The organism is Bacillus sp. PK3-037 (assembly GCF_054161355.1).
In genome coordinates, this window is sequence record NZ_CP096408.1 from 2474435 (window position 1) to 2589777 (window position 115343).

General features: G+C 43.5%; 116 protein-coding genes, 1 pseudogene, 2 riboswitches and 1 other annotated feature (2 of these 120 running past the window's edge). Of the genes and pseudogenes, 23 read left to right on the forward strand and 94 right to left on the reverse strand.

Annotation, left to right across the window (positions count from 1 at the left end; all coding sequences use genetic code 11):
- The 48 genes from cysP to M1D69_RS12845 form a co-directional block, all read right to left on the reverse strand.
- Positions 1–140, reverse strand: partial view of a sulfate permease gene (cysP, locus tag M1D69_RS12610; RefSeq protein WP_458105905.1) — the 5' end (the start) only. Its footprint begins 925 nt before the window's first position; the window shows 140 of its 1065 coding nt (coding positions 1–140); it begins with the start codon at positions 138–140; its stop codon lies off the left edge, out of view.
- Positions 141–151: 11 nt separating this feature from the next.
- A complete protein-coding gene (locus tag M1D69_RS12615) occupies positions 152–853 on the reverse strand; it encodes a phosphoadenylyl-sulfate reductase (protein ID WP_024121347.1) in 702 nt (233 codons plus the stop codon).
- Between the two features lie 158 nt (positions 854–1011).
- Positions 1012–1117, reverse strand: a riboswitch (SAM riboswitch).
- A 144-nt stretch (positions 1118–1261) separates the two neighbouring features.
- A complete protein-coding gene (gene pyrE / locus M1D69_RS12620) occupies positions 1262–1894 on the reverse strand; it encodes an orotate phosphoribosyltransferase (protein ID WP_458105904.1) in 633 nt (210 codons plus the stop codon).
- A complete protein-coding gene (gene pyrF / locus M1D69_RS12625) occupies positions 1891–2610 on the reverse strand; it encodes an orotidine-5'-phosphate decarboxylase (protein WP_458105903.1) in 720 nt (239 codons plus the stop codon). The genes pyrE and pyrF overlap by 4 nt, the downstream gene beginning before the upstream one ends.
- Positions 2579–3514 (reverse strand): dihydroorotate dehydrogenase, encoded by a 936-nt coding sequence (locus M1D69_RS12630; RefSeq protein WP_458105902.1) that lies wholly within the window; start codon positions 3512–3514, stop codon positions 2579–2581. The genes pyrF and M1D69_RS12630 overlap by 32 nt, the downstream gene beginning before the upstream one ends.
- Positions 3514–4284, reverse strand: a complete 771-nt coding sequence (pyrK, locus tag M1D69_RS12635; RefSeq protein WP_458105901.1) for a dihydroorotate oxidase B electron transfer subunit — start codon at positions 4282–4284, stop codon at positions 3514–3516. Before pyrK ends, M1D69_RS12630 begins: the two co-directional genes overlap by 1 nt.
- Positions 4281–7496, reverse strand: coding sequence for a carbamoyl-phosphate synthase (glutamine-hydrolyzing) large subunit (gene carB / locus M1D69_RS12640; protein ID WP_458105900.1), 3216 nt, complete (start codon positions 7494–7496; stop codon positions 4281–4283). The genes pyrK and carB overlap by 4 nt, the downstream gene beginning before the upstream one ends.
- Positions 7481–8575 carry a carbamoyl phosphate synthase small subunit gene (locus M1D69_RS12645; protein WP_458105899.1) on the reverse strand — a complete coding sequence of 365 codons (1095 nt, stop codon included), beginning with the start codon at positions 8573–8575 and terminating at the stop codon, positions 7481–7483. The genes carB and M1D69_RS12645 overlap by 16 nt, the downstream gene beginning before the upstream one ends.
- Positions 8572–9858 (reverse strand): dihydroorotase, encoded by a 1287-nt coding sequence (locus M1D69_RS12650; RefSeq protein ID WP_458105898.1) that lies wholly within the window; start codon positions 9856–9858, stop codon positions 8572–8574. The genes M1D69_RS12645 and M1D69_RS12650 overlap by 4 nt, the downstream gene beginning before the upstream one ends.
- The gene (locus M1D69_RS12655; RefSeq protein ID WP_458105897.1) at positions 9842–10756 is read right to left on the reverse strand and encodes an aspartate carbamoyltransferase catalytic subunit; all 915 of its coding nucleotides are present in this window, start codon (positions 10754–10756) and stop codon (positions 9842–9844) included. Before M1D69_RS12655 ends, M1D69_RS12650 begins: the two co-directional genes overlap by 17 nt.
- A gap of 147 nt (positions 10757–10903) precedes the next feature.
- Positions 10904–12211: a uracil permease PyrP gene (gene pyrP / locus M1D69_RS12660; protein WP_458105896.1), complete on the reverse strand. Its 1308-nt coding sequence runs from the start codon at positions 12209–12211 to the stop codon at positions 10904–10906.
- A 179-nt stretch (positions 12212–12390) separates the two neighbouring features.
- A complete protein-coding gene (pyrR, locus tag M1D69_RS12665) occupies positions 12391–12936 on the reverse strand; it encodes a bifunctional pyrimidine operon transcriptional regulator/uracil phosphoribosyltransferase (RefSeq protein ID WP_024121338.1) in 546 nt (181 codons plus the stop codon).
- 183 nt (positions 12937–13119) lie between these two features.
- Positions 13120–14031 (reverse strand): RluA family pseudouridine synthase, encoded by a 912-nt coding sequence (locus M1D69_RS12670; RefSeq protein ID WP_024121337.1) that lies wholly within the window; start codon positions 14029–14031, stop codon positions 13120–13122.
- 1 nt (position 14032) lies between these two features.
- Positions 14033–14497, reverse strand: a complete 465-nt coding sequence (lspA, locus tag M1D69_RS12675) for a signal peptidase II (RefSeq protein ID WP_010334181.1) — start codon at positions 14495–14497, stop codon at positions 14033–14035.
- 110 nt (positions 14498–14607) lie between these two features.
- Positions 14608–14982, reverse strand: coding sequence for a sporulation-related RNA polymerase-binding protein YlyA (gene ylyA, locus M1D69_RS12680; RefSeq protein ID WP_458105895.1), 375 nt, complete (start codon positions 14980–14982; stop codon positions 14608–14610).
- A gap of 144 nt (positions 14983–15126) precedes the next feature.
- The gene (gene ileS / locus M1D69_RS12685) at positions 15127–17892 is read right to left on the reverse strand and encodes an isoleucine--tRNA ligase (RefSeq protein WP_458105894.1); all 2766 of its coding nucleotides are present in this window, start codon (positions 17890–17892) and stop codon (positions 15127–15129) included.
- Between the two features lie 51 nt (positions 17893–17943).
- Positions 17944–18171 (reverse strand) — a binding site (T-box leader).
- A gap of 62 nt (positions 18172–18233) precedes the next feature.
- The gene (gene divIVA / locus M1D69_RS12690) at positions 18234–18728 is read right to left on the reverse strand and encodes a septum site-determining protein DivIVA (protein WP_010334179.1); all 495 of its coding nucleotides are present in this window, start codon (positions 18726–18728) and stop codon (positions 18234–18236) included.
- A 94-nt stretch (positions 18729–18822) separates the two neighbouring features.
- Positions 18823–19596, reverse strand: coding sequence for a YlmH family RNA-binding protein (locus M1D69_RS12695; RefSeq protein ID WP_248336803.1), 774 nt, complete (start codon positions 19594–19596; stop codon positions 18823–18825).
- 61 nt (positions 19597–19657) lie between these two features.
- Entirely contained in the window at positions 19658–19930 is a 273-nt protein-coding gene (locus M1D69_RS12700) for a YggT family protein (protein ID WP_003221463.1), read from the reverse strand.
- Between the two features lie 6 nt (positions 19931–19936).
- Entirely contained in the window at positions 19937–20389 is a 453-nt protein-coding gene (sepF, locus tag M1D69_RS12705) for a cell division protein SepF (protein ID WP_024121333.1), read from the reverse strand.
- The gene (locus M1D69_RS12710) at positions 20386–21078 is read right to left on the reverse strand and encodes a YggS family pyridoxal phosphate-dependent enzyme (protein ID WP_458105893.1); all 693 of its coding nucleotides are present in this window, start codon (positions 21076–21078) and stop codon (positions 20386–20388) included. The genes sepF and M1D69_RS12710 overlap by 4 nt, the downstream gene beginning before the upstream one ends.
- Before the next feature lie 6 nt (positions 21079–21084).
- Positions 21085–21921: a peptidoglycan editing factor PgeF gene (gene pgeF, locus M1D69_RS12715; protein WP_458105892.1), complete on the reverse strand. Its 837-nt coding sequence runs from the start codon at positions 21919–21921 to the stop codon at positions 21085–21087.
- A gap of 161 nt (positions 21922–22082) precedes the next feature.
- Positions 22083–22328 (reverse strand): YlmC/YmxH family sporulation protein, encoded by a 246-nt coding sequence (locus tag M1D69_RS12720; protein WP_010334173.1) that lies wholly within the window; start codon positions 22326–22328, stop codon positions 22083–22085.
- Between the two features lie 82 nt (positions 22329–22410).
- On the reverse strand, positions 22411–23691 hold the full coding sequence (locus tag M1D69_RS12725; RefSeq protein ID WP_458105891.1) for an acetylornithine deacetylase: 1281 nt from the start codon (positions 23689–23691) through the stop codon (positions 22411–22413).
- A gap of 91 nt (positions 23692–23782) precedes the next feature.
- A riboswitch (TPP riboswitch) is annotated at positions 23783–23885 on the reverse strand.
- Between the two features lie 8 nt (positions 23886–23893).
- The gene (locus tag M1D69_RS12730) at positions 23894–24688 is read right to left on the reverse strand and encodes an ABC transporter ATP-binding protein (RefSeq protein WP_458105890.1); all 795 of its coding nucleotides are present in this window, start codon (positions 24686–24688) and stop codon (positions 23894–23896) included.
- A 156-nt stretch (positions 24689–24844) separates the two neighbouring features.
- A complete protein-coding gene (gene sigG / locus M1D69_RS12735; protein WP_010334169.1) occupies positions 24845–25627 on the reverse strand; it encodes an RNA polymerase sporulation sigma factor SigG in 783 nt (260 codons plus the stop codon).
- Between the two features lie 139 nt (positions 25628–25766).
- Positions 25767–26486, reverse strand: a complete 720-nt coding sequence (gene sigE / locus M1D69_RS12740; protein WP_024121327.1) for an RNA polymerase sporulation sigma factor SigE — start codon at positions 26484–26486, stop codon at positions 25767–25769.
- A gap of 62 nt (positions 26487–26548) precedes the next feature.
- Positions 26549–27478, reverse strand: coding sequence for a sigma-E processing peptidase SpoIIGA (spoIIGA, locus tag M1D69_RS12745; protein ID WP_458106155.1), 930 nt, complete (start codon positions 27476–27478; stop codon positions 26549–26551).
- Between the two features lie 194 nt (positions 27479–27672).
- Positions 27673–31980 (reverse strand): S8 family serine peptidase, encoded by a 4308-nt coding sequence (locus tag M1D69_RS12750; RefSeq protein ID WP_458105889.1) that lies wholly within the window; start codon positions 31978–31980, stop codon positions 27673–27675.
- 304 nt (positions 31981–32284) lie between these two features.
- The gene (gene ftsZ, locus M1D69_RS12755) at positions 32285–33433 is read right to left on the reverse strand and encodes a cell division protein FtsZ (protein ID WP_024121324.1); all 1149 of its coding nucleotides are present in this window, start codon (positions 33431–33433) and stop codon (positions 32285–32287) included.
- A gap of 35 nt (positions 33434–33468) precedes the next feature.
- Complete coding sequence (ftsA, locus tag M1D69_RS12760; protein ID WP_024121323.1) at positions 33469–34791, reverse strand: cell division protein FtsA; 1323 nt, start codon at positions 34789–34791, stop codon at positions 33469–33471.
- A gap of 174 nt (positions 34792–34965) precedes the next feature.
- The gene (locus M1D69_RS12765; protein WP_010334164.1) at positions 34966–35331 is read right to left on the reverse strand and encodes a small basic family protein; all 366 of its coding nucleotides are present in this window, start codon (positions 35329–35331) and stop codon (positions 34966–34968) included.
- A 17-nt stretch (positions 35332–35348) separates the two neighbouring features.
- Positions 35349–36056: a DUF881 domain-containing protein gene (locus M1D69_RS12770; RefSeq protein WP_458105888.1), complete on the reverse strand. Its 708-nt coding sequence runs from the start codon at positions 36054–36056 to the stop codon at positions 35349–35351.
- 21 nt (positions 36057–36077) lie between these two features.
- Positions 36078–36773: a DUF881 domain-containing protein gene (locus M1D69_RS12775; RefSeq protein WP_458105887.1), complete on the reverse strand. Its 696-nt coding sequence runs from the start codon at positions 36771–36773 to the stop codon at positions 36078–36080.
- Positions 36770–37561 (reverse strand): cell division protein FtsQ/DivIB, encoded by a 792-nt coding sequence (locus M1D69_RS12780; RefSeq protein WP_458105886.1) that lies wholly within the window; start codon positions 37559–37561, stop codon positions 36770–36772. The genes M1D69_RS12775 and M1D69_RS12780 overlap by 4 nt, the downstream gene beginning before the upstream one ends.
- A 129-nt stretch (positions 37562–37690) precedes the next feature.
- Positions 37691–38602: a UDP-N-acetylmuramate dehydrogenase gene (gene murB, locus M1D69_RS12785; protein WP_458105885.1), complete on the reverse strand. Its 912-nt coding sequence runs from the start codon at positions 38600–38602 to the stop codon at positions 37691–37693.
- 31 nt (positions 38603–38633) lie between these two features.
- On the reverse strand, positions 38634–39725 hold the full coding sequence (gene murG / locus M1D69_RS12790; protein WP_458105884.1) for an undecaprenyldiphospho-muramoylpentapeptide beta-N-acetylglucosaminyltransferase: 1092 nt from the start codon (positions 39723–39725) through the stop codon (positions 38634–38636).
- A 123-nt stretch (positions 39726–39848) separates the two neighbouring features.
- Positions 39849–40949 carry a stage V sporulation protein E gene (gene spoVE, locus M1D69_RS12795; RefSeq protein WP_003221421.1) on the reverse strand — a complete coding sequence of 367 codons (1101 nt, stop codon included), beginning with the start codon at positions 40947–40949 and terminating at the stop codon, positions 39849–39851.
- A gap of 59 nt (positions 40950–41008) precedes the next feature.
- Positions 41009–42364, reverse strand: a complete 1356-nt coding sequence (murD, locus tag M1D69_RS12800; protein ID WP_059292826.1) for a UDP-N-acetylmuramoyl-L-alanine--D-glutamate ligase — start codon at positions 42362–42364, stop codon at positions 41009–41011.
- On the reverse strand, positions 42365–43339 hold the full coding sequence (gene mraY, locus M1D69_RS12805) for a phospho-N-acetylmuramoyl-pentapeptide-transferase (protein WP_024121314.1): 975 nt from the start codon (positions 43337–43339) through the stop codon (positions 42365–42367).
- Between the two features lie 111 nt (positions 43340–43450).
- Positions 43451–44935 (reverse strand): UDP-N-acetylmuramoyl-L-alanyl-D-glutamate--2,6-diaminopimelate ligase, encoded by a 1485-nt coding sequence (locus M1D69_RS12810; RefSeq protein ID WP_458105883.1) that lies wholly within the window; start codon positions 44933–44935, stop codon positions 43451–43453.
- 174 nt (positions 44936–45109) lie between these two features.
- Positions 45110–47050: a stage V sporulation protein D gene (locus tag M1D69_RS12815; protein ID WP_458105882.1), complete on the reverse strand. Its 1941-nt coding sequence runs from the start codon at positions 47048–47050 to the stop codon at positions 45110–45112.
- A 126-nt stretch (positions 47051–47176) separates the two neighbouring features.
- Entirely contained in the window at positions 47177–49321 is a 2145-nt protein-coding gene (pbpB, locus tag M1D69_RS12820) for a penicillin-binding protein 2B (RefSeq protein WP_458105881.1), read from the reverse strand.
- 5 nt (positions 49322–49326) lie between these two features.
- Positions 49327–49680: a cell division protein FtsL gene (ftsL, locus tag M1D69_RS12825; RefSeq protein WP_458105880.1), complete on the reverse strand. Its 354-nt coding sequence runs from the start codon at positions 49678–49680 to the stop codon at positions 49327–49329.
- A gap of 39 nt (positions 49681–49719) precedes the next feature.
- Positions 49720–50655: a 16S rRNA (cytosine(1402)-N(4))-methyltransferase RsmH gene (gene rsmH, locus M1D69_RS12830; RefSeq protein WP_458105879.1), complete on the reverse strand. Its 936-nt coding sequence runs from the start codon at positions 50653–50655 to the stop codon at positions 49720–49722.
- Between the two features lie 68 nt (positions 50656–50723).
- Positions 50724–51155, reverse strand: a complete 432-nt coding sequence (mraZ, locus tag M1D69_RS12835) for a division/cell wall cluster transcriptional repressor MraZ (RefSeq protein WP_003221402.1) — start codon at positions 51153–51155, stop codon at positions 50724–50726.
- 125 nt (positions 51156–51280) lie between these two features.
- Entirely contained in the window at positions 51281–52900 is a 1620-nt protein-coding gene (gene bshC, locus M1D69_RS12840) for a bacillithiol biosynthesis cysteine-adding enzyme BshC (protein WP_458105878.1), read from the reverse strand.
- 70 nt (positions 52901–52970) lie between these two features.
- Positions 52971–53867 (reverse strand): 2-dehydropantoate 2-reductase, encoded by an 897-nt coding sequence (locus tag M1D69_RS12845; RefSeq protein WP_458105877.1) that lies wholly within the window; start codon positions 53865–53867, stop codon positions 52971–52973.
- 159 nt (positions 53868–54026) lie between these two features.
- Here M1D69_RS12845 and M1D69_RS12850 point away from each other — a divergent pair, with 159 nt between their 5' ends.
- Positions 54027–54509, forward strand: coding sequence for an N-acetyltransferase (locus M1D69_RS12850; protein WP_458105876.1), 483 nt, complete (start codon positions 54027–54029; stop codon positions 54507–54509).
- Between the two features lie 53 nt (positions 54510–54562).
- Here M1D69_RS12850 and gerR read toward each other — a convergent pair whose 3' ends face one another.
- The 3 genes from gerR to M1D69_RS12865 form a co-directional block, all read right to left on the reverse strand.
- Positions 54563–55144, reverse strand: a complete 582-nt coding sequence (gerR, locus tag M1D69_RS12855) for a sporulation-specific transcriptional regulator GerR (RefSeq protein ID WP_024121302.1) — start codon at positions 55142–55144, stop codon at positions 54563–54565.
- A gap of 143 nt (positions 55145–55287) precedes the next feature.
- Positions 55288–55467 carry a 50S ribosomal protein L32 gene (gene rpmF, locus M1D69_RS12860; protein ID WP_003154457.1) on the reverse strand — a complete coding sequence of 60 codons (180 nt, stop codon included), beginning with the start codon at positions 55465–55467 and terminating at the stop codon, positions 55288–55290.
- Positions 55468–55488: 21 nt separating this feature from the next.
- Positions 55489–56007 carry a YceD family protein gene (locus M1D69_RS12865; protein WP_024121301.1) on the reverse strand — a complete coding sequence of 173 codons (519 nt, stop codon included), beginning with the start codon at positions 56005–56007 and terminating at the stop codon, positions 55489–55491.
- A 27-nt stretch (positions 56008–56034) separates the two neighbouring features.
- Between M1D69_RS12865 and M1D69_RS12870 the strand changes: the two are divergent.
- Positions 56035–56218: pseudogene (locus M1D69_RS12870) on the forward strand (hypothetical protein).
- Positions 56215–57462, forward strand: coding sequence for a nucleotidyltransferase (locus M1D69_RS12875; protein WP_458105875.1), 1248 nt, complete (start codon positions 56215–56217; stop codon positions 57460–57462). The pseudogene M1D69_RS12870 and the gene M1D69_RS12875 overlap by 4 nt, the downstream one beginning before the upstream one ends.
- Positions 57463–57478: 16 nt before the next feature.
- Here M1D69_RS12875 and ddcP read toward each other — a convergent pair whose 3' ends face one another.
- Together ddcP and M1D69_RS12885 are read right to left on the reverse strand one after the other, a co-directional pair.
- The gene (gene ddcP, locus M1D69_RS12880) at positions 57479–58504 is read right to left on the reverse strand and encodes a protease DdcP (protein ID WP_458105874.1); all 1026 of its coding nucleotides are present in this window, start codon (positions 58502–58504) and stop codon (positions 57479–57481) included.
- A 4-nt stretch (positions 58505–58508) separates the two neighbouring features.
- Positions 58509–59288 carry a patatin-like phospholipase family protein gene (locus M1D69_RS12885; protein WP_458106154.1) on the reverse strand — a complete coding sequence of 260 codons (780 nt, stop codon included), beginning with the start codon at positions 59286–59288 and terminating at the stop codon, positions 58509–58511.
- Positions 59289–59468: 180 nt separating this feature from the next.
- Here M1D69_RS12885 and ylbJ point away from each other — a divergent pair, with 180 nt between their 5' ends.
- Entirely contained in the window at positions 59469–60695 is a 1227-nt protein-coding gene (gene ylbJ / locus M1D69_RS12890) for a sporulation integral membrane protein YlbJ (protein ID WP_044155993.1), read from the forward strand.
- Positions 60696–60707: 12 nt separating this feature from the next.
- Here the strand turns inward: ylbJ and coaD are convergent, their stop codons facing one another.
- The 8 genes from coaD to M1D69_RS12930 form a co-directional block, all read right to left on the reverse strand.
- The gene (coaD, locus tag M1D69_RS12895; RefSeq protein WP_044155995.1) at positions 60708–61193 is read right to left on the reverse strand and encodes a pantetheine-phosphate adenylyltransferase; all 486 of its coding nucleotides are present in this window, start codon (positions 61191–61193) and stop codon (positions 60708–60710) included.
- Between the two features lies 1 nt (position 61194).
- Positions 61195–61752, reverse strand: coding sequence for a 16S rRNA (guanine(966)-N(2))-methyltransferase RsmD (gene rsmD / locus M1D69_RS12900; RefSeq protein WP_458105873.1), 558 nt, complete (start codon positions 61750–61752; stop codon positions 61195–61197).
- Positions 61753–62075: 323 nt separating this feature from the next.
- Entirely contained in the window at positions 62076–62348 is a 273-nt protein-coding gene (locus tag M1D69_RS12905; RefSeq protein WP_024121293.1) for a YlbG family protein, read from the reverse strand.
- A gap of 54 nt (positions 62349–62402) precedes the next feature.
- Positions 62403–62852: a regulatory iron-sulfur-containing complex subunit RicF gene (gene ricF / locus M1D69_RS12910; protein WP_010334140.1), complete on the reverse strand. Its 450-nt coding sequence runs from the start codon at positions 62850–62852 to the stop codon at positions 62403–62405.
- Positions 62853–62979: 127 nt separating this feature from the next.
- Positions 62980–63219, reverse strand: coding sequence for a YlbE-like family protein (locus M1D69_RS12915; RefSeq protein WP_024121292.1), 240 nt, complete (start codon positions 63217–63219; stop codon positions 62980–62982).
- 15 nt (positions 63220–63234) lie between these two features.
- Positions 63235–63633 (reverse strand): spore coat protein YlbD, encoded by a 399-nt coding sequence (gene ylbD, locus M1D69_RS12920; protein WP_458105872.1) that lies wholly within the window; start codon positions 63631–63633, stop codon positions 63235–63237.
- Positions 63634–64061: 428 nt separating this feature from the next.
- Positions 64062–65099, reverse strand: a complete 1038-nt coding sequence (locus M1D69_RS12925; protein WP_024121290.1) for a CAP domain-containing protein — start codon at positions 65097–65099, stop codon at positions 64062–64064.
- Positions 65100–65184: 85 nt separating this feature from the next.
- Positions 65185–65631 (reverse strand): CBS domain-containing protein, encoded by a 447-nt coding sequence (locus tag M1D69_RS12930; RefSeq protein WP_010334136.1) that lies wholly within the window; start codon positions 65629–65631, stop codon positions 65185–65187.
- A gap of 138 nt (positions 65632–65769) precedes the next feature.
- Here M1D69_RS12930 and M1D69_RS12935 point away from each other — a divergent pair, with 138 nt between their 5' ends.
- Positions 65770–66132, forward strand: coding sequence for a YugN family protein (locus M1D69_RS12935; RefSeq protein WP_458105871.1), 363 nt, complete (start codon positions 65770–65772; stop codon positions 66130–66132).
- 33 nt (positions 66133–66165) lie between these two features.
- Here M1D69_RS12935 and ctaG read toward each other — a convergent pair whose 3' ends face one another.
- The 6 genes from ctaG to cyoE form a co-directional block, all read right to left on the reverse strand.
- Positions 66166–67059 (reverse strand): cytochrome c oxidase assembly factor CtaG, encoded by an 894-nt coding sequence (gene ctaG, locus M1D69_RS12940; RefSeq protein WP_458105870.1) that lies wholly within the window; start codon positions 67057–67059, stop codon positions 66166–66168.
- Between the two features lie 26 nt (positions 67060–67085).
- Positions 67086–67418 (reverse strand): cytochrome c oxidase subunit IVB, encoded by a 333-nt coding sequence (ctaF, locus tag M1D69_RS12945; protein WP_105954177.1) that lies wholly within the window; start codon positions 67416–67418, stop codon positions 67086–67088.
- Positions 67419–67420: 2 nt separating this feature from the next.
- The gene (gene ctaE / locus M1D69_RS12950) at positions 67421–68044 is read right to left on the reverse strand and encodes a cytochrome c oxidase subunit III (RefSeq protein ID WP_458105869.1); all 624 of its coding nucleotides are present in this window, start codon (positions 68042–68044) and stop codon (positions 67421–67423) included.
- Entirely contained in the window at positions 68044–69912 is a 1869-nt protein-coding gene (gene ctaD / locus M1D69_RS12955) for a cytochrome c oxidase subunit I (RefSeq protein ID WP_024121286.1), read from the reverse strand. The genes ctaE and ctaD overlap by 1 nt, the downstream gene beginning before the upstream one ends.
- A 32-nt stretch (positions 69913–69944) precedes the next feature.
- Positions 69945–71015 carry a cytochrome c oxidase subunit II gene (gene coxB, locus M1D69_RS12960; RefSeq protein ID WP_044156004.1) on the reverse strand — a complete coding sequence of 357 codons (1071 nt, stop codon included), beginning with the start codon at positions 71013–71015 and terminating at the stop codon, positions 69945–69947.
- Positions 71016–71255: 240 nt separating this feature from the next.
- Complete coding sequence (gene cyoE / locus M1D69_RS12965) at positions 71256–72173, reverse strand: heme o synthase (RefSeq protein ID WP_044156005.1); 918 nt, start codon at positions 72171–72173, stop codon at positions 71256–71258.
- A 351-nt stretch (positions 72174–72524) separates the two neighbouring features.
- On the opposite strand from cyoE, the gene ctaA reads away from it, so the two are divergent.
- A complete protein-coding gene (gene ctaA, locus M1D69_RS12970; protein WP_458105868.1) occupies positions 72525–73445 on the forward strand; it encodes a heme A synthase CtaA in 921 nt (306 codons plus the stop codon).
- A gap of 395 nt (positions 73446–73840) precedes the next feature.
- Here ctaA and pyc read toward each other — a convergent pair whose 3' ends face one another.
- From pyc to glsA, 4 genes are all read right to left on the reverse strand, one after another.
- Positions 73841–77287 (reverse strand): pyruvate carboxylase, encoded by a 3447-nt coding sequence (pyc, locus tag M1D69_RS12975; RefSeq protein WP_458105867.1) that lies wholly within the window; start codon positions 77285–77287, stop codon positions 73841–73843.
- Positions 77288–77361: 74 nt separating this feature from the next.
- Positions 77362–78573, reverse strand: coding sequence for an FtsW/RodA/SpoVE family cell cycle protein (locus tag M1D69_RS12980; RefSeq protein WP_059335848.1), 1212 nt, complete (start codon positions 78571–78573; stop codon positions 77362–77364).
- Positions 78574–78776: 203 nt separating this feature from the next.
- Positions 78777–79058: a YlaN family protein gene (locus M1D69_RS12985; RefSeq protein ID WP_003221339.1), complete on the reverse strand. Its 282-nt coding sequence runs from the start codon at positions 79056–79058 to the stop codon at positions 78777–78779.
- A 97-nt stretch (positions 79059–79155) separates the two neighbouring features.
- Complete coding sequence (glsA, locus tag M1D69_RS12990) at positions 79156–80085, reverse strand: glutaminase A (RefSeq protein ID WP_227533774.1); 930 nt, start codon at positions 80083–80085, stop codon at positions 79156–79158.
- A 103-nt stretch (positions 80086–80188) separates the two neighbouring features.
- Between glsA and M1D69_RS12995 the strand changes: the two genes are divergently transcribed.
- The gene (locus M1D69_RS12995) at positions 80189–80674 is read left to right on the forward strand and encodes a peptidyl-prolyl cis-trans isomerase (RefSeq protein ID WP_458105866.1); all 486 of its coding nucleotides are present in this window, start codon (positions 80189–80191) and stop codon (positions 80672–80674) included.
- A 4-nt stretch (positions 80675–80678) separates the two neighbouring features.
- Here M1D69_RS12995 and M1D69_RS13000 read toward each other — a convergent pair whose 3' ends face one another.
- On the reverse strand, positions 80679–82007 hold the full coding sequence (locus M1D69_RS13000) for a PhoH family protein (protein ID WP_458105865.1): 1329 nt from the start codon (positions 82005–82007) through the stop codon (positions 80679–80681).
- A gap of 157 nt (positions 82008–82164) precedes the next feature.
- Between M1D69_RS13000 and M1D69_RS13005 the strand changes: the two genes are divergently transcribed.
- Both M1D69_RS13005 and M1D69_RS13010 read left to right on the forward strand, forming a co-directional pair.
- Entirely contained in the window at positions 82165–82794 is a 630-nt protein-coding gene (locus M1D69_RS13005; RefSeq protein ID WP_458105864.1) for a YhcN/YlaJ family sporulation lipoprotein, read from the forward strand.
- An 86-nt stretch (positions 82795–82880) separates the two neighbouring features.
- The gene (locus M1D69_RS13010; RefSeq protein ID WP_081638297.1) at positions 82881–83090 is read left to right on the forward strand and encodes a YlaI family protein; all 210 of its coding nucleotides are present in this window, start codon (positions 82881–82883) and stop codon (positions 83088–83090) included.
- Positions 83091–83147: 57 nt separating this feature from the next.
- On the opposite strand, the gene M1D69_RS13015 is transcribed toward M1D69_RS13010, so the two are convergent.
- On the reverse strand, positions 83148–83465 hold the full coding sequence (locus tag M1D69_RS13015; protein ID WP_024121276.1) for a YlaH-like family protein: 318 nt from the start codon (positions 83463–83465) through the stop codon (positions 83148–83150).
- A gap of 55 nt (positions 83466–83520) precedes the next feature.
- Positions 83521–85359 carry a translational GTPase TypA gene (typA, locus tag M1D69_RS13020; protein ID WP_458105863.1) on the reverse strand — a complete coding sequence of 613 codons (1839 nt, stop codon included), beginning with the start codon at positions 85357–85359 and terminating at the stop codon, positions 83521–83523.
- Positions 85360–85470: 111 nt separating this feature from the next.
- Here typA and M1D69_RS13025 point away from each other — a divergent pair, with 111 nt between their 5' ends.
- Complete coding sequence (locus tag M1D69_RS13025) at positions 85471–85659, forward strand: YlaF family protein (RefSeq protein ID WP_458105862.1); 189 nt, start codon at positions 85471–85473, stop codon at positions 85657–85659.
- 272 nt (positions 85660–85931) lie between these two features.
- Positions 85932–86537 carry a hypothetical protein gene (locus tag M1D69_RS13030; protein WP_193660477.1) on the forward strand — a complete coding sequence of 202 codons (606 nt, stop codon included), beginning with the start codon at positions 85932–85934 and terminating at the stop codon, positions 86535–86537.
- 44 nt (positions 86538–86581) lie between these two features.
- Here the strand turns inward: M1D69_RS13030 and M1D69_RS13035 are convergent, their stop codons facing one another.
- Genes M1D69_RS13035 through M1D69_RS13050 form a run of 4 tightly spaced genes read right to left on the reverse strand, consistent with a single transcriptional unit; the run spans position 86582 to position 89583 of the window.
- Complete coding sequence (locus tag M1D69_RS13035) at positions 86582–86875, reverse strand: anti-sigma factor family protein (protein ID WP_044156016.1); 294 nt, start codon at positions 86873–86875, stop codon at positions 86582–86584.
- Positions 86872–87393 carry a sigma-70 family RNA polymerase sigma factor gene (locus M1D69_RS13040; protein ID WP_458106153.1) on the reverse strand — a complete coding sequence of 174 codons (522 nt, stop codon included), beginning with the start codon at positions 87391–87393 and terminating at the stop codon, positions 86872–86874. The genes M1D69_RS13035 and M1D69_RS13040 overlap by 4 nt, the downstream gene beginning before the upstream one ends.
- Positions 87393–87653: a hypothetical protein gene (locus tag M1D69_RS13045; protein ID WP_458105861.1), complete on the reverse strand. Its 261-nt coding sequence runs from the start codon at positions 87651–87653 to the stop codon at positions 87393–87395. The genes M1D69_RS13040 and M1D69_RS13045 overlap by 1 nt, the downstream gene beginning before the upstream one ends.
- A complete protein-coding gene (locus M1D69_RS13050) occupies positions 87643–89583 on the reverse strand; it encodes a hypothetical protein (RefSeq protein WP_458105860.1) in 1941 nt (646 codons plus the stop codon). The genes M1D69_RS13045 and M1D69_RS13050 overlap by 11 nt, the downstream gene beginning before the upstream one ends.
- 292 nt (positions 89584–89875) lie before the next feature.
- On the opposite strand from M1D69_RS13050, the gene nprE reads away from it, so the two are divergent.
- From nprE to M1D69_RS13070, 4 genes are all read left to right on the forward strand, one after another.
- The gene (gene nprE, locus M1D69_RS13055) at positions 89876–91441 is read left to right on the forward strand and encodes a neutral metalloprotease NprE (protein ID WP_458105859.1); all 1566 of its coding nucleotides are present in this window, start codon (positions 89876–89878) and stop codon (positions 91439–91441) included.
- An 81-nt stretch (positions 91442–91522) separates the two neighbouring features.
- Positions 91523–91957: an Rrf2 family transcriptional regulator gene (locus M1D69_RS13060; protein ID WP_019258305.1), complete on the forward strand. Its 435-nt coding sequence runs from the start codon at positions 91523–91525 to the stop codon at positions 91955–91957.
- A 75-nt stretch (positions 91958–92032) separates the two neighbouring features.
- Positions 92033–92935, forward strand: a complete 903-nt coding sequence (locus M1D69_RS13065) for a prolyl oligopeptidase family serine peptidase (protein ID WP_458105858.1) — start codon at positions 92033–92035, stop codon at positions 92933–92935.
- Positions 92936–93077: 142 nt separating this feature from the next.
- Positions 93078–93992 (forward strand): class I SAM-dependent methyltransferase, encoded by a 915-nt coding sequence (locus M1D69_RS13070; protein WP_458105857.1) that lies wholly within the window; start codon positions 93078–93080, stop codon positions 93990–93992.
- A gap of 71 nt (positions 93993–94063) precedes the next feature.
- On the opposite strand, the gene M1D69_RS13075 is transcribed toward M1D69_RS13070, so the two are convergent.
- From M1D69_RS13075 to M1D69_RS13085, 3 genes are all read right to left on the reverse strand, one after another.
- Positions 94064–94492, reverse strand: coding sequence for a GNAT family N-acetyltransferase (locus tag M1D69_RS13075; RefSeq protein ID WP_458105856.1), 429 nt, complete (start codon positions 94490–94492; stop codon positions 94064–94066).
- A 25-nt stretch (positions 94493–94517) separates the two neighbouring features.
- Entirely contained in the window at positions 94518–95315 is a 798-nt protein-coding gene (suhB, locus tag M1D69_RS13080) for an inositol-1-monophosphatase (protein ID WP_458105855.1), read from the reverse strand.
- A 137-nt stretch (positions 95316–95452) separates the two neighbouring features.
- Entirely contained in the window at positions 95453–95641 is a 189-nt protein-coding gene (locus M1D69_RS13085; protein ID WP_010334110.1) for a hypothetical protein, read from the reverse strand.
- Positions 95642–95879: 238 nt separating this feature from the next.
- Between M1D69_RS13085 and M1D69_RS13090 the strand changes: the two genes are divergently transcribed.
- On the forward strand, positions 95880–96518 hold the full coding sequence (locus M1D69_RS13090) for a YktB family protein (RefSeq protein WP_059292842.1): 639 nt from the start codon (positions 95880–95882) through the stop codon (positions 96516–96518).
- A 37-nt stretch (positions 96519–96555) separates the two neighbouring features.
- Here M1D69_RS13090 and M1D69_RS13095 read toward each other — a convergent pair whose 3' ends face one another.
- Positions 96556–96822, reverse strand: coding sequence for a UPF0223 family protein (locus tag M1D69_RS13095; RefSeq protein WP_458105854.1), 267 nt, complete (start codon positions 96820–96822; stop codon positions 96556–96558).
- Positions 96823–97007: 185 nt separating this feature from the next.
- On the opposite strand from M1D69_RS13095, the gene speA reads away from it, so the two are divergent.
- The gene (speA, locus tag M1D69_RS13100; RefSeq protein ID WP_215510575.1) at positions 97008–98480 is read left to right on the forward strand and encodes an arginine decarboxylase; all 1473 of its coding nucleotides are present in this window, start codon (positions 97008–97010) and stop codon (positions 98478–98480) included.
- A gap of 36 nt (positions 98481–98516) precedes the next feature.
- Here the strand turns inward: speA and M1D69_RS13105 are convergent, their stop codons facing one another.
- Positions 98517–98636 carry a GapA-binding peptide SR1P gene (locus M1D69_RS13105; RefSeq protein WP_010334106.1) on the reverse strand — a complete coding sequence of 40 codons (120 nt, stop codon included), beginning with the start codon at positions 98634–98636 and terminating at the stop codon, positions 98517–98519.
- Between the two features lie 432 nt (positions 98637–99068).
- Between M1D69_RS13105 and slp the strand changes: the two genes are divergently transcribed.
- Positions 99069–99443 (forward strand): peptidoglycan-associated lipoprotein Slp, encoded by a 375-nt coding sequence (gene slp, locus M1D69_RS13110; RefSeq protein ID WP_458105853.1) that lies wholly within the window; start codon positions 99069–99071, stop codon positions 99441–99443.
- Positions 99444–99491: 48 nt separating this feature from the next.
- Here slp and lpdA read toward each other — a convergent pair whose 3' ends face one another.
- From lpdA to M1D69_RS13135, 5 genes are all read right to left on the reverse strand, one after another.
- Positions 99492–100904: a dihydrolipoyl dehydrogenase gene (gene lpdA, locus M1D69_RS13115; RefSeq protein WP_044156025.1), complete on the reverse strand. Its 1413-nt coding sequence runs from the start codon at positions 100902–100904 to the stop codon at positions 99492–99494.
- Between the two features lie 4 nt (positions 100905–100908).
- Positions 100909–102237: a pyruvate dehydrogenase complex dihydrolipoyllysine-residue acetyltransferase gene (pdhC, locus tag M1D69_RS13120; protein WP_059352854.1), complete on the reverse strand. Its 1329-nt coding sequence runs from the start codon at positions 102235–102237 to the stop codon at positions 100909–100911.
- 114 nt (positions 102238–102351) lie between these two features.
- On the reverse strand, positions 102352–103329 hold the full coding sequence (gene pdhB, locus M1D69_RS13125) for a pyruvate dehydrogenase complex E1 component subunit beta (RefSeq protein ID WP_014113660.1): 978 nt from the start codon (positions 103327–103329) through the stop codon (positions 102352–102354).
- 3 nt (positions 103330–103332) lie between these two features.
- Positions 103333–104448, reverse strand: coding sequence for a pyruvate dehydrogenase (acetyl-transferring) E1 component subunit alpha (gene pdhA, locus M1D69_RS13130; RefSeq protein ID WP_024121261.1), 1116 nt, complete (start codon positions 104446–104448; stop codon positions 103333–103335).
- A gap of 407 nt (positions 104449–104855) precedes the next feature.
- On the reverse strand, positions 104856–105527 hold the full coding sequence (locus M1D69_RS13135; RefSeq protein WP_458105852.1) for a YkyA family protein: 672 nt from the start codon (positions 105525–105527) through the stop codon (positions 104856–104858).
- A 219-nt stretch (positions 105528–105746) separates the two neighbouring features.
- Here M1D69_RS13135 and M1D69_RS13140 point away from each other — a divergent pair, with 219 nt between their 5' ends.
- Together M1D69_RS13140 and def are read left to right on the forward strand one after the other, a co-directional pair.
- On the forward strand, positions 105747–105902 hold the full coding sequence (locus M1D69_RS13140) for a YjcZ family sporulation protein (RefSeq protein ID WP_024121259.1): 156 nt from the start codon (positions 105747–105749) through the stop codon (positions 105900–105902).
- Positions 105903–106011: 109 nt separating this feature from the next.
- Positions 106012–106566: a peptide deformylase gene (gene def, locus M1D69_RS13145; RefSeq protein WP_069486491.1), complete on the forward strand. Its 555-nt coding sequence runs from the start codon at positions 106012–106014 to the stop codon at positions 106564–106566.
- Between the two features lie 41 nt (positions 106567–106607).
- Here def and M1D69_RS13150 read toward each other — a convergent pair whose 3' ends face one another.
- A complete protein-coding gene (locus M1D69_RS13150) occupies positions 106608–107381 on the reverse strand; it encodes a Cof-type HAD-IIB family hydrolase (protein ID WP_458105851.1) in 774 nt (257 codons plus the stop codon).
- A gap of 381 nt (positions 107382–107762) precedes the next feature.
- On the opposite strand from M1D69_RS13150, the gene rnpZA reads away from it, so the two are divergent.
- Together rnpZA and rnjA are read left to right on the forward strand one after the other, a co-directional pair.
- Positions 107763–107972, forward strand: a complete 210-nt coding sequence (rnpZA, locus tag M1D69_RS13155; RefSeq protein ID WP_010334097.1) for an RNA polymerase subunit omega 1 — start codon at positions 107763–107765, stop codon at positions 107970–107972.
- A gap of 5 nt (positions 107973–107977) precedes the next feature.
- On the forward strand, positions 107978–109645 hold the full coding sequence (gene rnjA / locus M1D69_RS13160) for a ribonuclease J1 (RefSeq protein WP_010334096.1): 1668 nt from the start codon (positions 107978–107980) through the stop codon (positions 109643–109645).
- 33 nt (positions 109646–109678) lie between these two features.
- Here the strand turns inward: rnjA and ade are convergent, their stop codons facing one another.
- From ade to abhA, 5 genes are all read right to left on the reverse strand, one after another.
- Positions 109679–111412, reverse strand: a complete 1734-nt coding sequence (ade, locus tag M1D69_RS13165; RefSeq protein WP_458105850.1) for an adenine deaminase — start codon at positions 111410–111412, stop codon at positions 109679–109681.
- A 155-nt stretch (positions 111413–111567) separates the two neighbouring features.
- Positions 111568–112233: a Ktr system potassium transporter KtrC gene (ktrC, locus tag M1D69_RS13170; RefSeq protein WP_010334094.1), complete on the reverse strand. Its 666-nt coding sequence runs from the start codon at positions 112231–112233 to the stop codon at positions 111568–111570.
- 71 nt (positions 112234–112304) lie between these two features.
- A complete protein-coding gene (locus M1D69_RS13175; protein ID WP_458105849.1) occupies positions 112305–113135 on the reverse strand; it encodes a gamma-glutamylcyclotransferase in 831 nt (276 codons plus the stop codon).
- A 15-nt stretch (positions 113136–113150) separates the two neighbouring features.
- The gene (locus M1D69_RS13180; RefSeq protein WP_458105848.1) at positions 113151–114437 is read right to left on the reverse strand and encodes an ATP-binding protein; all 1287 of its coding nucleotides are present in this window, start codon (positions 114435–114437) and stop codon (positions 113151–113153) included.
- Between the two features lie 190 nt (positions 114438–114627).
- Positions 114628–114906 (reverse strand): transcriptional regulator AbhA, encoded by a 279-nt coding sequence (abhA, locus tag M1D69_RS13185; RefSeq protein WP_024121253.1) that lies wholly within the window; start codon positions 114904–114906, stop codon positions 114628–114630.
- A 281-nt stretch (positions 114907–115187) separates the two neighbouring features.
- Here abhA and mreBH point away from each other — a divergent pair, with 281 nt between their 5' ends.
- Positions 115188–115343, forward strand: partial view of a cell shape-determining protein MreBH gene (gene mreBH, locus M1D69_RS13190; protein ID WP_024121252.1) — the start only. Its footprint extends 852 nt past the window's final position; the window shows 156 of its 1008 coding nt (coding positions 1–156); the start codon lies at positions 115188–115190; the stop codon falls past the right edge of the window.

Below are 115343 nucleotides of genomic sequence, written 5' to 3' on the forward strand. Positions count from 1 at the left end.
CCAACAGCACATATGATCAAAGCGTAGGTTTTCTTTTTGATGGCCCCAGAGCCGTAAGCAACTCCCATTGAAGCTGCAGCGCCGCTTGCACCAATATTCACTGCGAAAAACAAGCTAAATAAAATAGCGGCTAATTCCATTTTGCAGCTCCTTATTCATGCAGTCCGCATTCTGTTTTCGCCATACCGTTCCATCTGCCTGAGCGCAGGTCCTCTGCGGTAAATGCAGGTGACGTACAAGGCGCGCAGCCGATACTTGGATATCCTTGATCGTGGAGCGGGTTGTAGTCCAGCTCATTCCGAGAGGTGTATCTCCAGATGTCTTTCCAAGTCCAATGGATAAGCGGGCAAACTTTTACTGATTTGAATTTCTCATCTTTGTTTAAGAAATTCGTATTGGCACGGCTTGGCCCTTGATCGCGGCGCAGGCCGGAAAGCCATGCCGGGTGGCCGGAAAGCGCCTCTCTTAAAGGAACGATCTTTCTGAGATAGCAGCATTGATTCGGCTCTCTTTCCCACAGTTTATCACCATGTTCTTCCGCCTGTTCCTCAAGAGTAAGGTTCGGTTTCTTCAGGATGATATTGAGGCCGGGATAGCGCTCTTTCACGCGTTCTATCGTTTCATAGGTCTCTTTAAAATGAAGCCCTGTATCGAGAAATACAATCTCTGCGTCTTTTTTCACTTTATAGATTAAGTCAATCAGAACGATTCCTTCAATTCCGAAACTGCAGGCATAAACAAGCTGATTGCCGTAATGGCCGTAAGCCCATTTTAAAACTGACAGCGCCCCTTTATAAGGATCGTCCTCCGGAAATGTAATCGTTGGTTCTTCCCAATTATCGTACGTTAACATTTCTTCTTTCCTCCTTTCGGAGACAAACAAACAGTAGCTTTCTGCTGGTTGTCTTTTCCAATTGTAATGTGATGTGGCTGCTGTTATCTCCGTAAACAGCCCCTCTTAAAATAAAAAACTTTCAATCCGGCGGAAAGAAAGACAGGAACTGCATGTAGCCCTTATCTTTCAAAATGGAATACATTTTGCTGGAAGTAGCACCTTACACATTGTGCAGGTTGCCGGGCTTCATAGGACCAGTCCCTCAGCCGCTCTTGATAAGTTTTTCAGATTTGTAGTAAATTTTAGCACAATTCTAACATAAGTCAACCCGAGTTTTTTTATAGGATTAATAAAAAAACAGACACAAGGGCCTGTTTTCAATCGTGGCAAGGCATTAAAGCCCTTCACAATAATAAAATTTATTTTTTAATTTTTAAACCAATCTTTTGACTCGGGATTCATTTTCCATGTTTGCAGCTTTTTCAGGTCATCTGAATGAATATTTCCATTCTCAAGTGCAACCTCTGTCAGTGTGTCATAATCAGTTAACGAGTAGTATGGAAGATCAGCCTCAGCAAACGCTTCCTTCGCTTTAGGGAGTCCATACGTAAAGATTGATACCACACCAAGCACTTCACAGCCAGCAGCTTTCAGAGCTGCTGCAGCTTCGAGTACGCTGCCCCCTGTGGAAATTAAATCTTCTATGACAACTGTTTTCTGGCCTTTTTGAACTGCACCCTCAATTTGATTGCCTTTTCCATGTGCTTTCGGTTTGCTTCTCACATAACACATCGGCAGGTTCAAACGGTCAGCCGCCAATGCCGCATGAGGGATACCTGCTGTCGCTGTTCCTGCGATCATTTCAGCTTCTGGGAAACGCTCTTGGATAAGCTTGCTGATGCCTGCAGCAACATCATTTCTTACCTCTGGGAAAGAAAGGGTAAGGCGATTGTCACAGTAAATTGGCGATAAAATGCCGCTCGCCCATGTAAACGGCTCATTCGGGCGTAAAAATACAGCTTGAATGTCTAATAGATGTTTTGCGATGATTTGTTTCATTGTTTGATTCCCTCCCATTCGAGTTTGACAGCTTCATAGGCTTTTAGCGGATTTAGAGCTTTTGTAATAGAGCGTCCCACAACAATTGCTGATGACCCTTTTTCTCTTGCTATAGAAGGCGTTGCAACGCGGACTTGATCATTCGCAGTGTCTGCTGACATACGGATACCCGGGGTCACCGTCAAAAACGACGGCGACACTGCTTCGTAAATGGCTTTTGCTTCATGAACAGAGCACACCACTCCATCAAGTCCGCTATTCTCCGCCAGTTTGCTGTAGTGCACAACCGTGTCGATGAGAGGCTTTCTGATGAGCAGCTCATCCTTCACCATTTGTTCAGATGTGCTTGTCAGCTGGGTTACCGCAATAAGTGACGGACGTTGTTTTCCTGCCGGCGTGCCTTCCTCTAAGCCTTCCAGAGCTGCTTCCATCATTTTTTTGCCTCCGGCTGCGTGAACATTGACGAGATCGACTCCAAGACAGGCAAGACGCTTCATTGCTTTATTCACCGTGGTCGGAATGTCATGGAGCTTTAAATCTAAAAAGATCTCACAGTTTCTTTCTTTTAATTGTGCAATGATAGCCGGGCCTTCTTGATAAAAAAGCTCCATTCCAACCTTCACAAATAACGGCTCCTTGTGAAAAGGCGCTAAAAATGACAGTGTTTCTTCAGCTGATGCAAAATCAAGCGCGATGATGGGCAGGTTGTTTTTCATGATTCCAGCTCCTTCCGATGCATTCTTCAACAGATTCATAGCCGTATTGGCGTAAGACAGCTGGGAGCTGCTCAATGATGTCAGGGCATGCGAAAGGATTCACGAAATTTGCTGTTCCGACAGCGACCGCACTTGCTCCGGCCAGAAGAAATTCTAATGCGTCTTCGGCCGTCTGAACGCCTCCCATCCCGATAATCGGAATGCTGACAGCCTGGCTGACCTCATGCACCATGCGGATGGCAACAGGCTTTACAGCAGGACCTGAAAGCCCTCCAGTTTTATTGGCTAATATTGGCTTGCCTGATTTTAAATCGAGCCTCATGCCGATTAATGTGTTGATCATCGTTAGACCATCCGCTCCCGCTTCTTCGATCGCTAGCGCAATTTCTGTGATGTTTGCCACATTCGGAGACAGCTTCACATATACAGGCACATCTGACACTTTTTTAACAGCCTTCGTCAAATCAGCAGCCATTTCAGGTTTTGTGCCGAAAGCGATTCCGCCTGTTTTCACATTCGGACAGGAAATATTCAGCTCAAGCGCGTGTACATTAGGCGCTTTGCTGATATGCTCTGCGACTTCAACATAGTCCTCGACTTGTGAGCCGGCGACATTGGCAATAATAGGCGTATCAAATTGCTCAAGCCATGGCAGCTCATTTTCTAAGACGCTTTCCAGCCCTGGATTTTGCAGACCGATCGCATTGAGCATTCCGGCGCCAGTCTCAGCTACCCTAGGCGTCGGATTCCCGAAGCGGGGCTCCTTTGTCGTAGCTTTGATCATGATTGCTCCGAGACAAGACAAATCATAAAAACGCGCAAACTCTTTTCCAAAACCGAAGCAGCCTGATGCGGGGATGATCGGATTTTTCAAATCCAGGCCCGGCAATTTCACCTCTAGCATTACAGCGCCACCTCCTGAGCTTTAAATACAGGTCCGTCAAGACATACCTTTACATAGGATGTCTCACTTTCGTTTGTATGGCACACACAGGCGAAGCATGCACCAATACCGCAGCCCATTCGTTCTTCCATGGAAATGTAAACCTCTTTGTGGGCGTATTCTTGTTTGAGCGCCTTTAGCATCGGTGTCGGCCCGCAGCTGAGGAGAATGTCAAATTCAAGATTTTTTTGTTTGATGACATCTGTGACAAACCCGGTTTCCCCGTAGCTTCCGTCAGCTGTTGCCACATACGTGTCGCCGTACTGTCGGCATTCTTTTTCGTAGAAAACATCCTTTGCCGATTGGAATCCTAAAACGTGTATGACCTTTACGTCTTTTTCCTTTAAACGTTTCGACAGTTCTTGGAGAGGCGGCACTCCTACACCGCCTCCTACCAGCAAAGCCGTCTTTCCGGGTTGGACTTCATCTACTGGAAAGCCATTGCCCAAAGGCCCGAGGACATCCACAAGATCTCCCTTCTGCTTCAGCGACAAGAGTCTTGTTCCTTCCCCATCTACTCGATAAATCATGGTGACTTCATTTTTTTCAAAGTTAACATCAGCAATGCTGATTGGCCTTCGCAAAAGAGGCGTAACCGCTTCGCTCACTTTCAGGTGAAGGAACTGTCCCGGGACAGTAAACCCTTGGACAAGCTCCCCTTTTAGAACCATTTGATACACCCGGTCTGCAATTTGCTGGTTAGCACACACCGTCAAATACGCTTTTTTCATATAGTGATTGCCGCCTCCTGATTTGTGTTGATTGCCGGCATTTGATCGGCACGGAACGTCATGCTTTCCAGCACCCGCAAAATGGCTTCTGCCGTATCTAAAGATGTTAAGCAGGCAACACCGTTTTCTACTGATTCACGTCTGATTCTAAATCCGTCTCTTGCCGGTTGCTTTCCTTTTGTCAGCGTATTGATGACAAACTGGGCTTCTCCGTTTCTGATCACATCAAGCAAGTTCGGGCCGTCCTGGCCGATTTTTCCGACGACCTTCGCTGGAATTGACGCTTCCTTGAGATACCCCGCCGTTCCTTCGGTCGCTAAAATGTTATACCCGATCGCATGGAATCGTTTAGCGATGGCAAGCCCTTCTTCTTTGTCCTTATCAGCCACTGTTAAAAGCACGGAACCGTAGTTAGGAATTTGAATTCCTGAAGCTATCAGCGCTTTATAGAGGGCCTTTTCAAGAGTGGAATCTTTGCCCATGACCTCTCCTGTTGATTTCATTTCAGGCCCTAACGTAATGTCCACTCTTCTCAGCTTCGCGAAGGAGAAGACCGGCGCTTTTACAAATACGCCCTGCTGTTCAGGCTGCAGGCCTTCATTGTAGCCAAACTCAGCCAGCTTTTGCCCGAGAATGACTTTTGTCGCGAGGTTCGCCATCGGAATGCCCGTGATCTTGCTTAAGAACGGCACCGTTCTGCTTGATCTCGGATTGACTTCAAGCACGTATACTTCACCTTTTGACAGGACGAATTGAATGTTGAGCAAGCCGACAATGTTCAGCCCTTTCGCAAGTGCGATCGTATATTGTTCAATTTTTTTCTTAATGTCTTCCGTCAGAGACTGCGGCGGATAGACCGCGATGGAGTCTCCGGAGTGCACGCCCGCACGCTCAATGTGCTCCATGATTCCCGGAATGACAACGGTTTGGCCGTCAGACACCGCATCCACTTCGATTTCTTTCCCAGTCAGATATCTGTCAATTAAGACTGGATGCTGCGGATTGATTTTGACTGCGTTTTTCATGTAATGGAGCAGCTCTTCCTCATGATAGACAATTTCCATCGCCCGTCCGCCAAGCACATATGAAGGGCGCACCAGTACCGGATAGCCGATGTTGCTTGCGATGTTTACCGCCTGATCAACCGATGTCGCAGTTTTGCCAAGCGGCTGCGGCACTTGAAGTTCTTCCAGCGCCTGTTCAAACTTATCCCGGTCTTCCGCACGGTCTAAATCTTCTAGTGACGTTCCAAGGATTTTGACTCCGCGTGCAGAAAGTTCGTCAGCAAGATTGATTGCAGTTTGTCCGCCAAATTGCACGACAACGCCCATCGGCTGTTCGAGGTCAATGATATGCATGACATCTTCGATCGTAAGCGGTTCAAAGTACAGCTTGTCTGAGATACTGAAATCGGTCGACACGGTTTCCGGGTTATTATTGACGATAATTGCCTCATAGCCTGCTTGTTTAATTGCCCACACGGAGTGAACTGTGGCGTAGTCAAATTCAACCCCCTGCCCGATTCGAATTGGACCGGAGCCAAGTACGATCACGCTTTTCTTATCTGTAACAACAGATTCGTTTTCTTCCTCATATGTGCTGTAGAAGTATGGCGTTTCTGATTCGAATTCCGCCGCGCACGTATCCACCATTTTAAATACCGGTGCGATTCCCGCTTGTTTTCTCATGCTGTAAAGCTCAGATTCTTTCATTTTCCACTCGCGGCTGATGTACTTATCAGAAAATCCGAGTTCTTTTGCCTGTCTCAGCACATCTGTATCGCCCGCATTTGCTTTCAGCTCTTTTTCAAACTGAACGATTCCGAATAGCTTATGCAGGAAAAAGAGGTCGATGGCAGAGAATTCATGAAGCTGCTCAACTGTATAGCCCCTTCTGTACGCTTCAGCCAGGTAGAATAAACGCTCGTCTCCGGCTTTTTTAATCCGCTTCTCGAGAAGCTCGTCTGAAATATCAGCGGCATCTTTTAATTCAAGATGATACACATCAGCTTCCAGTGAACGTACAGCTTTCAGCAGTGATTCTTCAAGCGTGCGGCCAATCGCCATGACCTCTCCCGTCGCTTTCATCTGAGTGCCGAGCCTTCTGTTTGCTGATTCAAACTTATCAAATGGCCAGCGCGGTATTTTAGATACGACATAGTCCAGCGCTGGTTCAAACGCTGCGTATGTCTTACCTGTCACCGGATTCATCATCTCGTCTAATGAAAGGCCGACGGCGATTTTAGCTGCGAGCTTTGCGATCGGATAGCCTGTCGCTTTTGATGCAAGGGCAGATGAACGGCTGACACGCGGGTTCACTTCAATAATGTAGTATTGGAAGCTGTCTGGATCTAAAGCGAGCTGTACGTTACACCCGCCTTCAATTCCAAGCGCACGGATCAGTTTTAAAGATACATTCCGCAGGAGCTGATATTCCCTGTCGCTGAGCGTTTGGCTCGGTGCGACGACAATACTGTCTCCTGTATGGATTCCGACCGGATCAATGTTCTCCATATTACAAACGACAATCGCATGATCTTGGCTGTCTCTCATGACTTCGTATTCGATTTCTTTGTAGCCGGCAATGCTTTTTTCAAGCAAACATTGGTGAACCGGGCTTAATTTTAAGCCGTTTTCAACAATTTCTTTCAGCTCAGCTTCGGTGGAGCAAATCCCTCCGCCTGTGCCGCCTAATGTATATGCAGGGCGGACAATGACAGGGAAACCAATTTGACTGACGAAGTTTTCAGCTTCTTCGAGAGAGTGGATGATCTCACTTTCAGGCACCGGTTCATTCAGCTCATTCATCAGTGTTCTGAACAAGTCGCGGTCTTCAGCCTGCTGAATCGCAGACAGCTTCGTGCCAAGCACTTCAACGCCGCATTCTGCCAGGACGCCTCTTTCTGAAAGCTCAACCGCAAGATTCAAACCGGTTTGGCCTCCGAGAGTGGGGAGAATGGCATCTGGGCGTTCTTTTCTGATGATTCGTGTCAGGAATTCCGGTGTGAGCGGTTCGATGTAAACCCGGTCAGCCATTTCTGTATCGGTCATGATCGTCGCCGGGTTTGAGTTGACAAGAATAACCTCATAGCCTTCTTCTTTTAACGCAAGGCAGGCTTGAGTTCCCGCATAATCAAATTCAGCTGCCTGACCGATGATAATTGGTCCTGACCCAATTACTAAAATTTTGTTAATGTCTACGCGTTTTGGCATACCGCTTCCCCTTCTTTCTCTGTTGTTTCGATCATTTCGATAAATCTGTCAAATAGATGATTAGCGTCCTCAGGACCGGGTGATGCTTCTGGGTGATATTGAACTGTAAATGCCGGCAGTGTTTTGTGTTTCAGCCCTTCAATCGTATCGTCGTTTATCGCGATGTGTGTGACTTCAAGCTCTGTTTCATTGATAGATGAAACTGTATAGCCATGGTTTTGGGATGTTAAGGCAACTTTTCCGGTTGCAAGCTCTTTTACCGGATGGTTAGAGCCCCTGTGACCGAATTTCATTTTTTCAGTATCGGCTCCGCACGCCAGCGCAAATAACTGGTGGCCGAGACAAATTCCGAATAATGGCACTTTTCCAAGAACACCTTTTATCATTTCAATCGCTTCAGGTACATCTTTCGGGTCGCCAGGTCCGTTAGAAAGCATGATGCCGTCTGGCTTCAGCTGAAGGACTTCTTCCGCTGTAATGTTGTAAGGCACAACGATGACGTCACATTTCCGTTTGTTCAGCTCTCTTAAAATGCCGTGCTTCATGCCGAAGTCAACCAAGACAATGCGTTTGCCTCTTCCCGGGCTCGGATATGCTGTTTTGGCTGATACTTGGGATACTTGATTTCTCGGCAGTTCAGTTTCGTTCAGTCTTTTCAGCACTGCTTCGATATCTTCATCAGGTGAAGCGAATGTTCCTTTTAGCGCGCCTGCCGTGCGGATCATTCTCGTCAGCTTTCTTGTATCAATTCCTTGCAGTCCCGGAATGTTTTTCATTTTTAAATACTCATCCAATGTGTAAGCTGAACGCCAGTTGGAAGGCAGTTCACATAATTCTTTTACAATCAATCCTTTAACAAAAGGCGTAATAGATTCAAAATCATCACGGTTAATGCCGTAATTTCCGATAAGCGGATATGTGAACGTAACGATCTGCCCGCAATAAGAAGGGTCTGACAAAATTTCCTGATAACCAGTCATACCGGTATTGAAAACGACTTCTCCCATGCTGTGCTCCAAGCTCCCGAAGGCTTTCCCCTCAAATACCGCTCCGTTTTCCAGTACTAATCGTCTTTTCATTTCACAAATCTCCCTTCTTCATAAGCAAGCGTTCCTGCTGCAATCGTAGCGACTGGCCAGCCGCTGCAGTTAAGGCCGTTAAATGGTGTGTTTTTACCTTTAGATAAGAATGTTTCTTTGTCTATAACTGCTTCTCTTTCCAAATCGATTAATGTGATGTCAGCTGCTTGTCCCGTTTTCAGTGTTCCAAATGGGAGACCAAACGCTTCGCAAGGCTTGATTGTCATATAATCAATCAGCTGTTTCAGCGTCCAGCTGCCGTTTTTAACAAAATGTGTGTAAAGAAGCGGGAACGCTGTTTCCAAACCGACAATTCCGAACGGCGCCAGCTTCATTTCTGTGTTTTTCTCTTCTTCTGTATGCGGCGCGTGGTCGGTTGCTATAAAGTCGATCGTTCCGTCTAAAAGTCCTTCAATCAGTGCTTCTCTATCTTCCGCACCGCGCAGCGGCGGGTTCATTTTATAGTTTGTATCCAGCCCGGGAATGTCTTCATCACAAAGCAGTAAATGGTGAGGTGAAACTTCTGCTGTGACCCGTATTCCCGCTTTTTTCGCATCACGCACGACTCTCACAGATTCTTTCGTGCTGATATGGCATACATGGTAATGGCAGTTTGCCGCCTCAGCCAGTAACACGTCACGGGCAATATGAACCGATTCACACACAGAAGGAATGCCGTTAAGCCCGTTCGCTTTTGAAAAAGTCCCCTCATGGACGCTGCCTCCGTAAATTAAGGAGTTGTCCTCGCAATGTGCGACAATCGCTTTGTCAATCGCGGCTGCGCGTTTCATTGCTTCATACATCATTCCTGCTGTCTGTATACCGACGCCGTCATCTGTAAATGCAAATGCCCCAGCTTCTTTTAATGCTTCAAAGTTTGTCATTTCATCGCCAATTTGTCTGATCGTTATAGATGCATAAGGAAGAACTCTGACGCATGATGTTTCTTTAATGCGGTTTTGCACCCATTCCATCTGCTCCTTCGTATCAGGAACCGGCCGTGTATTCGGCATGGCTGCTACTGTTGTATAACCGCCGCGCGCCGCTGCTTTCGCGCCGGTTTCAATGGTTTCTTTTTTCTCTCCGCCAGGCTCTCTAAAGTGTACATGGAGGTCAACAAAACCCGGTGAAACGAGCAATCCTTTCGCGTCAATAACCGTTTCTCCATCTGCTGCATTAAGCTTGCCGATTTCTGAGATGACCTCTCCTGTCACTCGAATATCCTGTTCTGTTTTTTCACCATTTTCGTTAAGTATCCAGCCGTTTTTAATGAGATATGACATACGCTGCTTCTCCTCTTTTCACATTGGTTTGTAAGGCACGCTGTATCACTGCCATTCTGATAAATACACCATTTTGCATTTGTTTGAAGATTCTTGATTTTTCACTTTCTACTAAGCTGTGATCAATCTCCACTCCTCTGTTCACAGGCGCCGGGTGCATAATAATCGCATGCTGCTTCATACGTTCAGCCCGTTCTACAGTCAAGCCGAATTCATTTAAATAGCCTTCCTGGCTGACAGCTGACTGATGTCTTTCATTTTGAATACGCAGCAGCATGACAACATCCGAAGTCTCTACTGCTTCATCTATTGAGACATACGCGCCAAACGTATTTTCTTCATCCTGCCATTCCGGCGGACCGGAAAACAGAACGCGGGCACCGAGTCTTGTCAACACTTCAGCATTAGACCTCGCGACTCTGCTGTGCTTAATGTCGCCGTGAATGGAGACGGTAAGGCCTTTGAACGTATTGAATTCTTCATTGATTGTCATTACATCAAGCAATGATTGTGTCGGATGCTGGCCGCACCCGTCTCCCGCATTCAGAATCGGGATATTTACATGTCCGACAAGCTCTTTGTAGTACTCATCTTCACTGTGTCTGATGACACACGCGTCAACACCGATTGATTCGAGCGTTCGAATTGTGTCATATAAGGTTTCGCCTTTTTGTACGCTGGTGCTTGTTCCGTCGAGATTCAGGACATTCATGCCCAGTTTCTTTTCAGCTACCTCAAAGCTGAATCGTGTTCTGGTGCTTGGTTCAAAAAACAGATTCGCTGCAAATTTACCTGTCAGCTGATGGTCTGTTTTTCCGTTTTTGAGGTCTTGCGCAGTTTGAAGCAAATCTTTGATTTCCCCAGTGCTGAGTTCACTCATCGTCGTTAAATGCTTCATTTTCTTTCCCCTCTCATTTCAACTTGTTTAAGGCTGAAAAAAAACCCGGTCTTGGATAGACTCGGGGTACGGTTAATTAGAGGAGCAGCGTGAAGCTTTCTTCTCTTTATAACCCTTCCAAGCCTCTCTGGACTTTCATTAAAAGGTTTACATATGATGTTGTTCGGATGTGTCTGCCTGCTCTTCCTTCGCTTGCGGAAGAATCAGGTTTAAGATGACACCTACAATTGCCGCAAGCGCCATGCCTGACACTTGGAATCCTCCTTCAGACACCTGAATAAATGCGCCGCCTACGCCGATTACAAGGATGACGGATGTAATAATGAGGTTTCTGTTATTTTCATAATCAATTTTGTTGTCAATCAGCATTCTCAAACCGCTTGAAGCGATGATGCCGAACAGCAGGAAGGAAACGCCTCCCATAACCGCTGACGGGACTGAACTGATAAGCGCAGATATTTTGCCGATGAAGCCGAAACAAAGGGCAATCACTGCCGCGCCTCCGATAACAAAGACGCTGAACACTCTCGTAATGGCCAGTACGCCAATGTTTTCTCCATAAGTTGTTGTAGGCGGGCCGCCAATCAAGGAAGCAAGGATTGTGGCCGCGCTGTCGCCCATTATCGAGCGATGGAGACCCGGTTTTTTAATGAAGTCTTGTCCTACAACTTTGCTTAGCACCATCTGGTGGCCGATATGCTCTGACATGGTAACAAATGCGACAGGGACCATTGCTGCGGCGATGCCAAGTGTCACTGACGGTGTATAATCTTTAAACGGGATGATAAATTCAGGGACTGCAAACCATTTCGCGTCAAGCACCGGCTGGAAGTTGACAATTCCTTGAGTCAAGGCAAACAAGTATCCGCCGATGATTCCGATCAAGACCGGGATTAAGCTTAAGAAGCCCCGCAAGAAAATCGCGCAAATGATCGTGATCGCTAAAGTGACACCTGCAACACTGAAATGTTTTAAGCTGTAAACCAGCTCACTGGCATTCGGATCAGCATACATGGCCATATTTACCGCTGTGCCGGCCAGACCCAGTCCAATGACGATAATAACCGGACCTACGACGACAGGCGGGAGAAGCTTCATCAGCCAGCCTGTTCCGAGCTGTCTGATCAGCAAGGCAATCAGCCCGTACACAAGCCCTGCCAGAAACGCACCAACCATTGCCGCTCCGGGTCCGCCGGTCGCTTTTACCAAGATGATCGGAGAAATAAAGGCAAAGGATGAACCGAGATACGCTGGTATTTGTCCTTTCGTGATCAGAAGGTAAGCAAGTGTTCCGATACCGCTCGTCACCAATGCAACAGCAGGACTCATTCCGACCAGCTTCGGAACCAAAATCGTTGAGCCAAACATCGCAAATAAATGCTGCAGGCTGAACGAAACCCAAGAGAAAGGTTTCGGGATTTCCCTGACTCCCAAATTAACTTTTTTCTTACTCATGATGATTTTCCCCCTGATTGATGGATGACTTTTCATATTAGGATGACTTAATAACTGTATAAAAAAACCTCTTTGCTATTTTTACGCAAAGAGGCATACAAAGACCGGCCGCATACTTTCGGGGCTTCGCTGTGCACCTCTTTGCAACCTCTCTGGATTGCGTTTAAAAAGGTGATACATTATTCATTTTCATAAATGGCGACGAGATCGTTTTTGTCAACCTCATCAAGCTGAACCATAACCTTTTCAGCTTTTGAAGTCGGGATGTTTTTCCCGATGTAATCTGCTCGGATCGGCAGTTCTCTGTGTCCTCTGTCAACAAGCACAGCCAGTTGAATTGAGGAAGGTCTGCCTACATCGACAAGGGCGTCCATTGCGGCTCTGACCGTTCTTCCTGTGTAAAGAACATCATCTACGACAATTACTTTTTGATCTGTGATGTCTACCGGTATATCTGCACCTTTCACAAGCGGTTCTTCATTGCTCGTTTTTTTGGATAGATCATCTCTGTAAAGGGTGATATCAATTTCTCCAACCGTTACAGGATTCCCTTCAATCTGTTCAATCCGCTCGGCGAGGCGTTTTGCCAAGTAAATGCCTCTTGTCTTGATACCGACAAGGATGCAGTTGTTCATTCCTTTATTGCGTTCAATCATTTCGTGAGCAATTCTGGTCAGCGCACGTCTGATTGCCTGTTCGTCGAGAATGACAGCTTTTTGATTCATTATGTGACACCTCACAGTTCATTTAGAAGAAAAAACCCCTCTTGCCATTGGCAGAGAGGGGTTTTAGGACAAGGTGCGTGCATATACACGTATCCCGTCAATCCGTTATCCTTCTCAGCCTCTCTGGACTGTTTTAAAGAATCTATTCAGCTTCGTTTATTATTTCAGAAAAGAGATGCCCTGTCAACGGGTTTTTCTCAGATTTTCGATTAAAGCAGACATATCATCAGGAAGCGGTGCCTCAAATTCGATATATTCGTCAGTGCGCGGATGCTGAAAACCTAAAATTCCGGCATGAAGCGCCTGTCCGTTAAAATCGATCGTTTTTCTCGGCCCATATTTCGGATCTCCCGCTAACGGGAATCCGATATACTTCATATGCACACGGATTTGGTGCGTTCTTCCTGTTTCAAGCTGGCATTCCACAAGCGTAAACTCCTGGAAGCGGTCAAGAACATGAAAATGAGTGACGGCGTTTTTTCCATCACGTGTTACAGTCATGCTTTGCCGGTCTTTCTTATCCCGCCCGATCGGCGCATCAATTGTACCGTCATCGTGAGAAATAAGCCCATGGACAACTGCTGTATATTTCCGCGTAACCGTTTTGTTGACCAATTGGTTTACAAGTGACTCGTGCGCCATATCATTCTTCGCCACCATTAATAAGCCAGACGTGTCCTTATCGATTCTATGGACGATCCCCGGACGCATCACACCATTTATTCCGGATAAGTCCGTACAATGAGCCATAAGGCCGTTTACAAGTGTACCCGTAAGATGCCCGGGAGCTGGGTGCACAACCATTCCGCGAGGTTTATTGACGACCAGCACATCCTGATCTTCATAGTAAATATCCAGATCCATAGGTTCTGCCAGCACGTCGAGCGCTTCAGGCTCAGGCACAGTGACAGTCACCTGATCCCCCGGCTGAATTTTATAATTCGATTTTACAGGGCTTCCGTTCACGACAACTTGTCCGTCCTTCACCCATAGCTGCACCTGGGTTCTCGACCAACCATTTTCAGTCGATGCCAGAAATTTATCAATCCGCTCACTTTTTTGTTCTTCTGAAGCGGTTATGTCAAATTGATTCATGCTATTGCTCCTTCTTCTTTTTCCCGCTGTCCAACAGCATTTGTATAAATAAAAGCATTACGCCGACACATAATGAAGAGTCTGCGATATTAAAAATCGGGTAATTGTAATTGACGATAATGACATGGATAAAATCCACCACTTCCTGTCTGACAGCCCGATCGATAAAATTGCCGATGGCGCCGCCAAGCATGAGTCCAAGGGAAACACCAAGAAGCTTTTGCCCTTTCGTATAACGCTGTATGTAATAAACAATACCAATAATGACTGCAGTTGTGATGAGGTAGAAAAACCACATCTGACCGGCTAATATCCCCCACGCCGCACCCGTATTGCGATGGGAGGTGATATAGAATACCTGATCAATAATCGGTATGCTTTGTCCAAGTTCCATGTTCTTGACGACAAGCCATTTTGTCAGTTGATCAGCTGCGATAATAAGTAGTGCGATAACGTAATACAGCACAAACGTTCCTCCATTATACGGTTACTTTAGTCCATTATGCATTTTATCAATAAAAAGCACTGGAGTAAAGAAATATCAGCCTCTATACAGACTTAATCGGAGAGGCGCTGTTATTCATACAGCGCCTGATCATATTCAATATCAGTTGGTTTCCACAGAGGAAGTGTTTTTTTTTCAAATTGGACTGAATACAGAAAATCATTTGCTGTTCGCGCTGTCGGCAGCACAGCCAGCTTTGAAAGAGGAATGGGAGCTCCAGTTTCTTCACAGTATCCGAATGTGCCGTCCTCAATTTTCGACAATGCGAGAAGAACGTCTTGAAGCTCTTCTTTAATATGATAGATCAGAGTTGCTTTTTGTTTATGATTGATTGCTGCTTGCGGGCTTGTTGAAACCTGAAAGCAAGAATACTCAAATAATCTCGACTGTAATTCTTCTTTCATCAGAAGAAGTTCCGTATAAATTGCGGTCAGTTGATCATTCATTCATCACAACTCCTGCTCTTAACGTAATACCTATATTGTTACCTGTGAATGATGATCTAAAGCCCATAAGATTTTTCCTGCCATTCTAAACGATGTCACTCTTGGCACAAAAAAAGGCCCGGCTTTTGCGCCGGGCTCTTTTCATTAGTTCTGATAATACTTTTCAACGATTTCAGCGTTGCGCAGTGACAATGTAGGATATTTCGGGTTCGCACCTACATCTTTAGAAATCACACGGGATCTCTCACACATTTCGCCTTCAGCTTTCTCGACAGTGATTTTCCCTGTCTCAAAGCTTTGTGCATCGTTTGGCGCTTCATTTTCTTCGCTGATGGTTAATTCAGAAACAATAAACAGCTGAGAAAGATTTTCTTTAATAGAAGCTAATAGCTCTTTGTTTTCTTTATTCGGATACAATTTCAGGCTTGCTTCCAATGATTTACCGATGATTTTTTCATTTCGCGCTGTTTCTAACGCTTTTAGCACATCATCACGAAGAGACATAAAACGGTCAAACTTATCTTCTGTCGCTTCGCTGTTTGGAACCGCAATCGTTTCCGGCATGTCTGTCAGCTGAACGCTCTGCTCATCAACGAATGTTAAATGAGACCATAATTCGTCAGCGGTATGAGGCAGAATCGGTGCTGTAAGCTTCACTAACGCAAGCAGCGTTTCATAGAATACAGTCTGCATGCTGCGTCTATCCGGATGATCCGCATGCTCAATGTATACAATATCCTTAGCGAAATCCAGATAGAATGAGCTTAATTCAATTGTACAGAAATTATGGATGCTGTGATACACAACCGCAAACTCGTACTCGTCGTACGCTTTTTTCACTTTATCAATCAGTTTGTTTAGCTTAACCAGCATATACTGATCGACTTCACGAAGATCTTCAACAGCCACCGCGTTTGTTTTTGGATCAAAATCGAACAGGTTGCCGTGAAGGAAACGGAACGTGTTGCGGATTTTACGGTATACTTCAGCAACCTGCTTCAGAATCGCATCAGACACGCGAACATCCGCCTGGTAGTCAACAGAAGACACCCATAATCTCAAAATGTCGGCGCCAAGCTGTTTCATGACTTTTGCTGGAACGACGACGTTACCGATGGATTTACTCATTTTTCGTCCTTCTCCATCCAGTGCGAACCCATGGCTGAGCACACCTTTATATGGCGCTTTTCCTGTTACGGCTACTGCTGTTGATAGAGATGAGTTAAACCAGCCCCGGTATTGGTCAGAGCCTTCAAGGTATAAGTCAGCCGGCCGAACGAGATCCTCGCGTTCTTCAAGCACCGCTTGGTGGGAAGAACCAGAATCAAACCAAACATCCATGATGTCCTGTTCTTTTGTAAAAGTGCCGTTCGGGCTTCCAGGATGCGTAAAGCCTTCCGGAAGAAGATCCTTCGCTTCTTTTTCAAACCAAATGTTTGAGCCATGTTGTCTAAACAATTCTGAAACGTGCTCAATCGTTTCATCTGTGATGATTGGCTCGCCGTTTTCAGCATAAAATACCGGAATCGGCACACCCCATGCACGCTGTCTGGAAATACACCAGTCTCCGCGGTCACGAACCATGTTGTGCAAACGCTGCTCGCCCCATTCAGGAACCCATTTGGTTTCTTTAATGGATTGAAGCAGGTCTGATCTGAAATCTTTAATAGACGCAAACCATTGCGCAGTTGCTCTGAAAATGGTTGGCTTCTTTGTTCTCCAATCGTGCGGATAGGAGTGTGTAATGAATTCAAGCTTCACGAGCGCGCCTTTTTCTTCGAGCTGCTGTGTGATCACTTTGTTTGCATCATCATAGAACATACCTTCAAAGCCAGGAGCTTCGCTTGTCATCACACCTTTTTCATCAACCGGACAAAGGACGTCTAAGCCGTATTTTTGGCCAATGATAAAGTCATCTTCCCCATGTCCCGGTGCTGTATGAACACAGCCTGTTCCGGCGTCAGTTGTCACGTGATCGCCAAGCATAACGAGTGAATCTCTGCCGTATAGCGGGTGTTCAGCGATAATATTTTCGAGTTCTTTCCCTTTGATCGTTCTTGTCACTTCATATTGCTCAAAGCCGCATGCAGAAGCTACAGCTTCAACCAGTGCACTTGCTACAACAAAGCGGTCATCACCGACTGCAATCACGCTGTATTCCAGATCAGGATGAACTGAAATGCCGAGGTTTGCAGGAATCGTCCAAGGCGTTGTTGTCCAAATGATGATGCGCTCGCCGTTTTCAAGCACGCCTTTTCCGTCTTTCACGCCAAACGCAACGTAAATAGATGCTGAGCGTTTGTCTTGATATTCGATTTCCGCTTCAGCTAAAGCAGACTCACTTGAAGGTGACCAGTTAACCGGTTTAAGGCCTTTATAAATGTAGCCTCGTTTTGCCATTTCACCGAAAACGCGGATTTGCTGCGCTTCATATTCCGGTTTTAGTGTCACATATGGATTTTCCCAGTCGCCGCGGACTCCAAGACGCTTGAATTGCTCACGCTGACCCTCAATTTGCTTCCATGCATATTCTTCGCATAGCTTGCGGAATTCAGCTACTGACATTTCTTTGCGGTTCACTTTTTTGTTTTTTGTAAGAGCTGTTTCAATCGGCAACCCGTGTGTATCCCAGCCCGGTACATACGGTGCGTTGTACCCGCTCATTGATTTGTAGCGGACGATGAAGTCCTTTAAAATTTTGTTAAGCGCGTGGCCCATGTGGATATCGCCGTTTGCGTACGGAGGCCCGTCATGTAAAACAAATTTAGGGCGGTCTTTCGTCCGTTCCTGTACTAGACTGTAGATATCCTGCTCCTCCCATTTCTTTTGCATGTCAGGCTCACGGTTCGGCAAGTTGCCTCGCATCGGAAAATCTGTTTTCGGCATTAAGAGCGTGTCTTTGTAATCCATTTTCATTCCTCCACCAATTTTTTCAGAAAATAAAAAAAGCCCTCTCATCCCATAAGGGACGAGAAAGCTTATCTCGCGGTACCACCCTTTTAGAAAAAGCCAGGCTTACGCTTTTTCCTCTCGAGCATCGTAACGTGATGAACGTCCTAACCTACTGTGAGTTCAGAAAGGAAACTTAAGGGCTGATCTACATGATTCCGGCCATCCCGGACTTTCACCATCTCCGGGTCGCTATGAAGGCATGATGGAAACATGACTGTCCCTTTCAACCGTCTTTTCATCTGAATTTATGAACGTATTATATTCGACAAGCTAAGAAAATGTCAAGGTAATCAGAGAATTTATTCCTTTTCCTCAAACACAGCGTCGACTTCATACTCAAGCAAATGATCCCAATCGTCATTTTTCAGAAGATCAAGCTGCGCTTCAATCAGCATTTGGAAACGTGTTCTGAACACTTTAGACTGTTTTTTCAGCTCTTCGATTTCCATTGCGATTTTTCTTGATTTTGATAAAGATTCGTTGATGATGCGATCAGCGTTTTTCTCCGCTTCCCGAACAATCAGCTTTGCTTCCTTTTGAGAATTGCGCTTTACGTCCTCAGCTGCTTCTTGGGCAACCAGAATCGATTTATTCAGCGTTTCTTCAATGTTGGCAAAGTGTCCGATTCTTTCATCGAGCTCATTGACTTTCGCTTCTAGCTCTGTTTTTTTTCGGAGAACAATTTCGTAATCTTTTCTGACTTGACTTAAGAATTCATTTACCTCGTCTTCATCATATCCGCGAAAACTTTTTGTAAACGTCTTGTTGTGAATATCATTCGGCGTTAATGGCATGATGCCACCTCCATTTTTTACATTTCAGTACGGTTATCTAGTTCACATTATAAAACAAATTTCGCACAGATGGAGAAAAAAACTGAAAAACCGACTATTTTTGTCGTTCAAACGTGACTCTCCACTTGTCTTTTTTGGTTTTCCCTTCGATTTTTGTCAGGCTGCAGCGGCCAAAGCCCCTGATAGAGAGCATATCCCCTTCAGCAACCTGGTAAGAAGGGTCTTCAACAACCTTCCAGTTCACTTTTACGAGACCGTTTTTCACCAGCGTTTGTGATTTCTGGCGTGATTGCCTGCTCATAGAGGCGCAGACCGCGTCAAGCCTTAAAGAAGAAACGGTGTCATCTCTTATTTCGACATCTAATGCAGGAATTTCAAGGTCTGACAAGTCAATTTTCTCAAGCTTGACTGCGGCTTTTCCGGCTTGGGTAAGCTGTGCCGCAACAAAATCGGCTGTATCAGCTGAGACAATGATTTGCACCGCCGTCTCTGAAAACACTAAATCGCCAAACTTTTGCCGTTTCAGACCGATTCCCATTAATGAACCAAGGAGAGACCGGTGATCAACCGTCACAAATTTTTCAGCATAGCGAACGTCAAACGCCTGAAGCTCAAAATCCGATTCTTCCGGCGTGATGTACTCAGGATATAAAATGGCCCGTTTTCGCTCCGCTCTGTCATAGCCGCCGGAAAAAGCCAGTCCTACATCTGCCTGTCCCGTGACCGCAGCGAGAATGACCTGTTCCCGGGGATCTAAAAAATCGGTCAGCTTCATCCGGTACTGCTCCTGGACAATTCTTTTCCATTCGAGCGCCTGATCGATAAAGGCACGCTCTTCTTTTCTGAAGTGCTGATAAATATCGCTCATCGTCTTTCCCTTCTATGTAAAGAGGCTTGGCTGCTGCCAAGCCCCCTATCAAACTGTCACCTTAAAACGCAATCATGCGATAAAGCCCCCATAAGCCGGTTGTTGCAAACCGCAGCACAAGAATGGCCACGATTGGCGAGATATCCAGCATTGCAATTGGAGGGATGATTTTTCTGAATGGCTCGAGATATGGTTCACAGATCGACGCTAAAAACCGTCCGACTGCTGTTTCCCTCGTACTCGGCACCCATGACATAAAAATATATATGATCAGGGCAAATGAGTATATTGTAATTAATAAGCTTAAAACCGAAAAAACTTGATAAAGGATCATCTCGCTTTACCACCTCTGATCGTCTTCAGATATGAGCTCAGAAATTGTGCCTGAAACATCTACGTTGTCAGGCGTGCATAGGAAAATATCTGAACCGATTCTTTGGATATCGCCGCCAATGGCATAAACGGTGCCGCTTAAAAAGTCAACAATCCGTTTCGCCTGGTCATGCTGTATCCGCTGAAGATTGACGACAACTGCCCGCCTGTTCTTCAGATGGTCGGCTATTTCCTGCGCCTCCGCATAAACGCGCGGCTCACTCAACACCACTTTAGAGGATTTCTGAACACTTTGCAAGCTTACTACATTCTGTTTGGCTGCTGGTTTACCAGCATTATAAGCAGGTTTTTCTTTTTGTTCCTGTTCTTCATGAGAATCCCGCTCAGTTTCAATATATTCGTATTCGTATTCTTCTTCATCCATTGAGAAAAAGTTTTTCAGTTTATTTTTCATACTCATTGCTGTACACCCCCTGTTTCATTTCCGACTAACGATGAGCCGATTCTAATATAAGTAGCCCCTTCTTCAATCGCGATTTCAAAATCATTTGACATGCCCATCGACAGTTCTGTACACGGAGCGTTCGGCTGTTTCAGCTCTTGAACCTGATCACGAAGTTCTCTAAGTGTTCGGAAACAGCTTCTAATCTCATCTTGGTCATCAGTCAGCGGAGCCATTGTCATCAGTCCGGCCACAACAATGTTGTCAAAGCTGGAAAGCTCCTGTATGAATGGTATCACTTCTTCTTTATTCATGCCGTGTTTAGAGGGCTCAAGCGAGGTATTGACCTGCACAAAGCATTGGACAGCACCTTCAGCCCGTTTTTCAATTTCTTTCGCTAATGAAAGCCGGTCCAGGGAATGAATATAGGAAACAGAATTGACGACAGCTTTTACTTTTCTTGATTGAAGGCTGCCGATAAAATGCCATTCCGGATTTCCTTTCATGATTTCCTGTTTGCGAAGCAGTTCGGCGTCCCGGTTCTCTCCGAGGCACGTGATGCCTGCATCGACCGCCTCCTGTGCTCTTTCAGGCGACACATATTTTGTGACTGCAATAACCGTAACTTCATCGGATCTGCGGCCCGATCTGTTACATGCTTCGTTTATTCGTTCGTTTATATGTCGTAAATTTTCAACAACACGCAAGATCTTTTATGCCTCCTTCATTCCGATAAAGGACATCATCCGTCCTGTTTTCCCCTGATCTCGCCGATGGGAAAAGAAAAGTGACGGCTCACTTTCCGTACATAAACCGCTGACAGAAATCTGCTCATTTGCCAAACCGCTGTCGATCAGTATGAGTCGGTTCAGCTCTTTCAGGTCAAGCTGATACTGCCCCTGCCCCGTCTGATTCACGGCGCGATCTGCTGAAAACGGCAATGCGCGGACAGCATTCATCACACGGTCATCTACCGTATAGCACGCACCGCAGATAGACGGTCCGACAACAGCGTATATATCAGAAAGCGTCGAGCCCTCCTGTTCGGTCCATTGCTTCACCATTTCTCTGCCAATCTGTTTGACCGTGCCTTTCCATCCGGCATGAGCGATCCCGACAAGCGATTTCACCGGATCGAAAAAGAATAGAGGCACACAATCAGCAAAGCATAATGCCAAAAATACATTTTTATCATTTGTATAGAGCCCGTCTGTTGCTTTAAAAGCTGAGTGATACTCACGGGCGCCTTTTCCCCTATCCCTCTGCGTCACTTTTTGGACGCGATTGTCGTGTGTCTGGTCAGCAAATACCCAAGACTGCAAATCAATATTAAACATATCGGCTATATATTCACGATTTTTAACCACATCTGCATCTTTGTCATGAACGTGCAATCCTGTATTTAACGACTCAAAAGGTTTTTGGCTGACACCGCCGTTTTTCGTAGTAAACCCAGCAATGACTTCCGCATCGTTTTGATTCGTTTGTTTCCAGTCTTGTATCATGAGTGTCGAGGGGGTGGTGAGACTGAATGGGTGATATGTATTCATGATGATCCAACCTTTCGACAAACATTTATAAGGCGTAATTTCCCACTTATTTTACCACATCTTTCTGCATTCGTTTAGCGCCGATTTACATATTTCATAAATGAAATGTGCCGGAAGAGTTCAGACTTCCGGCATTTGACAATCAGCGGCAAAAAAGCAGGTTAAGCATGGGATTCACTTAATCGGACTAAAATGACATCTTCTCCGATTTTAACTATATTTCGCCAAGGAATGACCATTTCCTCTTCCTTTCCAAAAAAACCGAGAACTTTTCCATTTCCCCCTAGTATAATCGCCTGAATTTTTCCTGTGGTGACATTGATATCAATATCACCGATGCTCCCTAATTTTTTTCCGTTAGAGACATTGACGACATCCTTTACTTGAAATTCTGAAATGCTGATCATCCCATCACGTCCTTTTTCGGTCCTTTTTTCTAGTATATGAACGGGCGGGCTGAACCTTGTCAGCAAGGAGAAATTTTCATGATCATTGTTCTTTTTTGCGGCTGCACCATCTTATGATGAACGTGAGCATGATTTTCGTATAATCTACGAGCTGCTTAATCGATACCTCTTCATTAACGGCATGAGCATTATATAAATCGCCCGGTCCGTATATCACGCTTGGAATACCGGCATTATAAAGCCATCCCCCATCTGTTACGGTTTGAGAAACGTCAATGACGGGGCGGTCCCGTTTGATCTCCTCGTGTGACGCCGTAAGGGCTAAAACGCCGGGATGAGCCGGATCAACTTCCAAGGCCGGAAAAATTTCGCCTCTTTCTTCAATCATTGAAGAGCCTCCCCATTTGAAGACAGGACGGTTTTCCCTCAGCCAAATATCACTGTCACTCAGCCTGTTGATGTAATCTTCTATTTCAGCAGCCACTTCTTCATGCGTTTCATTGGGATAAAAATGGACGGTAATCCATAATCGGCACTCATCCGCTATAAAGGCCGCATGTCTGCCTCCTTCTATAACAGCGGGATTAATGGTGTTTGTACCGGGGGTAAAGCCGGGATAGCTTTTCATAATGGCCCAATGTCGCTCCAGCTCACCGAGTCCAGAAATGATTTTTGCCATTTTTTCGATTGCGCTCGCCCCGAATGTTCCTCCGCCAGCGTGGATCATATTCCGTCTTGTTCCATCGTGAAACGTTTGATTGCTTTTTATTTCGATCCAGCCTGTAATCACTCCGCCTTGGCCTTGAATATGCATATCGCTCGTATCCGCCACAACTGCAAAGTCTGCGTGATAGCCCTTTTTGCAGCATTCAAGCGTGCCGGCCTCTCCGACTTCCTCCCCGATGACCGATTGCAGAATCAAATCGCCCGGGAGCTCAACGCCCGCTTCACGAATCAGCTTTAAAGCAAACAGCACACAGGCCATTCCGCCTTTCATATCTGAAGCGCCCCGGCCGATTAAGAAACCGTTTTTCTCACTGGGGCAAAATGGGTCATGCACCCAGTCCTCGCCCTCTTTTACCTCTGCCACATCGACATGCCCATTGATGATTAAACTTTGATAGGCGGCTGAATTTGTTCCTTTTAAAACACCCACAACATTGGGATCTCCTGGATAAACGTCCCATTTGTCGATGGAAAAGCCCCGTTCAAGCAAAAACTGCGCAATCCATGTTTGGATGCTGTCTGTATTTCTCGCAGGCGGCGCCGGTGTTTTAAAAGAAATCAGCGTTTTCGCAAGCTCAATGAGCTCGTCCTTTTGTTCTTCCGCTTTTTTTAGTAAAGACTCTACTTGATCAATCATGTTATCCGCTCCTATTTTTAATAAGAAAAAAGCCGTTTCATATTCATGAAACGGCTTAATAAAGAAAGCAGAGTGCAAGCTGCTGCATTCTCCGCTTTTTTCACCGCTTCCCTCCGCTGGTATGATCCAGATCAGGTCAATAAGGGTTGAGACAAGCGTCTCTCTCAGCTTCGAAAGCACCCCCAGGATGAATCGTATGTTGTTATGCATTTGTCACCGGCTCAGCTCTTGTTAAAAACGGGCGATCCTGATTCCAGAATACACGGATCGGCGTATCAAAAAAAGAAGAAAGTGATTCGTCTGTCAGCATGTCTTTCATTTGTCCTGACCTAAAAACTTTTCCCTTTTTTAACAAGAGGGCTTTATCAAAAATCGGCAAAATTTCTTCCGCATGATGTGTAACATAAAGAATAGACGGCGCATTTTCCCTGCTTGCAATGTGCGTAATCGTATCTAACAGTTTTTCCCGGGCGATAAAATCAAGTCCTGTAACTGGTTCGTCCAGTATAAGCAGCTCCGGATCAGCCATTAGCGCTCTTGCGATTAAAGCTCTTTGTTTCTCTCCCTGAGAAAGAGTTTCGTAGCGGCGGTCGGCATAATCAATGGCTCCTAAGTCCTCGAGCAGGGCAATCGCTTTTTCTCTGATTTCCGCACTTGGTGTTTCATACAAGCCAATCGAAGCATATGCCCCGCTTAGAGCAATTTCAAAAGCTGAATCTGCCGGATACAATTTTTGCTGAAGACCCGCTGAGACAAGGCCGATTTTTCGTCTGAGTTTATCTCCCAGCTCCGTTTTTCCGAATACATGACCAAGCACCTGCATCTCGCCTGCTGTCGGAAAATAGTAAGAGCATAACATATTTAACAGCGCGGTCTTCCCAGCTCCGTTTAATCCGTAAAGCACCCAATTCTCCTTTTCTTCTACTTTCCAGTGAATATCCTTTAGTATCCATTTTCCATTCCGTTTTAGTGAGACATTGTCAAGCTGCAAAATCATTGTGGTCCTCCTCTTTCCAAGCCGAATAATTATTTTAATTTTCACAAAACTGTGTACGGACTAGGATACCTTACTTTTTCGAAAACGTAAACCGCTCGTTTCCAAATAGAAAAGCCTTTAAAACAGAAATTGTTTTAAAGGCTTTCGGCGTGCATGCTATTGATGAATATTCTTATTCATTTGTTTAATTGCTGCCTTTTCCAGTCTGGACACCTGTGCCTGGGAAATGCCGATTTCTTCAGCTACTTCCATTTGCGTTTTTCCTTGGAAGAACCGTTTTCTTAAAATCATTTTTTCCCTCTCGTTCAGTCTTCTCATGCCTTCTTTCAAAGCCAGCTCTTCAATCCATTGTGTATCTTTGTTGCGTTCATCACTGATTTGATCCATGACATAAATCGGATCTCCGCCGTCATTGTAGATCGGTTCAAAAAGAGATACCGGATCTTGAATGGCGTCGAGTGCGAACACGATTTCTTCGTGCGGTACTTCAAGAACTTTGGCGATATCCTCTGCCGTCGGCTCCTTGCTTGTCTCACTGATTAACCGCTCTCTTACCTGAAGTGCCTTATATGCGATATCCCTGAGTGATCTCGAGACACGTATCGGGTTATTATCGCGCAAATACCTGCGGATTTCTCCGATAATCATAGGTACAGCGTATGTTGAAAACTTAACATTGTGGCTTAGATCAAAATTATCAATGGATTTCATTAGTCCGATGCAGCCGACTTGAAATAAGTCATCAACATACTCCCCTCTGTTATTAAATCTTTGAATGACACTTAAGACAAGACGCAAGTTCCCGTTTACAAGCTTTTCTCTGGCTGAATCATCACCTTCGTCCTGCAATTGCCTAAACAGCTTTCTCATCTCTTCATTCTTGAGTACGGGTAATTTGGAGGTATCCACCCCGCAGATTTCGACTTTATTTCTCGACACTTTTTTCCCTCCCTACAGGAGCTGCTGTACAACGTTAAGTATCTCCTCGGGTGGGAAAAATATGCACTGCACTCAAACCGAAAAATAGTCATAATTGGGAAATCCTTGTAGAATCAAGGGATTAACCCGCAAAAATTTTTTACACCATTTTGTTGAATTCTTTTCGCAATCTTTTAATGATTCTTTTTTCCAGACGGGAAATATAGGATTGGGAAATCCCCATCATATCCGCAACATCCTTTTGGGTCTTTTCCTCTTCGCCGACAAGCCCAAAACGCAGTTCCATGATTTGTTTCTCCCTCTCATTTAACTGTTCGAGCGCTTTTTTTAGAAGCTTTTTATCCACATTTGCTTCAATGTCCTTTGTGATGATGTCGTCATCCGTGCCCAGCACATCAGAAAGCAGAAGCTCATTGCCGTCCCAATCAATATTAAGCGGTTCATCAAAAGAAACTTCTGAACGGATTTTGTTGTTTCTCCTTAAATACATCAGGATCTCATTCTCAATACAGCGAGAGGCATATGTAGCCAGCTTGATTTTCTTTTCCGGATTGAAGGTATTCACAGCTTTGATTAAACCAATGGTGCCTATGCTGATTAAATCTTCAATATTAATTCCCGTGTTTTCAAATTTCCGTGCGATATAGACGACAAGCCGCAGGTTGCGTTCGATCAAAATAGCACGGGCCGCCTGGTCGCCGCTTGGGAGCTTCATTAATAGAACCTGCTCCTCGTCTTTTGATAATGGCGGCGGTAAAGCTTCACTCCCGCCTATGTAATACACTTCATCGCTTTTTAAGCCCAGTTTCATCAGCAGCTTATACCAGAGGTGCGTCAACCGCAATTTAAGTTTTTTCATCTTCCTCTCCCTTCTAAATGTCACGTCTTATGAGTATGATAAGTAACGGACATTTGCGAACATTAGGATACGTGCTTAATGGCTTTTCCGGACAGCATTTTCGGATGAATAATCGCGTCAAAATCTCCATCTGCCGACAGCTTTGACGTGCTGATGCCGATTAAGCATTTATCCGCGGAAATCATTTCATCTTTTGTCATAATCGTTACATGATCCGGTTTGATACATAATAGAAATTGATGCTGCTGGCCTACTCCCCGATATGGGATCAGCCTCATTTTATCTAAAAATCGAAACGAATCATCAAGCTGTTCAATCGCTTCCATCGGGTCTGCATTTCGGATAATCATCGTTTCAGCCTCTCCGAAAATCGATTCAAGCTTATCAATGTGAAGAATCATGACCGGCGTTTTTGTGAGCGGATCATACAGCTGGTTGCCGGAATCCACCAGGCCTCTTGCGTGCAGTGTTTGGCCGCCCAGGTCCGCCTGTACCCTGACTCGTTCCTCATATTGAATGTTTTTTGTTTCAATATCTTCGATTCTTCTCTTGGAAAAAAACCATAATGCGGGAAAGCCAGCCACGATAAACATCCAGCTGATCGGGTCGCCAAATCCGGTGTGATTAGTGATCATGACACCGTTTCTGACAATAGAGTTTGACTGCAGCAATGAATGTGCTCCGATGATTCCCCCTCCCATTAGAAAAGTAGCAAAATAAAAGGAAAACAAATTTTGAAAGAAATAGCGAAACCGCTTAAAACCGAATGTCACGAGCACAATGACAACCGAAAAAGCGAGCTTTCCGGCCGGGTTCTCAACGATCGGCGAGAAAGGAGTAAACATCAAAAGGACAATACTTGAACCGATAAATGCGCCGCCTAGCAATCTTCTTTTTTTCACATGGCGTTTTAAAATAAAAGCCGTCAGTAAAAGCAACAGTGCGTCAAAACAAAAGTTTAACAGCCAAATGACATCTAAATAGATTTTCACACCTGACCCCTTTCTTTCTTGCATCACGCTGTTCCCCTTCTTGTTTCATAAGTATAAAGCAAGCTCTGTGGGAAAGTCTGTCAATTAATGTTGAGAGGCCCATACAATTTTTCAGGGATAACTGCTTAATTTGTCGAGGGAATAAATGAGAGGATACAGAAAAAAAGCTGCCAAGAGCGGCAGCTTTCCTACACTTACTTTTCAGTATTGATATATAGTTTTCCATTCGCTGTTTTTCTGGTTTCATTGCCGTAACCGTCTCGAACGATAACCTCTACTTTAGCTCCGTTTGCTTTAAGAGAGGAAGTTGCTGTCCAGTAGCCTTCATATCGTCCCGGAGAAATTTCTCTTAACGGCAGCTCGGTAGCGTTTTGTACATTCGCTCTTGCATTTGTGAGCGGCAGGCGAATGACAAACGTTGCATCTGCGTCTTTCGCGCTTGAAAAAGCGATTTTGACCGATTCACCAGCTTTTAAGGTTTTGTCCTCACCAGGAATCAGTCCGGTAATGACTGGCTGGTCAAAATTCACATCGACGACAGCTTTTTTCGTCGTTTTGTTGCCTGCTAAGTCAGTGGCTATCACCTTTACTTCGTTGCTTCCGTTTTCCAAAAGGATACGGGCAGAGTAGGAACCGTCTGTGACCGTTGCTTTTTTGCCATTAACCTTTACTTCTTTCAAGTTGTCATCTGAAACAGTGCCTTTAACAGTCACCGCTTCTTTATTGATTTTCTCGCCATTTTTTGGATTGTCGAGCGTCAGTTCAGGCTTGTCTTGATCAAGTGTGACCGTGACAGGACTTGAAGCATCTGTCGTTCCGGAGTCTGTTGAAGCAGCCGCTGTCAGCTTGTTTTCCCCTTTGCTGAGTGAAACTACTGCCTCGAACGTGCCATCTTCGGCAGTTTTCGTTTCTCCTGCTTCTTTATCACCATTATAAAGGGTTACAGTCGTACCCGGAGATGCCTTTCCTTTTACCGTGGCGTTCTCCTTATTGGTGTATGCTTTATCTTCAGGAGAAGTAATGACAGGTACGGCCGCTTCATAATCGACTAACGCGCGAATCATATAGTTGCCGTCTTCTTTATCTCCTTTTTGCCATGTTCCGTTAACATACTGCCAGTTGCGATCTGAGTACTGCCCGGTTTCATCCATTGCCAAGCCTGGTGAATATGGATCGGGTTTTGACTGGATATAAACAAGATAAAAGTCTTTATCGACCATAATCCCCTTCGAGCTGAGATCGACTTTCGTCCATTCGCCATTACGAAGAGCTTCCGCGTTATATGGTCCCGCAATTTTTTTGCCAGGTGCTCCATCTTTCCCTGTAGCATCGTAAACCTCGACCTTAAACTCTGTGCCGCCAGGATCAGGGAACTCCGTATCCCAGAATCTGAATAGCCCTCCTGTCAGCATGCCTTGTTCCTTGCCGTCAGCCAGTGACATTTTAACCGCCCATCCGTTTCCGGCCGCGAAATAGGAATTTGCATTCTCCGCTGTTCCGTCATCGTATCCGATCTCACCCGGATAACCGACGAAAGGCTTCAGCACAGTTTCTTTTGTGATATCACCTTTTAAATCAACGGAAAATTCATTACTGTAATAGCCCGGTGCAGCCACTTTAATCGTGTAAGAGCCCTCGTAGGCCTCAAGTGTATATTCTCCTTTGTCGTTTGTAGTTGCCGGTTCAACAGCGGCATCCTCGATAACATAGACGGAAGCGCCTTTTATCGGCTCTCCTGTTGTTTTATTGATGACAGTGCCTTTTAATGTGCCTTTCTTTATTTCTTCTAACGTAAAATTAGCTTGGGTTGTCTGATCTGCCTGCAAAGACACTTTTTGCGTTTTTGATTGATAGCCGTAAGCTTCTGCCTTAAGCGTGTAGTCTCCTGCTTTATGCGTCAGCTTGTACTGTCCGGTTGATTGATCTGAATAGGTTGATTTTCCTGTTTCAACCACACTGACCTGTGCTCTGAGCGGCAATGCTTGCGGCTGCATATCAGCACTATGTTTTGTTTTGGCAGCTGCATTTGTTGATGGCTTAGCCTTTTTTGGATTAACCGCTTTTTTCTTTTGCTTTTCTGCCGGTTTTTGTACGCCCAGCTTATTCTTTTTGATTGTTTTCCCGGAAGATTTATCTGAAAGCTGAACATCATCAACGTACCAGCCCTCTTTTGCAATGCTTTCATCAGACTGAAGGTTAAACATCACTCGAATGTTTTGGCCTCTGTATGCGGATAAATTAATTTCTTCGTTGGTCCAGTTTGAAGTCTTTCCGTTATAGGCCCCTGCCTGCTCCCAATTCGTTTCGCCTTCCGGTAAAACAAAAACGTAGCCATAATCAAAATCATTTTCTAGGTTGTGCCAGCTTTTAAATTGAAGAAACAGGTTGCCTGAATCAGGCACGTCAATTGGAGGCATCGTGAGATTCATATTCGCTCCATTGGCATAATTTCCAGTCAGGTTTGTCCCATATACTTTTTCTCCTGATGCAGCTGCATGAGGGCCTGATTCCGGAACTCCCCACTCCCAGTTATTATTTGTTCCGCTCGTAAGCCAGCCGCCTGGTTCTGTTTCAAAATCCTGCTTGTATCCAACAGTGATACTAGGTTTCACGGTTACATCATATGTGTCAGATTCGACAACATGGCCGCCAAAATCCTGAATGATCCACTTATAGCTTAATGCGGTCCCCTTTATACTTGGGATTTCCGCCTGGTACGTTCCTTTCAGATGATCTCCGCTGATTCGTTTAGCTTTGACCTCGTTCCATTCGCCTTGATCCAGCTTATAGGACAATTTCACGGATGTCACACTCACATTGTCTTCAGCTGTCAAGGTAAGCGGAAGGCTGGCACCTTCATAAGCTTCATTTACTTTCTCATGCTGATAGCCAGGCAGCTCCTCATCTTCCCCATCGACAGAAACTTGCCCTTCCGCTTTTCCTAAACCGTCTGTAACCGCTGATACGGCATCAAAAGCGTTCACCAAACCATGGCCGTATCCGTTATTCGGAGAGTCAGGGAATGTAGAATCCGTTAATGGCTCAGCCGTGCTTGTCAATATTTCCTCCATCTCATCGACAGAAAGTGAGGCGTCTGCCTGCTTCAATAACGCAGCAACAGCAGAGACATGCGGTCCTGCCATCGACGTGCCATCCCATCCGTCTTCATATGTCTGGCCGGGAACTGAAGACCGGATGTTTACGCCTGGAGCAGAAATTTCCGGCTTTGTTTCATCGTATGGCGACGGTCCCTGGAGTGAAAAATCGCCTAGCTTCTTGTTAATATCAGTTGCTCCGGTCGCAAACGCTTCCGGATAATTGGCAGGATTCGCAATAGAACCAGGTCCTCCCGGGTTAAAGAGGTCAGCATTTCCCGCAGAGAATTCCGGGAAAATGTCGGCCGCCCGCCAGGCATTGACCATATCTCTGTACCATTCATCAAGGCCGGAGCCCCCGCCCCAAGAATTATTGACGACATCCGGAGCCATCTCCGGGTGAGGGTTGCCCTCTGCGTCCTTTGGAGCTAAAATCCATTCACCGGCCTCCAAAATGTCAGCGTCTGTCCCGCCATCTTCAGAAAACGCCTTAACGGCAATCCATTTTGCGCCAGGTGCGACACCAATTTGATTCGTGCCATCAGGCTCAGAACCAACCATTGTACCTGTTACATGAGTGCCGTGATCAAGATCATCATATGGACTTGACTCGTCCGCTACAGCATCAAACCAGTTCATGTCATGATCTGGCTCATTGGGGCTTTCTGGATGAAACCCGCGATATTTTTCTTTTAATGCAGGGTGTTCCCATTCAACCCCGGTATCAATGGAGGCGACAACCGTACCCGTTCCGTCATAGCCAAGCTCCCAAGCCTTCGGTGCGTCTATTTGGTCTACATTCCATTCTACACCGTCAGTTGCTTTTATCGCTTTTTGTGCTTTTTTCATATTGAATGGGGAAGCGGATGACTTAAAAAGCTGCCGTTTTTCATTCGGAAGCACCTTTTCTACTTCAGGGAACTGCGCCACTTTCTCCATGACTTCTTTTGAAGCATGTACAGCAATTCCATTTACCACATAATAGGAGTGAATATCATCGGCATTCCCTTTATTTTTCTGGCTGTTTAAATATTTCAAGACGTCTTTCTGAGCTTCATCAGCTGTCACTTTTAACGAAGACACGACGGCCGAACGCTTTTGATATTCCGTTTTAGCAGCGGTCAGCTTTTTAGATTTCGCTTTTTTGACAGCTGATTTTGCTGCTTTTTGGGTGTCAGCTTGATCTTTAAATTTGATCAGAAAGGTAGTTTTTTCTTCTTTTTTAAAGCTTTTCTTTAATGAGCTGGAAATCTTGTTTTGAATCGATTCAGAAGATTGAAGCTCCTGTTTTACAGAAGAAGCAGCGCCTTTGCTGCTTGCCCCGGCTGCACCCGGAAACAGCAGTGAACTGACGACAACTGTACTCAAAACAGAACTGATCAGTCTGTTTTTCGTTTGTTTCCTCATTTTTTATCCCCCTTTTTTAGACCACTTTGTAAAAAAATTGTCGTCCCTCCTTTAACATTCAATTTGTTTGTCAAAGCTTCGCTGTACGTTAACTGTAGACAATCTCAATTACAGATATTGTCGTTTTCTGTCATCTTATTTCCATATAAATGAAAATGATGATATGGTCATGAAATATCAGTAGGTATCATAGGTTGATTTGTTGTTATGTGTAGGAAGACATAGTGCAAAAGGCATAAGAGATGAATGGAAATGGTTGAGGAAAAAATAAAGGACAAAATCGAAAACGATTTTGTCCTTTCAATTAGCCGCGTTTATTGCGGTTTCTTAAGAATGTCGGAATATCAAGCGTATCGTCAGCCGGCTGTGAGGTTTGACGGCTGACTGTGTTTTGATGCTGCGGTTCTTCTCGTTTCGGCTCACGTTTTGGAGCACTCTGATTATGTGATTTGATGTTCTGGTTTAATGATGGACGCTGGGGTTTCGTAACATCTTTCTCCTGTTCGATAAAACCAGTAGCAATCACAGTAACCACAATCTCGTCTTTAAGATTTTCGTTAATAACAGAACCGAAAATCATGTTTACATCCTGATCAGATGCAGAAGCGACAATGTCTGCTGCTTCTTGAACTTCATAAAGGCTCAGATTTGTTCCGCCAGTAATGTTCATTAAGACGCCTTGCGCGCCATCAATTGCTGCTTCAAGAAGCGGACTGGAAATGGCTTTTTTCGCAGCTTCTGCAGCACGGTTTTCTCCAGTCGCAATACCAATACCCATTAAAGCAGATCCTTTGTTTGACATGATCGTTTTCACATCAGCAAAGTCTAGGTTAATGAGACCAGGAGTAGCGATCAGGTCAGAAATACCTTGAACCCCCTGACGGAGTACGTTATCAGCTTCACGGAATGCTTCAAGCATCGGCGTGTTTTTATCAACAATTTCAAGAATACGGTCGTTCGGGATCACAATCAGCGTGTCCACCGCTTCTTTCATTGCAGAAATTCCGCCCGCCGCCTGCAGCTGTCTTTTGCGACCTTCGAACGTAAACGGTCTTGTAACGACTCCGACTGTTAATGCTCCTAAATCTTTTGCGATTTGCGCAATAACCGGTGCGGCACCTGTTCCTGTTCCGCCTCCCATACCAGCTGTTACGAATACCATGTCAGCGCCTTTTAGCGCTTCTTCAATCTGCTCCTTGCTTTCCTCTGCGGCTTTTTTTCCGACTTCCGGATTCGCACCTGCTCCCAATCCTCTAGTCAGCTTTGCGCCGATTTGCATTTTCACTTCCGCTTTTGACAGGTTAAGAGCTTGAGCGTCCGTATTTACCGCGATGTACTCTACTCCTTGCACTTCATTCTCAATCATTCGGTTGACCGCGTTGTTACCGCCGCCTCCTACTCCGATTACTTTAATTGATGCTAAGCCGTCTATGTTTGTTTCGAACTCCAACATGCTAAATCCTCCTAATCTGCCGAATGACTATCTATCTATTCCCAAAACATGCTTAATAGTTTTTTCATTTTGCTCTGTTTGTTATGTTCGGCTTGTGTTTTTTGTTTTCCTTTTGGCCGTTGCTGCATCTCATTTTGGTGATGATGCTGCTCTTGTTCCTCTGCTGATGAGACGGCGATTTCCTGTATCGCTTCTTCAGGCATCTTGAAGCCAATTTTTCTGCCTTGAATTCTTGCATTCCGGCAGGCGAATTGAATCATGCCGACTGCCGTCATATACTGAGGATCTCTTACACCAATATAATTTGGGCTCGCCACTCTGACATTGTTTTGCAGCACATCCTGCGCTAGTGACATGATACCAGGCATTGCTGCTTGCCCCCCTGTCAGCACGAAGCCTCCCGGCAGATCGCTAATTCCCATATTGCGAAGTTCTTCTGAAGCAATCTCAAGAATTTCTTCGACTCTTGCTTCAATGATATTCGCTGCTTCCTGCTGTGTAAATGTTTGTTTCTGATTGGTGCCTATAACGGTTACCTCAAATACTTCATCTTCTGAAGCCTCGTTATAGTAGGCATGTCCAAATTGTTTTTTCACACGTTCCGCTTCTTCTGTGGACGTTCTCAATCCGATGGAGATATCTTTGGTGATATTTTCGCCTCCGAGAGGAATGACACGGGTAGAAGTCAGGTGTCCGTTCTGGAACACGGCAATGGTGGTTGACCCTCCGCCTATATCAATGAGAGCCACACCGAGATTTTTCTCATCCTTTGACAAAGCAGCAGAACCGGCTGCCAGCGGCTGTAGACAAATATCAGTTATTTCAACACCGGCTCTTTCAACGCACCGAAGCAAGTTATGTAATATTGTTTTTGAACCGGTGATCAGTGTGCCCTCTACTTCTAAACGCACACCTAACATTTTTTTAGGGTCGGTAATTTCATCTCTTCCATCTACGATAAATTGTTTAGGAATGACGTCGACTATCAGCTGTTCATGCGGTATTGAAACAACCTGAGCCGCTTCCATGACGCGGCGGACATCTTCTACTTGAATTTCTTTATTTTCACTGGAAACTGCTACAACACCGTTTGTATCTTGAATATTGATATAATTTCCATTAACGCCGACAATAGCTTTTCTAAGCGGAAAACCTACCATTCTTTCAGCTTGGTCAAACGCCTTTCTTATAGAATGAACGGTCTCATCTATATCAACGATTGAGCCTTTTTTCAACCCTTCAGACGGTACATTTCCCACACCGATAATATTTAGGGAATCATCTGTCATTTCTCCGACGATCACTTTTGTATTGGACGTACCGATGTCAAGACTGACGTAAAGTTCATTGTTGTTCATTCTATGGCACCTCCTCACATTTCGATCATTTCTATTCTATTATTTGCGGAACAACAATACAATGAATGTGGCTTTACAAGTGTGTAACAAAAAATAACAACGGAATATTCCTTATGTGCTTTTCACATTTTATGTTTATTGAAAATATTCGTTATATCCTATGTATATCCTCTTTTATATCACATTTTTTTTATTTTTTTTAGAAAGAGTCCACTTTGTTAGTAGATTTCTTCTTATAACGGCTATATTCTGAAATAACCTGACTCCAAATGCGAATATACCTGCTAAATACAAGTCTACACCAAGATGGACTCCCAGAAAAGCTAAACTTATTGCCAATATAATATTAAAAAAGAAACCGGAAACAAATACCATTTCATCATATGTACCTTGTAAATGCGCCCTGATTCCGCCGATTAGAGTATCAAGTGCAGCAAGCACCGCAAGTGATAAATAATTTGAGTATTCACTCGGTATCGTTAAGTTTGTCATCAATCCGATCGTTATTCCGAGCACGAGTCCAAGCACGGGCAGCCACATGACAATTCTCCTCCCTTTTAGTCTTTCAGCGGTTTTAGCTGTTGTACGTCCACTGCTCTGTCATAAGCTTTTAAAGTCAGGCTGCTGTCAGATTTACCTGCTTTTAACGCTACATTTTCAGAAGCAAAGATATCCTCCAAATCGGACCCCTTTACCCTGCTGTACAGCTTGTCCGGATCTTCAGCAAGCACTTTTACTGTTAAAGGATAATCATCAAGGCTGTATCCGTCTATTTTTGTTGTGCCGTTTATGTCCCGTATCACTGAAGAATTCACAACTCTTCGCTCATTTATTGAGATATGCGCAGCACCATAGGAGTTGAGTTCATTGATCAGCTTCTTTAGTAAACCCGGCGGTGGATTTTTGATCGCCTCTCCAGTTACGCTTTCAGAAAAAAGCGGAGAAAGGGTGATGACAATTCCGCTACCTGTTATATCGGTCATGCCGGCTGTTTTTTTTAAGGTTTGTAATGTATTATTGAGCGCTGTTTCTTTTGTCAATTCTTTGTTTTGTGTATAGGTATTCAGCAATTTATCATACTTTTTAATTTCAGCCAGCAGCTCTTCCTGCTTCTTCTGCTCTGATGTAAGCTCTTCTCTTATATCCCACATATCTCTTGTATCTCGGACTTGTAGATGCTTTAAAGAATTAAATTGAACAGCTATCATAAGGCCGAATATAACCATAAGCATGCTGATGCTAATGAAGGAACGCTTTATTTTCAATCACTTCACCCGCTTTTCCAGTCATTCCTTCGTTTTCAGAATGGGTTCCATTTGTACATTTTTCTTTTTTTCTGCGGTAACAGAAATATGATCCATAGAAAGGTGATCGATCAGGCCTCCTGCTATATTTAACGAAGGAAGCAGGACATCAGGATCTCCGATGGCAGAAACGACAAACGGGGCGGGGTGCTGCACCCCGTCTACCGTTACGACCGGCCCGTTGCACTTGATGTAGGAATCATGGGTCAGCCGCTGGCCGTTGACGGAGACGGCTGCCGCACCAGATATATACAGTTCATTTATGACTTGAAAGAGATGGCTTTCGTGAACGATGTAGCTGTTCACGTTCTCTCCTTCCGGTATGTAAGAAGCATCTTCCAAAGTCACTTGAACGCCTTCTCCTTGTACACCGACTTCCCCAATATACATTCTGTACTTTTCTACATCTTCCAGGACGTTATAGTATTCGGTTTTTTCGTTCTTCAGCTTATTTTCAGTCTGACGGACTTTGTTCTGCTTTTGATACAGTTCTTTTTCAAGGTCCTTGTTTTTTTTCTCTTGTTTCAGCAGTTCATCCCGCAGGGCATATTCTTTTTTCCATTCTTCCGTCTCTGTCATGCTTCTGTGGTTTTCTCTTGTCGTCTGAAAAGAAAAAGAAATTAAAAAGCCGGCGATAAGCATAATCAAAGAAAGAAGGACGGCTGATTTGCCCCTCAATTTTCATCTTCCTTTTTGGCAGCTGAATCGCTTTTTCCAAACTCCTCAAAATAGGTTGCAACTTCTAAATGAATAATCCCTTTTTTACTGCCGCTGAGCTGTGAAATAATAGAAGGATATGTTTTCATTCGGTCTGCAAAGGTTTTGATGGATGCAGTGACGACATACCCGTCGTTCATATATAATTTAATCCGGTTTTGATCCATTTTGGTAGGAGTATAATACACTTCTGAAATCGATTGTTTTATAGAATTTGACAAAGCATCGAGCTGCTTGGCCATCTGAACACGTTTTTTAGCGTCTGTCCAATTCACCAAAATCGGTCCCGCATCATCTGGCGTTACTTCGTCTGGCAAAACTGAACCGTTTTCAAGGACTTCATAATACACATTGTCTTTTTCTAAATAAGCAATCGCTTTATATTCTTCGATCGCAATGTTGATTTTATTAGGAAGGGATTTGCTGATTTCTGCTTTTTTTACTAATTTATTTTGCTGAATCTTTTTTGCTGTTTTTTTCTTATCCAGATTCCAAAATTCAGTATCTCCGCTTTTGATATCGGAAAGATCAATAATCTCCTTTTTGGAAACATTCTCATTACCGGTAACAGAGATTGATGAAATTTTACTGATCGGTGTCTGCAGATACACGATGATCAGCACCATCATAAAAAAGAGCATAATAAATGAAATAAGCCGGCGATTTGCCTTCTGTTTTCTCTGCTCTTTAATTTTAGGGATCCGCTCTTCAATATTTACGATTTTTTCTCGGTCATGCCCCGGATTCATTGCCTGTTCACCTCATTCAAATGAAACAGCCTTAAAAGTCTGCCTATTCCAAAACAAACGGCATACTATGATGCCGTTTGTCGTTTGCTTACAGTATATCATATGAACAGCTTCAGTTCAGAACTTGAGTCAGCGATTTTCACCGATGATTTCAACCTCTGTGTGCATCTCAATCTCGTATTTTTCACGGATCGTCTTTTTCACATGGTCGATCAGATCAAGCACATCTTTTGCTGATGCTCCGCCCGCATTGACGATAAAGTTCCCGTGCATTTCCGATATTTTCGCACCGCCGATTTGATATCCTTTTAAGCCTGCTTTTTCCACTAAATTGCCGGCATGGTTTGGAAGCGGGTTTCTGAATATGCTTCCTGCACAAGGGCTTGAATACGGCTGTGTATTCTTTCTGTAGTCTTTATTGCTTTGCATTTGCTGAACGATTGATTCTTTATCCTTTTGCTCAAGCTGCAGAACGGCTTCAAGACAAACGCCAGGGCGTTTCTTTTGCAATACGGACGTTCTGTAGGTGAATTCCATTTCCTCATTTGTCAGCCACTCGATCGTGCCGTCTTCAAATAAAATATGCGCTTTGACAAGGATCTTACTCATATCAGATCCGTGAGCGCCTGCATTCATATAGACAGCCCCTCCGACGGATCCCGGAATTCCGGCAGCGAATTCTAATCCCGACAAGCCTTTTTTGCTCAACGATGTAGCAAGACGCACGACTGAATAACCGCCACCGACAGTGACTTGTTCCCCGTCAAGCTCCAAGTGGTCAAGACCCGCACCCAGCTTGATGACCACGCCTCTGATTCCTTCATCTAATACAAGAAGGTTTGACCCGCGGCCGATGACTGTCCACTTTACTTCATATTTTTTCACAACATCCATGATGTCCTTGACAGCCTCTACACTGCTTGGAATGACCAATACATCCGCAGGACCGCCGATTTTCATTGTTGTATGATTTGCGAGCGGTTCATTTGCAAGCACCTTGCCGACTTCGCGTTCTTTTAATTCTTGTATCACTTTCTCCATCGTAAACCTCCGCATTCCATTTGCTTTTCTATTATTTGTTCAAATCTTCGAGTACGCTGTATAAACGGGCAGCCGCATCAGGAACACCGAGTGACTTTGTCCGTTCGCTCATATCCTTTAATGTTTGTTCATCGAGCACAATCCGGTCAAGCGCTTCAATCAGCTTTTCTCCGCTGAGTTCTGTTTCTTTCAACACAATCGCAGCATCATGCTGACCGAGAGATCGCGCATTGACCTCCTGGTGATTCGCCGTTACGTACGGACTTGGAATCAGCACACTCGGGATTCCTAGTGCCGTAATTTCCGCAATGGTCGTCGCACCCGCTCTTGCTACAATCACATCAATTGCCTTTAAATATTCTGGCATCTGATGAAGAAACGGTTTTGTGACCATATTGTCAGCTGCACCCTTGTTTTTCAGCTCAGTCATTACTTTCTCATAGTGAACCTCGCCCGTAATATACAGTACTTGATACGCTCTTGATTTCAGCGCATCCTGCATATCAATGACCGCTCGGTTAATTGGTGCGGCGCCTCTGCTCCCGCCGAAGATTAATACGGTTTTTTTCTCTTCAGAGAGTCCGATTTCAGCCATTGAGCGGCCCGTCTTTATTGAGACGACCTCAGAGGCTCTCGGGTTTCCCGTAAATACAACTTTCTCACTTGGAAAATGTGATTTTGCTTCCTCAAAACATATTGCTACTTTATTAACATATTTTGAAAGAAACTTATTGGTGATGCCCGGCAGGCTGTTTTGTTCATGAACGATACTCGGAATCCCCATTTTTGCAGCCGCGTATACAACCGGCCCGCACACATAACCGCCCGTTCCAATCACTGCATCCGGCTTAAATTCCGCTAAATACGATTTGCTTTTTTTAACGCCCTTTAGAAAACGCATCACCGTCTTTACGTTTTCAAATGAAAGCTTTCTTTTAAAACCTGTAATTTCAATGGAACGAAACGGTATATTTTCCCGTTCTACAATTTTTTTCTCTAATCCGTTCTCTGTTCCGATATATAAAAATTCCGTATCAGGATGGCGGCGCTGCACCTCTTTGATAAAGGCAAGCGCAGGATAAATGTGTCCCCCTGTGCCGCCTCCGCTTATTGCAATTCGCATAACTCTTCCCCCAGTCTCAGTTTCTCTATAACATAACGATAACCCTGTTTTTATGGACAGGGTTATCGCATCAATTGTTTCCCAGCTTCCTGTTTCATAGGATCGCTTCACTAATAAAATTCATTAATACCTCGAGTACCGGCTCACGTTCAGCAGCACGCCGACAGCCATCAGCATCAGGGTCAACGATGAACCTCCGTAGCTCAGAAACGGCAGCGTGATGCCAGTTACCGGAATAAGGCCCGTCACAACGCCGATATTGATCATAACTTGGATCGCGATCATTGAAATAATCCCCACAGCGACAAAGCTGCCATATAGATCTGGTGCACCGAGCGCGATCCTGATTCCTCTCCACAGCAGCACGCTGAACAGAAGCAAAATAAGCGACCCGCCGATAAACCCAAGCTCCTCTGACAAGATGGCGAAAATAAAGTCCGTTTGCGGCTCAGGCAGATAAAAGAATTTCTGTCTGCTTTGGCCAAGCCCCATTCCGAACAATCCGCCAGGTCCTACCGCATATAGCGATTGAATGATTTGAAAGCCGCTGCCGAGCGGATCTTCCCACGGATTTAAGTAAGAGGTAATCCGTTTAATCCGGTATGGAGCCGACAGTACTAGTCCGACAAATCCGCTTAGGCCGATCAGCCCGAGAAAGACGAAATGGGCGATTCGCGCACCGGCTACAAAAATCATGACAATACAAGTACCGACCATTACCGTTCCTGTTCCGAGGTCAGGCTGGCACATAATAATCAAAAATGCGGAAAACACGATGCCGAGCGCCGGGACAAATCCACGTCTGAACGATGTAATGTTTTTTTGCTTTTCAGAGAGAAATTTAGCTAGGAATGCTATCATCGCAAGCTTCATAAACTCTGAAGGCTGTATGCTGAATGCGCCGACTCCGATCCAGCTTCTTGAGCCGTTCCGCACCATGCCTACGCCTGGTATTAAAACAAGCACCAGCAAGAAAAAACAGATAACCATCAGCAATTTAGACCATGTCCGCCATGTCCAATAATCAACATTCATAATAAAGAACATGGCAATAACTCCGATACCCGCAAACAGCAGCTGCCGTTTCGCGAAAAAGAATGAGTCGTCAAATTTATAATCCGCCCATACCGCACTCGCACTGTACACCATAATTAATCCAATTGTTAATAATAATAACGTAATGATGACCAATAACAAATCAGGCGATGTTTTTTTAGTAGTCAAATCAATCGACACCCCAAGCTTAAAGTCATTAGGGCTGCCGATTTCTCCAAGACAAGCCCTTACTTAAGCATATGCACGGCGTCTATAAACATGTCACCGCGTTCTTCAAATGTTTTGAATTGATCCCAGCTCGCACACGCAGGTGAAAGCAGAATGACATCTCCTTCATTTGAGAGCGCAAACGCCGCAGATACTGCTTGTTCAACATTATCGACACGTTTGACATGTTGTATTCCCAGCTCATTTCCGAGCTGTTCGAGTTTCGGTGCTGTCTGTCCGAATGTAAGCACCGCTTTGACATGCTTCATGTAAGGCTTTAAGTCGTCAAAGCCGTTTCCGCGATCCAGTCCGCCTGCAAGCAGGATGACAGGTTTTTCAAAAGCCGAAAGCGCCTTGCTTGTCGCCAAAACGTTTGTTGCTTTGCTGTCATTATAAAACTTACGGTTCTTCACCGTTGTGACATACTGGAGACGGTGCTTGACGCCAGTAAAGCTTGTCAGCACTTTTTTGATGGCCTCGTTGGACGCTCCAGCCGTTTTTACTGCCGCAATCGCGGCTAAAATGTTCTCCAGATTATGCGCACCTGGCAGCACAACCTCTTCCAGAGGAAGAATAGCTTCGCCGCTGTACATAATCATGCCGTCTTTTACATAAGCGCCGTGTTCAAGCTGTTTGCGTACTGAAAAAGGAACAATTCCGGCTTCTCCGGCTTCAGCCAGGCGGACGACTGTTTCATCATCCTGGTTGACAATTGCTTTATCTGAAGCTTTCTGATGCAGATACACTTTTTGTTTCGCTTTTTCATAGTTTTCTCTCGTATGATGATAATCCAGATGGGCATCAAACACGTTTAAAATCAGGCTGATTTCAGGCCTGAAGTCGTGCGTCCCCATCAGCTGAAATGACGAAAGTTCCGTTACGATCCATTCATCTCCATCAGCGTGATAGGCAACCTCACTTGCGACTGTACCGATGTTTCCGGCGATCAGCGCCTTTTGAGAGTCTGCCTTCAGCATTTCATAAATCAGCGTCGTCGTTGTCGTTTTTCCATTCGATCCGGTAATCCCGATAAATTTGGCATTAGTCAGATGGTAGGCTAGCTCAATTTCCGTCCAAATCGGGATGCCTCTTTTTTCTGCTTCCTGAACCATAATATTTTCATATGGAATTCCCGGGTTTTTGATCAGTACAGTAATCTGATGCTGATCGAACAGAGAAACAGGGTGCTCTCCACAGACAACTTCGACCCCTTTTTCAGAAAGTTTCTGGGCTGGTTCGTTCTCATCAAAAGGCTTTTGGTCGTTGACTGTAACATAAACACCTTTTTCATGAAGAATAGACGCTGCCGCAAACCCGCTTTTCGCGAGCCCAAGGACTAAAAAATGCTGATTTTGCAAAAATAGATCGTTTTCCACTTATAACCACACCTCGATGTAAATTCCTAATACGGCAAGCAAAAGTCCCGCAGCCCAAAATGTTACAACAACTCTCCATTCAGACCACCCGACAAGCTCATAATGGTGGTGAAGCGGACTCATTTTAAAGATTCGTTTACCTGTCGTTTTAAAGCTGATGACCTGCAAAATAACGGATAATGTCTCGATGACGAATACACCGCCGATAATGACCAGCAGGATTTCTAATTTCGTTAAAATGGCAATGGTGACGATTGCTCCTCCCAATGCAAGTGATCCTGTATCTCCCATAAACACTTTGGCTGGATGCGCATTGAATACCAGGAAGCCCAGCACCGCTCCGACAACCGCGACTGAGAAAATAGCAACATCATATTGGGATTGATTCCAAGCCAGGATGGCAAAGGCGCCAAAAGCAATAGCTGCCGTACCTGATAATAAACCGTCAAGACCGTCAGTCAGGTTGACGGCGTTTGATCCGCCGACAAGCATAAATAGCACAAGGATAAAGTAAGCCCATCCAAGATCAAATGACAGATCAGTCCCAGGAATGCGGATATCCGTCGCAAAATTGTAGTAATGATACACCGCATAAAACACAATTGCGATGATAATTTGTCCGATCAGTTTTTGCTTTGACGTCAGACCGAGATTTCGTTTCATGACGACTTTGATGTAATCATCCAAAAAGCCGAGTAAACCGTAACCGATCGTGACAAACAGCAGCAGGAACATTTCCGGACTTATTTCTGAAAACTTCTGTGTCATCACAATCGTTGTCACAATGATAGACAGTATGATCATGACTCCGCCCATTGTCGGGGTCCCTGATTTTTTCTGGTGTGATTTCGGTCCTTCTTCTCTAATACTCTGGCCGAATTTTAATCTTCTTAAAAACGGAATAAGAATCGGAGAGAGCAGAACACTGATTAAAAAACCCATTAAAATTGTAAACAGAATGACTTGCTCAAGCATTGTCCTTTTCTCCTCCTGTTTCTTTCAAACGACATACGTAGTTATCATATTCATGATTTTTTTCCATATGAAAAATCTTTTCAAGCTCCATCATTCAATAACATCTCTTTCCTATGAATTCGTCTTATTTTTATTCAGTTCGACAATCGCTCTTGCTGCCACTTCGGCATCGTCAAAGTCAAAGGTTTCGTTCCCAATCTGCTGATAGGTTTCATGACCTTTCCCGGCAATGAGGACAACGTCGCCTTTTTTGGCGTTGGCAACGGCAAAGAAGATCGCCTGCTCGCGATTTGCGATGCTGTGGTAGTATTCGTTCTCTACCCCTGCTTCCATATCTCTTAAAATGGCACGCGGATCTTCGCTTCTTGGATTATCTGAAGTGAAAATCGGTTCGTCAGCCAGCTCAACAGCGATTTTCGCCATTTTCGGGCGTTTCGTCTTATCTCTGTCTCCGCCGCAGCCGACAACAACAAAAAGCTTTCCTTCCGCCATGTCTCTGCATGTCTTCAGCACGTTTTCAAGGCTGTCCGGCGTATGCGCGTAATCAACAATAACCGGAAATTCCTGCTGCTGATTAACCAGTTCAAAACGGCCTCTTACGCCATGCAATTCTTCCACGGCTTCTGTAATGGTTTCAAACGGAATGCCTGCCGCAATACATGTCGCAACAGCAGCGAGCACGTTATACACGTTAAACTGTCCAACGAGCGACATCGTGATGTGCTTAGTGCCTTTGTTCGTCACCAGTTCAAAACTCGTGCCCTGTGCAGTGGTTTTGATATCTTTCGCCATTACATCAGCATTGTTTTTAATTCCATATGTAGAAATATGTGCCGCAGTGACCTTTTCAAAATAAGCGCTTGCCTCATCATCCGCGTTTAAAACAGCCCGTTTTGGATTTTCATGGTTGAATGCCCCGCCAAGCTGAGAAAACAGCAGGCTTTTTGCCTGTCGGTACTCATCCATCGTTTTGTGATAGTCAAGATGATCCTGTGTTAAGTTCGTAAACACGGCAATGTCATAATCACAGCCGTGAACCCGTCCCAGTGACAAAGCGTGAGAAGAAACCTCCATGATGGCCGTGTCGACATGCTTGTCATTCATTTTTTTAAATGTTTGCTGCAACGTGACGCTTTCCGGTGTCGTGTTTTTAACGGGAAGTGTTTCGTCATCGATTTTAATGTACATCGTGCCGATTAAGCCTGTTCGTTTCCCCGCTTTTTTGAGAATCTCATCAACCATATGGGTCGTAGATGTTTTTCCGTTTGTGCCCGTTATTCCGATCAGCTGCAGTTTCTTTGTCGGCTGTCCGTAAAACGCATCAGACAAAACGCTGAGCGCCCGCAGTGACTGCCGGACAATGATGACAGGCACATCCACATCGAGCTCCTTTTCAGCCACAATAGCCGCTGCGCCGTTTTCAACTGCTTTTTGCGCAAAATCATGGCCATCTACCGTATACCCTTTTACACATACAAAAAGACTCCCTTTCTTTACTTCTCTGGAGTCCATCTCAATTGAAGTTATTTCAGGGTCTTGTGAGTCATTTACAGAAGGTTCGGTTGTTAAGTATGTAAGCAGCTTTGTAAGTTTCATCGTATCAAACCTCTCAACATTCTATTCGTTCTTTTTATCATTGAAGTCACATCAAATGATGTGATAATGACTTTTAAGCATACAGTTCATATTTTAGCGTAAAAAAAAGGATACATCCAGCTAATCTTGAAAGATATCAGCATTTTTCTGCAATAAAATAATAGGCAGCCCGAATTAATCGGCTGCCTCCTTTTCATCTTCTTCAGTCAAATAAACACGTATCTTAGAGCCCTCTTTTACTTTTGTTCCTGCAGCTGGTGATTGTTTGACGATTTTGCTTCCTTTTCCGGAAGCATCTATATTCAGATTCACCAAAAGTGACTCAAGATCTGAGACAGACATCCCTACAACATTCGGAACTTCTATTGTTTTTGTGTCGTTCCATTGGTATTTTTTTTCGATTTGATTTTTCCTAGGCTTAACACCAAGCTCCGGCAGGCTGTCTCTCATAATACTCCCCACAATAGGCGCTGCAACGGTTCCGCCAAACTGAATCGTGCCTTTCGGGTTATCCACCGCGACATAGACGACAAGACTCGGGTCGTCAGCCGGAGCGAAACCAATAAATGATACAATGTGGTTGTTTTCGAGGTATTTTCCATCTTTAACCTTTTGTGCTGTTCCTGTTTTTCCGCCGACACGATAGCCTTCGACAAACGCATTGCGTCCGGTGCCTTCTGCAACGACGCTTTCTAAAGCATAGCGGATTTGTTTTGATGTTTCCTTAGAAATGACTTGTTTTTTGGCGATTGGCGATTGTTTTTTGACTGTTTTTTTGGTGACCGGATCAATCCACTCTTTTGCTATATAAGGTGTGTAGAGCGTGCCGCCGTTAACAGCGGCAGAAACGGCTGCAACCTGCTGAATCGGCGTGACGGACACCCCCTGTCCGAAGGCGGTTGTCGCTTGCTCAACCGGGCCTACTCTGTCAAGCGGAAATAAAATCCCTGTTCCTTCCCCCTGCAGGTCAATCCCGGTTTTTTGGCCAAATCCAAAGCCTTTTATATATTTGAATAGCTTTTCTTTGCCCAATCTCTCGCCCAATTCAACGAAGCCGGGGTTACAGGAGTTTTGCACAACTTCAAGGTACGTTTGCAGCCCGTGACCGCCCCTTTTCCAACAGCGCAGTCTTGCTCCGTCTACTTCTGCATGCCCTTTATCATAAAATTGGTCACGTTTCAGGTTGACTTTTTGCTCCTCCAGAGCCGCCGCAAGTGTAATAATCTTAAAGGTAGAACCCGGCTCGTATGTGCTCCATACAGGGAGATTCCGATTGTAAACGGACGGGTCAACAGATTGGTAGTCAGCCGGATCAAAGTCAGGTCTGCTCGCCATTCCAAGTATTTCTCCGTTTTTCGGATTCATTGCGACTGCAATCATACCGTCTGGATGATATTTAGCTTCAGCATTATCAAGCTCTCGTTCCATTATGGTTTGCACCTTCGAATCCACAGTCAGCTTCATATCGAGCCCATCCTTAGGAGGCGTGTAGTCATCCGCTTCATCGGGCATTTTCTTCCCTTTGGCATCTGTATAAAACTTAACAGAGCCTTTTTCTCCTTTTAAATCATTATCATAATAGGCTTCAAGCCCAAGAAGTCCTTGGTTATCAATACCGGCAAACCCAAGCACATGAGATAAAAAGCTGCCGAACGGATAATGGCGGATACTATCCTCCGCTACATACACCCCTTTTAAATCGAGCGCTTTGATTTCTTTTGCCTTCTCATTTGAAATTTTTCTCCCTTCTGGCGTAATCTTTTCTATCGATGCTTTTTTGGTGACGTGCTTATATACTTTTTCTTCAGACATATTTAACACCGCAGCCAGCTGTTTGCTCGTTTTCAGCGGATTCTGGACTTGACGCGGCACGACAAATACGGTCGGTGCACTTTTATTTGTGGCAAGCTTAACACCGTTCCGATCAAGGATCTCTCCCCGTTCCGGCTCAAACGGCAGGTTCCGGCTCCAGGAATCCTTCGCCAGAGAAGTCAGTTTCTCTCCCATGACAAACTGAACATACCCCAGTCTTGTATCAATGATCAGAAATACGATCACTCCAAAAAGCAAAACAAATAATAAACGTTTTCTAACCGTTACATTCGAGACGCGCAAGGCACCGTTCACTCCTTATTTAGGCTTGTTTCATTTTATGCCTGCGTATGGACAGGTAGAACGGCGCTCCTCTTTGGAGATATAAAAAAAAGAAAGCTTACCCGACGGGGTAAGCTTTCTTTCTATTTAATCAGGATTCTTAAACTTCACCTTGATCACAGTACCGTCTTTTATTTCTTTGTCCTTCTTAACGCTTTGGCTCACAGCGTAACCTTGTCCGCTCACTTCAATATGAATTCCTGCCAAATCGCCGTATTGAAGAACCTCTCTTCTCGACCAGCCTGTCATATCAGGCATCTTAATTTTGCCCCCCGTTTTCAGGAAGACCTTCTGATTGGTCAAAACTTCCTCACCCGCTTTTGGATATTGCTCTTTTACTGCAATATCACTGCCGATCACAATCGGTGTGAGGTTTTCGTCTTTCGCTTTCTTTTGAGCACCTGTTACAGTTTGATCTGTTAAGTCAGGCATCGCCTGCGCTTTCGTTTCTTCCTTATTTGAATCAGACGTTTCAGTCGGTTCAATGTTCAAATAATGCAAACTGTTTTTCATTGTCGGATTGAAAATTTCAGATACTGGATTAGAACCTGTTTCATCATTTTCTAATTGCGGCTGCTGCACTGCAACATAGATCAGCAGCTCAGGATCATCTTTAGGCGCCATTCCCATCACGGAAAATACGTAATTATCGCGTCCAGTCAGGTAACCATTTTGTCCGGCAATTTGCGCTGTTCCGGTTTTAACAGCCACATCAAAACCTTCAATTTTATATGGCTGTCCAGTACCAATATCAGAGGTAACGACATCACCTAAAATATTACGAACCTTTTTAGCGGTATCCGCAGAAATTGGGGTACCGGCGGACTGAGGTTTATTTTGATAAATGGTTTTTTTCTTGTCAGGATCAACAATATGGTCTATGACATAGGGTTTCATCATTTTACCGTCATTTGCTATTGCAGTTGCTGCCTGCAACTGTTGAATTGGTGTAACAGCAGAGGCTTGGCCATATGCAGTCGATGCTTTGTCAAACTCATATTTAAAATTCATTTTACTTGATACTTCACCCGGCAAGTCAATACCTGTTTTTTGATAGAAATTGAACTTATGAAGATACTCATTAAACCGGGAATAGCCCAATTTTTCATTAGCCAGTTTGGCAAAAGCAACATTTGAAGACCTTACAACACCGTCATGATATGTTGTTGCCCCCCAGCCTACACCATCATTATGGTCTTTTACAGGTTCTCCGCCAACTTTATATGTTCCGGACTTGTACTTTTCTTTGCCGTTATACACATTCTCCTGTATCGCTGCTGCAAGTGTAAAGATCTTCATTGTCGACCCGGGCTCATACGCATATGAAATCAAATCGTTATAATAATTCGTCACATCGCGCGTATTCGGGTCAAAGCTTGGACGCTGCCCCATGGCTAGCACTTTGCCCGTCTTCGGATCAACAACTGCGGCCATGATTTTTTTCGGTTTATACTTTTCCGCCACTTTTGTCATACTGTCTTCTAAAAAGGTTTGAATTTTCTGGTCAATGGTTAAATATACATTGTCACCATTTTTTGGCGCTGTAATTTTATTTTTGCTGTTCGGGAGCTCCCAGCCGGATTTGTCACTTTCGTATGTTACATATCCGTCCCGCTCCTTCAAATACTGATCCAGCACTTTTTCTAAGCCCATCGCGCCGGTAATTTCATTTGTTTTTTGGTTAACCTCGGCATAGCCGATTAAGTTGGACGCAAATATGCCGTTCGGATAGTACCGCTTTGTATCGCGCAAAAATGAAATTCCCGGAAGTTTCAGCTTTTCAATTTTCTGTTTTTGGGTATAGGTAATATCCCGGCCTGCTGACCCGAACTCAACTTGTTTTGCACCCTTCTTATTTAAGATATCAAGGATTTCAGCCTTGTCCAAATCTATCACTTTAGACAGTTCTTCCGCTGTTTTTTCCTTGTTCTGGACATGCTGCGGATGCTTTTTGTCAGTTGTCATTTTTTTATCAAGAATCGCAATCAGCTTATACGTCGCTGTATCCTCAGCAATCACTTTTCCATTTCGGTCTAAAATCGAGCCCCGGCTCGCTTCGATGGTCCGTTTCTTTTCATGCTGTTCTGTCGCTTTTGTCGCAAGCACTTCGCCGTTCGCTTTTCCGGTTATTTGAATATATGCCATTCTCCCAAGGATGACAAAGAAAAAGAGAGCGAAACAAATACTTAGAATCGCTGCTCCTCTGTTCATAAATTTATTCTTTTTTGGCATTTGAATCATTCCTGTATGTTTTTCACTTTTTTATCTTTTAAATTCAAGCCGTTCTTTTTCGCAATATCCATAATGCGCTGCGGCTTGCTTAAATCAGCAACGCTTTTTTCGAGGTCACCAATCTGCTTGTTTTCGGAAGAAATTTGCTCCTCAAGCTTTTGCACCTCTATATTTGTTTGGTAAGCCGCATATGCCTTCGATACGATTAAAAGCGATACGCTTAGCACTGCCGCAGCGAAGAGGACGAGAAGCACCTTTTCTCCGAGTGTAATGGAAGCCCTTTTCTTGACAATCACTTTTTTCTCAGGACCGATCGCATGCCGTTGCTGTTTCTCTGGTTGATAAGCTAAATTGCTCATAGGCTGATGACCTCCTTTTAAGTTTGCGTTCGCGTATTGTTATTTTCTTTTTTCAGCAATTCGAAGCTTCGCAGAACGAGCACGATTGTTTTCTGCCAACTCTTCTTCAGATGCCGTGATCGGTTTTCTTGTGATAAGCTTGAGCTCCGGTTCAAACTCTTCCGGTATAACAGGAAGACCCGGAGGAAGTTCCGGAAGTGACGACTTCTCTTTAAACGTAGATTTACAAATTCTATCCTCAAGTGAGTGGAAGGTAATCACTGATACCCTGCCCCCCGGCTTTAACACGTCAATTGCTTGCTCCAAAGCCTCTTCAAAAACCTTCAGTTCATCGTTCACAGCAATTCTGATTGCCTGAAACACGCGTTTTGCGGGATGTCCTCCGCTCCTTCTGGCCGGAGCGGGAATCGCGTCTTTTATTAGATCGACCAGTTGGCCCGTTGTTTGAATAGGAGATTTGCTTCTTGCCTCCTCAATTTTTCTGGCGATCTGTTTGCTGAATTTCTCTTCGCCGTATTTAAAGAAGATACGGACGAGATCCTCATAGCGCCACTCATTTACGACTTCTTTCGCCGTAAGCGTGGCCGACTGGTCCATCCTCATGTCCAAAGGTGCGTCATGATGGTAACTGAATCCGCGTTCTGGTGTATCCAGCTGCGGGGAAGACACCCCTAAATCAAATAAAATACCGTCTACTTCTGTAATGCCTTGTTCATGTAAACATTCTTTTAAATACCTAAAGTTGCTTTTAATCAGAATAAGCTGTCCTTGATAATCGGACAACGCTTCTTCTGCATGCTGTAATGCCGTGTCATCTTGGTCAAAAGCGATTAAACGCCCTTTCTCTGATAACTGCTGTAATAAATATGTACTGTGCCCAGCTCCGCCGAGTGTGCAGTCTACATATGTACCGTCCGGTTTAATATTTAGGCCGTCAACGGTTTCACGAAGAAGTACTGTCTTGTGTTGAAACATTTGTGTTGGTCCCACCTTTTATCAGGATGAATGGAAATTGTTTTTAGAGTGTTATACACGAAGATTCATTATATATCAAACCCAATCATGTTTTCAGCAATTTCAGCAAATGAATCTTCTTGCTCTTCTGTGTATTGTTCCCAAATTACTTTACTCCACAATTCAATTCGATTCGAAACCCCGATAACAACACATTCTTTTTCCAGTTTTGCGTAATTCAATAGAGATGATGCGATATTCACCCTGCCCTGCTTGTCCAGTTCGCATTCTGTCGCACCTGAAAAGAAAAATCGGGTAAATGCGCGGGCATCTTTTTTTGTGAGAGGAAGAGCTTTTAGTTTTTCTTCAATCTGTTTCCACTCGTGCATAGGGTAGCCGAAGAGACATTGATCAAGTCCTCTTGTCAGCACAAACTGCTCACCGAGGCCTTCTCTGAATTTAGCGGGTACGATCATGCGGCCTTTCGCATCGATTGTATGCTGGTATTCACCCATAAACATGATCTTTTGCCCCACTTTCTCTCCTTAACTCACCACTATCCACCACTTCTCTCCACAACTTCATTTTACACTGTTTATACATAAAAAAAAACCCTGAACTATTCAGGGTTCTTTAAAACTTTATTTCAAAGTTTGACAACTTGATGTTGATTTTGAAAAGAAAATGGCAGATTCTTGAATGATGTGAAGAATTTTGGACCGTACCTGTTTAAATAATACATGATATTCCAAATTCGCTCTTGCGGTGCGAGCAATGGTTTAATGCTATTTTGGATTCTCTCATAATCCCTTAAGACATAGCCTTCTTTTTCTTCAATTCGTTTTGTCACTGTACGCTCTAAAAACTGAAGCTGGTCCTGAATAAACGCCGCGTTCTTCAGGAGCAAAGGTTCCATGCTCTGATCAACCTTAAGCGCCTCCTGCCGGACGGTTTTATGAATCGCTTCAATCTGGTTTTTCGCTTGCTCAATCACCGCGGTAAACTCTTCCGGAATCTGGTGTTCAAAGTATTTTTCTTTTTGGTTTTCCGTCCCGCCTTCTATCGCCTCTTGTAATGATATCTTTCGTTCAACCAGCTTTTTCTCAATATGGCGCTCGACTATCGTGATGTTCAGCCTCGGCATAACAGGAGGCATTGTAAAGCCCATCACTGCAAAAGCCTGTTTGAGCTCACCCCAATAGTTGATTTCACCGGGGCCCGCGATAAATGCCAAGGTAGGAATCAAAAATTCCTGCATTAACGGTCTCGTTACAACATTATTGCTGAAGCGTTCAGGATGTTCTTCTATATGCGTATAAAGTTCATCCATCGACCATGCCAGATCAAGCTCCTTAATCACAAAACGGCCGTTGTCCTTCTCAATTAAAAAGCGTTCCTCTTCATATTCATAAAACAGATTTGCCTGCTCTTTTCCAGACTCGATAATCGGCTTGTAGCCCGCTTCGCGCATGAAGTCCTGCTGTTTAGAAACAGCGTGTGCAAGTTCATCATTGTCACGGAGGATCTTTTGGAACATGGCGGTTTCTAGCTTTTTAATTCCCGGGTCTCCGGAATTTAACAATACTAAGCCTTCCTCTTGAAACAGATCCGCAATCAGCTGTTCAAAGAAATCAGTAAACGTAACAGATTCCCTTAAACATCGTTTCACATGTTCTAGAAGTGTGTTCGTATGGTCTGTTTCTTCAAAAGCCGCAAACACATCGTCTATCCATGCGGCGCATTTTTCTTGGTCAAGCGGTGTGTTGGCGGCAGATGACTTTTTCCAGTAAGACTGCGGTAGCTTTTTTTTCACCGGACCGCTTTCTTCTAACGTGTGGACAAAATTAATTTCATCCAAATCATGGTCTTCTCCGGCAACCCAAAAGATCGGTACAACAGGCACTTGCAGCTGTTCTTCCTTTTCCTTTGCTAAAACAATAATTGAGATGATTTTATGTATGGTGTAAAGCGGTCCTGTTAAAAGCCCTGCCTGCTGTCCGCCGACAACAGCAACACTTGACGGATCCTTCAGCTTCTCAATAGAATGCTGCATGGCACTTGAGCCGAATTTGTTGTGATAAGAGGATAAATAGGCTGTCAATTCCTCTCTTGCGAAAACCCGCGAGGATAAATCTTTCAGTCTTTCTTGCCACATATCCTTATGATGAATGCTGTAATCAAAAAAAGAAGACATTTCTTCTTTACCATCTATATAGTGCTGTACAAACACATTCTGATTTTTGATGGAAAGTTCAGTTAGCTGCATCTTCTAGAACTTCCTTTCTCCAATAAATAGTTAGTTATCCGAAATGAGTATAGCATGTTACCAGAAAAGCTCAAAAGACTTTGTTTGTGTTTCGCTCCAAAGCTTTGATGCTGCCGTGTAAAAACGCAAGGTGAACAGCGTTGCGGCCTTGAAGCTGTGCTTCTTTCAGCAAATATCCGAGGATGGCGTCAGCCTCCGTCTGCCGTCCGGCGGTCACATCGACCAGCATGGAAGAGCGATTGTCTTTCGTTTGCTCACAAACTGCACGTACACCCTCCCAGGCCGCCTCTTCATCTTCCAGCCGCAAAATGCTGCACGCCTCTTGAAAAACGAGCTTCATATAAGAAAAATAAGCAGGCGCAGTCAACAGCTCTCCATTTTTCACACGCAGCAGCGCAGTTAACGGATTGATGCAGGCGTTTACGATCAGCTTGCCCGTCAGCAGTCGATACCAATCCATCTCATAGCAAATTGGGAATTCGGAATGGTTATGCTGTAGCACCGCGTTCAGCCGATCTGGTTCAGCATGCTTGAATGCGCTCCATTTTATCGCACCAATGCCTGTATGTTCAACTGCTGTATCCGATTTCCTTACAGCTCCGTGCTCAACAACCCCAACATAAACGGAATGGTCAGCCCCCCAGTCTTTAAGGCCGTGAATATGGCCCATACCGTTTTGCAAAAATAAAATATTTGTTTTTTTGATTCGTTCAAGCATCGGGAAAACAGTCTGAAGCTGATGCTGTTTCACTGTCACGACAAGAAGGTCAAAACATGAATCAATAGCTGTGCCCGCGCTGCAATGAGCATTGAACGCTTTTCCGGCTTTATAAAGCTGAATCCCTTCCGATTGAATCGCTGCGGCCTGTTCATCCCGCCTCGTCAAAACAGTCACCTCATGATCCAAAGATAAATAATAGGCACATAAAAGACCGACGGAGCCCCCGCCGATAATTCCAATTTTCATGATGTCACACCCAATTTAACATTTACGTATTATCATAGCAGAAGTATGAAAAAAATACTTCACAGAGATTTCAAAACCTTAAATTAAAGTTTAAATATTTGGATTTTTTAAATAAAGCGTTTACAATATATGTAGAGAACAACAAAGGGGGAGATTAATTTGATTAAAGTAGAACGTCTGCTCGTCAACTATAAAACGCTTGAAGAATTCAAGAAATTCAAAGAATACGGTATACAAGAGCTCTCAATGCTTGAAGATCTTCAAGATAATATCATTGAAAATAACAGCACTTCGCCTTTTTATGGGATTTATTTCGGGGATAAACTGGTAGCGCGAATGAGTCTGTATCAAGTTAATGGCAAATCAAATCCTTACTTCGACCAACATCAGGATTACTTAGAGCTTTGGAAGCTTGAGGTCCTTCCAGGTTATCAAAACAGGGGCTACGGTACAGCATTGGTTGAATTCGCCAAATCATTCAGAATGCCGATTCGAACAAATTCTCGGATTAAATCAGCAGAGTTTTTTAGTAAAATGAACTTTGAACCAGTCAAATATGACATGGCGCGGGACAAAGGGGAAAACCCGCTCACCTGGCATCCGGATATGGATGGCGAAATGACACCGGGTGAATCAGCATAAACATGAAACAACCGGCCTTTGATGACTCTAGGGCCGGTTCATTTGAGGGTTCATTACGTTTCTTGAGCTGTTTTTTTCAGTCTCCCGTCTTCCTTCGAAACAACCATTTTTCTGGCTCGATCCATAATATCGATCAGTGCCTTGTAGTCCTCTTCTGTCATCTCCAGCTGGTTTCTCAATGTTTGGTTTTCACTCCGTAAATCCTCGAGTTCTTTTTGCAGCGACTGAATTTGCTCCTTCATTTTTTCCTTTTCAACGTGGAATTCTTGCGCGGACGGCGCTTCTTTAAACTGTTCGAGAAACTCAATCACATCCTGAATGGACAAATCTCTTTTTCCCTCTGAAGCTGCCGGGGCAGCCTGCTTGACGGAATTCGGCATATTGACGGAATGAACCCCAATTTGTTTTCTTAGTTCTTTCCGCTGTTTTTTTGCCAGTTCTATGCCTGATTGGTATTGCTTTCTCACATAAGAGTTCCACCTGAATCCGCATGCAGCGGCTGTTCTGGTCAGTGCCCTTCCGACCTCCTCAAAGGCAGAAAGCTGTGTTCCGCCCTCGCGAATATGACGAAGCACTACTTCTGCCAGCAGCAAATCCTCATCCTGTGTCCAAGCATCTTGTCTTGTAATAGTCAAATCAATCTCCCTCCATGTCAGCTTATTTATCTCATACATATGCCGGTAATAGATTAGATAGACTATTTGCACTCACAAATTTTCTGCAAGCTGACAGGAAGAAAAAAAGAAAAGCGCAGGGTTTTCACCCTGCGCTTTTCTTTTTAGTTACTTTTTACATTTATGTCTTTGCCGTTGTATGATCCGCATGCTTTGCATACACGGTGAGACAATTTCATCTCTCCGCATGACGGACATTCTGTCATACCAGGTACATTAAGTTTGAAATGTGTACGGCGCAATCTTTTTTTCATTTTAGAAGTTCTTCTAAAAGGTACAGCCATTATTCCCACCTCCTTAAAGAGTTAAGATTCATCATCTTGTTTTAAGAGCTTTTCAAGGGCTGCAAGTCTCGGATCGACTTTGTTCTTCTTGTCTTCCTCTGAAATGACTTGCCAGTCCTTCCCTTCTTGAGGAGCAGCTCCTTTTTCTTGTTCAGATTCACAAAAGATTTGCATAGGGATTTCTAAAAGAATTTCTTCTTTCACGATCGGAGTTAAGTCGATAGTATCGTCCTCAACAGTGTGAACGTCATCATCTTCTATATCATCCGTCTGATGAAATATAAACAGTTCTTTTGTCGAAATTGTAAATGGATACGGAACATCAACGAGTGTTCTTGAGCATGGCAAAATCATTTCGCCTGAGATCGTAAAATCAAACGAAACCTGCTTAGATTTGATATCCGCTCTGCCTTTCACCCTTACAGGAGAAATGCGGCGAATGTCAGAATTCAGCTTTGTCAGCTCATGTAACTCAACTGTCTCATCAAACTCAAAACTCGGTTTTTTCATTTGATGCAACTGATAAATCGTCCATTTCATTTGTATCACCTCAGGAAAGCAACAAACATGATTATAGCTTTTAAGAATGTTTTTGTCAATATTTTTTCTTTACAGCATAATGCTGCCAGCCAAGCATCGTTGACAGCTGAATATACTATGCATACACTTAAATCAAAAAAGACGTAAGAGTTTTCAATTGCAAATGTACCATACGTTTTTAAACATAGCAAGAAAGGCGGAAAAAATATGAAAGCTGTCGGATTGGTGGTTGAGTACAATCCCTTTCATAACGGACATCTTTATCATGCCCAAACAGCCAAGCGACAAACCGGATGCGACACGGCTGTTGCAGTGATGAGCGGACATTTTTTGCAGCGCGGGGAGCCTGCTGTTGTATCCAAATGGGCCCGCACAAAAATGGCGCTTCAAAGCGGAGTCGACCTCGTAATCGAACTGCCTTATCTTTACGCGGTGCAAAAAGCGGAGATTTTTGCACACGGCAGCGTCTCCACTTTGAACAGACTGGGATGCGAGGCCCTGTTTTTCGGGAGTGAGAACGGACAAATTGAGCCGTTTTTAGAAACCGCAAAGGTAATGGATGAGCATCAAGATTCGTTTGATCAATGTATCAAAGAAGAGCTTAAAAAGGGTGCCAGTTATCCATCAGCTGCTGCTATCGCCTTCAAATCGATTTTACATACAGAAAACGGACTTGATATGTCGAGGCCGAACAATATTTTGGGGTACCATTATGTGAAATCGATACTTTCCGGCGGATATGAAATGAAACCCTATACGACATCGAGAATCTCCTCGGATTATCATGATGCCGACCTTCCTGATAAAGACAGCCATATCGCCAGCGCGACCAGCATCAGAAAAGCCCTGATTGAAAAGCCTTTTGAAGACTGCGTTGCGTTTCTTCCCGCAGCAGCTGCACGGGAATTAGCGGATTACCGCAAGTCTTTCGGGCTGTGGCATACACCAGAAAGCTATTTTTCTTACTTGAAATATAGTCTTTCGACTCTCACAGCCTTAGAATTACAGCACATATACGAGGTTGAAGAAGGACTGGAGAACAGAATCCTCCGTTCAATCAGAAAAGCCAGCTCCTATCAGGAATTTATGGAGTTTCTGAAAACAAAGCGATATACGTGGACGAGGCTTCAGCGGATGAACACACACATTTTAACGAGAACGAAAAAACAGGAGATTCACCGGCTGCTCAATGTCGATGAGGTTCCTTATATCAGACTACTTGGGATGACGAAAAAAGGACAGGCCTTTTTATCAGAAAAGAAAAAGGAGCTGTCCGTTCCGCTTGTCAGCAAGCTGGCCTCCTTTTCCCACCCCGCTCTCGATCTGGATATTAAAGCAAGCAGAATCTACAGCCTTGCGATAGAAGAGCCCCTTAGAACCGAGTTTGATTTACAAGAATACGGACATGCCCCAATACGATATGACGAGGATGAACACCGTTTTTTGAGCATATAAAAAAAGCACCTGGATATCAGGTGCTTTTCGCTTTCAGCTTATTCAAATAATCAATCGCATCCTGCATCGTATCAACAGGCACGATCTTCATGTCAGAATCAATATCTTTCGCTGTTTTTACTGCGTTTTTGTAATCAGAATTGCTGGCGCCGTTTTGATTCGGAGCGAAGAAAATGTCTTTGCCGGCTTTGTCTGCGGCGACGACTTTTTGGTCAATGCCGCCGATCGGGCCGACTTTCCCGTCAACATCAATCGTTCCGGTGCCTGCAATGTCGTAGCCTTTTGTTTCATCTGTTTTTGTCAGCTGATTATAGATTTCAAGTGACATCATTAATCCCGCTGACGGGCCGCCGATATTTTCGATTTCGAAATCAATATCAGGCTTTACCTTGACGTTTCTGTCCGTATACAGCGAAACTCCGATGCCGGCACGGCCAGGCTCATCAGGAAATTGCTTTAACGCAAGGGTGACCGTCTTTTCTTTTTCTTCTCTTTCGATTTTTAACTTTACTTTATCCCCGGCTTTTTTGCTGCTGATATAATCGATCAGCTTTTCAGCAGACTGATAGTTTTTTCCGTCCGCACTGATGATTTTATCGCCGACTTCTATTTTCCCTTTCGCCGGCATGTTTTCGACAACTGAGCTTGCGTAGATGCCGTTAAAGGAATAGCTTACTTTTTTTCCTGCCTTTTGATATGCGGCGATGACGGCATTTTCCTGTGAGCTTTTCATCATTTGCAGCTGCCGTTTCATATATTCCTTATCTGATTCGCCTTCTTCCTTGATGCTTTCATCAGGAACAATTTCATAATAGGGGTGCATCTTAGCCCATGCGTATGTAAATGGATTAGCCGGTCCCACTTTGACAGTCATTAAGGACAGACTCCCTGTTTCCGAGTAGCCCCCCTCCACTTTTATCAGTGAGCCGAGCTCTGTCGCTTCTCCCGGTTTTGTAATATAGTATGGCAGTTTTATAAATGATACAACGGCAATCAGTATGAGGATGACAAGCATCCAGCTGAAATGTTTTTTACGTAGCAAGTTATTAGCCCTCCCAATTCTCTATTTCTTTTTTTATCTGGCTGATGATTCGGTTTGTTGCCTGCTCGCCCGCTGTTATCACCTCTTCAATATTGGCAAACGAGCTGGAGCTGTATGTTTCTAGAGAAGGGCGAATCATGATATCAGCGGCGATCGTCTGATGTCGCACCAATTCATTTTGGAGTATATCCATACTTTGCATGATTACATCAAAAATATGCGCCGCCTTTTCGGTTTTCCGAACCCTCGAGACATCTGAAGCGATGATAATGTCAGCCCCCATATCTTTTACAACAGAAACCGGAATACGGTCGACCACCGCGCCGTCTACGAGAAGCCGTCCGTCCAGCTTCTGCGGAATAAAAATGCCTGGTATGCTGATGCTTGCCCGCACCGCATCTGACACTGATCCTTTGCGGAAAACAATCTTTTCTCCTGTCTGCAGATCACATGCGACAATTCCAAGAGGGATTTTGAGTTCCTCAATCGGTTTGCCGAATGTATAAGCATGCACGAGCTGCCTGACACGGTCACCTCTCAAAAAACCGAGTTTCGGTACCGTATAATCAGCATAGAGCCGCCGTTTGAAAGCCTTGGCGACTTTTTTCATCGTTTCCACGTCATGCCCCGCGGCATAGAAGCTGCCGACCAAAGCGCCCATACTGCTCCCCGCAATCATATCCACATCAATTTGGTGCTTATGTAAACTGGAAAGCACGCCGAGATGAGCAAGTCCTCTGGCGCCTCCCGATCCTAACGCTAACCCGATTTTAGGTTTGGCCAACATGTTAACCTCCTGCCCGAATTCCCTGTATACGGAATTCTATGGTCTAAACTGAACCCCTATGCTCGTATATTAGTACAAAGGGTCAAGAGGACAGGTACTGCTTGGCCGTTTCGAGTCATACCATATTTTATCATGATATACATGTCATTGTGCATTTTTAGCGTCGGGGAGGTAAGAATGAACTTGTCGAAGATTCATACACTTTTGATTGCTGCGTTTTTTATTTTTTTAACAGCGACTGTCATCTCACATCCGCAGGCCTCATTCGAAGCCTCTAAAACCGGGCTGTCCATGTGGTGGGAGGTCGTATTTCCGTCTTTGCTGCCGTTTTTCATATTGTCTGAGCTATTAATTGGCTTTGGTATTGTAAGATTTGTCGGTGTTCTGCTTGAGCCTTTTATGCGCCCTATTTTCCGCGTGCCGGGTGTCGGCGGCTTCGTTCTTGCCATGGGCATGGCATCAGGGAACCCCGCGGGCGCAAAACTGACGGCAAGGCTGCGGCAGGAAAAACAGATTTCAAGAGTAGAAGCGGAACGGCTTGCTTCCTTCACCAATTCATCCAACCCGCTCTTTATTTTTGGAGCTGTCGCCGTCGGCTTTTTTCAGAATGCGTCATTAGGTATTTTATTAGCATCTGCACACTATTTGGGTAATTTGGCTGTCGGTTTAACGATGCGCTCCTACGGGCGTAAAGAAGAGCGCCAGCTCATGAGAAACAAAACCATATCTTTGCCTTCTATCAAAGATGCTTTACATGCGCTTCACACTGCAAGGCTTGCGGAAAAACGGCCTTTAGGAAAAATTTTGGGTGACGCTGTAACCTCATCCGTTCAAACGCTTCTAATGGTAGGCGGCTTTATTATTTTGTTTTCTGTCTTTAATCGTTTGTTATCCGTCGTACAGCTGACCGATATTCTCTCTATTGTTACAAAAGGCGCACTGACCTTGTTTCAGCTTCCCGCTCAATTGGACATTCCACTATTATCAGGAATGTTTGAAATCACATTAGGAAGCAAGCTTGTCAGCGAGACAGATGTCTCCCTTTTGCAAAAAGCTGTTGTTGTCAGCTTTATCCTCGGATTCAGCGGCTTTTCCGTTCAGGCTCAGGTGGCAGGCATTTTATCAGAGACGGACATCAGATTTAAACCATTCTTTATTGCGCGTGTGCTGCAAGGCATTTATGCCGCCGTTTTTGTCATTCTGTTATGGAAACCTCTTTACACCGCGTGGAATGACCATGATCAGTACGTTTTTAAATCTCTAGATACAGGTGAGCTGCCGACAGCTCTTATCAGCGGATGGAATCTGCTTGTGGAGATTGGCCCTGCTGTCACGTTATGTGCACTGTTTACGTACATTTTCATTTTTTCTTACAGACTGACAAACGGTACAAAAAAAGGATGAGCTTAAAAACACTCATCCTTGCCTGAATTTTTTCTGAAGCGCCTTCTCGACTTCCGGCGGTACAAATTCTGACACCGCGCCTTTATACTTTGCCACTTCTTTTACTATGCTTGAGCTTAAGAAAGAATATTGGTTATTTGTCATCATAAAAAAGGTTTCAATTGATTCATCAAGCACACGGTTTACGGATGTTCCCTGCATCTCGTACTCAAAATCAGACACCGCTCTCAAGCCTCTTAAAATGGCTTTTGCATTTTTTCTTTTTGCATAATCAATTAACAGCCCTTGTGACGTTTCAACTGTTATGTTCGGAATGTCTTTTGTCACTTCTCTCAAAAGCTCACAGCGTTCTTCTACACTGAATAACGGCTTTTTTGAAGAATTGTTCAGCACACACACATACACTTGATCAAATATATTGGCCCCGCGTTTAATGATATCCAGATGCCCGTAGGTCACCGGATCAAAACTGCCGGGACAGACAGCTATACTCGTCACATCACAACCCCCTCTTTTTATAGATCGCCACCCCTGTCAGGCCGTAGGTTTCTTTTCTTGTTATCACTAGATCACCTACTGCTTCGGGAAGCTCGACGTCTTTGTCATGCTCCGCGACGATAAAGCCGCCATCCTCCAGCATTTGTTGTTCGTCTATCACACTTAAGAGCGCCTTCAGTTTTTGTTCCTTATACGGAGGATCAAGAAAAATCCCGTGAAAGCCCGCTTCTCTTTTCGCAGCTGCGTGCAAAGCACGTTCCGCATCATTACGGTACACATCTGCATATGCTGTAAGCTCTAATGTTTTCAAGTTCGATTTCACCGTTTGAATCGCTTTAAAATCACGGTCAACAAATACACAATGGTCAAATCCTCGTGAAAGCGATTCAATACCAAGACCTCCGCTTCCTGCGAATAAGTCAAGCCCCCTGCCCCCATCAAAATAAGGGCCAATCATATTGAAAATGGATTCCTTCACTTTATCGGTTGTCGGTCTCGTTGATGTTCCCGGCACTGCCTTAAGTGAACGGCCTTTTTTTGATCCAGAAATTACTCTCATGTTCCACACCACTTTTTCTAAAAGCTATTTTGTTTCCTTGTTCGGCCGGACGCCGTTATGTATTAGAAAAAAACCAATCCTATCTTATCATAAAGCATTCTTTCAAACAATGAGCGCTAATCTTCATATACAAGTGTATAAGCGGAATGATCATTGTCCATACTATAAGCAACAGCATCCAGAGGATGTTGTTGCCAACCGCGGAGAAGACTTACGTTTCCCCATAAGTTCTTCCTCCGGTTTCTCCTCTCCCTTTGCCTTCTCCTTAACTTGTTAAGGAATAGAAGGACCCCGCAGAAACCTGCGGGGATTTTTTTATACAGCTATATTCCGATTTTATAATCATATTCTTTTGCTTTATCAAGCTTTGACTCAAATTCCAATTTTAAAAACGGTTTATATGAAGGCTCAACTTTCTTAACAAAAGAATAAGATGAGATCTTGTCCATTGTTTTTTCAATTTGGCCCATATCACAATACAGCACGACATATTTTAAGCGTTTTGACACATAATGCACATTTCCGAACTTTCTCAGCATTTTGCTTTGCTTTAAAGAATGAAGATACACAATCATGCCCTGGCGTCTATTCTCCAATACATTCACCTGCCTGATTTCTCTTATATGTAAAAGACGAGACGGCCAGTCTCGTCATGACACTTTGCATCCGCAGCCGCCGCCTGATCCGCAGCCGCCTCCGCATGAAGACAAACCGTCAAAATAAGGATTCCCAGTCGGAACTTTAATATGCTCTGATACAGCTGTCCCAATTTCAACGCTGATTTCATCAAGAATAGACTGCAGTTCCGTCTCCGCTTTTTTGAAGTCGGCCACCTTATCGTTCAGGTCGAGCTCCCGTTTGATCTCCCTCATTTTCCGGGATATTTCTCTATAGTCAGGATGATATTTGCCAAAACGCTGCACATCCTCATATTGCTCTTTTATTTTGATAAAAGAACGAATAATCCGCCCTGCCTCTTCATCTTCCTGGAGACGCTTGTAACAATTGCGGTAGTTCTCAGCCGTCTCCGACTGCAGAATCATCTCGGCAAGCTGCTGAGCTTCACTTTGAAGCCGCACGGATTCCATCGTCGCATACATAGCACGCACCTCCAGTTGTTAGTTTACCATGAAACCAGCCAATTGGAAAATGCTTAGCCGCGCTTAAAAATGGAGTTGTAAAAGCCTCCCTAGTTTACACAATGAAAAAGACCCATTTTCGGGTCTTTTAATCTTTTGTCCGCATTGCTTGGAACATTTGCATCATCATTTGCGCCATTTGAATCCCGTTCGTAAATTGATTCACCCGATGCGGAATGGTTTTTTCGTAAAAATTCATCATCTCAAGCTGAAATGAAGCCAGGTCATCCGGCTTTCTCGCCAGCCTCCGGTACCATATCGGCTGTTCTCTTAAGAATCGTTTTCGTTCTTTATCTGCTAAAATAAATTCCTGAACGTCTTTGCGCATATAAGCTCTCCTTTATTAATCCTTCCGAAAAGAAAAAGGATGCTGTCCGGGCCCTGGCTGAGATTGCTTCTCTCCGCTTCCGGAAAATGTGTTGAGAAGGCTTTGCAACGATGAGATCGACTGGCTCATTTTATCGATCTGTTCATTCATTTGATTGACATCCATCTTTTTCACAGCTGTAACCATTTTAGAAACAAAATCATTTTTTTCTGAAGTTTCGGGTACCGCTTCTGCGGCTGCCCCCGGTTCTCTGTACGGGTCCCAAATTGGGTCTTTCTCTCCGAAAAGGACCCAATTTTCGTACACGTCCTGCCAGCTTCTTTGGTCTTTGCGCACTTCTTCAATAAGCTTGGGATGTTTTTTAACGAATTGTTTAAAGTCATTAATTGAATGATTGGCATGTTGATTCGCCACAATCCTCACCCCCTCCGAAAAATATACCTACTACAATGTATCGGTTTGTGAGCCAATGTGTTCGCCTAATATTCATCGAAAAATCTTTTTCTCGTAAAACAAGAAGCGCGGAACAACAGAAGCTTCCTCCCCCGATAAAGCCGGGGCCTTAATTGTTCCTGAAATCAAGATTCCTGCCCTTTGCAAATGTTTGGGATGCCGCATTCCAAAGCCCGTCAGAACAAGATCCTTAATCGCCCCCGGCCGGTCTTAAAGTCTCCTCATCAAAAAGAGCTGGACTGATTCCAGCTTCAGCTCCATAAAATTCATTTTTTTGGTAATGTCACTCACAGTATCCATTGAGAAAGCTTCGTCTGCTGCAATCACCTTGTTCTAAAGCCTTTGCAGAAACAATAAAAAGCCGCAGAACCTGTCGTCCGCGGCTGATTTCAGCGTTTAATAAAGTTTTGAGTGTAATACTTCCGGTCTACACCAACGCCAAGGTGCGTGTAGTCTGAGTGCAGAAGCGCTTTTCGATGACCTTCACTATTCAGCCAGCCTTCTACAGCAGCCGGACCGTCCACATAATTGTACGCGATATTTTCTCCCGCTTGCTCAAAGTCGACATCCCCTTTTTCTAAGCGGTCCTTCAGCGTGCCGTATTTCTTCGATACATGGGAGAAATAGTTGTTTTCTTTCATATCCTCACTGTGGCCAAAAGCCACTTCGGCCGTCGGCTGATCCCACTCAAGCTTAGCTAACCCATGTTTGACACGAATAACATTGGTCAAATCGAGTATTTGCTTTTCACTCGTTGATTGGATCTCTTTCCACTTATCTTCCGTAACGGTTTGCGGTTCTACTAACTCACCGCGGTACACTACCTCATAAGGTCTTTGCTTGACAAAGGTTTGCGCATCAAACGCCCTGATGCTGGATAGCTTCCCTTCAAATTTGTCCATATACAGCTGGACGTACATCTTCCCTACTTTTACAGTCGGTCTGGTGTTGATGTCCTCTTCAGAAAACTCAAACCGATAGGAATTTCCTTTATACTCTACATTTACAAACGGAGCCACCTGGGTTGTCTTAAATACTTCTCCTGTTGACTCACCGATTTTGAAGGGCTTTGCGTTAATATCATTTCCCGCCGCAAATAATGTGACCACTTTATTGTGCAGCATCCCGATTTGCACATACTGGTCTTTTCCCTGATTGTAAACCCACCATTCGTAATCATAAGCCGAGGGGTCAATACGTTCCGGTTCCCCAAGTTTTTTCTTTACATCGTCGGCGGATTTGCCCATAAAGGACAATAATCCTGAAGTCGGCATATGTATTCGTTTGCCGCTTGCCGCTTCCTCGTTAGAGACTTGAGGCTCGCTGTCATTTGATTTTTTTTCAGGAACAGCCCCATATTGAATAAACAGAACATAAGTTCCGCAAATAATCAAGAGGATAACCATGGCTCTTAATATATTTTTCAATCTATCACCCCCGTGATGTGAATTGCATGTCTTGCCTTATTTTTCATTACAATACAGCCTATTTAACATGTCAAAGATTTATGTGTTAATGCAAAAAGCCTTGCTCTCTGTTTTCGTCCTCTGAAATATCTGATAAAGCACTGCCGGCACGTTCATTTGTTTGTTCAGATAAGGAAAGATCGCCAAGCGTGACAATGCCAGTCAGCTTGTTGTTTTTCGTTACAGGTATGCGTCTGAGCTGATGGGATGCCATTAAGTGAAGAACCTCATCAACTGGCGCGTCCTCTTCCACGCTGACAGGTTTTTCGGTCATAGCGTCTGTGATTTTTTGTGAGTTTGGCCTTTTTGAGGCGATGCCTCTTAACACCAGATCACGATCAGTTACGATGCCGACCAGTGTTTCTCCATCCTCATCAACTACCGGAATGGCTCCTACATCCGCGTCTTTCATCTTTACCGCAGCTTCATATACATTATCTAATACCGTGCAATATTGCAAGTCAGCTGTCATCAGATCTTTTATTTTTGTCATCCGTAAAACCTCCTTTTATCTAGTGATATTTTCGTCAAATTTTCATTTTTGCATACTTTCAAAAGAAGAAGATTCATTGAAAGTTTAACGCTTTCATACTATGATTGTCAGGAAAGGTATTATTATAAGGAGGGGTCAGTGTTGAAGTTTACTGATAGCGGACTTGAAGGGGTAAAGGCTGAGCTCAGCCTCTTGGACGATTTGATGGAAAGCAAGGGACTCATCAGAGCCGGTCAATGGGATTATGAAAGAGTGACCTATGACAGAAAGTTTTCGACGATTGAGGGAACGTTTTACCTGCGGGTTCAAGGCATTGCGACAGAGGGCGATGTCGGGAGCGGCCGCGCCGTTATTCAATTAGTGCCCCCTCTATTAGGAAAACACTATTACCCGCACGGAGTGGAATACGGAGAAACAGAAGAATTCCCAGTGCAGGTTGTGACCAAAAGCAAGGCACTCATCCAGGACATCTCCGACATGCTGAAAACAGTTCAAATGTAATAAAAAAGGTACAGCCGATTGCCGCTGTACCTTTTATGATATCGTCTGCTGAATATAAGGGGGCTCTTCCTGTCCATCCTTTTCCCTTTCCTTCTTGACCCATTGGAAAAAGACAATAGCCAAAAAAGCGCCGTACACAATTTCCTGAATGATTTTCATCATAACTGCCCCAAGCTGCTGATCCTCTAACAAAGGAAGTGTGTTAAACATTTCCGGTCCTGTTAACGGAACCTGTCCCAGCATATCCGCAGGAACACAAAGCTTCATGGCTTCCGCCCAGGCAGACGGATCGGTGTAAGTGGCATACAACGGCGTGCCGCTAAACATGATCAGTGCACAAGCAGGCGTGAGCAGCATACCGTCCGCCATAATATAGCCCAGCTTCATCAAACCGCTGAGCTGCGGGAGCCGAGCCACCTTGTGTACGAGCGGCCACCACATAAAAAACGCTAACACGAAGATGAGCCAAGTCATTAACGCATGGTAAAGCGTATCCGTTTTGACAGCATCAAATATTAGCGGCACATGATATAGAGAAAAAATGCCGTTAAATAAAAGCAATGCAATTAAAGGTGTTGAGAAAAATGTAAAAAACGGTTTAATGGCAGGCCGAAAAATCATTTTTTCCCAGGCCCATGCGGGAATCCCTGCGATTAATAAAGGCGGAACCACTAAATACAAAACAGCCATCTGCACCATGTGGGCGCTGAACATAATATGTCCGAGCAGATCAACCGGGCTTCCTTCGGCTGCATATAAAAACAGCATCGCCGACAGAAAACAGGCCATTTCTTTACCCGTGATACGGTCGGGCTTTGAAGTCAACCGTCTGTAAAAAAAGATGTAAAGCACCGTGATGCCTAAAAGGATACAAAAAAGATAAGGGCTCCACATGGCGCGAAACCCAAACACGTCTAACTGATTCATGTCTTCACCTCCGGCGGCTGCTCAAATTACCACCATATAATTGTAACAAACGCAAGCACCGTAATGAACGCGACAAACATGCCTGAATACAGAAACAACGCCGGGGCTTCATGCCCTTTCTGATTCATATGCATGAAGTAATACAGCTGAAATATCACTTGAACAGCCGCAAGCAGTATAATGAAAGGAATCGTAAACCAGCTGCCGATGCCGTCTGTTGCCACAGTCAGAAATGCAACGAGCGTAAGACCGATCATCAGGCCAAAAGACATGACTTGATATTTCATCTCCTGAGCATGCTTCTTTTTCTTATATTCAAGGTCGCTGCTGATATGTCCTCTGCTTTTTTTATCGACCATGTTTATCCCACCATCCCCATTAAATATACAACGGTAAAGATAAAGACCCACACGACATCAATAAAATGCCAGTAAAGACTGGCCACGTAAAACTTAGGTGCTGTATATAAACTTAAGCCCCTCTTTGCATTGCGGATCATCAGCGCACTGATCCACAAAAGGCCAAACGCCACGTGTGCACCATGTGTGCCGACAAGCGTATAAAACGATGAGCCAAGCGCCGAGCTTGTGATGGTAAAGCCAAACTCATGTGTGTAATGCTTAAATTCATAAATTTCCAAGCTTAAAAATCCCGCACCCAATAACAAGGTAATCCCCAGCCAGAGCTGCATTTTGCCAAATGAAAAGTTTTTCATATGGTACATCGCATACACACTCGTTAAACTGCTCGTTAATAAGAGCAATGTGGCGATAAAAACGAGTGTGACATCAAACATTTCTGTCGTAGGCGGGTCACCGGCGTTTGAATTCCGTAGTGCAAGAAAAGTGGCGAAGAGAGACGCGAACAGAACAGTCTCTCCCCCAAGAAAAAGCCAAAATCCTAAAAATTTATTTTTCCCTTCCAGTGTTGCTTTTTCGGGAGAAGCTGGAAAGGTCTCTGCGGTGAATTTTTCTTCAATTTGCATTACGCCTTCACCCCTTTATCATCGTTCGGCAGTTCCTCTTTGTGAATATGATAGCCGTGATCATCAATCAATGAACGGAGCAGCATTGTAAAAAATGTGATGCCAAGTCCGATAAAGATCACCGGCAGGCCCCAAGCGTGATCGGTTCTATACAAGAGACCAAAGGCAGCGACAAAGAGACCGAAGGAAATGATCAGCGGCAGAATTGAACCGTTTGGCATATGGATATCATCAACCGGTTCAGCCGGTGTCATAGATTTGTGTCCCGCCTGCTTCTCGATCCACAGCGGGTCAAGCCCTCTGACAAATGGAAGCTGTTTAAAATTATATTCAGGCGGCGGTGACGAAACAGCCCATTCAAGCGTACGTCCGTCATGCCATGGATCATCTCCGACATATTCGCCCTTCACCGACGTCCATATGACATTGACAAGCAGGAGGATAACTGCTGCTGCCATAAAGAACGCCCCGATTGTGCTGATCAAGTTGCCGGTTTCAAGCCCCTGGCCTGGCAAGAAGGTATACACACGGCGCGGCATACCCATTAAACCGACAAAGTGCTGGATAAAAAAAGTAAGATGGAAACCGATAAAAAACAAAACAAATGAAATTTTCCCCATTGTTTCATGCAGAATTTTACCAAACATTTTCGGCCACCAGAAATGAACACCGGCTAATAGCCCGAATACCACTCCGCCTATAATGACATAGTGAAAGTGCGCCACAACAAAATACGTATCATGGAACTGGTAATCTGCAGCTGCCGCAGCCAGCATGACACCTGTCACACCGCCAAGCACAAAGGATGGGATAAATGAGACGGCATACAGCATGGCCGTCGTGTACTTCACATTTCCTCCCCAAATCGTCAGCAGCCAGTTAAATATCTTAATCCCGGTCGGAATCGCGATCGCCATTGTAGCAACTGCAAAGATTGCGTTCGCAATCGGTCCGAGACCTGTCGTAAACATGTGGTGCACCCAAACCATAAAGCCAAGAAAACCGATAAGCACGATCGCAAAAACCATTGAAGAATATCCAAACAATCGCTTTCTGGAAAACACAGGGATGACCTCTGAGAAAATACCGAAAGCAGGCAAAATCAGAATATAAACCTCCGGATGTCCGAATATCCAAAATAAATGCTCCCAAATAATCGTGTTACCGCCAAGCTCTGGATTAAAGAAATTTGTGCCGAACAGCCGATCCAGCATCATAAGAGCCAAGCCAACCGTAAGCGGCGGAAACGCAAACAAAATCAATGCCGACGCCACAAATGTCGTCCATGTAAACAAAGGCAGCCTCATGTACGTCATGCCGGGAGCCCTCATGTTAATAATCGTGGCCAAAAAGTTAATCCCGGCTATCAGCGTCCCCAGTCCGGATATTTGCAGTCCAAGGACGAAAAAGTCTATGCCGTGTCCTTTGGAATGAAGCGAAAGCGAGGCATATGACGTCCATCCCGCATCTGGCGCTCCGCCCAAAAACCAGCTTAAGTTTAAGAAAATGCCGCCGAAAAAGAAGAGCCAAAAACCGAGCGAGTTTAAAAATGGAAACGAAACATCCCGCGCCCCGATCTGCAATGGGACAACCGCATTCATCAAAGCAAATAAAAGCGGCATCGCAGCCAAAAAGATCATTGTCGTTCCGTGCATCGTCATCACTTCATTGTACGCTTGAGCACTGAGAAAAGCATTTTCCGGCTTTGCAAGCTGGATTCTGATAAACATCGCTTCAATTCCCCCGACAAGAAAGAAGAATCCCCCTGCGATTAAATAAAGTATCGCGATTTTTTTATGGTCCACCGTCGTCAAATAATCCCAAAGCATAGATCCGCGCGTCCGCTTTTCTGTAAGCGCATTCAACATATGTGACCTCCCCCAATATCTCCCTTTCTTCCCTACTTGCTTTCTGCTTTCAAGCCTTTTAAGTATTCATAAAGCGCGTCCATTTCACTGTCTGAAAGCTTCGGATATGTTCCTGTCATTTTGTTCCCCGGCTTTATGCTCTCAGGGTCTTTCAGCCAGGCTTTCACATTTTCTTTATTCGCATCCTTCACTCCTGCCACTTTTGTCCTTTCACCGAATGTAGCAAGGTTTGGCGCCGTTCTTGCTGCCTCTGCACGCTTATCATTTGGCTCCACCGCATGGCAGCTCAGGCAGTTCTTCTCTTTGAACAGCTCTTCCCCCTGCTTAGCCAAATCACTTTCTGCTGCCGTCTTATAGTTTTTCATATCTTTTGTCCATGACTGGAATTCTTTCGCAGAAAGCGCCTTTACTTTAAAATCCATGAGTGCGTGTGAAGGCCCGCAAAGCTCAGCGCACTTTCCAAAAAACGTATCTCCCGCCTCTTTGCTGCGTTTTGAATCGAAGGTTAAGAAGAACGTATTTTCGTTATCAGTATTGGTATCAATTTTTCCTCCTGCTGAAGGAATCCAGAAAGAATGTTTTACATCAGAGGCTTTTAAACTGAAATAAACCCGCTGGTCTGTCGGTACGATAAGCTCCTGGCTTGTGATAATGCCGTAATCAGGATACTCGAACTCCCACCAATACAAATTTGCTCTGACATTGACAACGAGAGCATCCTCGGCTTTGCGGTTTTTCTTATCCATAGGTGATGTATCTGCGAGTTCAAGCGTATATAATACGACAGGGATAACAAGAATGATGAGCAGCAAAATAGGGATCACTGTCCATGTGATTTCTAAAAATTTATTCCCTTCCACCTGTTTTGGTATCGTGTTCTCCCCAACCCGCGACCTTCTGAATCTCACAATCACATAAAAGAAGATAACAGATACGACTGCTACGACAACAACCATAATCAATGTACTGAGCACTGTCAGGTCATACTGTTTATCAGCCACCTCGCCAGCAGGCTTGAGCGTGGATAAAAAAGGTTTTCCACATCCGCTTAACAGAAGCGGCACTAAGGCTAATAATGAGATAAGACGCCAATGCTTTACCATTTCACCCAACCCCTTTTCTGGTCAATACAACGGCGGAGAATAGATTGATTCTTAACGCAATCCAGCCCGCCTCTCAATAAAGCACTTACATTTCCTCTTCTCTTAAATTATGAGTTTTTTTACTCAAAATGCCATCTATGTATAAAAGTAAAGCCGCCTGATTAAACAAAGGGTCAAGGCGGCATTTACTAGTTGTCATCGTTTATTTTGAAGCGATAAAACAAGCAATGTATCTATTTTTTAGAAAAGCGTAAAGACAACCATTGCAACGAAATAGATTGTCATGTAATTCAGTGAGTAAACGAACATCAGCGTCGCCCACTTCATGATATTTTTTGAACGAAAGCCCATCAAGCCAAGAATCAGCCAGCCGATATTTAACAGCAAGCCGAGAATCACAATCGGAAGACCGAGGCTTCCTAAAAAGAATGGAAGCGGCATCAGACACGCAACCCATACAATAATTTGTCTTTTCGTTACTTCAAATCCGTATACGACAGGAAGCATTGGGATATTCGCGGCTCTGTAGTCCTCAGTTTTCTTAATGGCAAGCGATAAGAAGTGAGGAATCTGCCAAATGAATAAAATCATAAATAATACCCATGCCACGACGCCGATATTTCCTTCTACTGCCGTCCATCCAATCAGAGGCGGCACCGCTCCGGAAACACTTCCTACTACTGTGTTAATCGTATAGCGGCGTTTCGTCCACATTGTGTACAGGACAACATAAGTAAATACTCCGATAAAACCAATAACAGCAGCCATCACAGTGGTCATGAGCAGCATGATCAATCCTAAAGCAACAAGCAAAATTCCAGACCATAATGCCTGATTCGGCTGAATTTTACCCGTAACCGTCGGTCTTACTTTTGTACGCTCCATGATATGGTCAATGTCCCGGTCATACCAGTTATTGATCGCACAGGACCCCGCAATAATCAAAGATGATCCAAATAAAGTAAGAAGAACGGTGTTTATATTGCCTAAAAAGCTTAAACCGGAAATATGAAAAGCAAGCCACATTCCAGTAAAAGTTGTGATGAGATTAGAATTTACGATCCCTATTTTAATGAGGGACAGAAAATCTTTCCATGCCGTTGTTTCTTCAATTTGTCCGTCTATAGCTGTATCATTTAAGATTCTGGAGTTAGCCATAACGTAAACCTCCCTTACAAACCTAACGCAGGTTTATCATAACCTGCAACTCTATCATACAAGATAACAACTTGTAAAAAAACATCCTATTAAATATTAAACGAGAAACAGGAATTTATTTGTGAACTTTTTATGAATTTTACCAAAGATGAAGGCAAACGCCAATTCGATAATGCGTTTACCTTATTTCTATCAGACCCGGCATGAATAATCAAGTATACATTTCCAGAAGTCGTGATTCTATTATATTTTTGTGAACAAAGGGCTCTAAGAATTGCCACAAAACACATATTCGCTTACACTTGGTACGTATAAAAAATCGCAGCAGTTTGTTAAGAAGGTGAATATTGTATGAATAAAGCTTTAAAAGCTCTCGGTGTTTTGACAACATTTGTGATGCTTATTGTTTTAATCGGGGGAGCCCTCGTTACTAAAACAGGTTCAGGCCAAGGATGCGGCAGACAGTGGCCGCTGTGCCACGGGCGTTTCTTCCCTGAACTGAATCCCGCTTCTATTATTGAATGGAGCCACAGATTCGCAAGCGGCATCTCAATTATTCTTGTATTAAGCCTTGCCTTTTGGTCATGGAGAAAAATCACACCTGTTTTCCGTGAAACAACGTTTCTCGCCATCATGTCCATTATCTTTTTGTTTCTTCAGGCATTGCTTGGCGCGTTGGCTGTCGTGTTCGGTTCAAACGCGCTTATTATGGCGCTACATTTTGGGATTTCACTGATTTCTTTTGCGTCTGTTTTAATATTGACATTGCTTATATTTGAAGCTGATAAATCAGCCAGAAAACTGGTCAAACCGCTTCAAATCGGCAAGAAAATGCAATTGCACATGATAGGTATTTTGATATATTCCTATATCGTTGTGTATACTGGCGCATACGTAAGACATACAGAATCCAGTCTGGCGTGTCCTGATGTGCCGCTGTGCAGCCGGCTGAACAATGGACTTCCGACCCAATTTCACGAATGGGTGCAAATGGGGCACAGAACCGCAGCCTTGCTCCTGTTTGTATGGATTATCGTTGCCGCTGTTCATGCGATTACTTCCTATAAAGAACAAAAGCAAATCTTTTGGGGCTGGATTTCGTGTCTCATTTTTATCACGTTACAGGCACTATCCGGCATTATGATCGTGTATTCTGAACTGGCGCTGGGCTTTGCGCTTGCGCACTCATTTTTTATTGCCTGCCTGTTTGGGGTTTTATGCTACTTCTTATTATTGATTGCACGCTTTCGTTACGAATCAAGACGGGCATAAGACACAAGACCAAAGCTCTTATACGCTTTGGTCTTTTTTATCATTCCATTTCGGCAGCTTCATGTATTTCAACTTTCGGTTTGCATACTGAGCTTGATGATTTATATAAGGTTTGGATCATCTCGGGCGATGATGTATTCTAAACGCGCTGCTCAATCGATGTTTGGGACAGGATTTTAATTAAAATAACTTTTCCTCAAGATGTCAATTCATTCTCACCAGAAAAGAAGCCGTAATTATACGAAGCTTAAGCTTTTCTCATTCCTGCCCCTGCGAGCAGACAACCGTCCTTCACACACGTTTAAACAGCCCCCGGTCGTTGCAGCAGCTGCACGTCCATATCTCGTTCCTCACTAAAAAAGAGTGTATATCAAATGATATACACTCTTTTTTGATTATGCTTTTTCAATTTCGAGAAGCAAATCTCCCGTTTGGATCGGCTCTCCATTTTTCACATGAATCTGTTTGATTGTTCCTGAGAATGGCGCCTGAACCGTTGTTTCCATTTTCATGGCTTCGTTGATCATCAAATGATCACCTTTATCAACTTTGGCACCCGCTTCTGTCAGTACCTTGATGACAGTTCCAGGCATAGAAGCCGGAATATGACTTGGATTTGTACGGTCTGCTTTTAATCTTTCCTGAACGGAAGACTTAATGCTTTCGTCCTTTATGACCACTTCACGCGGCTGGCCGTTCAGTTCGAAATAGATCACACGAGTTGCATCCGGCTGAGGTTCACCGATTGAAATCAGTTTGACGATCAGCGTTTTCCCGCGTTCAATTTCCACTTCTATTTCTTCGCCTAATGTCATGCCATAGAAGAAGGTCGGAGTATCTAATACCGAAATATTTCCATAGCTTTCAGCAGTTTTTACATAATCAGAGAAGACTTTAGGATAAAGGGCGTACGCCAAAGCATCCTGGTCTGAGATCTCCAAATTATGCTGCTCTTTAAACTCCTGTTTGATCGCTTCAAAGGATACCGGTTCAAGCAATTCTCCCGGTCTCACTGTGATCGGCTCCTGCCCTTTTAAAATGAGCTTTTGAAGTTTTTCCGGGAATCCGCCATGAGGCTGTCCAATATTTCCTTTGAAAAGCTCAATAACAGAATCAGGGAAATCTAATGATTCGCCTTTTTCATAAATGTCCTTTTCAGTCAGGTTATTTTGCACCATGTACAGCGCCATATCCCCGACTACTTTAGAGGAAGGCGTAACCTTCACGATGTCACCAAACATATCATTTACTCGTCTGTACATCTCTTTGACTTCGTTCCAGCGATCGCCCAGGCCTACTCCCTTCGCCTGCTGCTGCAGGTTACTGTATTGGCCTCCAGGCATTTCATGCTCATAAATTTCAGTATGCGGAGACTTCATCCCGCTTTCAAATTCACTATAATATTTACGAACTGATTCCCAATACTGGGATAGTAATTCCACGCCTTGCACGTTCATTTCCGGACGGCGGGAGTTGCCTTCCATCGCATGATAAAATCCGCTAGCACTAGGCTGTGATGTTAAGCCAGCCATTGAGCTGACCGCCACGTCTACGATATCAACGCCTGCATCTACTGCTTTTGCATACATATAAATTCCGTTCCCGCTCGTATCATGCGTATGAAGATGAACCGGAATATTGATTGTTTCTTTCAGCGCAGACACCAGCTCATATGCAGCTTGCGGTTTTAACAGACCTGCCATATCTTTAATTCCGAGAATATGGGCCCCTGCAGCCTCAAGCTCCTTCGCCATAGATGTATAATAAGCGAGATCATATTTTGTACGGGTTTTATCAAGAATATCACCTGTATAACAAATTGCCGCTTCAGCCACTTTACCTGAATCCCGAACGGCATCGATGGCTAACGTCATCCCTTTTACCCAGTTTAAGCTGTCAAAAATACGGAAAACATCAATACCGGATTGAGCGGATTGCTTCACAAATTCTTTAATCACATTATCCGGATAATTCGTATAGCCGACAGCGTTTGAGGAGCGAAGCAGCATCTGGAACAGCGTATTCGGCACTTCCTTGCGGAGGTCCTCCAGACGCTTCCATGGATCTTCCTTCAGGAAGCGGTAGGCTACATCGAAGGTCGCGCCTCCCCACATTTCCATGCTGAACAGCTCCGGCCATAACGCAGCCGTCGGATTAGCGATTTTTTTCAAATCATGCGATCTGAATCTAGTCGCCAGTAAAGACTGATGAGCATCCCGGAATGTTGTATCAGTTAATAGAACAGATTTCTGTTCCTTAACCCAATTAGCAAGCCCTTCAGCGCCTTTTTCATCTAGAATCTGTTTTGTTCCTCTTGCAGGCTGCTGATCAACGTCGACTTTTACAGCTAACGGCTTGTCAAACGCCGGTTTTTCTTTTTTGCCGATTCCAGGGAAACCATTCACGGTCACATTCCCGATATAAGTAAGCATTTTTGTTCCGCGGTCTTTCTGCTTAGGGAAATTAAACAACTCAGGCGTTGTATCAATGAAAGACGTATCATATTGTCCCGTCAGAAACTTTTCATGCTTTGCGACATTTTCAAGGAACGGAATGTTTGTTTTAATTCCTCTGATTCTAAACTCCTGAAGGTTTCGAACCATTTTGGCCGCTGCCTGTTCAAACGTCAAAGCCCAAGTTGAAAGTTTAACGAGCAGCGAATCGTAATAGGGCGTAATAACAGCCCCTTGGAAGCTGTTTCCTGTATCAAGACGAACACCAAAGCCTCCGCCTGAACGGTAAGCCATGATTTTCCCTGTGTCAGGCATAAAATCATTTTGCGGATCTTCAGTCGTTACCCGTGACTGAATCGCATAGCCGATTGTAAAAATGTCCTTCTGCTCCGGAATGTTGACTTTTTTGCTATGTAGGCTGTGGCCTTGGGCAACAAGTATCTGTGTCTGCACAATATCAACACCGGTAATCATTTCCGTAATTGTATGTTCAACTTGAACACGCGGATTTACTTCTATAAAATAAAACTCGTTGTTCGCGACAAGGAATTCAACCGTACCAGCATTTATATAGTTCACGTTTTTAGCAAGCGCAACCGCAGCTTCACAAATTTGGTCTCTCAATTCAGTTGACAGCGAAACGCTCGGCGCTACTTCGATTACCTTTTGATGGCGTCTTTGAACAGAACAATCCCGTTCAAATAGATGAATCACGTTTCCCTGATTGTCTCCAATAACCTGGACCTCAATATGCTTAGGGTTTTCAATTAGTTTCTCTACATATACTTCATCATTGCCAAAGGCTGCTTTTGCCTCTGATTTCGCACGTTCATATGCTTCTTTGACTTCACTTTCACTTCTGACAATTCTCATGCCGCGGCCGCCGCCGCCAAGCGAAGCTTTAATAATAATCGGATAACCGTGAGTTTGTCCGAATTGTTCGACTGCTTCAAGCGTTTCTGCAGGGCCGTCGCTTCCTGGTATAACAGGAATTCCGGCTTTTTCCGCCTGCTCACGCGCTTTTACCTTATCACCAAACATATCTAAATGTTCAGAAGTCGGACCAATGAACACGATGCCTTCTTCTTCACAGCGCCTTGCGAAATGTATATTTTCAGATAAGAAACCATATCCCGGGTGGATCGCATCCACCTTGTTTCTTTTCGCAATATCAATAATACCTTCAATATCCAGGTAGGCATCAATTGGTTTTTTCCCTTCGCCAACCAGGTACGCTTCATCGGCTTTGTAACGATGATAGGAACCGGAATCTTCTTTTGAATAAACCGCAACTGTACGAACATTCAATTCTGTACAAGCGCGGAATATACGGATTGCAATTTCTCCCCTGTTTGCTACTAATACTTTTTGTATCGATTGCTGTGACAAACTTTTTTCCCCCTTACCCGAATGGAATATAATCTATCATATCGGAATATCCTTCACGTGTACACACTTGTTTTTTACAGATAAACAGTTTTTTCAAGCTGCTTCTTTTTCATTCCCTTTGGCGCCAAGGACTCTCTCTTTTTCTTATTCTCAGAATATTTCACAAACATGCTAATATTGATTAATATCCCCATGCTTCCCAATAATAGAAGTAAAGAAGAGCCTCCGTAGCTGATAAATGGCAGCGTAACACCCGTAATCGGAATTAGCCCGCTGACACCGCCAAGGTTAATAAACGATTGTACGGCAATCATGCTTGAAATGCCGATTGCCAGAAGACTTCCAAATGGGTCCTCGCATTTTCTCGCAATATAGAAACCTTTTAATACGATAAAGCCCAGCAGGAAAACAACAAACAATACCCCAAAAATGCCAAGTTCTTCAGCAATCACGGCCATGATAAAGTCAGTATGGGATTCTGGAAGATACCCGTATTTTTGGATACTTTCACCGAGTCCGAGACCGAAAATACCGCCCGACCCAATCGCATAATAAGAGTTGATCACTTGCAAACCAGATGAATCCGCATATTTAAACGGATCTTCCAGACTCTCAAAACGAGCTAAACGCCCTTTAGTTAAAATGTCATCCTTATTTAAATAAATAAGCGGGCTGACCAGAATTAAAACAATTCCGCCCAGCAAAACAAGCCTTGCCAGCGTCTTTCCGCTGAAACCAGAGCACAAAATCATACAAGTTGCGATTATGGCGATAATCATCGCTGTACCAAAATCAGGCTGCATCGCAATTAAACCGCAGATAATAACCGTCATCACCACAGGAGGCGCAACTCCCGTTAACAGGTGATCAATATAGCTTTGTTTTTTTGCATATACAGCTGCTAGATATAAAATGACCACCAGCTTGACAAATTCACCCGGCTGGATACTCATTCCGCCGATTTTAAACCAGCTTTGCGCATTTCCGGCAACATGCCCGAATATAAACAGTGAGATAAGCGCAAACACAGAAGCAAGCAGCATTACCTTTTGAAATTTTTGATGAGCAAGTGCTTTATAAGGAAACACGGCCATAACAATAAAAAGGATTCCTCCTGCAATTAAAGCAAACAGCTGCCGCATGAAAAAATAATTACTGCTCACCCCATACCGAGAAACAGCCGTAATCATACTTGAGCTGTACACCATCACTAAACCGAATCCGCATAGTAAAACAATTGCGAATATCAGTGAGTAATCATAAGATTTTAGCATTTTTTTTAACATAACATCCTCTTCCCTGCTTCCAACTTCCATTACCTATGGTTTTTATGTATTTATATTTTTTATTTTACTACAATTTATCAAATGACACGAAGATTCTCTATACGATTCGGATGAAATGCACAAAAAGAGACCGTCATGATACGGTGAATAAAGCAAGCGGTTATAAAAAAACCCAAACTGTTAATTAGTTTGAGTTTTATCATTTATTTACCTGTAAACGCGTCGTGCAAAGCAGACAATTCGCGTTCTAATGTGTATAAAAGGTCTTTTCCATCTTTTTCGTCAACCAATCCCAGGCGGACAGCAAAATCGATTTCCCTCGAAAGTCCGAACATTTGAGTATCTAATACCTCTTCATATAGAGGACATTGAGGCATCGTTAAGTTATCCATTTGTACTCGGATCAGCTTCAAAATCTTCTCAGCGTCAACTTTCAGTAGCTCAAAAGCTTTTTGCCGATGGTCAACTATCATCTCTGAAGCCAAAAGTATCCCTCCGTTCCCCAGGCGAGTACCTAATTCTTCTATTTATCATAAAGGGTATCAGCAGAAAATGCAAGAGGATTTAAACAGATGACATAAATTAAAAAATACTCAGCTTGTACGTTTCAGACATTATTTTCAAAAGCTTTACACCAGCAATGCTGTTCCCTTTTTCATCCAAAGCCGGGCCGAAAATCCCGATGCCAAAATCATAGGGTGAAATGCCCATAATCCCTCCTGATACTCCGCTTTTCGCAGGAATTCCGACCTTAATCGCAAATTCTCCGCTTGCATTATACATTCCGCAGGTGACCATAAACGTCTTGCAAATTCTCGCGACATCTTTTGAAATGACTTGTTCTCCTGTTTCTGGGTGCCTGCCGTTGAGCGCAAACACAGCCCCGATTTTTGCTAAATCAAGACTGTTCATCTCAATCGCACATTGCTTCGTATATAAATCCATTACTGCTTCAACATCATCCTCAAAAATCCCGTACTGCTTCATATAATAACACATCGCCCGATTAATCATTGATGTGCTGTATTCAGAATCAGCTACGTCCTGGCAGTAGGTGATGCCTTGGTTGTTTGTCAATTTTCTGATGAAAGAAAGGAGATAATCGAGTCTCTCTTTAGACGTTTGTCCTTTCAACAAGCTGGTTACAACCAATGCTCCGGCATTTATCATAGGATTTAGCGGTTTGCTCGGATTCACGGTTTCAAGCTTAATGATTGAATTAAACGGATCACCGGTCGGCTCCTGTCCAACATAACTGAAGACTCTGTCCTTGCCGTATTCCATTAACACAAGGGCAAGCGAAAGCACTTTCGATATACTTTGAAGAGTAAATGTTTTTTCTACGTCACCCGCTGACAGACAAGTATTATTGGAATAATAAATCGCTACTGAAAGATCGTGCTGATCAGCTTTTGCTAAAGCAGGAATGTAGCTGGCCACCTCTCCCTTGTCTGTCACCTTTTTCGCTTCTTTCACTAACGCTTCCAGCTCGTCATTATGCCGGCATACCATGCGACCACCCTCGCTCCCTGAGCATCTCAATACATATAATTTGTTACACAAAGTGACAATTCATGCGAAAACTTTTATAATTTTGAGAGAAGGGGGTTATACCATGAGCGTTATACAAGTAAAAGGCAATGTTACATATCCGATTACGATTGATCCGAGTGTATGGATTTTTGATGATCGCAAATTTTCATTTGACCGTAAAGGGGACGGCCAAGATATCAATTTTCATACGGCTGAGAATGAATCTGGCCTTGATACTGAACGTGTTATTAGAGAAGGACGGATTGCGCCGCCTACATTAAAGACGGAAAAACAATTTGAAAAACAAAAACTGATGAACGGCAGCTTCGCAATGAAATTGGGAAATGTGCTGAAAAATGCCGAGCCGCTCAGCTCTGCATCACAGTGCGTATTTATTACAAGTTCCGGTAAAGCCGCTGTACCTCTTGAAACCGCGCTGAACAGTATTGTCCATTTCAGCCAGGCAGGCAAGCCGATTCAGGAAGGCGGCCCGGTTCATATTTATTTTGAAGATCCAGTTGATCACAAACAGCCAATCACCAATATAAAAGAGATCGACATCATTTAAATCGTCACAGCAAGTCAGCGGCAAGCTGGGCAAGCCCGGATCTCTCACCTTTTAAAAGCTTCACACTGCCGGAGATGGGTTGTCCTTTAAACCGCTCAACGACATATGCCAGACCATTATTCAGACTGTCTAAATATGGGTGATCAATTTGTTCAGGATCGCCCATTAAGACAATTTTACTGCCTTCGCCCACTCTTGTAAGAAGTGTTTTCACTTCATGCCTGGTCAAATTTTGCGCTTCATCAATGATTATAAATTGATCAGGAATGCTTCTCCCTCTGATATACGTCAGCGCCTCTACCTGGATCGAACCGATCCCCGCCAAAATCGCCTCGAGCTCTCCCGGTTTCTTGGCATTAAACAGAAACTCTAAGTTATCAAAAATCGGCTGCATCCAAGGCTTTAGCTTCTCCTCTTTTTCACCCGGCAAGTATCCGATATCCTTGCCGACAGGAACAATCGGCCTTGCCACGACCAGCTTTTTATATATCCCTAAATCTTCTGTCTGTAAAAGCCCCGCTGCTAAAGCAAGCAACGTTTTCCCCGTTCCGGCTTTTCCGATCAGCGTCACCAGCGGAATATCTTCTCGCAGCAAAAGCTCTAACGCCATTGTCTGCTGAACATTTCTCGGCCTGATTCCCCATACGTGTTCATCATCAAACACAAGTCTTTTTAGGACCGTGCCCGTTTTATCCGCAATACCGACGGCAGAGGACGACCCTCCTAATTCATCCTTCATTAAGGCAAACTGGTTTGGGTAAAATGCAGGCTGCTTCATATCCTGAACTGAAATTTGTTTTTTTCCGTAAAAAGAGCTAAATAGCTGCTGGTTAATATATAAATCCTTATAACCGCTGTACATTTCATCATTGTCCACAACCCTGTCATTTAAGAAATCTTCAGCAAGAAGGCCGATGGCATCCGCTTTGACTCTGACTAATACATCCTTGCTGACAAGGATCACAGGCCTACCGTCTTCCTTCGTCTCTTCTTCAAGGCTTAAGTTTTTAGCAACGGCTAATATACGATTATCATTCGTTTTTTCGATAAAGATTTCTTGAAGCTGGTGAAAGGAACGGTGGTTCAATTCAATTCGCAGCGTTCCCCCCGTATCAAGCGGAACCTTCTCATGCAGCCTCCCCTTCAGTCTTAGCGCGTCTATCAGCTTAGATACGTGCCTCGCATTCCTCCCAACTTCGTCCATATATCGTTTCTTGGAATCAACCTCTTCTAAAACAACAGCAGGGATGATAACTTCATTTTCTTCAAAAGAAAAAATAGCGTTAGGATCCTGTAATAACACATTCGTATCTAACACATAAATTTTACTCAAGTCTCAGCCTCCTGATATAAGGGTGGTCATAGTTCTTCCTGCTTCTCTTACGATGAAAAAGGTGAACGCCTGCTAAAATATATGTTTTTGTGAATAAAGATAGAAGGTTAATTCAACAATAAAATTAATGAATGCATTTCAAGGAGGGAAACCGCAAGTGCGAATTCTTTTCATTATCATACAGCTCACACTCATTTTGTCCGCCTGCGCTGTTCAACAGGGAAGACAGGAGCAAAATATTGAAAAAGAATCAACAAGACAGCAGGAAACAAAACCGATTCACGTAAAGGACACATCTCGGGAAACAAAAGACAATGGAACTAGAACTGATATTGCCAAGCATCTTGTCGGCGTTGCGGAAAAAGTGCCGGATGTCAAGGATGCGACAGCTGTTGTGCTTGGAGGATATGCTGTAGTAGGAATTGACGTCGGCGATAACCTGGATAGAAGCAAAGTCGAAACCATCAAATACTCTGTGGCACAGGCTTTAAAAAATGATCGGCACGGCGCCAATGCAGTTGTGGTTGCTGATCCTGATACCGTCAGCCGTCTCAATGAAATGGGAAGAGAGATCAGTGAAGGCCGTCCTGTTACAGGGATTTTAGATGAACTGGCCGCGATTGTCGGCCGGGTGCTCCCGGAAGTGCCTAACGATGTGATTGACGATGAAGATGAACCGCAAACCAAGCAGCAAAACGATCAATTAAACAGAAAGCAAGAGAAGGAAATGGAAACGGAACAAAACGATCAATCTGATCATCATATGAAAAAGAACAATAATGATTAAGCTAGAGCCCTTGCGGCTTTAGCTTTTTCTTATTTTGGACAGCATCTGATCCATGATATAATGCATATTAGAGTGAAAGAGGTGATATGATGAGGGTCCAATGTTCTATTTGCGATAAAATTGAAACGATTGATGATGAAACCCTGATCGCGAAACGGCTGAGAAACCGTCCGATCCATACATATATGTGCCAGGAATGCCATGACCGAATTGCCAAAAAAACAGAAGAACGGCTGAAAACCGGAAAGTTCACATTTCACCCGGGACAGCAGAAGAAAGAAAAAGTTAAAAAATAAGCGGCAGCTATTCATACAGAATACAAAAAAAGACTCAGCGAGATGCTGAGTCTTTTTTCATGATTTTGCGGACTGTTCCTTTTTCGACTGATACAGCCGAATTTTGTAAATGATTAAAATCAATGCAGCGACGACCAATCCCTCTGCCACAGGCAAAAATACACCGAGAAAAGTCAAAACAGTGCAGCCTAAAGCCAGAAATAAGTACACCACTGCTGATTTTAATACCGGAAGCCGTTTTGCAAATCCAAGCTTAAACACAATAACAGCTAAAACAAAAATGGTGCCATACAGCAGCCACATGCCTGCTGCTGGCTGCCGGTCCACTTGATATAGAGCGGCGAAGAACGACAGGCGTTCGCTTACGTCATTCAAAAAGATTCCCTCCCCTGCAGCGTACGGGTTCTATCTTTTCAAATTCTGCAAGGGATTAAGACAATCCTGCTGTTTTTTTCTTTTTAGCCGCTTTTTCGCGTTCGTTTTTATTAAGGATTTTCTTTCTTAAACGGATGGATTCAGGCGTTACTTCGCAGTATTCATCTTCGTTTAAGTACTCTAAAGATTCTTCTAGAGACATGATGCGCGCTTTTTTAATTGTTGTTGTTTGATCTTTTGTTGCAGAGCGGACGTTTGTCTGCTGTTTCATTTTGCTGACATTGACAACAAGGTCGTTGTCACGGTTATGCTCTCCGACAATCATTCCTTCATAAACTTCAGTACCAGGTTCAACAAAGATCACACCGCGGTCTTCAATCCCTTGAATTCCGTAAGATGTCGCTTTTCCGTTTTCCATTGACACAAGCACACCTTGACGGCGTCCGCCGACTTGGCCCGCCTGCATCGGCTGGTAACTGTCAAACGTATGGTTCAGGATACCGAAGCCGCGTGTTAATGACAGGAACTCTGTTGAGTAACCGATCAATCCGCGGGAAGGCACTGTAAAGATTAAACGGACTTGGCCGTTACCGTTGTTAATCATATCGATCATTTCACCTTTACGCGCTCCCATTGATTCCATTACAGAGCCTGTATGCTCTTCCGGAACATCAATTTGCACGCGCTCTACAGGCTCACAGCGTACACCGTCAATTTCTTTGATGATAACTTCAGGTTTTGACACTTGAAGCTCATAGCCTTCACGGCGCATGTTTTCAATTAAAATAGACAGGTGAAGCTCACCGCGGCCGGAAACCACCCAAGCATCTGGAGAAGCTGTAGGCTCGACACGCAAGCTGACATCAGTCTGCAGCTGTGAATGAAGGCGTTCTTCAATTTTACGGGCTGTCACATATTTCCCTTCACGGCCGGCAAACGGGCTGTTATTCACGACAAATGTCATTTGAAGTGTCGGTTCATCAATGCGAAGCACCGGAAGCGGTTCTTGATGCTCTACAGGACAGACTGTTTCACCGACGTTGATATCTTCCATGCCGGAAACCGCAACGAGGTCTCCCGCTTTTGCTTCTTCAATTTCCACCCGTTTTAAGCCTTGGAAACCAAAGATTTTTGTCACACGGAATGATTTAGCTGTACCGTCAAGCTTCATAAGAGAAACCTGCTGACCGACTTTCATCGTACCGCGGAAAACACGTCCGATTCCGATACGGCCTACATAGTCGTTATAATCAAGAAGTGCAACTTGGAATTGAAGCGGCTCATCTGCATTTTCAACAGGTGCCGGAACATGCTTAATAATCGTTTCATATAAAGCTTCCATGTTTTCATCTTGCTGCTTAGGGTCAAGGCTCGCTGTTCCATTAATCGCGGAAGCATATACCACCGGGAATTCGAGCTGTTCTTCATTTGCGTCAAGCTCGATGAACAGGTCAAGAACCTCATCGATAACTTCTTCAGGACGTGCGAAATCACGGTCGATTTTGTTCACAACAACAACCGGGTTCAAGTTTTGCTCAAGAGCTTTCTTCAGAACGAAACGAGTTTGAGGCATGCAGCCTTCATATGCGTCAACGACAAGCAGTACGCCGTCAACCATTTTCATAATCCGTTCTACCTCTCCCCCAAAGTCTGCGTGTCCAGGGGTATCCAAAATATTGATACGTGTATCTTTATAGTTAATCGCAGTATTTTTCGCCAAAATTGTAATGCCGCGTTCGCGTTCAAGATCGTTTGAGTCCATTGCGCGTTCAGCAACTTGTTCGTTGGCACGGAATGTACCAGCCTGGTGTAAAAGCTGATCGACTAGAGTCGTTTTCCCATGGTCAACGTGGGCAATAATCGCGATGTTGCGAAGATCATTTCGAAGTTTCACTTTTTCATCTCCTAAAAAAATTAGATAACTTTCATATTATACCACACATCCTCTTTAAAAGCGTCACGTTTTTCTGTAAACTTATTATAAGACGTAAAAGGGGATGGAAATATGAAAAAAATAAATTGGCTTTTATTATTATTTGCATTTGCAGCGGTTTTCAGCATAATGCTGATCGGCGTCTTTATCGCCGAAAAAAGCGCGTGGGGCATTATCGCCAGCATTGTGCTCGTTTGCGCCGTTATGGGAAGCGGATTTACGTTAAAAAAGAAAATGCGCGAGCAAGGATTGCTCGATTAAAAGCTTATCCTTGCTAAAGACATTGTAATCAAAAACACCGCAAATGAATGCGGTGTTTTTTCGTTACGTAAGGCTTATCTCCCCTGTTTCCTAGGAGGGAAGAAGCAAAACAACACCCATTCATGGACAATCGTTCTAAATATGACACTTTTAACCAAACGGAAGTGGTTCGACATGGACATACACAAACTACCATAAAGCCTATTTTCCTCACATCAGTCTCTCCCTATAATGGGATTTGTACCACAATTCACAAAAGGGAGAGACGAAACATGAAGAAACCATTTGTAAAAAAAGCCATACTTACAACTGCCGCACTGACCTCAGCCACCCTGCTTACTTTCGGACCTGATGCCGCAAGCGCAAAAACAGTTAGTCACAGCACACCTGCTTTGCAGGAGACAATCACAAATGAAGACCTGAATACATTTTTCGATTTATTAAATCAATGTATATATGAAGAAGACGGGGTTTATTATTTTGACAGTGAAAAAGCTGTCGAGTTAGGAATGACACAAGAAGAGGCTCAAATCATTGCGAAATTGTGGGAATCGACATCTGAATTCTTCGATATTGTTTCACAATGTGTATATGTTGAAGACGGCAGCTACAAATTTGATACAGAAAAAGCTGTTGAGCTCGGCTTCACAGAAAAAGAAGCACTCGCGCTTGACCAATTTTTCGCAGCTGTTTCCCTTAAAATTCATATTCTGCAGGCATCCATTGTTTCAGAAGATGGAGCGTACAGTTTTGATAAAGATGCAGCTTTAGAAGCTGGTGCGACACCTGAGCAGGCTGATTTTTATGAAAAGCTCTTCGGTGCACTGTCTCAAGAACAGCTTGCAGCCATCTACCAAATGCTTCATCCGCAAGCTTAATGTAATAAAAGCGCTTGTCCGTAAATCCGGCAAGCGCTTTTCCTTTATATTAGCAGTTTGATGATCAGCATCACAGCAAATACAGCTCCAAACCAGAAGGCTGCTTTAATAATCAGCAAACCATAGTATCTTTGTTTAAAACGGATTTCTTCTTCAGGCAGAAAAGCATCTTGAGGGGGCTGTTCATCTTTAAACTCAAAAGGCTCAGACATCTGTTCAAACATTTCTCTGCAGCTGCGGCAGGTGTTCATATGCTTTTCAATGAAGTTTTCCGTTTCTTTTTTGCAATCACCTTCAATATACAGAGGGAGAAGGTCTCTTACTAGAAAGCAGGTCATATCCGCTCCTCCTCTCTTCTTTTCGTCATGTTTTTCTTGAGCTCTAATCTAGCCCGGTGAAGAGTGGTTTTCACTTTCGAAAGGCTCCATCCTAAGATTTCGGCGATTTCCTCATAAGAAAGCTCTTGAAATTCTCTTAAAATCAAAACGGATTGGTGCTGATCCTTTAGCTGCAGGAGCTCTTGCCGCAACGTTTCACTTTTAACCGTCCGCGAAAGATACTGTTCAGGCTGTTCATAAGTCGTTTGCTTCAGTCCTTCATTTAAGCTGATATCAGTAAATTGGTATTTAACTTCCTTTCGGTACCAATTAATAAATGTATGGTGTGCAATTGTATACAGCCACGTTCTGATAGAGGAGTGCCCTTTAAACGAAGCAAGCCCGTTAAAGGCTTTCACAAAAGTGTCCTGAGCTAAATCCTTGGCTGTTTCGAGTTGATGAGTTCTCCGGAATAGATAATTCAAAATCTCCTGGTAATACTGTCGATACAAATTCTCAATCGAATCCTTCTGTTTCATTAAAAATAAAACCACACCGTCATCCAAATGGCCAATAAAATGAAACAGATATACATGGAAGACATATATACTTTCATATGTCTGATTTGGCTCTCATCTTCCGTTCTCTTTGAACATGATTCACTCTTTAAGTCTTCCGCATTTTTTCGATATAACGGCTCATGCTGTTTCATCCATTCCATTGATTCATCCTCTAGCTCTCTTTCTTTATATAGGTCGTATAAATCTAAAAACACAGACTCTTTTTCTCTATGATTCATAAAGACTTTTCACCTCTTGAGTTTCTCCATCCACCACATAAGCATCATGACGGTTTGAGCCGAACGGCTGAATAATGATCAGCCATGCATAATGGCGTTCATTCCCTCTTTGAACGATAATCGGACGCATGCGTTTTTTGTAAATGACATCCTTATATATAGAAGCTACTTTTTCATAAGCCAATTTTCCATCACGATACGTATACGGGAATGAATTATCGGGTGTATCGTTGTAAACATAAACGTTTAGCAACCCTTGATCTTCAAAAAACTCATATGTTTTAGAGGAATCAGAATACACCACCTTATCACTCTGCCTGCTTTTTTTCTTTATTTCTGATACATCCGCTTCGAAGACCGATAACATCTGCTGCTGCAGCTGACTGTTTGCCAGTGAACTTTTTCTTTTAATTGGAAGTGAAAGACTTTGCAAACTGCCGGTTTCAGCCTCGAAGGACAAAACCATTCCTTCTTTTGTTTCAACCCGCACCAGGCTTCCAAGCAGGCTGTTACTTTCAATATCTGTAATTTGATAAGGCTGTTTAGGTATTTTCAAAGCTGTAAACATTTCCTTCACTTTGTTGTGTATGTCTTGTTCTGTGATATGAACATGCCGAAGGGAATCAAGCTGATAAATTGAAGGGTCTTCACTAAAGCCCATTAAGGTTTCCTTTTCCCAATAAAATACTGTGCCATCATCATCGTTATCTTTTTTATGAAATTGATTTTTGAGGAATATACGAACGGCTGTCTGACCGTCTTCTTTAGATACCTTTGTTTCGATATGATCCTTACTTAACACTCGTCCGTGTCGCTCAAGGAAAGCGATTGACTTTCGTACGTATTCCTGATCAGCCAGCGTTTTCCCATGTGCCTTTTTCAAGTACTGATAATTACGTATCATCTGGGATACTTCATCAACCTCTGCCTCATAACTCATGCTTTTAAATGAGTAGAAATAATGCACATCCATATTTGTGTTGTGTAAAAATAATGTCTCATCCGTCGGAAAAAATGACTTTAAAATCCGTTCCGCTTTTTCAGATGAAATGTGCTCTCCTACAAAATTGAATGTATCGGTGACATTTGCTGGCTTTGATATAGCGAAAGCAACCGTTCCTAAGTTATATATCGGATTTAAGAGCAAAATACACATCACAATGACAGCGATCGTCAGCCCCTTCTTAATACGCACATAAGCTTTACCTGACTTTTGGAACAGATGATAACTCATCAAAAACCCCGCCATTGTCAAATAAATCGTATACGGCATTGCAGCTCCATAGTCAATCGAAATGTGCTCGGAATATGGCACAAGCAGCAGTACAAGGATTCCGACAATCAGCGAATAAAATAAACCTAGTAAAATCTTATTTGTTCTCCAATACAGTTTGAAAAATAGCACATTCAATACAATAGGAAGAATGATCATTAAAAACAGAGAACCGTATACAATCGGCTCGACCTCATCAGGATATTGCTTCCAATACGAAAAGAAACTGAATACCATCTGCACAATCGGCAAGCTGACAACAGCCAGATCAAACGTAAAAAACATCCCTTTTCCGCCATGATCACGAAGCATTAACATATAATGAAAAGCCGTCAGCAGCACATACCCGTATAAGAAAAAATGCAGCAGCGGCAGCAATTCGTTCCCCTCATCCCTTAAATAAGCGCTGGTAAAGTTCGTTACCTGCACCTGATGAACAAGTTCAACAGACACGCCCGCCAGCAAAACAACCCGTAATAATACTCCAGCAAAAAACAATGTATGGCACCGATTGATTTTCGGGTGATATGCCAATATATACAGTGCTGCAAGGGCAACAATTGACCATTGAATCAGCAAAGTGCTTTGCCTGCTCAAAATAAAATAACGTTCAAAATGCAATACATAATGACTGAATAAATCATACACGAACAACAATCCTTTACTTCTTATTAAGGCCTCATCCGGTTAGACAAGCCGCTTGTTAAAAAGTTTCAATAAAAACCAAAAATTTCTCATCTCCCCCTTCGATATAAAGACGACGACATAACTCTTGCAATTCATCCATCACATGACACTTGACTCATCTTGATATTATTCAACAAAAATAAACACAGGACGATTCTATCAATTTTGTCTAGTTATGTTAGTTTTTGTTGAGAATACCAGATTGCTCGTTTAATATAACGATATAAAGATTTTTCAGTATTTTCAAAAAGGGGGATTTATTGTGGGTTTAGGTAAGAAATTGTCCGTCGTTGTCGCTGCTTCATTTATGAGTTTATCAATCGGCCTTCCGGGTGTTCAGGCTGCTGAAAGTTATCAGCTTAAAGAGAATCAAACAAATTTCCTCTCCAAAAACGCAATTGCGCAATCAGAACTATCTGCACCAAATGACAAGGCTGTCAAACAGTTTTTGAAGAAGAACAGCAACATTTTTAAAGGTGATCCTGCCAAAAGGCTGAAGCTTGTCGAAAGCACGACTGATGCCCTTGGGTACAAGCACTTTCGATATGCGCCTGTGGTTAACGGAGTGCCTATTAAAGATTCACAAGTGATTGTTCACGTCGATAAATCCGATAATGTCTATGCGGTCAATGGCGAATTACACAATCAATCTGCTGGCAAAACAGAAAACAGCCAAAAAGTCTCTTCTGAAAAAGCGCTGGCACTCGCTTTCAAAGCCATCGGCAAATCACCGGACGCTGTTTCTAACGGAACGGCCAAAAACAGTGATAAAGCCGAGTTAAAAGCGGTAGAAACAAAGGACGGCAGCTATCGTCTTGCTTACGATGTGACGATTCGCTATATCGAGCCTGAACCTGCAAACTGGGAAGTCTTAGTTGATGCCGAAACAGGCAGCATATTAAAACAGCAAAATAAAGTAGAACATGCTGCCGCCACTGGAAGCGGAACAACGCTAAAGGGCGCAACCGTTCCTCTGAATATTTCTTATGAAAGCGGCAAATATGTTTTAAGAGATCTGTCAAAACCAACCGGCACTCAAATTATCACGTATGATTTACAAAACAGACAAAGCCGCCTTCCGGGAACACTTGTCTCAAGCACAACAAATAAATTCACAACTTCATCACAGCGCGCAGCTGTAGATGCACACTATAACCTGGGGAAAGTGTACGATTATTTTTACTCTACGTTTAAACGAAACAGCTATGACAACAAAGGCAGTAAAATCGTTTCTTCTGTTCACTACGGCAGCCGTTATAATAACGCCGCTTGGACAGGGGATCAAATGATTTACGGTGATGGAGACGGCTCCTTCTTCTCCCCGCTTTCAGGCTCATTGGATGTGACGGCTCATGAAATGACTCACGGTGTCACTCAAGAAACAGCCAACCTTGTCTATGAAAATCAGCCTGGGGCATTAAACGAGTCATTCTCTGATGTATTCGGTTATTTCACTGATACAGAAGACTGGGATATCGGTGAAGACATTACGGTCAGCCAGCCGGCTCTCCGCAGCCTGTCCAATCCGACAAAATATGATCAGCCTGACAATTACGCCAACTATCAAAACCTGCCGAATACAGATGAAGGTGATTACGGCGGTGTACACATAAACAGCGGAATTCCAAACAAAGCCGCTTACAATACCATTACAAAGCTTGGTGTATCTAAATCACAGCAAATCTATTACCGTGCGTTAACAACGTACCTTACGCCTTATTCCACTTTCAAAGATGCGAAGGCTGCCCTCATTCAGTCTGCCCGTGATCTATACGGCTCAACTGATGCTGCTAAAGTTGAAGCTGCCTGGAATGCTGTTGGATTGTAATATTAGAAAAAGCCTGAGATCTCTCAGGCTTGATTTTCTTTTTTGTTGTAAGTATAATCATTACAACGAAAGGATGATACCATGAGAATTAGCACCCGCTTCACGATAGCCGTACATATGTTGTCTCTATTAAATGTGCGGACGGATCACCTCACCTCAGAACAAATGGCTGACAGCGTAAATACCAATCCAGTCATTATCCGCCAAATCAGCCGCTTATTAAAAAAAGCAGGCCTAATCGATGTGAAAAGGGGTTCGGGTGGGGCTTATTTATTAAAAGATGCAGACGCCATCACTTTATACGACATCTATAAGGCCACCGAAGTTGTTGAAGAAGGCGCGCTTTTTCATTCCCATGAAAATCCCAATCCAAACTGCTGGGTCGGAGCAAATATTCATCGTGTTCTCGAGCTCATTTTATTAAAAGCCCAAGATGCCATGGAGAATATATTGAAGGAAACAAGCGTAAAGGAACTGACTGAATTAATCGTTCAAAAAAGGAATGCTTCACAGTAAGCATACTTTTTTTATAACCGTTGTAATTAAATTCATTACAACGGTTATACCCTATTTCATACTGGAGATGATGAGATGAAAGAAATAAAAGAACTTCATTGGGAGCAAAATGTTCATTCATATGTACAACTGATTCCCGATATTGAATTTTCAACCGTAGAAAATACAACTCTTACATTAAATTTGTTGGTACGCCGTGATCCAATGGATGCGTTGTTTGACAAAAAGGGCAACCAAGAAACCTACCCTTTAATTGTTTATTTACAAGGATGCGGCTGGGGCTGGACAAAACAGGATACATACGCTTTTTTGCCTCAGCTTGCTGAATTTGCAAAAGAGGGGTACACCGTCGCAAGTGTGCAGTACAGAGGAAGCGGCGATGCAGTCTTCCCCGCTCAGCTGCAGGATGTAAAAACAGCAGTACGTTTTTTAAAAGCCAACGCTTCAGCATACAATATCGATTCGCAAAACATCGGGGTTTGGGGAGATTCTTCCGGCGGACACTTGGCTCTACTGCTCGGATTAACTGAAGGATTAAAAGAATTCGATGGAAACCGGGAATATGCCCATGTATCGAGTCGAGTGCAGGCCATTGCAGATTGGTTTGGGCCGACCGATTTACTGACAATGAGCCGATATCCGTCTATTTTTGACCATGACTCCCCTCATTCACCTGAATCCAAGCTTATTGGCGGGGCAATTCAGGAACATAAGGAAAAAGCCAGAAAAGCCAGTCCTATTGAATATGTACATCGCGAGGCGCCGCCAATTCTTATTATGCATGGGGATCAGGATGACGTCGTTCCGTATGAGCAAAGCGCTGAATTTTATCACGCACTAAAAAAAGCAGGCCACGATGTCATTATGTATAAAATAAAGGAGGCCGGACATACCGGTTTTACCCAGCATCATACTCTTAACATTGTAAAAGATTTTTTTAACTGCTATCTAAAGAATGAACGTAAGCATATGAAATAAAGGAAGTTCATACGACTAAAGAAAAAGCAAAAACATTGACAAAAAAATTTATTTATGCTACAATTTACTATTAATATATTTGTATGTATAATAAGATTCTCCTGGCCAGGGGAATCTTATTTTTTTATGGGAGGATCATTTCATGAGGAAAAATGAGTCCAGCTTAACGTCTTTGATTTCAGCTTTTGCCCGTGCGTATCACAGCCGATATGACACGCCTCTCATTTTTGATGATTTTATTGCAAAAGAGCTTATTAACGAAAAAGAGTTTTCCGACATCAGTGAGAATATGATTCAAGGAATCACGTTTTTCAATAAAGAGATTGCTGAACGCCTGCAAAATGATCCCGAAGAAATATTAAAATGGGTTACGCAAGTCCAACTGTCACCCACGCCCTTAGCACGTGCTTCGTATTGCGAAAAAGTCTTACACAACGAATTAAAGCTCGGAGCAAAACAGTATGTCATTCTTGGGGCCGGGCTGGATACATTCTGTTTCCGGCATCCTGAATTGGAAAACAGCTTACAGGTTTTCGAGGTTGATCATCCGGCTACACAGCAATTCAAAAAAAATAAGCTAAAAGATGCAAATCTGACAGTTCCTGAACATCTTCACTTTGTTCCTATGGATTTTACCAAAACGTTTTCGTATCAGCCTCTCATAGATAAAGGATTTGAGAACGTAAAAACATTCTTTAGCCTTCTGGGAGTGTCTTATTATTTAACACGAGAAGAAAATGCAGGCTTGATCAGCAATTTATTTTCTCAAGTCCCATCAGGGAGCTCTATCGTTTTTGATTATGCGGACGAAACACTCTTTACAGCAAAAGGAACATCAAATAGAGTTGAACATATGGTGAAGATGGCTGCTGCAAGCGGAGAACCGATGAAATCTTGCTTTACTTATGATGAAATTGAAAGAATGTTAGAGTCATCAGGTTTGCTGATCTATGAACATCTATCACCAGCCGACATTAATGGCCTTTTCTTTGGCAATCGAACAGACTATTTGTCAGCGTTTGAAGCGGTTCATTATATTCATGCGGTGAAAAAATAATTTTTTAACAGATGCCTCTCAATTTTTGGGAGGCTTTTTATGGTCCTGCATAAAAAAGTAAGCTGCCGCCATCATACGGCAGCTTCCGCTAAAGGCTTTACCAGGATCAAAAATGATTTGCCTTTCTCATCATTTTCCGTTTTCAGCTGTTCAAAGCCGCATTGGTTCAAAAACAGTATCCATTCACTGCGGTCAATGGGAACTGCCGCAAACATCGCTTTATGTTTGTCTCTAAGCGATTTGCTGATCCGTTCAATGATTATCCTCGCATGTCCCTTTTTTTCTTCAGCCGGGTCTACCAGCACTGTTCCAAGCCACGGTTTTCCATTGGAAGGCGCCCACTCGAGATGATAGCTGACGGCAACAGGCTGACCGTCTTTTTCCCATACAAGCCATGACCCGTTGTACATGGAATAGGAGATGATATAGCTTTCTGCATCCTTCTCCCCAAACTCCTCCTCTTTCCATACAGGATGAGCCTCCGCGAACTTCTCTAACAAGCTGAGGTCATCCTGTTCAAATGGCCTACTTTCCAGCATGAATATACTCTTCAAATATCGTTTTATGTATAGATGGGTTTCCAGCCAGCACACAATGATTTTCTAAAAAGGTGAACGGTTCTCCTTCAGTCGTTGTATAAATGCCCCCTACTTCGTTTAACAGCACACAGCCGGCTGCGTAATCCCAAGGAGCAAGCCGCATTGTAATGTAAGCGTCAATTCTTCCCGCTGCGACGTTTGCCAGTTCTAAAGCGGCAGAACCGTAGGAGCGAGTGCCTCTGACTCTTTTCACAAGGGGCGCTAGCACACTTGGATCAATTCTTCTGTTTTCCGTTACCCATGTCGCATTAATGGCAAGAATCGCTTCTTCAATGACGGTTTCTTTTAAGGGAGCCAGCTTTGTTTCATTCATATAAGCTCCTCTGCCGCTAAACGCGTGATACAGCTCATCATGCACCACATCATAAATTAACCCGATTTTTCCTTCTCCGTTTTCAAAAATTCCGATTGAAATCGCGAAATTTCTCTGCTGGTGCACAAAATTCATCGTCCCGTCAATCGGATCGATAATCCAGACGACACCTTCCAACGAGTGAAGTTTGTCTCCTTGTCCTTCTTCTCCGAGTATGCGATGCCCCGGAAAGGTTTCTTGGATGCGGTCGATAAAAAACTTTTCCGTTTCCTTGTCAATATTGGTGACTAAATCATTCGGATTTGATTTTGTTTCAATTGTCAGGCTTTCGTGCATCGACTGTTTAATTCTTGCGCCTGCTTCTTTTATCCATTTCTTTGCAGTCTCATCAATTTCCGTCCAATTTGTCATTCGTGCGTACCTCTCTTCTATGTAGACCTTTATTTTATAGGATACTGATAACGGCGGTGAAAAAGCAAGGAAAATGAAAAATATGCCTTCTCACGTAAAAACGAACCATTCACGCGGTTCGTTTTCACTATAGCTTTTTACCCGTTGAGGCGAATCCATTCTTTTCTGAGACGTTCAAGTTTGTTTTTGCTCAGCTCAATTTGTTCGTCATTTTCCTTTTGCATTGCCTCATAAAGGGTTGCCAATTCATAATCAACCTCTAGTCTCCAGACAGCTACACGGTTGTTCTTCTCTTCCCTAAAACCCTCTTTCACAACTTGCCTCATTGTCTTTCGCCCCTTCCAGAGATCATTTGTTTTAAAAAAGCATCCCATTTTGCCATTCAACAATGATACTTCTTATATCCTATGATTCTTCTATTTACCTGTAACATGATTCTGAAAATTGTATGTTTACCTATTCGTTTATTACCACATTCCCCCTCTCGTCAAACGCGTGCTCATCTTTTTGCTGCGCGTTCTAACTGTGATAAAATATGTATACTTAGCATGAAGGAGGAAAATCATGACACAAATGCGTTTTACTGAAGAAGACTTTAACACATTTACAATAGACGGCTTAGACGCACGCATGGAGGTGTTAAAAGAGCGGGTTCGTCCGAAGCTGACTGCTTTAGGCGAGCACTTTGCCCCGACATTATCCGCTTTAACCGGAGATGAAATGTTTCCCCATGTGGCCAAGCATGCAAGGAGATCAGTCAACCCTCCTGCAGACAGCTGGGTGGCATTCGCAAACAGCAAAAGAGGCTATAAAAAACTGCCGCATTTTCAAATCGGCTTGTGGGAGAGCCATGTTTTTGTATGGTTCGCGATCATTTATGAGTCCCCTATAAAAGAAGAATACGGCAAATTGCTTGAAGCGAATCAAGACAGCGTTACAAATCACATTCCAGACAGCTTTGTTTGGTCTGCGGATCACACAAAACCAGGGGTCCATAAGCAGTCAGAAATGGACAAGGAACAGCTCAAGACATTGTTTGAACGATTGCAGACAATAAAGAAAGCCGAGCTGTTATGCGGCATTCAGCTTCAAAAAGAAGAGGTGCTGAATATGAATAACCAAGAATTCCTTCAGCGAATCGACGGCGCCTTCCAGCAGCTTGCATTTCTGTACCGCCTAACCCAAAAAGTATCACAAGCATAAAAAAAGAGCCGGGACCTTTCATCCGGCTCTTTTCCTTTTACATCTTAATCTTTGCCTGGTCAGATTCCTTCGCCTGCTTGACCGTACGATAAGGAGAGTATGTACTTTGTTCCTCAAATTCGCCGCACAGCTTTTTTTCTTCAGCTTTTCCCGGCACAATTTCTTTGAATCGCCGATATGTCTTAAGCAGCTCTTCACGGTCGGCTCCCTTTTCATAAGCCAGCTCAACCTGCTGGAAAAATGCAATCACATCCACTGCTTCTTTGGTTGTCCAATCTTCATTCATCGGATATTGGTATTCCATTTTCTTCACTCCTTATAGATTCGCTTTCCTTTTACAAAAAGCATCTTCATTTGATCATAAATTGTTCTTTACATTCTTTCAAGTTCATAATATAATTCATTTGTTTTACGTCTAAAAAACGATTGAGAAACTAATTTTAATACACACTAATATGCATAGGTATTACTACAAAGGTGGGAAAACAATTGTCGCAACATGAAACACCCTTATACACAGGCCTGAAAAAGCACGCAAGCAGACAGCCTGTTCAATTCCACATTCCCGGCCATAAAAAAGGGGCAGGAATGGATCCGGAGTTCAGACAATTTATCGGTGAAAACGCGTTAAGTATAGATTTGATTAATATTGAACCATTAGATGACCTGCATGCGCCTAAAGGCATTATTAAAGAAGCGCAGGATTTGGCGGCCGAAGCTTTCGGCGCGGATCACACCTTTTTTTCTGTTCAGGGAACAAGCGGCGCAATCATGACAATGGTGATGGCTGTCTGCGGACCTGGAGATAAAATCATCATTCCAAGAAATGTGCACAAATCCATTATGTCAGCTATTGTATTTTCCGGAGCTGTCCCAATCTTTATTCATCCTGAAATTGACAATGAACTGGGCATCTCTCACGGCATTACACTTGAATCCGCTAAACGTGCGCTGAATGAACATCCTGATGCCAAAGGGCTTCTTGTGATCAACCCGACATATTTCGGAGTAGCTGCTGATTTAAAAAGCATCGTGGAACTAGCCCATTCCTTTGATGTGCCGGTTCTGGTCGATGAAGCACACGGCGTTCATATTCATTTTCACGACCAATTTCCGCTTTCAGCAATGCAGGCAGGTGCAGACATGGCTGCGACAAGTGTGCATAAGCTAGGCGGATCACTGACACAAAGCTCTATTCTAAACATGAAAGAAGGCCTTGTTTCTAAAGACAGAGTGCAATCGATACTCAGCATGCTGACAACCACGTCTACTTCTTATTTGCTTCTAGCCTCTTTGGACGTCGCCAGAAAACGGCTTGCGACAGAGGGCTATCAGCTTGCTGAAGAAACGTTGAAGCTTGCTAATCAGACGAGAGAACGTCTGAACCAAATTGACGGCATGTACTGCGTCGGTTCTGAAATTCTCGGTTCTAAAGCGGCTTACAATTATGACCCGACAAAATTAATTATTTCAGTTAAAAACCTCGGGCTCACAGGACATGATGTCGAGAAGTGGCTGCGGGAATCCTTTAATATCGAAGTAGAGCTTTCAGATCTGTATAACATTTTGTGTATCTTCACACCTGGTGACAGCCAGAACGATGCAGACCGCCTTGTGGAAGCTTTACAAGAGATTGCGCGTCAAATGTCAGCAAATGATGTTACGCATAAACAGACAGAGGTACTGCTTCCAGAAATCCCGTTACTGGCGATGACGCCGCGTGACGCTTTCTATGCAAATACAGAAATTGTTCCATTAAAAGAAGCAGCAGGACGGATTATCGCTGAATTTGTGATGGTGTATCCTCCTGGAATTCCTATCTTTATCCCCGGCGAGATTATTACAGAAGAAAACATCAGCTACATCTTCAAAAACATTGATGCCGGGCTTCCTGTTCAAGGACCGGAGGATTCTACTTTGAGCATGATTCGAGTCATAAAAGAGCAAAAAGCTATTCAATAAATACAAAAAGCATGCGGCTTAGCCGCATGCTTTTTCTTACTCTTCATCAAGAGGACACTGACATTGTCCGCAGCATGTACCGTATAACGTTGTAACCTTCTCATCCTCGAAGTAATGAATGGCTTCGTTACAATCTTGGCAAACAATCGTACCCATCTCTCATTCCCCATTTCTTTTAGTTTTGAAAACGCTTAATTTCTTTTGTTGGTATTATATTAATATGTCACATTTAAAATGTCAACAACAAATTGTATAACACATTTATTTCGAAAACTTTTAATGTAACATGTTTTTTCTTTTCGGTTCCATGAATTATCATCTTCTTAACAAACGCTTTCATTCGATACTTATGCTGAAAAGACATTGTGATTTCATGTTTTCGCGAACTTTTTTTGAATCGTGTAACGAAATTGCAAATGATTCGCGATGAATAATGTGTGCGTTCAGAGTATTGGGTTTTAAAGAGATGTTATCTCTCTTTAAAAACGGTTTCAATTATATAACAATTAGGTAACAAGAAGCAGATGATGTGGTTACTCGTGATAAACTAAAACTAGTTTACTATGGTTTATACAGAGGAGAAGATAGATGCGATATCGCGCGGTATTTCCCATACTGATGATAGTATTTGCTTTATCGGGCTGCACCCTTTCCATAATCAATCCAATAAAAAAAAGCCGAATTGACAGCATTCATCATACTCAAATCCTATTTTTTTCTGATGAAAATCAAATTGATCAAGAGGCGTCATATTATGATGCTCTGCTTGATTTAGAAAAGGATTATCCTGACCAAATAGATAAAATGAAGGTATACGATAACAGAAAAGGCTGGGAAGATGAAATCGAAACCGTCCCTACTCTCATGGTAGTTGATCAGCGGCATGTCGTTGTGAAAATAGAGGGATGTGTGAAAAAGAAAGAAGACATTATTAAACCATTACAGCATGTACTGTCTAAATAAATAAAACAGCCCTCGCTTACAGCGGGGCTGTTTGTTATGTCATCTCTATTATTTTACGATGTGAATCGGGCTTCCGATTGCCACTTCAGCAGCTTCCATTGTGATTTCACCCAATGTTGGATGCGCATGAATTGTCATAGCGATATCTTCAGCAGTCATGCCGCCTTCGATAGCTAAACTTAATTCAGAAATCATGTCAGAAGCGCTTGCGCCGGCGATTTGCGCACCGATGACAAGGCCATCCTCTTTACGAGTGATCAGCTTCATGAAGCCGTCAGTTTCGTTAAGAGAAAGCGCGCGGCCGTTTGCTGCAAATGGGAATTTAGCAGCAACAATGTCAAGGCCTTCTTCTTTCGCTTGTGCTTCAGTGTAACCGACTGATGCAAGCTCAGGCTCAGAGAAGACAACCGCAGGAATACCAAGGTAATCAATTTCTGCAGGCTCTCCAGCGATCGCTTCTGCAGCAATCTTACCTTCGTAAGATGCTTTGTGAGCAAGCGGCGGTCCTTCAATGATATCACCGATTGCATAGATGTTAGGTACGTTCGTGCGGCACTGTTTGTCAGTTTTGATAACACCGCGGTCCGTCATTTCAATACCGACTTGCTCAAGACCAAGTTCATCAGTATTTGGACGGCGTCCGACAGTAATCAGTACGTAATCAGCATCAACGGTTTTTTCTTCACCTTTTACTTCGAAAGTGACTGTTACGCCGTCAGCTTTTTCTTCAACGCCTTTAGCCATCGCGTTTGTATGGATTTCAACGTTGCCTTTTTTCTTCAGTCTGCGAGTTACAAGGGAACTCATTTGTTTTTCGAAGCCTGGAAGAATTTCATCTCCGCCTTCAAGAATAACAAGCTCAGTGCCGAAGTTTGCATACGCAGTTCCAAGCTCAGTTCCGATGTAGCCGCCGCCGATAACAACGAGCTTCTTAGGAATTTCTTTAAGAGCCAAAGCGCCTGTTGAATTTAGGACACGCTCAGTATATTTGAAGTTTGGCAATTCGATAGGACGAGAACCAGTCGCAATGATTGCGTTTTTAAACGTGTATGTTTGAGCAGAATTCTCATCCATTACACGAACTGAATTGCTGTCTACAAAGTAAGCTTCGCCTTTTACTACATCTACTTTGTTGCCTTTAAGAAGACCTGCTACACCGCCAGTAAGCTTGTTAACAACAGAAGTTTTCCACTCTTGAACTTTTGTAAAATCAACTGTTACGTTCTCAGCAGTGATTCCCATGTCATCAGAATGCTTAGCATTCTCATAACGGTGGCCAGCATTGATCAGCGCTTTTGAAGGGATACATCCAACGTTCAGACAAACGCCTCCAAGAGTTGCTTTTTCAACGACTGTTACTTTTTGTCCAAGCTGTGCAGCGCGGATGGCAGCTACATAGCCGCCAGGTCCCGCACCAATTACAAGAGTATCTGTTTCAATAGGGAAATCTCCTACTACCATAACATTACGCCTCCATTAAAATTAATTGTGGATCGTTCAGTAAACGCTTGATGTGATTTAGTGCATTTTGCGCAGTCGCTCCGTCAATCATACGGTGGTCGAAGCTGAGAGAAAGAGCTAAGACTGGAGCTGCTACGATTTCGCCATCACGAACAATCGCTTTTTCTGCAATGCGTCCGATACCAAGAATCGCAACTTCTGGATGGTTGATAACCGGAGTGAACCATTGTCCGCCGGCAGAACCGATGTTTGTAATTGTGCAAGATGCGCCTTTCATTTCAGCTGGAGCAAGCTTGCCGTCACGAGCTTTTGTTGCAAGGCTGTTGATCTCATCAGAAATTTCAAAGATCGCTTTACGGTCTGCATTTTTTACAACTGGCACAAGCAAGCCTTTTTCAGTGTCAGCAGCAATACCGATGTTGAAGTAATGTTTTTGGATGACTTCATCTGTTTTATCGTCAATTGACGTGTTTAAAACAGGGAATTTTTTCAGTGCAGATGTAAGAGCTTTTACAACGTAAGGCAAGTATGTCAGCTTGATGCCTTGATCAGCAGCAACCTGTTTGAACTGTTTACGATGTGCAACAAGGTTTGTTACGTCCACTTCGTCCATTAGTGTTACGTGAGGAGCAGTATGTTTAGAGTTAACCATCGCTTTTGCAATTGCTTTACGGATACCGCTCATTTTTTCGCGAGTTTCTGGGAATTCACCCTCTGGAGCCGGTGCAGCAGCCGGTTTAGCAGCTGTTTCTTGAGGTGCAGCCGTTTCTTGCGGCGCAGCTTCTTGCGCTCCTCCGTTTACAAAGCTGTCGATATCTTCTTTCACAACACGTCCGTTGTTGCCTGAACCTGTTACTTTACGGATATCTACGCCTTTTTCACGAGCGTATTTACGTACAGAAGGCATAGCGATCACGCGTTTGTTCGGGTCAACTTCAGCTTGATCCTGCTGTCCTGCGCCAGTTTCTTTAGCAGGCTCTTCAGCACGCTCTTCTTTCGCAACATCTTGTCCAGCTTCACCAGTAGACTGAACTTGTGCTTCAGTTTTTGCGTCGCCAGATTCATCGCTGCCTTTAAATTGAAGGTCTTCGTAACCAGGTGCATCAAACGTAATGATCGTTTGTCCAACAGTTGCAACCGTTCCCTCTTCAACTTTTAATTCTAATACTTTTCCTTTAACAGGTGAAGGAATTTCTACTACTGCTTTATCATTTTGGACTTCCGCCAGTACATCATCTTCGTCAACCTCATCGTTAGGCTTGACAAACCATTTTACGATTTCGCCTTCGTGGATACCTTCCCCGATATCTGGAAGTTTAAATTCAAATGCCACAGTTCTCGACCTCCTAGTTTGATTAAGCAATTTTAAAGTTTACAACGTAAGCATTGAAAACAGATATATAATAGAGGGAAAACGTTCATCTTCCCTCTCGATTATGCAGTTTGATTAAAATTCAAGTACTTTTCTTGCTGTTTCAAGAACATCTTTATGGTTTGGAAGCCATACGCTCTCCGCTTGAGAGAAAGGAAATACTGTATCAGGCGCAGCCACGCGAAGTACAGGCGCTTCCAAGCTCAAGATCGCACGGTCATTAATTTCTGCTACTACGTTTGCAGCAATACCGGCTTGTTTTTGTGCCTCTTGAACAACAATCGCGCGTCCTGTTTTTTCTACAGATGCGATGATTGTATCAATGTCAAGCGGGCTTACAGTGCGAAGGTCGACAACTTCAGCAGAAATGCCGTCTTTTTCAAGCTCCTCGGCAGCTTTTAATGATTCATGAACCATTGCGCCGTAAGTGATGATTGAAAGGTCAGTACCTTCACGTTTTACGTCAGCTTTGCCAAGCTCAATTGTGTATTCTTCTTCAGGAACTTCCTGACGGAAAGAACGGTAAAGCTTCATGTGCTCTAAGAAAACAACAGGATCGTTGTCTCTGATCGCAGAAATCAAAAGTCCTTTGGCATCGTAAGGAGTTGATGGAATAACAACTTTGATACCAGGCTGTTGTGCAACAAGACCTTCTAAGCTGTCAGCGTGAAGCTCAGGAGTATGAACACCGCCGCCGAACGGAGAACGAATGGTTACAGGTGAAGTCCAGCGTCCGCCAGAACGGTAACGCATACGAGCCATTTGGCCAGAAACTGAATCCATTACTTCGTAAACAAATCCAAAGAATTGGATTTCCATTACCGGACGGAAGCCGTTTAAGCCTAAACCAAGGGCAAGACCGCCGATACCAGATTCAGCAAGTGGCGTGTCAAACACACGGTCTTCACCGAATTCTTTTTGCAATCCTTCTGTCGCACGGAATACGCCGCCGTTAACACCAACGTCTTCTCCGAAAACTAAGACATTTTCGTCATTTTTCAGTTCTGTGCGTAACGCATCCGTGATTGCTTGAATCATTGTCATTTGCGCCATGGCTTACTTCGACTCCTTCTGTGTATAAATTTCAAATTGCTCCTCAAGGTTATGAGGCATTTTTTCGAACATGATTTTCATTAAATCAGTTACTTTTTGCTTAGGCTCAGCATCCGCTTTTTTGATCGCCTGCTTAATTTCTTCTTTTGCATCCTCGATTACTTTTGTTTCTTCTTCTTCAGACCATAGGCCTTTGTTTTCAAGGAACGCACGGAATCGTACAAGCGGATCTTTTTGCTCCCACTCGTTTTCGATTTCTTTTGTGCGATATTTAGTCGGATCGTCACCAGCCATTGTGTGCGGGCCATAACGGAATGTCAGTGTTTCGATCAGTGTCGGGCCTTCGCCGTTAATCGCGCGTTCGCGTGCTTCAGCAGTTGCAGCGTATACAGCAAGCGGATCCATTCCGTCTACTTGTACACCCACAATACCGGCAGCTACTGCTTTTTGTGCAATTGTGCCTGCTGCAGATTGTTTTTCAACTGGAGTTGAAATCGCGTAACGGTTGTTTTGTACAACGAAGATCGCAGGTGCTTTATAAGCGCCGGCAAAGTTAATTCCTTCGTAGAAGTCCCCTTGTGAAGCTCCGCCGTCACCAGTGTAAGTGATTGCGACAGCTTTCTTACCGCGTTTTTTAAGACCTAGCGCAACACCGGCCGTTTGAATGTATTGAGCACCGATAATGATTTGTGGAGAAAGGGCATTCACATCATCAGGCATTTGGTTTCCTCGGAAATGTCCGCGAGAGAACAGGAACGCTTGATATAATGGAAGGCCGTGCCAGATTAACTGAGGCACATCACGGTATCCCGGAAGAACGAAGTCTTCTTTTTCAAGCGCGAAATGTGTAGCAATCTGAGAAGCTTCTTGGCCCGCAGTAGGAGCGTAGAATCCGAGACGTCCTTGACGGTTTAATGAGATAGAGCGCTGATCAAGCACACGCGTAAATACCATGCGGCGCATAAGCTCTTTCAATTGATCATCAGTTAAATCAGGCATCGCCGCTTCATTCACGACTTCTCCCTTTTCATTTAAAATTTGGAACGTTTCGAACTGCTTTTTAATGGCATCAAATTGCTTCTTACTGTCAACGATTACTTTTTTCGTTTTTGCAGCCATACTAAAGTCACCTCTTCCTTTCTTTTAAACAGTCATTAGACGTGCATTCCTTTTATACATACAAACTTAGGGTACCCTAAAGTATCAGCAGTAAGTCGTATATATTTTAGCCGATCCCCAGTTTGCCGAAACCATTTATGTAGGATAGTTACACTCTGCTTTGAACTGTATTATTTCGAAGTTGTAAAAAACTAATACAACACCGCTTAACATGGATTAGTTTACACCATATAAAGAAGAACCGTCAATCGTTTTCATCGCTGATTTTCAATAAATGTATTCGCTTTACATTTTCTATAAAAAAACAGATGCAGCCTGTACCTCAAACTGTACTAGTATAACCTATCGCACTGTACTACAATAGAAATTTAAATTTTGAATAGAATTAAAAAAAGAGCTGATCATAGTCAGCTCTTTTTTATATGATAGCCTGCGGCGTCATATAAATCTCCGCGGGCTTTATTATATTTCTCCGTTTGCACATCAAATTCGCCGCTTTGTTTAAGGACTTTTTTATAAGATGCATTCGCTTTTTCAATCTGCTGATCAAGCTTATCCAGCGTCAAGTCTTTGTCTTTCAGCAGCTTATACAGTTTTTTATCAAGTTTAATGGCTTTTTTATATTCTTCAGACATAGAGCTGTATGCAGCATATCTTTTTTTCATATGATCTGTCGCAGTCTCGGCTTTTGCCTTGATGTGTTTATCCTTAATATTTTCTGCGGATTTTTTGGCTTCCTCAAATTCTGATTCGGATTTTTCGATGCTCTCATTTTCAAGCTTCAGATGTTCTTCTCGTTTATTTACATTCTCTAGCGCTTCGTCTGATAATGAAACGATTTTTTTGTAGTCATCCATATTGAGCTTGATGACATCATTGTAGAGAGCATGTTCTTTTTTCTCTAATTCCTCGAGCGTTTTCTGTTCTTCTTGAAACGGTTTTTCTAGATCAGCGACTTTTTCTAATGAGTCATGAAGTGAATCCAGCGGGTCCCGTCCCACACATCCGGTTAATAGTAAAGCCACAGCGCAAAAGGCTCCGATTTTCACACCGTGGCGCCGTTTCATTCCGTCTTTCACGTTAAATCCCCCAATCTTGACAATTTCTACTATAGAATCCATAGAGATATTTGACAATAGGGCAGATGGTTATCGCATGGCTTGCTGAGCAAAAAATCAATTCTAAATCGTCAAAAATCAGGACAGATGACCATACAACTTTTTTGTTTTTACATAGGTTATTGTAGACGCTATGCCTACTACAAGGCTCTGGCGTAATTAAAAGAGGAGGTTATGTTCATGTACGGTTATGGATATGGTTACGGCGGAGGCTGCTGCAGTTATGGTTACGGATATGGCGGAGCAGGATATGGCCGCACATTTGCGTTAATCGTTGTTTTATTCATTCTGTTAATCATTGTTGGAGCTGCTTATTTAGGCGGAGGCTGTTGCTAATTACACAGTAAAACACTGACCAGCCATTTACGGCTGGTCATTCGTTTCGTTGCACCTTTACGAAGAAATCCGATATAATTTACATATTAAGCTTTAGGAGTGAAGTTTCTTGATTACTATGGAAAACATCGTGCGCGACGGCCACCCTGCCTTAAGAGAGACAGCAGAGCCTGTCGGGCTGCCTGCCACAGAAGAAGAAAAACAGCAGCTGGCGGATATGATTGAATTCGTAAAAAACAGCCAAAATCCGGAATTAGCTGAAAAATACAATCTGCGCCCCGGCGTAGGACTTGCGGCACCTCAAATTAATATTAATAAACGGATGATCGCAGTCCATGCAGAAGATGCTTCCGGGAAGTTATACAGCTATGCATTGTTTAACCCGAAGATCGTCAGCCATTCCGTTGAAAGAAGCTATTTAACAAGCGGTGAAGGCTGCCTGTCAGTTGATGAGGCAATTCCCGGCTATGTTCCGCGCTACGCTCGTATCAGAGTGAAAGGAACAACACTGGAGGGAGAACAAATAGACATTCGTTTAAAAGGATTTCCGGCGATTGTATTTCAGCATGAAATCGACCATTTAAATGGCGTTATGTTTTATGATCATATCGATAAAGAAAATCCATTTAAGGAACCTGAAAATGCGGTGGCGATTGACCGCTAAAAGAAAATATACGGCTGACACTATAAGTGCCAGCCGCTTTTTTATTTTAGCAAGCCTAATTCTTTGACAGCATAAGCAATTCCATCCTCGTCTACAGGCATTGTTACAAAATCCGCAACTTCTTTTAATTCAGGAACGGCATTCCCCATGGCAACGCCTGTTCCGACAAACTGAATCATTTGCAGATCATTTAATCCGTCACCGAAGGCATATGTATCGCTGATATCAAACGGAAGGCGTTCGATTACTTTTTTAATCCCCTCCGCCTTTGATCCACCGCGCGGCAGAACATCAGTCGAAAGCTCATGCCAGCGCACAAGATCGAATTCTGGAAAAGCCCCATAAACTTTTTCTTCTTCATCCTGGCAAAACAGCAGAAGCTGAAAAATTTCTTTTCCTTCATAGAAAAGCTCATCGGTTTCAGGATAGTCGGTTTTCAGGCTGCCGATTCCCTCTAAGACATGAGGATGGTCAGCAACAGTCGCTTTCATTGTATCTTCAGCCATAAATACAACCGGGTGGCTTCCTTCTCCCGCCTGCTTTAACAATCTTCTGATTGCCTCTTCAGGCAGCGGATTCTTATAAATCACTTCATTTTCAAAGACGACATACTGACCATTGTAAGAAATAAATGAGTGAATGCCTAACTCCTCTAAAATCGGCTTCACCAGAAACGGGGACCGCCCGCTGGCGATAAACACATGGTGTCCCTGCCTCTGAAGCTCCGCTACCGTTTTTCTTGTGCTTTCCGGTATCTTTTTGTCGTGATCATATATCGTGCCGTCAATATCGAAAAAAATTAATTTTGAGTCCATCGTTATTCCCCTTTATCGTCTAAATCTGCAATTCCCACACTCATCATACAAAAAGATTTCAGTTGAGCAAACTATTTCCCTCAAAAACAAAATAAAATTCCATTAATATCCACGAAAAGTCCGTGCTAAACTCCGTATACTATTTGTATAAAACAGCCTTGGACAAGTATCAATCGAAGGAGGGACCACGTTATGCTTCGGAAATTAAAAAAGAAACTCAGAAGACAGTGGAATGGAATGCTCCGCAGGAAAGCCATTGCCTGATAAGGGATCTGTCCCTTTTTGAAAGGTCCTTATTTTGCTCAAGACTTTCCTTATATTCCGTTTTCGAATATAATAGAATAAGCGAGTCTAACATACGGCATTTAAGGAGAGATTTGGATGATTTATAAGGTATTTTATCAAAAAAAAGCTGAGGAAGTACCTGTTCGGGAAAAAACAGATTCACTTTATATTGAAGGCGTATCAGAGCGTGACGTCAGAACGAAACTGAAAGACAAGAAATTTAATATTGAATTTATCACACCTGTTGACGGTGCTTTTTTAGAATATGAACAACAGAGTGAAAATTTTAAAGTATTGGAGTTATGAGCGGTATGAAATTTGTAAAAAACGATCAGACTGCTGTTTTCGCCCTCGGAGGACTAGGCGAAATCGGTAAAAATACGTATGCGGTGCAGTTTCAGGATGAAATTGTGCTGATTGATGCGGGGATCAAGTTTCCCGAGGACGAACTGCTCGGTATTGATTACGTCATTCCCGATTACACGTATTTAGTTAAAAACGAAGATAAAATTAAAGGGCTTTTTATCACTCACGGGCACGAAGACCATATCGGCGGCATCCCGTACCTGCTTAGACAAGTCAATATTCCCGTTTACGGCGGTAAACTCGCGATCGGCTTACTTCGGAATAAACTTGAAGAGCACGGATTATTAAGACAGACTAAGCTTAACATCATCGGTGAGGATGATATCGTAAAATTCCGCAAAACAGCTGTGTCATTCTTTAGAACAACACACAGTATTCCGGATTCCTACGGTATTGTTGTAAAAACGCCGCCCGGAAACATCGTACATACTGGAGATTTCAAATTCGACTTTACTCCAGTCGGCGAGCCGGCAAACTTAACGAAAATGGCCGAAATCGGCAAAGAAGGCGTCTTGTGCCTCCTTTCAGACAGCACAAACAGTGAAAACCCGGAGTTCACTATGTCTGAACGCCGTGTCGGAGAAAGCATTCATGACATCTTCCGCAAGGTGGACGGCCGAGTTATCTTCGCTACATTTGCGTCGAATATTCACCGCTTGCAGCAGGTAATTGAGGCTGCTGTATTAAATGGAAGAAAAGTTGCCGTATTTGGACGCAGTATGGAATCGGCTATCGAGATCGGACAAACTCTCGGCTATATTAACTGTCCTAAAAATACGTTTATTGAACATAATGAAATCAATCGCATTCCTGCCAATAAAGTAACGATCCTGTGTACAGGAAGCCAAGGGGAACCGATGGCGGCTTTATCCAGAATTGCAAACGGCACACACCGGCAGATTTCAATCAATCCTGGGGATACAGTCGTATTTTCTTCATCCCCTATCCCGGGCAACACAATCAGCGTGAGCCGCACAATTAACCAGCTGTATCGTGCGGGGGCCGAGGTGATTCACGGACCTCTTAATGATATCCATACATCCGGTCACGGCGGACAGGAAGAACAAAAGCTGATGCTTCGTTTAATCAAGCCTAAATTCTTCATGCCGATTCACGGTGAGTACAGAATGCAAAAGATGCATGTCAAGCTTGCGACAGATTGCGGCATCCCTGAAGAAAACTGCTTTATCATGGATAACGGTGAAGTATTGGCGCTTAAAGGCGATGAAGCTTCAGTTGCCGGTAAAATCCCATCCGGTTCAGTATACATCGACGGTAGCGGTATCGGTGATATTGGAAATATCGTGCTTCGCGACCGCAGAATTCTTTCTGAAGAAGGTCTTGTGATCGTCGTTGTCAGCATAGATATGGATGACTTTAAGATTTCAGCGGGCCCTGACTTGATTTCCAGAGGGTTTGTTTACATGAGAGAATCAGGTGATTTGATCAATGACGCCCAGGAGCTCATTTCTAACCACTTGCAAAAAGTTATGGAACGAAAAACCACTCAATGGTCAGAAATCAAAAATGAGATCACGGATACGCTTGCTCCGTTCTTATATGAAAAAACGAAACGCCGTCCAATGATCCTTCCGATCATTATGGAGGTTTAAAAAAAGATGCACTCACTTAGGAGTGCATCTTTTTTATTGCAGTGCTATATGCTGAAATGACTTTACATCAAACAACCCTGTTGTCGTCATTTTGATGTCAGGAATGACAGGCAAAGCCAAAAATGAAAGCGTCAAAAATGGGTTAAACCGGTCTTTGAAACCGATAAATGAGAGCTTTTCATGAAGCGTCATTAAGCTTTGATTCACCAATTCTGCAGATTGGTCGGATAATAATCCCGCAATCGGCAGAGCAACCGAGTGAAGTTCTTCCCCGTCTTTTATAACTGTTAATCCGCCGCCAATTTCCTGCAGCTTATTAACTGCGGCTGCGATATCGGTGTCATTTGTCCCCACGGCAATGATATTATGCGAATCGTGTGAAATCGTTGTTGCAATCGCCCCGCTTTTCAAACCAAATCCTTTCACAATACCAAGTCCCGTTTCTTTTAATCCCTTATGCCGTTCGACGACTGCAATCTTTAACAAGTCAAGATCGATGTCAGGCTGAAAAATGGCTGCTTCCGGAGCCGGAACACTCACCAGGCGTGTTTCAAGCTGATTTGGTATGATTTGAATGACATTCATCTGCTGCTGGGGATCAATTGGCATATGAAAATCCTGTTCGGAAAGAGGAACAGCAAGGTTAACGGAATGAAGCAGCGCCGGGTCTGGTGTTAGCGTATGAGCTTGTGCCTGACAGACTGCTTTATTATCTTCAGCAACAGTTTGTCCTTTTACCAACGTCTTTGTGACAGTGACATTTTCCACATCTGAAATAAAGAGCAAATCGGCGTCAAATCCCGGAGCAACCGCTCCCTTTGTATCTAGTCCGTAGCATTCCGCTGCATTCAGGCTTCCCAATTGGTATGCCAAAAACGGATCGAGACCTGCTTGAATAGCCATTTTCACCTGATGATTCACACTTCCCTCTGACAATAAATCATCTACATGTTTATCATCAGTACAGAAAAAGAAACGGCGCGCATTCTTTTCATTAACAGCCGGCAGCACTTTCATTGTATTTTTGGCGACTGACCCTTCTCGCATCATGACGTACATTCCTCTTCTGATACGATCCAGCGCTTCTTCCTTCGTCGTTACCTCATGATCGGTCAAGACAAAAGCAGTTCTGTATATATTGATGAGATCAGTTGACAAGCCTGCTAAATGTCCGTCAATCCGTTTCCCCGCGCTCCGGGCATCAAACAGCTTATTAACCATGTCTGCTTCACCCTGCTCAACCGATACATAATCCATCACTTCAGCCAGACCCAATACCTCTTTCTCTTCGTAAAATGGCTTCAAATCGGCCGCCCGAAGTACCGCACCGGATCGCTCAAAGCTGGCGGCAGGCACACTGGAGGGAAGCATAAAATGGATATTCAGCGGTGTTTGCCGAGCCTGTTCAATCATAAATTTGATCCCTTCCTGACCGGACACGTTCGCTATTTCATGCGGATCGGTAATGATGGTCGTCACGCCATTCGGCAATACGGCTTTTGCAAACTCGATCGGTGTCACCATTGATGATTCAATATGTACATGACCATCAATAAATCCCGGCACAATGACTTGCCCCTCTGCATCAATGGTTTCTTCACCTTCATACTGGCCGAGGCCTACAATAACTCCGTCTGTTATCGCAATATCTTCATAAATCCACTCATGATTATATACGTCCATGATTTTCCCATTCTTAATGACGATGTCAGCTTTTTGTCTGCGGGCTGAAGCATTCAGCCTTTTGACCAGCGCTTCTTTATTCAAATGGCCCCCTCCTCTTTTTTATTTATATGGTACAATATGCTATCGGAACGCTTATCCGTAGTCAATAAAATTTTAGTAAATTGGCGCTCAGTTCATTAAAGTTGTTATATTCTGATAATATTAAAAACCGCCCCTAAGGACGGCTTATATTTCTTCTATTTCGTATGAAGAACTCTTTTCTCAAAACGTGAAATATCCGTAACCGATCCAATGACGATGAGAATATCTTCTTGATGTATCACTTCAGTCGCAAGCGGCGACACGATGACTTCCTTGCCCCTTTTAATCGCTACAATATTAATCCCGTATTTCGCCCGTATATCTAAATCGAGAAGAGTGTTTCCGGCAAGACGGCTGTTGGCTACGATCTCGACAAGACTATGCTCTTCTGACAGCTCCAAATAATCAAGTACATTGTTGGAAACGATATTATGCGCAATTCTTTTTGCCATATCACGTTCCGGGTGGACAATGTGATCCGCGCCGATTTTGGACAGCACTTTTTCATGGTAATCGTTCTGAGCCTTAACTGTAATCGTATTGACACCCAGTTCTTTGAGGATCAGAGTTGTTAATATACTCGCCTGAATATTTTCACCGATCGCAACAATGACATGGTCAAAATTCCTCAAACCTAAATTTTTCAGAACAGATTCATCGGTCGAGTCTCCGATGACGGCATGTGATGCAATCTTGGCATACTCGTTGACTTTATCTTCATCAATATCCATCGCCATGACCTCGACGCCCTCTTCACTCAATGCTTTGCATATACTTCCACCAAAACGGCCGAGTCCAATTACGGCAAATTCTTTTTTCATAGTGGTGCTCCTTTACCTAACATCATATTGATCAAATTTTAACATATTCTTTTGAGGCAGTGTTAATTTCATCAACCTTTTGGCAGCGAATTCATATGCTGCTTAAGCCGTTCAGTAAAGCCCTTGGTCAAATAAAGCTCCGCTCCCCGTTCAATCTCGATTTGATAATGCTGAGGAGGTGCTGTTTCTGCTTCTTTTCGGAGGACGAGAAAGGTTAAACAATCAGTATAGAGCTTTCCCCCTGCTTCAACGTCTACAAATGCCGGCCGATAGGTAAGAGATTCAACCCCTTCCCTTTTATATAAATAGGCGACAGCTGAAAAAGGAAGACGATACAACACCCCTTCTGTCGTACCTCCGTCTTCAGTGATATCCGCTCTTGAGCCGTCTGGCCTTTTTAACGTAAAGCGGGTTGTATACCCTTTTAAAACAGCTCCTCCCACTGGATCTTGAAAATAATGATCAACCCCTGCTTTTTGAAAACGGGCATTGTCCATACAAGATCCGTAGGCAAAATAGTACACGGGATCTTTAGATTTGCTGATCATCTGATGTTCTTTCCAGTCACCGCTGCCTATTTTCACAAAGTCAGCACAATCATCTTTTTTCATATAATATACAAGTGCTTCCTTGATTCCAGCATCAGTTTCGACATGTACAAATTTCTTATGGTAGCCTCGATAAAAAAGATCAAGCTTATGTATACACGATTCATCTGCTTCATATATCTCACCGCAAATATAGCCATCAGCCCCAAACACGGCCGCGGGTTCCTCGGCTGCCGTATTAACAAGACTTCCCTTTGTCCGCGCCTGCTCACTGATACAAGCCGACTGTGATAACAAATGATGATTTTTTTCATGCTTCCTTAAGGTCCCATATACAAACAGAAGCGAGTTCATCTTGTTTTTCCCCTCTCAGCTGTCAGATTTCAAAGGCAAAACAACTTGAAAAATGCTGCCTTTTCCAGCTTCACTTTCAATCTTCAATTCCCCGTTATGTTCCTTTAATATTCTCAAACAAATGGCGAGCCCCAGCCCTGTGCCTTTCTCCTTTGTTGAATAAAAAGGTTTTCCGATTTGCTCAAGCTTTTCCTGTGACATGCCGTTCCCTTCATCTTTTACGCTTATTACGACGTGTGAAGCTGTTTTAGCAGTGGAAATCGTTACGACACCGCCCTTTGGCATTGCTTCAATTCCATTTTTGATAATATTGATAAAAACCTGCTTCAGCTGGTTTTCGTCCCCTTTAATCATACAGGCTTCCGTCTCACCAAAATTCTTTTGTATAGCAATATTGGACAATATGGCATTCGTATCAAGCAATGTCGTGACTTGTTTCAAAATTTCATTGATTGGGTGCGTTTTAAATGTAATTTCCTGCGGCTTCGCCAGCAGCAGCAGCTCGCCGAGCACCAGATCAATTCTTTTAATCTCTGAAAAGATGATATCAAAATAATCTTTTCTATCCGGATATGATGTTTTCATAATTTGAAGGAATCCGCTGACGGACGTTAAAGGATTTCTGACCTCATGTGCAATGCCGGCAGCCAGTTCACTCGTGATTGACAGTTTCTGCGACTCCCTCGCAAGCCGTTCATTAATTTCCAGAAGCTCATCTTCAGCCTCTTTTCGCTCAGTGATGTCTGACATTGTACCCAGGCTTCCGGTAAATTGCTCATCTCGGTCATAGTACAGTTTATAGTGAACCTCGCCCCAAAAAATCGTCCCGTTCTTTGTCACATATTTTGCCGTAAACATCCCCGAGGACGCTTTGTTTTTGATTTGAGTATTAATGTGATCAGCTACATGCTTTTCTTTTATGAAGTAATCATTATACATTGTCCCCATGCATTCACTGATCGAAAAACCTGTGATGGCTGCCCACGCTTGATTTAAGTATGTAATTTCGCCTTTTGCGTTTGTTTGAAAAACGATCTCCTGTAAATTATCCATGATGCGGTTCTTCTCATCAGAAAGCTGTTTATACTTCCATTCATTATCTTTCATTTTCTTGACCAGCTGTTTTTTCTCATCGACATAATACGCCAGCATCCAGACACTGAAAATCGTTACTGCTGTATACACAATGTCAACAGGCCAATTAATCGGGTTTTTGCCTATAAAATAAAATAAATAATCCCAAAACATAATAAAAATCATTGCCAAAATAATGGAAATGATACGTGCTTGATATTTTCTCATATGACCACCTGCCGCTTGTGTTTCTCTGTTTATTGTACCATTCTTCGACAAATAATTGAGTAAAATATGTAAAGTATCCCAAATCATTCATTACCTTTTGTTCATGATGTCATATCTTAGGCGGCGGTAATCAGAAATCGGCACGCAAAAAAAGGCGGAGATTACACCATTCCGCCTTTTTCAACATATATTATTCTTTTAAAGCGGCTTGAATTTCTTCGAGAAGCAGCTGTGCGCCTTCAGGGCTTAACGTAATTTTACCGTTGCCGTATTCTTTATTTTCTGAAGTAATTTCCCCAGTCATTAAACAAATGCCATGAGGTTTGTACTTTTTCAAAATAATTTTATCGCCCTCAACAAAAAATTCAATGCTGTCTTTAATAGCAATATCCAGTGCCCGTCTTAACTCTATCGGCATAACAATACGGCCTAATTCATCTACTTTCCTTACAACACCTATTGATTTCATAAAAACCCTTCTTCCTTAAATGTTTCTTTTTTCATGTAATATTCAAGGTAGTACCTCAATATATCGTAGACGTACGAAACGTAGAAAAAGTTTCCCGCTTTCTTGAAGAATCGCAAGATATTTTTTCCACAAAACCGGAAAATGTATTACTTCTGTTACACCCTTCCGCAGTTTTTTACAAAAACATTTCTTTCCCGACGCACACCCCCAAAAATCACTTCTTTTCTTAGAAACTTTAAATGTAGAATCATATAAAATCAGGATAAAGATTGGGTGAAAACATGTTTCAATCAACTGAAATTGGAATTGACTTAGGAACAGCTAATATACTTGTTTACAGCAAAAATAAAGGAATCATCTTAAATGAACCTTCTGTTGTTGCAGTAGATACAACGACTAAAGCAGTACTTGCGATCGGGACTGACGCGAAAAATATG

Bases quoted from the DNA above. Each gene is read 5' to 3' on its own strand.
- ktrC (WP_010334094.1), bottom strand. From the start codon at position 112,233: ATGAAAAAAGAATTTGCCGTAATTGGACTCGGCCGTTTTGGTGGAAGT.
- carB (WP_458105900.1), bottom strand. From the start codon at position 7,496: ATGCCAAAACGCGTAGACATTAACAAAATTTTAGTAATTGGGTCAGGA.
- M1D69_RS13060 (WP_019258305.1), top strand. From the start codon at position 91,523: ATGAGAATTAGCACCCGCTTCACGATAGCCGTACATATGTTGTCTCTA.
- M1D69_RS13065 (WP_458105858.1), top strand. From the start codon at position 92,033: ATGAAAGAAATAAAAGAACTTCATTGGGAGCAAAATGTTCATTCATAT.
- pgeF (WP_458105892.1), bottom strand. From the start codon at position 21,921: ATGAATACATATCACCCATTCAGTCTCACCACCCCCTCGACACTCATG.
- ricF (WP_010334140.1), bottom strand. From the start codon at position 62,852: ATGTATGCGACGATGGAATCCGTGCGGCTTCAAAGTGAAGCTCAGCAG.
- M1D69_RS12720 (WP_010334173.1), bottom strand. From the start codon at position 22,328: ATGATCAGCATTTCAGAATTTCAAGTAAAGGATGTCGTCAATGTCTCT.
- glsA (WP_227533774.1), bottom strand. From the start codon at position 80,085: ATGGTATGCCGGCATAATGACGAGCTGGAAGCGTTAGTGAAAGAAGCG.
- pyrR (WP_024121338.1), bottom strand. From the start codon at position 12,936: ATGAATCAAAAAGCTGTCATTCTCGACGAACAGGCAATCAGACGTGCG.
- M1D69_RS12780 (WP_458105886.1), bottom strand. From the start codon at position 37,561: ATGAATCCGGGGCATGACCGAGAAAAAATCGTAAATATTGAAGAGCGG.
- bshC (WP_458105878.1), bottom strand. From the start codon at position 52,900: ATGCAGCTAACTGAACTTTCCATCAAAAATCAGAATGTGTTTGTACAG.
- M1D69_RS13140 (WP_024121259.1), top strand. From the start codon at position 105,747: ATGTACGGTTATGGATATGGTTACGGCGGAGGCTGCTGCAGTTATGGT.
- M1D69_RS12765 (WP_010334164.1), bottom strand. From the start codon at position 35,331: ATGTGGCTGCCCGTGCTTGGACTCGTGCTCGGAATAACGATCGGATTG.
- M1D69_RS12725 (WP_458105891.1), bottom strand. From the start codon at position 23,691: ATGATTGATCAAGTAGAGTCTTTACTAAAAAAAGCGGAAGAACAAAAG.
- M1D69_RS12810 (WP_458105883.1), bottom strand. From the start codon at position 44,935: ATGAAACTTACAAAGCTGCTTACATACTTAACAACCGAACCTTCTGTA.
- M1D69_RS13070 (WP_458105857.1), top strand. From the start codon at position 93,078: ATGAGGAAAAATGAGTCCAGCTTAACGTCTTTGATTTCAGCTTTTGCC.
- M1D69_RS13040 (WP_458106153.1), bottom strand. From the start codon at position 87,393: ATGAAACAGAAGGATTCGATTGAGAATTTGTATCGACAGTATTACCAG.
- rpmF (WP_003154457.1), bottom strand. From the start codon at position 55,467: ATGGCTGTACCTTTTAGAAGAACTTCTAAAATGAAAAAAAGATTGCGC.
- pdhB (WP_014113660.1), bottom strand. From the start codon at position 103,329: ATGGCGCAAATGACAATGATTCAAGCAATCACGGATGCGTTACGCACA.
- ftsZ (WP_024121324.1), bottom strand. From the start codon at position 33,433: ATGTTGGAGTTCGAAACAAACATAGACGGCTTAGCATCAATTAAAGTA.
- ctaF (WP_105954177.1), bottom strand. From the start codon at position 67,418: ATGGTCGATAAAAAAAGCAGAGGACATATCAGCAGCGACCTTGAATAT.
- M1D69_RS12650 (WP_458105898.1), bottom strand. From the start codon at position 9,858: ATGTCATATCTCATTAAAAACGGCTGGATACTTAACGAAAATGGTGAA.
- M1D69_RS12750 (WP_458105889.1), bottom strand. From the start codon at position 31,980: ATGAGGAAACAAACGAAAAACAGACTGATCAGTTCTGTTTTGAGTACA.
- M1D69_RS13025 (WP_458105862.1), top strand. From the start codon at position 85,471: ATGAAAAAAATAAATTGGCTTTTATTATTATTTGCATTTGCAGCGGTT.
- pyrK (WP_458105901.1), bottom strand. From the start codon at position 4,284: ATGAAAAAAGCGTATTTGACGGTGTGTGCTAACCAGCAAATTGCAGAC.
- cyoE (WP_044156005.1), bottom strand. From the start codon at position 72,173: ATGGCTAACTCCAGAATCTTAAATGATACAGCTATAGACGGACAAATT.
- M1D69_RS12915 (WP_024121292.1), bottom strand. From the start codon at position 63,219: ATGCGCAAAGACGTTCAGGAATTTATTTTAGCAGATAAAGAACGAAAA.
- pyrP (WP_458105896.1), bottom strand. From the start codon at position 12,211: ATGAGTAAGAAAAAAGTTAATTTGGGAGTCAGGGAAATCCCGAAACCT.
- murB (WP_458105885.1), bottom strand. From the start codon at position 38,602: ATGGAGAAAGTGATACAAGAATTAAAAGAACGCGAAGTCGGCAAGGTG.
- M1D69_RS12630 (WP_458105902.1), bottom strand. From the start codon at position 3,514: ATGCTAGAGGTGAAATTGCCGGGCCTGGATTTGAAAAATCCGATCATC.
- M1D69_RS13010 (WP_081638297.1), top strand. From the start codon at position 82,881: ATGATGAGGGTCCAATGTTCTATTTGCGATAAAATTGAAACGATTGAT.
- abhA (WP_024121253.1), bottom strand. From the start codon at position 114,906: ATGAAATCAATAGGTGTTGTAAGGAAAGTAGATGAATTAGGCCGTATT.
- pyrF (WP_458105903.1), bottom strand. From the start codon at position 2,610: ATGAAAAACAACCTGCCCATCATCGCGCTTGATTTTGCATCAGCTGAA.
- lpdA (WP_044156025.1), bottom strand. From the start codon at position 100,904: ATGGTAGTAGGAGATTTCCCTATTGAAACAGATACTCTTGTAATTGGT.
- ylbJ (WP_044155993.1), top strand. From the start codon at position 59,469: ATGAACTTGTCGAAGATTCATACACTTTTGATTGCTGCGTTTTTTATT.
- pyrE (WP_458105904.1), bottom strand. From the start codon at position 1,894: ATGAAACAAATCATCGCAAAACATCTATTAGACATTCAAGCTGTATTT.
- ileS (WP_458105894.1), bottom strand. From the start codon at position 17,892: ATGGATTACAAAGACACGCTCTTAATGCCGAAAACAGATTTTCCGATG.
- M1D69_RS12995 (WP_458105866.1), top strand. From the start codon at position 80,189: ATGAGCGTTATACAAGTAAAAGGCAATGTTACATATCCGATTACGATT.
- M1D69_RS13035 (WP_044156016.1), bottom strand. From the start codon at position 86,875: ATGACCTGCTTTCTAGTAAGAGACCTTCTCCCTCTGTATATTGAAGGT.
- M1D69_RS13045 (WP_458105861.1), bottom strand. From the start codon at position 87,653: ATGAATCATAGAGAAAAAGAGTCTGTGTTTTTAGATTTATACGACCTA.
- M1D69_RS13090 (WP_059292842.1), top strand. From the start codon at position 95,880: ATGACACAAATGCGTTTTACTGAAGAAGACTTTAACACATTTACAATA.
- murG (WP_458105884.1), bottom strand. From the start codon at position 39,725: ATGCGAATTGCAATAAGCGGAGGCGGCACAGGGGGACACATTTATCCT.
- rnpZA (WP_010334097.1), top strand. From the start codon at position 107,763: ATGATTTATAAGGTATTTTATCAAAAAAAAGCTGAGGAAGTACCTGTT.
- ctaD (WP_024121286.1), bottom strand. From the start codon at position 69,912: ATGTTGAATGCGCTTACAGAAAAGCGGACGCGCGGATCTATGCTTTGG.
- coxB (WP_044156004.1), bottom strand. From the start codon at position 71,015: ATGGTAAAGCATTGGCGTCTTATCTCATTATTAGCCTTAGTGCCGCTT.
- M1D69_RS13085 (WP_010334110.1), bottom strand. From the start codon at position 95,641: ATGAGGCAAGTTGTGAAAGAGGGTTTTAGGGAAGAGAAGAACAACCGT.
- ftsA (WP_024121323.1), bottom strand. From the start codon at position 34,791: ATGAACAACAATGAACTTTACGTCAGTCTTGACATCGGTACGTCCAAT.
- M1D69_RS13095 (WP_458105854.1), bottom strand. From the start codon at position 96,822: ATGGAATACCAATATCCGATGAATGAAGATTGGACAACCAAAGAAGCA.
- M1D69_RS13030 (WP_193660477.1), top strand. From the start codon at position 85,932: ATGAAGAAACCATTTGTAAAAAAAGCCATACTTACAACTGCCGCACTG.
- ylyA (WP_458105895.1), bottom strand. From the start codon at position 14,982: ATGAATGATCAACTGACCGCAATTTATACGGAACTTCTTCTGATGAAA.
- sepF (WP_024121333.1), bottom strand. From the start codon at position 20,389: ATGAGTATGAAAAATAAACTGAAAAACTTTTTCTCAATGGATGAAGAA.
- mraY (WP_024121314.1), bottom strand. From the start codon at position 43,339: ATGCTTGAGCAAGTCATTCTGTTTACAATTTTAATGGGTTTTTTAATC.
- ctaG (WP_458105870.1), bottom strand. From the start codon at position 67,059: ATGAATCAGTTAGACGTGTTTGGGTTTCGCGCCATGTGGAGCCCTTAT.
- M1D69_RS12615 (WP_024121347.1), bottom strand. From the start codon at position 853: ATGTTAACGTACGATAATTGGGAAGAACCAACGATTACATTTCCGGAG.
- ftsL (WP_458105880.1), bottom strand. From the start codon at position 49,680: ATGAGCAATTTAGCTTATCAACCAGAGAAACAGCAACGGCATGCGATC.
- M1D69_RS12695 (WP_248336803.1), bottom strand. From the start codon at position 19,596: ATGAGCGATATTTATCAGCACTTCAGAAAAGAAGAGCGTGCCTTTATC.
- pbpB (WP_458105881.1), bottom strand. From the start codon at position 49,321: ATGCCAAAAAAGAATAAATTTATGAACAGAGGAGCAGCGATTCTAAGT.
- M1D69_RS13105 (WP_010334106.1), bottom strand. From the start codon at position 98,636: ATGGGTACGATTGTTTGCCAAGATTGTAACGAAGCCATTCATTACTTC.
- M1D69_RS12700 (WP_003221463.1), bottom strand. From the start codon at position 19,930: ATGATCCTTTATCAAGTTTTTTCGGTTTTAAGCTTATTAATTACAATA.
- M1D69_RS12730 (WP_458105890.1), bottom strand. From the start codon at position 24,688: ATGATTTTGCAGCTTGACAATGTCTCACTAAAACGGAATGGAAAATGG.
- M1D69_RS12980 (WP_059335848.1), bottom strand. From the start codon at position 78,573: ATGTTAAAAAAAATGCTAAAATCTTATGATTACTCACTGATATTCGCA.
- sigE (WP_024121327.1), bottom strand. From the start codon at position 26,486: ATGAAAAAACTTAAATTGCGGTTGACGCACCTCTGGTATAAGCTGCTG.
- suhB (WP_458105855.1), bottom strand. From the start codon at position 95,315: ATGACAAATTGGACGGAAATTGATGAGACTGCAAAGAAATGGATAAAA.
- pdhA (WP_024121261.1), bottom strand. From the start codon at position 104,448: ATGGCTGCAAAAACGAAAAAAGTAATCGTTGACAGTAAGAAGCAATTT.
- divIVA (WP_010334179.1), bottom strand. From the start codon at position 18,728: ATGCCATTAACGCCGAATGATATTCACAACAAGACGTTTACAAAAAGT.
- M1D69_RS13150 (WP_458105851.1), bottom strand. From the start codon at position 107,381: ATGGACTCAAAATTAATTTTTTTCGATATTGACGGCACGATATATGAT.
- M1D69_RS12930 (WP_010334136.1), bottom strand. From the start codon at position 65,631: ATGACAAAAATAAAAGATCTGATGACAGCTGACTTGCAATATTGCACG.
- rsmH (WP_458105879.1), bottom strand. From the start codon at position 50,655: ATGTTTCAACACAAGACAGTACTTCTTCGTGAAACCGTTGACGGCCTA.
- M1D69_RS13175 (WP_458105849.1), bottom strand. From the start codon at position 113,135: ATGAACTCGCTTCTGTTTGTATATGGGACCTTAAGGAAGCATGAAAAA.
- ctaA (WP_458105868.1), top strand. From the start codon at position 72,525: ATGAATAAAGCTTTAAAAGCTCTCGGTGTTTTGACAACATTTGTGATG.
- rnjA (WP_010334096.1), top strand. From the start codon at position 107,978: ATGAAATTTGTAAAAAACGATCAGACTGCTGTTTTCGCCCTCGGAGGA.
- M1D69_RS12670 (WP_024121337.1), bottom strand. From the start codon at position 14,031: ATGAATCAATTTGACATAACCGCTTCAGAAGAACAAAAAAGTGAGCGG.
- M1D69_RS12645 (WP_458105899.1), bottom strand. From the start codon at position 8,575: ATGAAAAGACGATTAGTACTGGAAAACGGAGCGGTATTTGAGGGGAAA.
- M1D69_RS12875 (WP_458105875.1), top strand. From the start codon at position 56,215: ATGAAAGCTGTCGGATTGGTGGTTGAGTACAATCCCTTTCATAACGGA.
- M1D69_RS12865 (WP_024121301.1), bottom strand. From the start codon at position 56,007: ATGAAATGGACGATTTATCAGTTGCATCAAATGAAAAAACCGAGTTTT.
- M1D69_RS12845 (WP_458105877.1), bottom strand. From the start codon at position 53,867: ATGAAAATTGGAATTATCGGCGGGGGCTCCGTCGGTCTTTTATGTGCC.
- M1D69_RS13180 (WP_458105848.1), bottom strand. From the start codon at position 114,437: ATGAGAAAATATCAAGCACGTATCATTTCCATTATTTTGGCAATGATT.
- mraZ (WP_003221402.1), bottom strand. From the start codon at position 51,155: ATGTTTATGGGTGAATACCAGCATACAATCGATGCGAAAGGCCGCATG.
- slp (WP_458105853.1), top strand. From the start codon at position 99,069: ATGCGATATCGCGCGGTATTTCCCATACTGATGATAGTATTTGCTTTA.
- rsmD (WP_458105873.1), bottom strand. From the start codon at position 61,752: ATGAGAGTAATTTCTGGATCAAAAAAAGGCCGTTCACTTAAGGCAGTG.
- M1D69_RS12655 (WP_458105897.1), bottom strand. From the start codon at position 10,756: ATGAAGCATTTAACGACGATGAGTGAACTCAGCACTGGGGAAATCAAA.
- ctaE (WP_458105869.1), bottom strand. From the start codon at position 68,044: ATGCAAATTGAAGAAAAATTCACCGCAGAGACCTTTCCAGCTTCTCCC.